The sequence below is a fragment of the Tessaracoccus oleiagri genome (assembly GCF_900103275.1).
Taxonomy (GTDB): Bacteria; Actinomycetota; Actinomycetes; order Propionibacteriales; family Propionibacteriaceae; genus Arachnia; species Arachnia oleiagri.
In genome coordinates this window covers 167,798-281,467 of record NZ_FNGP01000004.1, presented here as the reverse complement: position 1 = coordinate 281,467, position 113,670 = coordinate 167,798, and the positions used below count along the sequence as shown (strand labels likewise).

At 69.3% G+C, this 113,670-nt stretch carries 103 protein-coding genes, 3 tRNA genes and 1 pseudogene (2 of these 107 only partly in view); 45 read left to right on the top strand and 62 right to left on the bottom strand.

Annotated features, from left to right (window positions below):
* The 6 genes from BLR46_RS11900 to BLR46_RS11875 form a co-directional block, all read left to right on the top strand.
* Positions 1-783: the 3' portion of an ABC transporter ATP-binding protein gene (locus BLR46_RS11900; RefSeq protein ID WP_093252485.1), read on the top strand. 1,026 nt of this gene lie to the left of the window's left edge; the window shows 783 of its 1,809 coding nt (coding positions 1,027-1,809); its start codon lies off the left edge, out of view; its stop codon occupies positions 781-783.
* 365 nt (positions 784-1,148) lie between these two features.
* Positions 1,149-2,030 carry a transporter substrate-binding domain-containing protein gene (locus BLR46_RS11895; RefSeq protein WP_093252483.1) on the top strand — a complete coding sequence of 294 codons (882 nt, stop codon included), beginning with the start codon at positions 1,149-1,151 and terminating at the stop codon, positions 2,028-2,030.
* Positions 2,031-2,072: 42 nt separating this feature from the next.
* Positions 2,073-2,744, top strand: a complete 672-nt coding sequence (locus BLR46_RS11890; protein WP_093252481.1) for an amino acid ABC transporter permease — start codon at positions 2,073-2,075, stop codon at positions 2,742-2,744.
* 5 nt (positions 2,745-2,749) lie between these two features.
* Positions 2,750-3,568 (top strand): amino acid ABC transporter ATP-binding protein, encoded by an 819-nt coding sequence (locus tag BLR46_RS11885; protein WP_093252479.1) that lies wholly within the window; start codon positions 2,750-2,752, stop codon positions 3,566-3,568.
* A gap of 1 nt (position 3,569) precedes the next feature.
* Positions 3,570-4,760, top strand: a complete 1,191-nt coding sequence (locus BLR46_RS11880) for a CaiB/BaiF CoA transferase family protein (protein WP_093252477.1) — start codon at positions 3,570-3,572, stop codon at positions 4,758-4,760.
* Positions 4,761-4,785: 25 nt separating this feature from the next.
* Positions 4,786-5,511: an enoyl-CoA hydratase/isomerase family protein gene (locus tag BLR46_RS11875; protein ID WP_176761762.1), complete on the top strand. Its 726-nt coding sequence runs from the start codon at positions 4,786-4,788 to the stop codon at positions 5,509-5,511.
* Here the strand turns inward: BLR46_RS11875 and BLR46_RS11870 are convergent, their stop codons facing one another.
* Positions 5,512-6,522 (bottom strand): DUF2332 domain-containing protein, encoded by a 1,011-nt coding sequence (locus BLR46_RS11870; protein WP_093252471.1) that lies wholly within the window; start codon positions 6,520-6,522, stop codon positions 5,512-5,514.
* A 180-nt stretch (positions 6,523-6,702) separates the two neighbouring features.
* On the opposite strand from BLR46_RS11870, the gene gltB reads away from it, so the two are divergent.
* Together gltB and BLR46_RS11860 are read left to right on the top strand one after the other, a co-directional pair.
* On the top strand, positions 6,703-11,259 hold the full coding sequence (gene gltB, locus BLR46_RS11865; protein ID WP_093252711.1) for a glutamate synthase large subunit: 4,557 nt from the start codon (positions 6,703-6,705) through the stop codon (positions 11,257-11,259).
* Positions 11,252-12,721, top strand: a complete 1,470-nt coding sequence (locus tag BLR46_RS11860; RefSeq protein WP_093252469.1) for a glutamate synthase subunit beta — start codon at positions 11,252-11,254, stop codon at positions 12,719-12,721. Before gltB ends, BLR46_RS11860 begins: the two co-directional genes overlap by 8 nt.
* On the opposite strand, the gene BLR46_RS11855 is transcribed toward BLR46_RS11860, so the two are convergent.
* Entirely contained in the window at positions 12,711-13,991 is a 1,281-nt protein-coding gene (locus BLR46_RS11855) for a glycosyltransferase (protein ID WP_143008289.1), read from the bottom strand. The two genes, BLR46_RS11860 and BLR46_RS11855, sit on opposite strands and share 11 nt — an antisense overlap.
* 49 nt (positions 13,992-14,040) lie before the next feature.
* Positions 14,041-14,114: transfer RNA gene (locus BLR46_RS11850), tRNA-Val, on the bottom strand.
* Positions 14,115-14,232: 118 nt separating this feature from the next.
* Between BLR46_RS11850 and BLR46_RS11845 the strand changes: the two genes are divergently transcribed.
* Complete coding sequence (locus tag BLR46_RS11845) at positions 14,233-15,021, top strand: hypothetical protein (RefSeq protein WP_093252464.1); 789 nt, start codon at positions 14,233-14,235, stop codon at positions 15,019-15,021.
* A 1-nt stretch (position 15,022) separates the two neighbouring features.
* Here BLR46_RS11845 and BLR46_RS11840 read toward each other — a convergent pair whose 3' ends face one another.
* Both BLR46_RS11840 and BLR46_RS11835 read right to left on the bottom strand, forming a co-directional pair.
* Positions 15,023-17,245, bottom strand: a complete 2,223-nt coding sequence (locus tag BLR46_RS11840) for a 6-phosphofructokinase (RefSeq protein ID WP_425441397.1) — start codon at positions 17,243-17,245, stop codon at positions 15,023-15,025.
* Positions 17,242-17,646, bottom strand: a complete 405-nt coding sequence (locus BLR46_RS11835) for a DUF3052 domain-containing protein (protein ID WP_093252461.1) — start codon at positions 17,644-17,646, stop codon at positions 17,242-17,244. The genes BLR46_RS11840 and BLR46_RS11835 overlap by 4 nt, the downstream gene beginning before the upstream one ends.
* Before the next feature lie 228 nt (positions 17,647-17,874).
* Here BLR46_RS11835 and BLR46_RS11830 point away from each other — a divergent pair, with 228 nt between their 5' ends.
* Complete coding sequence (locus tag BLR46_RS11830; protein WP_093252459.1) at positions 17,875-20,172, top strand: putative Ig domain-containing protein; 2,298 nt, start codon at positions 17,875-17,877, stop codon at positions 20,170-20,172.
* A gap of 67 nt (positions 20,173-20,239) precedes the next feature.
* Here the strand turns inward: BLR46_RS11830 and aceE are convergent, their stop codons facing one another.
* The 9 genes from aceE to BLR46_RS11785 all read right to left on the bottom strand — a co-directional run bounded on the left by aceE (position 20,240) and on the right by BLR46_RS11785 (position 30,521).
* Positions 20,240-22,999 (bottom strand): pyruvate dehydrogenase (acetyl-transferring), homodimeric type, encoded by a 2,760-nt coding sequence (gene aceE / locus BLR46_RS11825; protein WP_342689736.1) that lies wholly within the window; start codon positions 22,997-22,999, stop codon positions 20,240-20,242.
* Between the two features lie 132 nt (positions 23,000-23,131).
* Positions 23,132-23,443 carry a membrane protein insertion efficiency factor YidD gene (gene yidD / locus BLR46_RS11820; RefSeq protein ID WP_218118449.1) on the bottom strand — a complete coding sequence of 104 codons (312 nt, stop codon included), beginning with the start codon at positions 23,441-23,443 and terminating at the stop codon, positions 23,132-23,134.
* A gap of 109 nt (positions 23,444-23,552) precedes the next feature.
* Positions 23,553-24,740, bottom strand: coding sequence for a thiolase family protein (locus BLR46_RS11815; RefSeq protein ID WP_093252703.1), 1,188 nt, complete (start codon positions 24,738-24,740; stop codon positions 23,553-23,555).
* A gap of 14 nt (positions 24,741-24,754) precedes the next feature.
* On the bottom strand, positions 24,755-25,516 hold the full coding sequence (locus tag BLR46_RS11810; RefSeq protein ID WP_093252454.1) for an SDR family NAD(P)-dependent oxidoreductase: 762 nt from the start codon (positions 25,514-25,516) through the stop codon (positions 24,755-24,757).
* Between the two features lie 14 nt (positions 25,517-25,530).
* The gene (locus tag BLR46_RS11805) at positions 25,531-26,943 is read right to left on the bottom strand and encodes a GntP family permease (RefSeq protein WP_093252451.1); all 1,413 of its coding nucleotides are present in this window, start codon (positions 26,941-26,943) and stop codon (positions 25,531-25,533) included.
* Positions 26,940-27,599, bottom strand: a complete 660-nt coding sequence (locus BLR46_RS11800) for a CoA transferase subunit B (protein WP_093252449.1) — start codon at positions 27,597-27,599, stop codon at positions 26,940-26,942. The genes BLR46_RS11805 and BLR46_RS11800 overlap by 4 nt, the downstream gene beginning before the upstream one ends.
* 2 nt (positions 27,600-27,601) lie before the next feature.
* Positions 27,602-28,318: a CoA transferase subunit A gene (locus BLR46_RS11795; protein ID WP_093252446.1), complete on the bottom strand. Its 717-nt coding sequence runs from the start codon at positions 28,316-28,318 to the stop codon at positions 27,602-27,604.
* A gap of 167 nt (positions 28,319-28,485) precedes the next feature.
* Positions 28,486-29,628 carry a PucR family transcriptional regulator gene (locus BLR46_RS11790; RefSeq protein WP_093252444.1) on the bottom strand — a complete coding sequence of 381 codons (1,143 nt, stop codon included), beginning with the start codon at positions 29,626-29,628 and terminating at the stop codon, positions 28,486-28,488.
* 86 nt (positions 29,629-29,714) lie between these two features.
* Entirely contained in the window at positions 29,715-30,521 is an 807-nt protein-coding gene (locus BLR46_RS11785) for a TrmH family RNA methyltransferase (RefSeq protein WP_093252441.1), read from the bottom strand.
* 111 nt (positions 30,522-30,632) lie between these two features.
* Between BLR46_RS11785 and BLR46_RS11780 the strand changes: the two genes are divergently transcribed.
* From BLR46_RS11780 to BLR46_RS11765, 4 genes are all read left to right on the top strand, one after another.
* The gene (locus BLR46_RS11780) at positions 30,633-32,627 is read left to right on the top strand and encodes a heavy metal translocating P-type ATPase (protein WP_093252438.1); all 1,995 of its coding nucleotides are present in this window, start codon (positions 30,633-30,635) and stop codon (positions 32,625-32,627) included.
* A 64-nt stretch (positions 32,628-32,691) separates the two neighbouring features.
* The gene (locus BLR46_RS11775; protein WP_093252436.1) at positions 32,692-34,704 is read left to right on the top strand and encodes an AAA family ATPase; all 2,013 of its coding nucleotides are present in this window, start codon (positions 32,692-32,694) and stop codon (positions 34,702-34,704) included.
* Positions 34,704-35,561, top strand: coding sequence for an HNH endonuclease family protein (locus BLR46_RS11770; RefSeq protein WP_093252434.1), 858 nt, complete (start codon positions 34,704-34,706; stop codon positions 35,559-35,561). Before BLR46_RS11775 ends, BLR46_RS11770 begins: the two co-directional genes overlap by 1 nt.
* Positions 35,562-35,586: 25 nt before the next feature.
* Positions 35,587-37,485 (top strand): patatin-like phospholipase family protein, encoded by a 1,899-nt coding sequence (locus BLR46_RS11765; protein ID WP_093252430.1) that lies wholly within the window; start codon positions 35,587-35,589, stop codon positions 37,483-37,485.
* Position 37,486: 1 nt separating this feature from the next.
* Here the strand turns inward: BLR46_RS11765 and BLR46_RS11760 are convergent, their stop codons facing one another.
* Complete coding sequence (locus BLR46_RS11760) at positions 37,487-38,854, bottom strand: TIGR01777 family oxidoreductase (protein WP_245701679.1); 1,368 nt, start codon at positions 38,852-38,854, stop codon at positions 37,487-37,489.
* Positions 38,855-38,958: 104 nt separating this feature from the next.
* Here BLR46_RS11760 and BLR46_RS11755 point away from each other — a divergent pair, with 104 nt between their 5' ends.
* From BLR46_RS11755 to fabF, 7 genes are all read left to right on the top strand, one after another.
* Entirely contained in the window at positions 38,959-40,443 is a 1,485-nt protein-coding gene (locus BLR46_RS11755; RefSeq protein ID WP_093252427.1) for a gluconokinase, read from the top strand.
* A gap of 63 nt (positions 40,444-40,506) precedes the next feature.
* Positions 40,507-42,252, top strand: coding sequence for a DEAD/DEAH box helicase (locus BLR46_RS11750; RefSeq protein ID WP_093252421.1), 1,746 nt, complete (start codon positions 40,507-40,509; stop codon positions 42,250-42,252).
* Positions 42,253-42,269: 17 nt separating this feature from the next.
* Positions 42,270-43,469 carry a PucR family transcriptional regulator gene (locus tag BLR46_RS11745; RefSeq protein ID WP_093252420.1) on the top strand — a complete coding sequence of 400 codons (1,200 nt, stop codon included), beginning with the start codon at positions 42,270-42,272 and terminating at the stop codon, positions 43,467-43,469.
* Between the two features lie 141 nt (positions 43,470-43,610).
* Positions 43,611-44,522 carry an ACP S-malonyltransferase gene (locus BLR46_RS11740; RefSeq protein ID WP_093252419.1) on the top strand — a complete coding sequence of 304 codons (912 nt, stop codon included), beginning with the start codon at positions 43,611-43,613 and terminating at the stop codon, positions 44,520-44,522.
* A gap of 14 nt (positions 44,523-44,536) precedes the next feature.
* Positions 44,537-45,520, top strand: coding sequence for a beta-ketoacyl-ACP synthase III (locus BLR46_RS11735; protein ID WP_093252418.1), 984 nt, complete (start codon positions 44,537-44,539; stop codon positions 45,518-45,520).
* Positions 45,521-45,547: 27 nt separating this feature from the next.
* Complete coding sequence (locus BLR46_RS11730) at positions 45,548-45,793, top strand: acyl carrier protein (protein WP_093252417.1); 246 nt, start codon at positions 45,548-45,550, stop codon at positions 45,791-45,793.
* A gap of 73 nt (positions 45,794-45,866) precedes the next feature.
* Positions 45,867-47,123 (top strand): beta-ketoacyl-ACP synthase II, encoded by a 1,257-nt coding sequence (fabF, locus tag BLR46_RS11725; protein ID WP_093252416.1) that lies wholly within the window; start codon positions 45,867-45,869, stop codon positions 47,121-47,123.
* Positions 47,124-47,193: 70 nt separating this feature from the next.
* Here fabF and BLR46_RS11720 read toward each other — a convergent pair whose 3' ends face one another.
* Positions 47,194-47,691, bottom strand: coding sequence for a DUF3145 domain-containing protein (locus tag BLR46_RS11720; RefSeq protein ID WP_245701678.1), 498 nt, complete (start codon positions 47,689-47,691; stop codon positions 47,194-47,196).
* Between the two features lie 108 nt (positions 47,692-47,799).
* Here BLR46_RS11720 and BLR46_RS11715 point away from each other — a divergent pair, with 108 nt between their 5' ends.
* A complete protein-coding gene (locus tag BLR46_RS11715; RefSeq protein WP_093252413.1) occupies positions 47,800-49,608 on the top strand; it encodes an alpha/beta hydrolase family protein in 1,809 nt (602 codons plus the stop codon).
* Positions 49,609-49,654: 46 nt separating this feature from the next.
* On the opposite strand, the gene BLR46_RS11710 is transcribed toward BLR46_RS11715, so the two are convergent.
* From BLR46_RS11710 to BLR46_RS11685, 6 genes and pseudogenes are all read right to left on the bottom strand, one after another.
* Positions 49,655-50,179 (bottom strand): hypothetical protein, encoded by a 525-nt coding sequence (locus tag BLR46_RS11710; protein WP_093252411.1) that lies wholly within the window; start codon positions 50,177-50,179, stop codon positions 49,655-49,657.
* A 308-nt stretch (positions 50,180-50,487) separates the two neighbouring features.
* Entirely contained in the window at positions 50,488-51,174 is a 687-nt protein-coding gene (locus BLR46_RS11705) for a YggS family pyridoxal phosphate-dependent enzyme (protein ID WP_093252409.1), read from the bottom strand.
* Positions 51,165-52,139 carry a VWA domain-containing protein gene (locus BLR46_RS11700; RefSeq protein WP_425441396.1) on the bottom strand — a complete coding sequence of 325 codons (975 nt, stop codon included), beginning with the start codon at positions 52,137-52,139 and terminating at the stop codon, positions 51,165-51,167. Before BLR46_RS11700 ends, BLR46_RS11705 begins: the two co-directional genes overlap by 10 nt.
* Positions 52,127-53,095, bottom strand: coding sequence for a VWA domain-containing protein (locus tag BLR46_RS11695; RefSeq protein WP_093252407.1), 969 nt, complete (start codon positions 53,093-53,095; stop codon positions 52,127-52,129). The genes BLR46_RS11700 and BLR46_RS11695 overlap by 13 nt, the downstream gene beginning before the upstream one ends.
* A complete protein-coding gene (locus BLR46_RS11690) occupies positions 53,096-54,139 on the bottom strand; it encodes a DUF58 domain-containing protein (RefSeq protein WP_093252405.1) in 1,044 nt (347 codons plus the stop codon).
* Positions 54,140-54,144: 5 nt separating this feature from the next.
* A pseudogene (locus BLR46_RS11685) lies at positions 54,145-55,158 on the bottom strand (AAA family ATPase); the annotation flags it as partial.
* Between the two features lie 146 nt (positions 55,159-55,304).
* Between BLR46_RS11685 and BLR46_RS11680 the strand changes: the two are divergent.
* Complete coding sequence (locus BLR46_RS11680; protein WP_143008288.1) at positions 55,305-56,129, top strand: hypothetical protein; 825 nt, start codon at positions 55,305-55,307, stop codon at positions 56,127-56,129.
* Between the two features lie 24 nt (positions 56,130-56,153).
* Positions 56,154-56,903 (top strand): Crp/Fnr family transcriptional regulator, encoded by a 750-nt coding sequence (locus tag BLR46_RS11675; RefSeq protein WP_176761761.1) that lies wholly within the window; start codon positions 56,154-56,156, stop codon positions 56,901-56,903.
* Positions 56,904-56,980: 77 nt separating this feature from the next.
* Here BLR46_RS11675 and BLR46_RS11670 read toward each other — a convergent pair.
* A tRNA-Ile gene (locus tag BLR46_RS11670) sits at positions 56,981-57,054 on the bottom strand.
* Positions 57,055-57,096: 42 nt separating this feature from the next.
* Here BLR46_RS11670 and BLR46_RS11665 point away from each other — a divergent pair.
* Positions 57,097-57,693 carry a sugar O-acetyltransferase gene (locus BLR46_RS11665; protein ID WP_093252398.1) on the top strand — a complete coding sequence of 199 codons (597 nt, stop codon included), beginning with the start codon at positions 57,097-57,099 and terminating at the stop codon, positions 57,691-57,693.
* On the opposite strand, the gene otsB is transcribed toward BLR46_RS11665, so the two are convergent.
* Complete coding sequence (otsB, locus tag BLR46_RS11660) at positions 57,680-58,480, bottom strand: trehalose-phosphatase (RefSeq protein ID WP_093252395.1); 801 nt, start codon at positions 58,478-58,480, stop codon at positions 57,680-57,682. The two genes, BLR46_RS11665 and otsB, sit on opposite strands and share 14 nt — an antisense overlap.
* A 59-nt stretch (positions 58,481-58,539) precedes the next feature.
* On the opposite strand from otsB, the gene BLR46_RS11655 reads away from it, so the two are divergent.
* Complete coding sequence (locus tag BLR46_RS11655) at positions 58,540-59,925, top strand: alpha,alpha-trehalose-phosphate synthase (UDP-forming) (RefSeq protein ID WP_093252392.1); 1,386 nt, start codon at positions 58,540-58,542, stop codon at positions 59,923-59,925.
* Positions 59,926-60,012: 87 nt separating this feature from the next.
* Here the strand turns inward: BLR46_RS11655 and BLR46_RS11650 are convergent, their stop codons facing one another.
* The 9 genes from BLR46_RS11650 to BLR46_RS11610 form a co-directional block, all read right to left on the bottom strand.
* Positions 60,013-60,738 (bottom strand): SDR family oxidoreductase, encoded by a 726-nt coding sequence (locus BLR46_RS11650; protein ID WP_093252389.1) that lies wholly within the window; start codon positions 60,736-60,738, stop codon positions 60,013-60,015.
* Between the two features lie 84 nt (positions 60,739-60,822).
* Positions 60,823-61,149, bottom strand: coding sequence for a hypothetical protein (locus BLR46_RS11645; protein WP_093252385.1), 327 nt, complete (start codon positions 61,147-61,149; stop codon positions 60,823-60,825).
* A gap of 10 nt (positions 61,150-61,159) precedes the next feature.
* Complete coding sequence (locus BLR46_RS11640) at positions 61,160-62,089, bottom strand: DUF6772 family protein (protein WP_093252383.1); 930 nt, start codon at positions 62,087-62,089, stop codon at positions 61,160-61,162.
* Between the two features lie 6 nt (positions 62,090-62,095).
* The gene (locus BLR46_RS11635; RefSeq protein ID WP_218118448.1) at positions 62,096-63,472 is read right to left on the bottom strand and encodes an FAD-dependent oxidoreductase; all 1,377 of its coding nucleotides are present in this window, start codon (positions 63,470-63,472) and stop codon (positions 62,096-62,098) included.
* 80 nt (positions 63,473-63,552) lie between these two features.
* Positions 63,553-65,118, bottom strand: a complete 1,566-nt coding sequence (locus tag BLR46_RS11630; protein WP_093252381.1) for an ABC transporter substrate-binding protein — start codon at positions 65,116-65,118, stop codon at positions 63,553-63,555.
* An 88-nt stretch (positions 65,119-65,206) separates the two neighbouring features.
* A complete protein-coding gene (locus BLR46_RS11625) occupies positions 65,207-66,025 on the bottom strand; it encodes an ABC transporter ATP-binding protein (RefSeq protein WP_093252379.1) in 819 nt (272 codons plus the stop codon).
* Positions 66,025-67,050 (bottom strand): ABC transporter ATP-binding protein, encoded by a 1,026-nt coding sequence (locus BLR46_RS11620; RefSeq protein WP_093252376.1) that lies wholly within the window; start codon positions 67,048-67,050, stop codon positions 66,025-66,027. The genes BLR46_RS11625 and BLR46_RS11620 overlap by 1 nt, the downstream gene beginning before the upstream one ends.
* Positions 67,050-67,973: an ABC transporter permease gene (locus tag BLR46_RS11615; RefSeq protein ID WP_218118447.1), complete on the bottom strand. Its 924-nt coding sequence runs from the start codon at positions 67,971-67,973 to the stop codon at positions 67,050-67,052. Before BLR46_RS11615 ends, BLR46_RS11620 begins: the two co-directional genes overlap by 1 nt.
* Positions 67,970-68,893: an ABC transporter permease gene (locus BLR46_RS11610; RefSeq protein WP_093252373.1), complete on the bottom strand. Its 924-nt coding sequence runs from the start codon at positions 68,891-68,893 to the stop codon at positions 67,970-67,972. Before BLR46_RS11610 ends, BLR46_RS11615 begins: the two co-directional genes overlap by 4 nt.
* A gap of 287 nt (positions 68,894-69,180) precedes the next feature.
* Between BLR46_RS11610 and BLR46_RS11605 the strand changes: the two genes are divergently transcribed.
* From BLR46_RS11605 to BLR46_RS11590, 4 genes are read left to right on the top strand one after another with little or no spacing between them, the layout of a single operon-like run.
* Entirely contained in the window at positions 69,181-70,149 is a 969-nt protein-coding gene (locus BLR46_RS11605; RefSeq protein ID WP_218118446.1) for a DUF6772 family protein, read from the top strand.
* Positions 70,150-70,151: 2 nt separating this feature from the next.
* A complete protein-coding gene (locus tag BLR46_RS11600) occupies positions 70,152-70,493 on the top strand; it encodes a DUF6385 domain-containing protein (protein ID WP_093252369.1) in 342 nt (113 codons plus the stop codon).
* Positions 70,494-70,502: 9 nt separating this feature from the next.
* The gene (locus BLR46_RS11595; RefSeq protein WP_093252367.1) at positions 70,503-71,561 is read left to right on the top strand and encodes a LacI family DNA-binding transcriptional regulator; all 1,059 of its coding nucleotides are present in this window, start codon (positions 70,503-70,505) and stop codon (positions 71,559-71,561) included.
* Positions 71,562-71,584: 23 nt separating this feature from the next.
* Positions 71,585-72,997 carry an FAD-dependent oxidoreductase gene (locus BLR46_RS11590; protein ID WP_093252353.1) on the top strand — a complete coding sequence of 471 codons (1,413 nt, stop codon included), beginning with the start codon at positions 71,585-71,587 and terminating at the stop codon, positions 72,995-72,997.
* Positions 72,998-73,006: 9 nt separating this feature from the next.
* Here the strand turns inward: BLR46_RS11590 and BLR46_RS11585 are convergent, their stop codons facing one another.
* From BLR46_RS11585 to BLR46_RS15105, 3 genes are all read right to left on the bottom strand, one after another.
* Entirely contained in the window at positions 73,007-73,861 is an 855-nt protein-coding gene (locus BLR46_RS11585; RefSeq protein WP_093252350.1) for an SDR family oxidoreductase, read from the bottom strand.
* A 116-nt stretch (positions 73,862-73,977) separates the two neighbouring features.
* Positions 73,978-74,053, bottom strand: a tRNA-Asn gene (locus BLR46_RS11580).
* A 51-nt stretch (positions 74,054-74,104) separates the two neighbouring features.
* On the bottom strand, positions 74,105-74,581 hold the full coding sequence (locus BLR46_RS15105) for a hypothetical protein (protein ID WP_176761760.1): 477 nt from the start codon (positions 74,579-74,581) through the stop codon (positions 74,105-74,107).
* Between the two features lie 106 nt (positions 74,582-74,687).
* On the opposite strand from BLR46_RS15105, the gene BLR46_RS11570 reads away from it, so the two are divergent.
* Entirely contained in the window at positions 74,688-75,425 is a 738-nt protein-coding gene (locus BLR46_RS11570) for a sigma-70 family RNA polymerase sigma factor (protein ID WP_176761759.1), read from the top strand.
* Here the strand turns inward: BLR46_RS11570 and dnaG are convergent.
* From dnaG to dusB, 4 genes are read right to left on the bottom strand one after another with little or no spacing between them, the layout of a single operon-like run.
* Positions 75,409-77,232, bottom strand: coding sequence for a DNA primase (gene dnaG, locus BLR46_RS11565; RefSeq protein ID WP_093252341.1), 1,824 nt, complete (start codon positions 77,230-77,232; stop codon positions 75,409-75,411). The two genes, BLR46_RS11570 and dnaG, sit on opposite strands and share 17 nt — an antisense overlap.
* A 46-nt stretch (positions 77,233-77,278) precedes the next feature.
* Positions 77,279-78,451, bottom strand: coding sequence for an AI-2E family transporter (locus BLR46_RS11560; protein ID WP_093252339.1), 1,173 nt, complete (start codon positions 78,449-78,451; stop codon positions 77,279-77,281).
* A gap of 50 nt (positions 78,452-78,501) precedes the next feature.
* Positions 78,502-79,599, bottom strand: a complete 1,098-nt coding sequence (locus BLR46_RS11555) for an HD domain-containing protein (RefSeq protein WP_425441399.1) — start codon at positions 79,597-79,599, stop codon at positions 78,502-78,504.
* A 13-nt stretch (positions 79,600-79,612) separates the two neighbouring features.
* Positions 79,613-80,755, bottom strand: coding sequence for a tRNA dihydrouridine synthase DusB (gene dusB / locus BLR46_RS11550; RefSeq protein WP_093252688.1), 1,143 nt, complete (start codon positions 80,753-80,755; stop codon positions 79,613-79,615).
* Positions 80,756-80,905: 150 nt separating this feature from the next.
* Between dusB and BLR46_RS15535 the strand changes: the two genes are divergently transcribed.
* Genes BLR46_RS15535 through BLR46_RS11540 form a run of 3 tightly spaced genes read left to right on the top strand, consistent with a single transcriptional unit; the run spans position 80,906 to position 82,873 of the window.
* A complete protein-coding gene (locus tag BLR46_RS15535) occupies positions 80,906-81,037 on the top strand; it encodes a hypothetical protein (RefSeq protein ID WP_281230836.1) in 132 nt (43 codons plus the stop codon).
* Positions 81,038-81,047: 10 nt separating this feature from the next.
* Positions 81,048-82,457 (top strand): MBL fold metallo-hydrolase, encoded by a 1,410-nt coding sequence (locus BLR46_RS11545; RefSeq protein WP_093252334.1) that lies wholly within the window; start codon positions 81,048-81,050, stop codon positions 82,455-82,457.
* Between the two features lie 38 nt (positions 82,458-82,495).
* The gene (locus tag BLR46_RS11540) at positions 82,496-82,873 is read left to right on the top strand and encodes a rhodanese-like domain-containing protein (RefSeq protein WP_093252332.1); all 378 of its coding nucleotides are present in this window, start codon (positions 82,496-82,498) and stop codon (positions 82,871-82,873) included.
* A 1-nt stretch (position 82,874) separates the two neighbouring features.
* Here the strand turns inward: BLR46_RS11540 and BLR46_RS11535 are convergent, their stop codons facing one another.
* Genes BLR46_RS11535 through BLR46_RS11525 form a run of 3 tightly spaced genes read right to left on the bottom strand, consistent with a single transcriptional unit; the run spans position 82,875 to position 85,919 of the window.
* The gene (locus BLR46_RS11535; protein WP_093252329.1) at positions 82,875-85,007 is read right to left on the bottom strand and encodes an alpha-galactosidase; all 2,133 of its coding nucleotides are present in this window, start codon (positions 85,005-85,007) and stop codon (positions 82,875-82,877) included.
* Positions 85,007-85,654, bottom strand: coding sequence for an HAD family hydrolase (locus BLR46_RS11530; protein ID WP_093252327.1), 648 nt, complete (start codon positions 85,652-85,654; stop codon positions 85,007-85,009). The genes BLR46_RS11535 and BLR46_RS11530 overlap by 1 nt, the downstream gene beginning before the upstream one ends.
* Positions 85,644-85,919, bottom strand: coding sequence for an antibiotic biosynthesis monooxygenase (locus BLR46_RS11525; RefSeq protein ID WP_093252324.1), 276 nt, complete (start codon positions 85,917-85,919; stop codon positions 85,644-85,646). Before BLR46_RS11525 ends, BLR46_RS11530 begins: the two co-directional genes overlap by 11 nt.
* A 61-nt stretch (positions 85,920-85,980) precedes the next feature.
* Here BLR46_RS11525 and BLR46_RS11520 point away from each other — a divergent pair, with 61 nt between their 5' ends.
* From BLR46_RS11520 to BLR46_RS11505, 4 genes are read left to right on the top strand one after another with little or no spacing between them, the layout of a single operon-like run.
* Positions 85,981-86,931: a metal ABC transporter substrate-binding protein gene (locus tag BLR46_RS11520; protein WP_245701674.1), complete on the top strand. Its 951-nt coding sequence runs from the start codon at positions 85,981-85,983 to the stop codon at positions 86,929-86,931.
* Complete coding sequence (locus BLR46_RS11515) at positions 86,918-87,658, top strand: metal ABC transporter ATP-binding protein (RefSeq protein ID WP_093252319.1); 741 nt, start codon at positions 86,918-86,920, stop codon at positions 87,656-87,658. The genes BLR46_RS11520 and BLR46_RS11515 overlap by 14 nt, the downstream gene beginning before the upstream one ends.
* A gap of 4 nt (positions 87,659-87,662) precedes the next feature.
* A complete protein-coding gene (locus BLR46_RS11510) occupies positions 87,663-88,649 on the top strand; it encodes a metal ABC transporter permease (protein ID WP_093252684.1) in 987 nt (328 codons plus the stop codon).
* Positions 88,636-89,037 (top strand): Fur family transcriptional regulator, encoded by a 402-nt coding sequence (locus tag BLR46_RS11505; protein WP_093252317.1) that lies wholly within the window; start codon positions 88,636-88,638, stop codon positions 89,035-89,037. The genes BLR46_RS11510 and BLR46_RS11505 overlap by 14 nt, the downstream gene beginning before the upstream one ends.
* On the opposite strand, the gene recO is transcribed toward BLR46_RS11505, so the two are convergent.
* Positions 89,017-89,739 (bottom strand): DNA repair protein RecO, encoded by a 723-nt coding sequence (gene recO, locus BLR46_RS11500; RefSeq protein WP_093252314.1) that lies wholly within the window; start codon positions 89,737-89,739, stop codon positions 89,017-89,019. The genes BLR46_RS11505 and recO overlap by 21 nt on opposite strands.
* Positions 89,740-89,769: 30 nt before the next feature.
* On the opposite strand from recO, the gene BLR46_RS11495 reads away from it, so the two are divergent.
* Positions 89,770-90,534 (top strand): isoprenyl transferase, encoded by a 765-nt coding sequence (locus BLR46_RS11495; protein WP_093252681.1) that lies wholly within the window; start codon positions 89,770-89,772, stop codon positions 90,532-90,534.
* Positions 90,535-90,565: 31 nt separating this feature from the next.
* Positions 90,566-91,342: an NAD-dependent epimerase/dehydratase family protein gene (locus tag BLR46_RS11490; RefSeq protein ID WP_093252311.1), complete on the top strand. Its 777-nt coding sequence runs from the start codon at positions 90,566-90,568 to the stop codon at positions 91,340-91,342.
* On the opposite strand, the gene BLR46_RS11485 is transcribed toward BLR46_RS11490, so the two are convergent.
* Positions 91,343-92,662 carry a citrate synthase gene (locus BLR46_RS11485; RefSeq protein WP_245701672.1) on the bottom strand — a complete coding sequence of 440 codons (1,320 nt, stop codon included), beginning with the start codon at positions 92,660-92,662 and terminating at the stop codon, positions 91,343-91,345.
* A gap of 237 nt (positions 92,663-92,899) precedes the next feature.
* Here BLR46_RS11485 and leuA point away from each other — a divergent pair, with 237 nt between their 5' ends.
* Entirely contained in the window at positions 92,900-94,651 is a 1,752-nt protein-coding gene (gene leuA / locus BLR46_RS11480) for a 2-isopropylmalate synthase (RefSeq protein ID WP_093252306.1), read from the top strand.
* Positions 94,652-94,676: 25 nt separating this feature from the next.
* The gene (locus tag BLR46_RS11475; protein ID WP_093252303.1) at positions 94,677-96,536 is read left to right on the top strand and encodes an ABC transporter ATP-binding protein; all 1,860 of its coding nucleotides are present in this window, start codon (positions 94,677-94,679) and stop codon (positions 96,534-96,536) included.
* A gap of 10 nt (positions 96,537-96,546) precedes the next feature.
* Here BLR46_RS11475 and BLR46_RS11470 read toward each other — a convergent pair whose 3' ends face one another.
* The 4 genes from BLR46_RS11470 to BLR46_RS11455 all read right to left on the bottom strand — a co-directional run bounded on the left by BLR46_RS11470 (position 96,547) and on the right by BLR46_RS11455 (position 99,865).
* Complete coding sequence (locus BLR46_RS11470; protein WP_093252300.1) at positions 96,547-97,971, bottom strand: HNH endonuclease signature motif containing protein; 1,425 nt, start codon at positions 97,969-97,971, stop codon at positions 96,547-96,549.
* A 148-nt stretch (positions 97,972-98,119) separates the two neighbouring features.
* On the bottom strand, positions 98,120-98,683 hold the full coding sequence (locus BLR46_RS11465; RefSeq protein ID WP_093252297.1) for a hypothetical protein: 564 nt from the start codon (positions 98,681-98,683) through the stop codon (positions 98,120-98,122).
* Positions 98,684-98,763: 80 nt separating this feature from the next.
* A complete protein-coding gene (locus BLR46_RS11460) occupies positions 98,764-99,327 on the bottom strand; it encodes a hypothetical protein (protein ID WP_143008287.1) in 564 nt (187 codons plus the stop codon).
* A gap of 115 nt (positions 99,328-99,442) precedes the next feature.
* Positions 99,443-99,865, bottom strand: coding sequence for a DUF6924 domain-containing protein (locus tag BLR46_RS11455; RefSeq protein ID WP_093252292.1), 423 nt, complete (start codon positions 99,863-99,865; stop codon positions 99,443-99,445).
* Between the two features lie 85 nt (positions 99,866-99,950).
* On the opposite strand from BLR46_RS11455, the gene BLR46_RS11450 reads away from it, so the two are divergent.
* Positions 99,951-100,232 carry a type II toxin-antitoxin system Phd/YefM family antitoxin gene (locus tag BLR46_RS11450; protein ID WP_218118444.1) on the top strand — a complete coding sequence of 94 codons (282 nt, stop codon included), beginning with the start codon at positions 99,951-99,953 and terminating at the stop codon, positions 100,230-100,232.
* Positions 100,229-100,489: a type II toxin-antitoxin system RelE family toxin gene (locus BLR46_RS11445; RefSeq protein ID WP_281230835.1), complete on the top strand. Its 261-nt coding sequence runs from the start codon at positions 100,229-100,231 to the stop codon at positions 100,487-100,489. Before BLR46_RS11450 ends, BLR46_RS11445 begins: the two co-directional genes overlap by 4 nt.
* Before the next feature lie 288 nt (positions 100,490-100,777).
* On the opposite strand, the gene BLR46_RS14900 is transcribed toward BLR46_RS11445, so the two are convergent.
* The 9 genes from BLR46_RS14900 to BLR46_RS11405 all read right to left on the bottom strand — a co-directional run bounded on the left by BLR46_RS14900 (position 100,778) and on the right by BLR46_RS11405 (position 109,605).
* Positions 100,778-102,163: a Shedu anti-phage system protein SduA domain-containing protein gene (locus BLR46_RS14900; RefSeq protein WP_176761758.1), complete on the bottom strand. Its 1,386-nt coding sequence runs from the start codon at positions 102,161-102,163 to the stop codon at positions 100,778-100,780.
* A 256-nt stretch (positions 102,164-102,419) separates the two neighbouring features.
* Positions 102,420-103,226, bottom strand: a complete 807-nt coding sequence (locus tag BLR46_RS11435) for a hypothetical protein (RefSeq protein WP_143008285.1) — start codon at positions 103,224-103,226, stop codon at positions 102,420-102,422.
* A gap of 87 nt (positions 103,227-103,313) precedes the next feature.
* Entirely contained in the window at positions 103,314-103,994 is a 681-nt protein-coding gene (locus tag BLR46_RS14895) for a hypothetical protein (RefSeq protein WP_143008284.1), read from the bottom strand.
* Between the two features lie 229 nt (positions 103,995-104,223).
* Positions 104,224-105,150, bottom strand: a complete 927-nt coding sequence (era, locus tag BLR46_RS11430; protein WP_093252284.1) for a GTPase Era — start codon at positions 105,148-105,150, stop codon at positions 104,224-104,226.
* Positions 105,143-106,453, bottom strand: a complete 1,311-nt coding sequence (locus tag BLR46_RS11425; protein WP_176761757.1) for a hemolysin family protein — start codon at positions 106,451-106,453, stop codon at positions 105,143-105,145. The genes era and BLR46_RS11425 overlap by 8 nt, the downstream gene beginning before the upstream one ends.
* Before the next feature lie 30 nt (positions 106,454-106,483).
* Complete coding sequence (locus tag BLR46_RS11420; RefSeq protein ID WP_218118443.1) at positions 106,484-107,704, bottom strand: APC family permease; 1,221 nt, start codon at positions 107,702-107,704, stop codon at positions 106,484-106,486.
* Positions 107,701-108,156, bottom strand: a complete 456-nt coding sequence (gene ybeY, locus BLR46_RS11415) for an rRNA maturation RNase YbeY (RefSeq protein ID WP_093252278.1) — start codon at positions 108,154-108,156, stop codon at positions 107,701-107,703. Before ybeY ends, BLR46_RS11420 begins: the two co-directional genes overlap by 4 nt.
* The gene (locus tag BLR46_RS11410; RefSeq protein ID WP_093252277.1) at positions 108,153-109,088 is read right to left on the bottom strand and encodes a PhoH family protein; all 936 of its coding nucleotides are present in this window, start codon (positions 109,086-109,088) and stop codon (positions 108,153-108,155) included. The genes ybeY and BLR46_RS11410 overlap by 4 nt, the downstream gene beginning before the upstream one ends.
* 112 nt (positions 109,089-109,200) lie before the next feature.
* Positions 109,201-109,605 carry a DUF5709 domain-containing protein gene (locus BLR46_RS11405; protein WP_093252275.1) on the bottom strand — a complete coding sequence of 135 codons (405 nt, stop codon included), beginning with the start codon at positions 109,603-109,605 and terminating at the stop codon, positions 109,201-109,203.
* A 56-nt stretch (positions 109,606-109,661) separates the two neighbouring features.
* Between BLR46_RS11405 and BLR46_RS11400 the strand changes: the two genes are divergently transcribed.
* Positions 109,662-110,378: a queuosine precursor transporter gene (locus BLR46_RS11400; RefSeq protein WP_093252274.1), complete on the top strand. Its 717-nt coding sequence runs from the start codon at positions 109,662-109,664 to the stop codon at positions 110,376-110,378.
* Here BLR46_RS11400 and tgt read toward each other — a convergent pair.
* The 4 genes in view from tgt to hrcA are tightly spaced (at most 10 nt apart) and all read right to left on the bottom strand, a layout consistent with a single transcriptional unit that may run on beyond the window.
* Positions 110,375-111,604, bottom strand: coding sequence for a tRNA guanosine(34) transglycosylase Tgt (gene tgt, locus BLR46_RS11395; RefSeq protein ID WP_093252273.1), 1,230 nt, complete (start codon positions 111,602-111,604; stop codon positions 110,375-110,377). The genes BLR46_RS11400 and tgt overlap by 4 nt on opposite strands.
* A complete protein-coding gene (locus tag BLR46_RS11390; RefSeq protein ID WP_093252271.1) occupies positions 111,601-112,314 on the bottom strand; it encodes a 16S rRNA (uracil(1498)-N(3))-methyltransferase in 714 nt (237 codons plus the stop codon). The genes tgt and BLR46_RS11390 overlap by 4 nt, the downstream gene beginning before the upstream one ends.
* Entirely contained in the window at positions 112,311-113,489 is a 1,179-nt protein-coding gene (gene dnaJ, locus BLR46_RS11385) for a molecular chaperone DnaJ (RefSeq protein WP_093252268.1), read from the bottom strand. The genes BLR46_RS11390 and dnaJ overlap by 4 nt, the downstream gene beginning before the upstream one ends.
* Before the next feature lie 10 nt (positions 113,490-113,499).
* Positions 113,500-113,670, bottom strand: partial view of a heat-inducible transcriptional repressor HrcA gene (hrcA, locus tag BLR46_RS11380; protein WP_093252265.1) — the 3' end only. The gene runs 837 nt beyond the window's last position; the window shows 171 of its 1,008 coding nt (coding positions 838-1,008); its start codon lies beyond the right edge, outside the window; it ends in the stop codon at positions 113,500-113,502.

The window sequence follows — 113,670 nt, the reverse complement described above, 5'->3', positions numbered from 1 at the left end:
CCCGAGGTGCCCGAACCCGCCCGGCCCCGCGACGACGAGATCCGCGGGGCCCGCGTCGAGTTCCGTGGCGTGACCTACCGCTACCCCGGCAACGACAGGGACGCGCTCAGTGGAATCGACCTCGTCGTACCGGAGGGCCACACGGTGGCGATCGTCGGCCACACCGGATCGGGCAAGTCCACGCTCGCCTCCCTGCTGGCCAGGCTCATGGACCCCGACGAGGGCGCCGTGCTCCTCGGCGGCGTGCCGCTCACGCAGATCTCCGCCCGCGAGCGCGCGAGGCGGGTCGGCATCGTCTCGCAGGAGACGTACCTGGCGCACACCACGGTCCGGGAGAACCTCCGCCTGGCGAAGCCCGGTGCGAACGACGAGGAGTTGTGGAGAGCCCTCGAGTGGGCCAACGTGGACCGATTGATCGCCGCCCTGCCGGAGGGGCTGGACACCGTCGTCGGAGCACGCGGGCACCGCTTCTCCGGCGGCGAGCAGCAGAGACTCACCCTGGCCCGCACCCTGTTGGCCGACCCCGACGTGCTCGTGCTCGACGAGGCCACCAGCGCCCTCGACAACGAGACCGAGCGGGCGGTGCAGCGAGCCGTGGGCGCCGCGGGACGGACGAGGCTGGTCATCGCGCACCGGCTCTCCACCATCCAGGACGCGGACCAGATCCTCGTACTGGACGAGGGCCGACTCGTGGAACGGGGCACGCACGCTTCCCTCCTCGCCGACGGTGGCACGTACGCGCGCCTCGTGACGGTCGGCGAGGGCGTACGATCCGCCGCCTGACCCGCGCCCCCGCTCGTCGGTCCACCATTTGTCCGAATGGTGGGCCGATTTTGTATTTGCTGGAATGCATGTATTAGCTTGTACACATGAACAGCTACCTGGTGCGCAATCGTCACCTCGACATGGGTTACATCTGTTCTTCCATGTGTTGTCGCTGACCCGATGACCTTCCGCGGCGCGGGATACGTCGATCCCGAACGCCGCCAGGCTCTCCCCATTCCGGGAACCTGCCACACTTCCGTCTGAATTCGCAGTTCCACCGCGTCGACGGCCCATTCCACCGAAACACCCGACGGGGTTTCGTGCGCCATTTTCCAACAAATCCACTTTCGCTTTCGCGTACCCGAAACAAGGATCAAACACCAATGAAGAAATCACTCGTCTCGCTCCTCGCCGCCACCGGTCTCGCCCTCACCGCGGGCTGCAGCGGAAACGCCCCGGCCGCCGAACGCAGCGCGGAGGAGAAGCCGGTCCTCAAGGTCGCGGGCACCGGGGTCAGCTACCCGCATTCGTTCAAGGAGGGCGACGAGCTCGTCGGCTTCGACACCGAGGTCATCGAGGAGGCCGCCACGCGAGCCGGGTACGAGGTCGAGTTCAGCACGATGGACTTCCCGGGCCTCCTCGGCGCCGTGAACTCCGGCAAGATCGACACCACGGCCACGAACCTGACGTGGACCGAGGAGCGGGCCGGCCTGTACGTGTTCAGCACCGCCTACGCCTTCGACGGGGTCGGCCTGTCGGTCCACGAGGACGACGACACGGTCACCACACTCGCCGACCTCGAGGGCAGGACGATCGCCGCCGGCACCGGCACGACGAACCTCGCGGCGGTGGAGGCCTGGATCGAGGAGAGCGGCGTCGACGCGACCATCCGCCCCTACGACACGGCCCAGAGTGCCTTGCAGGACACCCTCGTCCGGCGCGTCGACGCGCTCGCCCGTCCCTACGGTTCCGCGGTCGCACAGCGGGAGAAGCAGGGCCTGGAGCTGAAGCCGATCGGGGAACTGCTGACGTTCGAGCAGACCCGCTTCCCGTTCGCCGACAACGAGCGCGGCCGCGAGCTCGCCGAGGACATCTCGGCGTCGCTGGAGGAGATGCTCGCCGACGGCACCCTCGCGGAGCTGTCCGAGAAGTACTTCACCTACGACCGCACGGTCGCGGACGAGCGCTTCGCGGAGCCGACCCCGACGGAGCTCACCCTGCCGGAGCAGTACGGTGACGCGCCGTCCGCCAGCCCGTCCAACTGACCCGACCCGCGACGAACGACGAGAAGAGAGGGTGGCGGTCCGATGAGGTTCGACCCGGCCTACATGTGGGAGGCACTGCCGGAACTGGTGCGGCACCTGCCGATGACCCTGCTGCTGGCCGTCGTGTCGATGTGCTTCGCCGTGCTCATCGGACTGCTGCTCGCCCTCCTGAGGTTCGGCCGCGTCCCCGTGCTGAACCAGTTCGCCGTGGGCTACATCTCGTTCTTCCGCGGGATCCCCACCCTGGTCCAGCTGTTCCTCATCTACTTCGGACTCCCGACCGTGATCCCGGCGGCCTCGGCGATGGACGCGGTCACGGCGGCGATCCTCGGACTGAGCCTCAAGCAGGCGGCCTACCTGGCCGAGATCTTCCGGGCAGCCCTCGCCTCGGTGGACCGGGGCCAGTACGAGGCGGGGCTGTCCACCGGGCTCACGCCGTTCCAGATCTACCGGCGCTACATCCTCCCGCAGGCGAGCTACAACGCGCTGCCTGCCACCGGCAACATCTTCATCGGGCTTATCAAGGAGACCTCAGTGGTGTTCACGCTCGGAATCACCGAGCTCTTCGCCAGCGCGCAGATGTATGCCGCCAACAACTTCCGCTATTTCGAGACCTACCTCGTCGTCGGCCTCGTCTATTGGGCGGTGGTCGTGATCGTCGGATTCCTCCTGTCCCGGCTCGAAAAGCGGCTGGGCCTCCCCTACCAGAGGTGAATGACATGAAAATCGATGTCCATGGCATCCACAAGAATTTCGGCACCAAACCCGTGCTGCGGGGCATCGACCTCCGCGTCGCGCAGGGAGAGGTCGTGGCCGTCATCGGCCCCTCCGGGTCAGGGAAGTCCACCCTGCTCCGCTGCCTGAACCTGCTCGAGACTCCGGACTCCGGCACGATCAGGATCGGCGACGCGAGCGTCGACGCCGCGCGGATCGGTCGAAGGGAGGCGGCCCGGCTCCGCTCGAAGACGGCCATGGTGTTTCAGAGCTACAACCTCTTCCGCAACCGGACGGTGCTGCAGAACGTCAGCGACTCGATCACGCTCCGCCGTCGGGCGAGCAGGACCGAGGCAGAGCGCACGGGACGGGAACTGCTCGAGCGCGTCGGCATCGTCGACGAGGTGGTGCGGCAGTACCCCGCGACGCTGTCGGGTGGCCAGGCGCAGCGCGTCAGCATCGCCCGCGCACTCGCGGTGGAGCCGGAGGCCGTCCTGTTCGACGAGCCGACGTCCGCGCTCGACCCGGAGCTCGTCGGCGAGGTGCTGTCGGTGATCCGCGACCTCGCCGACCAGGACACGACCATGGTCATCGTCACCCACGAGATGGGCTTCGCGGCCGAGGTCGCCGACCGCGTCGTCTTCATGGACGAGGGCAGGGTCGTCGAGGAGGGCCCCGCGCGCGACCTGATCGGGAACCCACGGCACGCGCGCACGAGGCAGTTCCTCGGGCAGTTGGGCGACCGGACGGTCGCCGAGCCGCGCAAGCCCCGCGGCATCGGCGAGCTCGACGAGCTCTACCTCGAGTCGATGGTGGCCGGCTGACATGGGTGTGCACGAGATCCGCCCCCTGGAGGGGCTCCGCGTCGTGGAGTTCACGCACTTCATTGCGGGGCCGAGCGCGGGGCAGCGCCTCGCCGAGCTCGGCGCCGACGTGATCAAGGTCGAACCGCCCAAGGGCGACCCCACTCGCCCGGGACCGGGCAACGCCAACGCCAGCCACTTCCTGGCCTTCAACCGCGGGAAGCGCTCAGTGGTCCTCGACCTTCGGGACCCGGACGACGAGGAGGCCGCGCGCAAGCTCGCCGCCGGCGCCGACATCGTCCTGCACAACGTCTCCGCGGAGTCGATGGCGCGGCACGGCCTCGACGGGCCCTCCATCCGCGCGCTCAACCCATTGGTCATCTACGGCTCGGTGCGCGGCTTCCCGTCGAACACCACCCGGGCCGGCCAGAAGGGCTTCGACGGCATCGGCCAGGCGGAGTCCGGCATGGTGTGGGTCAACGGCACATCTGAGAGCGGCCCCCTGAAGCTGCCCTACGCGCCGGTGGACACGGCGACGGGTGACGCGCTCCTGCAGGGCATCCTCGCCGCCGTCATCAAGCGGCTGCGGACGGGGCAGGGGTCGGAGATCGAGGTGTCCCTGTTCGAGGGCGGCATCCACCTCCAGCAGGCCGCGTGGTCGAAGTTCCTCCAGAGCGGCCGGAGCCCCGAGCGCATCGGCAACCTCGAGGCCGACGTCGCACCGGCGGCCGAGATCCTCGCGGTCGTGGACGGCTTCGTCATCATGTCGGCGTACCTGCCGCCGCACTTCGCCGCCCTGTGCCAGCTGCTCGGCATCGAGGAACTGCTCGACGACCCCCGCTTCGCCACCAACGACACACGGCTGGCGCACCAGGTGGAGCTGCACGACCTCATCCAGGCGGCCGTCGATCGTCAGGGCTGGACCGTGCGGGAGGCCGGCGAGGCGTTCGAGAGCATACGCATCGCGCACGGGGTGGTCCGGAGCTACCGCGACATCCTCGACGACGACGCCATCCACGACAGCGGGCAGCTCGCGGAGGCGACGCGCCCCGACGGGACCACGTACCTGGCGCTCAATGCGCCGTACCGCGTGGCGGGCGAACAGCGCCCGAAGCAGTCTCCCCCGACCCCGCGGTTGGGGGAGCACACCGCGGAGGTGCTCGCCGAGATCGCCCGCGGCGAGTGGGACCACAACCAACGACACGTCGCCTGACCACGGGCGGAAGGAGCACGACCCAATGACCGACCATGCACACGAAACCGTCCTCGTCGAGGATCGGGGCGACGTCCTCGAGATCACCATCAACCGGCCCGCGAAGCTCAACGCGATCACGCAGGACGTCGTCGACGGCCTGGCGCTCGCCTATGAGCGGTTCGAGCTCGGAGCCTGGCGCGTCGCCGTGCTCACGGGCGCCGGCAACAGGGCGTTCAGCGCCGGGGCCGACTTCAACGATCCGCCCACCAACGACTCCCCCGCCTACCCGAACTTCGGCACTCCGCTGACGAAACCGATCGTGTCCGCGGTCGAGGGCTACGCCGTCGGCGCCGGTTTCGTGCTCAGCCAGTCCACGGACATCGTGGTGGCCGGCGAGAGCGCCCGCTTCGGCTACCCGGAGGCGAGGATCGGGGTCACCGGCGGCGGGGCGACGTTCCTCACCACGCGCGTCCCCACCAAGGTCGTTGCCGACCTGCTGCTCACGGGCCGCTTCTACGAGGCGCCCCGCGCGCTCGCGGCCGGCCTGGTCAGCGAACTGGTGCCCGATGGTACCGCCCTCGGCAAGGCCCGCGAGATCGCCTCGCTCATCGCCGCGAACCACGCCGATGCGGTGACCGCGCTGAAGGCGCTCATCGACCGCGACACCCAGCGCTCGACGATCGAGGGCGCCCAGCGCGCGAGCCTCTGGACCGCCAACACCCAGGACCGCAGCCGGCTGAGGGAGAGCAAGGGCATCAAGGGCCGCTGATCAGCGCCACCGGACCCGACGGCCGTGGGCCTGTGCCCAGCCGACGGGTTCCCCGTCGAGCGCGACGAGGAACGTCCCCCAGGCCGGCGGCTCGCCGAGGCCGGGCGACCGCTCGTCGACGCCCTCGACGACCCGCGCCCCCTCGAACGACAGCCAGCGCGCGCCACTCGCCACGATCGCGTCGATGACCGCGCGCCGTTGGCCGCGGTCGAGGTAGGCCATCATCGCCGAGTGGAACACGACGGGCGTGGCGCCCGGGGCCGCCCGGCGGAGTTCCGCGACCAGCTCGCCGACCAGCGCCCTCGGCGTGTCGGTGACGTCGGCCCGGCGGACCTGCGGCGGGTCGTGGGCGGCGATCCTCAACGCGCCGGCGAGCCGTTCCTCGCGGTCCTCCTCGTCGGGCCAGACGAGGCTGCGCAGCCAGCGGCGCGTGTCCTCGCCGCGCGGGTCCAGCGGGTGGGCGTCCACGCCCCTGCGGGCGGCCACCTCCAGCTCCGCCGGGTCCCCGGGCAGGGCCCCCTCCGTCCCGGCGTCCAGGACCGGCGCGGTCGGCGTCGCCGCACCTGGCCGGCGGACCGGGCCGGCGTCGTACCGGTACGCGTAGCGGTCCGGCAGCAGGCACAGGCCCGCCGACGTGCCCAGTTCGAGCAGCGCCACGGGCTGGGGAAGCGACGCGAGGACGGGGGCCAGCACGGCCAGCCTGCCCGGTTCGTTCGTCTGCGTGGTGCGGCTGGTCACGATGCCGCGCACGGCGTCCCAGTGCTCGTCCAGCCAGTCGCGGAACCCCGGTCCCGGCGAGGTGGGTCCCGAGAGGTAGCGCACGGCGGCGAGCAGGCGGTTCGGCTGCCGCGCCTGGCCGGGCAGGGCCGCGAGCCGTGCCGACACCTCGGGCGTCTCGGCGATCCACAGGCAGAGGCGCTGCCACGTGGGCGACGTGGCAGCCGTCTCCGCGGCGAACCATCGGTAGAGCTCGTCGATCGGCGTGCGCTCGAAGTAGTGGCCCTCTCTCATGCCGCACACGCTATCCCGCCCCGATCCCGCGAGGACGGACTGCGCCAATACCTGCTCGGGACGCGCGTCACAACCATCGTTTGTATCCTGAGACCAGTCAGGTGGCGCCCAGGGCGACCGCACGTACGATCGCAGCCCGTGCGGTGGTACTTCCCGCCGCCCTCGATCGGGAGGTCGCCCATGCTGCCCTTGACCAGCCGTTTCTCCGCCGTCCCCGAGGCGAAGGACCTGTATCGCCCGGACAACGAGAAGGACGCCTGCGGCGTCGCCTGCGTCGCGACGATGCGCGGCCACGCGGGGCACGACATCGTCGCGCTGGGGCTCGAGGCACTCATCAACCTCGACCACCGCGGCGCCGTCGGCGCCGAGGAGGACACGGGCGACGGGGCGGGCATCACCACCCAGCTCCCGGACCGGTTCCTGCGCGCCCGCTTCGGGGACGTCCTGCCCGCCGCCGGCAGCTACGCGGCGGGCTTGGCATTCCTGCCGCAGGACGCCGACGAGCGCGCCGCCACCGTCGAGACCATCCAGGCGCTCGCCGACGACGAGGGCCTGGTCGTCCTGGGCTGGCGCGACGTGCCGGTCGTGGACGGGCTCGTGGGCCCCTCGGCCGCCGCGACCCAACCGTGGTTCGCGCAACTCGCGGTCGCCCTGCGCGACGCGTCGGACGCCGTCGGGCTGGAGCGCCGCGCCTTCGCCCTGCGCCGCCGGGTCGAGCACGCGACCGGCGCCTACTTCCCGTCGCTCTCGTCGCGGACGATCACCTACAAGGGCATGCTGACGCCGCACCAGCTGCGCGACTTCTTCCCGGACCTCAACGACGAGCAATTCGAGAGCGAGATCGCGCTTGTGCACTCCCGGTTCTCGACGAACACCTTCCCCGCCTGGCCGCTGGCGCAGCCGTTCCGTGTGCTGGCGCACAACGGCGAGATCAACACCGTCCGCGGCAACCGCAACCGCATGCGCGGCAGCGAGGCGAGCCTCGTCACCGACGCCTTCGGGGACGACTTCGCACGGCTGCTGCCGGTCTGCACCCCCGGCGCCTCCGACTCCGCCACGCTGGACGAGGTGCTCGAGCTGCTGACCATGGCGGGCCGCTCGCTCCCCCACGCGCTGATGATGCTGATCCCCCAGCCGTGGGAGCGCGACGAGGACATGGACCCCCGCCTGCGGGACTTCTACCGCTACCACGCCATGCTGCAGGAGGCCTGGGACGGGCCGGCCGCGATCATCACCACCGACGGCTCCCAGGTCGTCGCCACGCTCGACCGCAACGGCCTGCGCCCCTCGCGCTACTGGGTGACCGACGACCAGCTGGTCGTGATCGGCTCCGAGGCGGGGGTGCTGCCGCTGGACCCGTCGACGATCATCGCCAAGGGGCGCGTCGAACCGGGATCGCTGTTCAGCGTGGACGTGCGCGCCGGGAGGATCGTGCCCGACGCGGAGGCCAAGGCGCGCGTCGTCTCCCTGCAACCGTGGGGCGACTGGGCCGACCGCCACCAGCTTCCCCTTCGCGACCTGCCCGCCCGGGAGCCGGTGCGGCACACGTCGGCCTCGGTGGTCCGGCGGCAGCAGACCTTCGGCTACACCGAGGAGGAGCTGCGCATCCTGCTGGCACCGATGGCGGCCAAGGGCGCCGAGCCGATCGGGGCCATGGGCTCGGACACGCCGATCGCGGCGCTCAGCGACCGTCCCCGTCTCCTGTTCGACTACTTCAAGCAGATGTTCGCCCAAGTCACCAACCCGCCGCTCGACGCCATCCGCGAGGAGATGGTGACGGCGCTGGGCGTGCGCATGGGCCGCGCCGAGAACGTCCTCCACGAGGGCGAGCCGAGGGTCCGCCAGATCCTCCTGGACTCGCCCATCATCGACAACGGCCAGATGGCGAAGGTGGCCGCCCTCGGCCGGACGGAGACGACGCGGGACCTGCGGTCGGTCGTGCTCCGCGGGCTCTACCCCGTGGCCGACGGCGCCGCGGGGCTGCGCGCACGGCTCGACGAGCTGTGCGACGAGGCGGTCCGGGCCGTCGACGACGGTGCCGCGGTACTGATCCTCTCGGACCGCGACTCCAACCAGTTCCTGGCCCCGATCCCCTCCCTGCTGCTGGTGAGCGCCGTCGCGCACCACCTCGTGAGGGAGGGACGCCGCACCCGCGCCGCACTGGTGGCCGAGACCGGCGACGTGCGGGAGGTGCACCACGCGGCCGTCCTCATCGGCTACGGTGCCAGCGCGGTGAACCCGTACCTCGCCATCGAGACCGTCGAGGACCTCGCCGCCCGCAGCGTCATCAACGGCGTGACGGCCGAGACCGCCGTCGCGCAGCTGGTCAAGGGGCTCGCCAAGGGCGTCCTCAAGATCATGAGCAAGATGGGCATCTCGACGGTCGCCTCCTACCGCGGCGCGCAGACGTTCGAGGCCGTGGGTCTCTCGAGGGAACTGGTGGAGCAGTACTTCACGGGCACCGTCACCCGCCTGGGCGGCATCGGCCTGGAGTCCATCGCCGACGGGGTCGCCGCCCGCCACGCGCTGGCCTACCCGCGCGACGGTTTCCGCCCCGCCCACCGCAGGCTCGAGATCGGCGGCGAGTACCAGTGGCGCCGGGAGGGTCCGAAGCACTCGCTGAACCCCGACTCGGTGTTCTGGCTGCAGCAGTCGACCAAGCGCGAGAACTACGAGGAGTTCCGCCGCTACAGCGACCTCGTCGACGACCAGTCGCGGGGGCTCCTGACGCTGCGTGGACTGCTCGACTTCGCGCCCGCCGAACCCATCGACATCGACGAGGTGGAGCCGGTCTCCGCGATCGTCAAGCGCTTCATGACGGGTGCGATGAGCTACGGCTCCATCTCGCTGGAGGCGCACGAGACGCTGGCCATCGCCATGAACCGCATCGGCGGCATGTCCAACTCGGGCGAGGGCGGCGAGGAGCCGGAGCGGCTCTACGACCCCGAGCGGTCCAGCGCGATCAAGCAGATCGCCTCCGGCCGCTTCGGCGTCACCTCGGAGTACCTCGTCCACGCCCGCGACCTGCAGATCAAGATCGCCCAGGGCGCGAAGCCGGGTGAGGGTGGCCAGTTGCCGCCGCAGAAGGTCTACCCCTGGATCGCGCGCACTCGGAAGTCGACGCCCGGGATCGGCCTCATCTCCCCTCCCCCGCACCACGACATCTACTCCATCGAGGACATCAAGCAGCTCATCCACGACCTCAAGTGCGCGAACCCGTCGGCGCGGATCAGCGTGAAGCTGGTCGCCGAGGACGGCGTGGGCACGGTCGCGGCCGGCGTGGTGAAGGCGAAGGCGGACGTCGTGCTCGTCTCCGGTCACGACGGCGGCACCGGCGCGAGCCCGCTGAACTCCCTGAAGCACGCCGGCACCCCGTGGGAGCTCGGCCTGGCGGAGGTGCAGCAGACCCTGATGGCCAACGGCTTGCGCGACCGCGTGACCGTGCAGGTGGACGGGCAGCTGAAGACCGGCCGCGACGTGGTCGTCGCCGCCCTGCTGGGCGCCGAGGAGTTCGGGTTCGCGACCGCCCCGCTGGTGGCGACCGGCTGCGTGATGATGCGGGTGTGCCACCTCGACACGTGCCCGGTCGGTGTCGCCACCCAGAACCCGGAGCTGCGCGCCCGGTTCACCGGCACCCCGGAGGTCGTGGTGACGTTCATGGAGTTCATCGCCCAGCAGGTGCGCGAGCACCTCGCTTCGCTCGGCCTTCGGTCCATCGACGAGGCCGTCGGCCGGGCCGATCTCCTCGTCCCCGTGGACCCGTCGCTGCACCCGGAGCAGGCGGGGCTCGACCTCGCGCCGCTGCTGGCCTTCGACGAGCGCTCCCCGGCCGAGACCCGCCGCTGCTCCACCAAGCAGGAGCACGGCCTCGAGGGGACGCTCGGCGACCGGCTCGCGCGGCTCGCGGCCGAGGCCATCGACCGCGGCAACCCCGTCCGGATCGACGAGCGCATCACCAACGTCGACCGGACGGTGGGCACGCTCCTCGGCCACCGGCTCACGCTGCGCCACGGCGGCGACGGGCTCCCCGACGGCACCATCGACGTGCACCTCACCGGCAGCGCCGGGCAGTCGCTCGGCGCCTTCCTGCCGCGCGGGGCATCGATCACCGTCCACGGCGACGCCAACGACTACGTCGCCAAGGGCCTGTCCGGTGGCCGCGTCGTGGTGACGCCCCCCGAGGGGTCGCGCTTCGTGGCGAGGGACCAGGTGATCGCCGGCAACACCGTCGCGTACGGCGCCACGTCGGGCACCCTCTACCTCGCCGGCCGTGCCGGCGAACGCTTCGGGGTCCGCAACTCCGGCGCGACCCTGGTGGTCGAGGGCATCGGTGACCACGGCTGCGAGTACATGACGGGTGGCGCGGTGTTCGTCCTCGGGCCCACGGGCCGCAACCTGTGCGCCGGCATGAGCGGCGGCAGCGCGTTCGTCCTGGACCTGGACCGCGAAAAGCTCAACGCGAGCGCCGCCTCCGACGGGTCCCTGCTCATCCGGGCGATCACCGAGGAGCACCGGCCGTTCGTGTTGGAGGTCCTCGCCGACTACGCGGAGGCGACGGGCAGCGCGCAGGCCCGGGAGCTGCTCGCCGACCCCGACATGCTGTTCCTGCGGCTCAGCGAGATCGTGCCGACCGAGTTCGAGCGGGTCATGACGATCCGCCAGTCGGCACTCGACCGAGACATCGACCCCGACTCCAACGAGGTTTGGAACGAGATCCTGGAGGGCTCCCATGGCTGATCCGCGTGGCTTCCTGAAGAACCGGGAGCGCGAGCTCCCGTCGCGCCGGCCGGTCCCCATCCGGCTCCTGGACTGGCGCGAGGTGTACGAGGACCGCGAGAAGGGCGACCTCGGCCGCGTGGAGCGCCAGGCCTCGCGGTGCATGGACTGCGGCATCCCCTTCTGCCACAAGGGGTGTCCGCTCGGCAACCTGATCCCGGAGTGGAACGAGTTGGTCTACCGAGGCGACTGGCGCGACGCGTCCGAGCGCCTGCACGCCACCAACAACTTCCCGGAGTTCACCGGGCGGGCGTGCCCGGCGCCCTGCGAGCCGGCCTGCGTGCTCGGGATCAACCAGCCGCCGGTGACGATCAAGGACATCGAGGTGTCCATCGTGGACCGCGCCTTCCAGGAGGGCTGGATCACACCCCAGGAGCCGGCGCGCCTGACGGGGCGCACGGTCGCCGTCGTCGGCTCGGGCCCCGCCGGGCTCGCAGCCGCGCAGCAGCTCACCCGAATCGGGCACACCGTGGTCGTCTTCGAGCGCTCCGACCGCATAGGCGGGTTGCTGCGCTACGGCATCCCGGAGTTCAAGCTCGAGAAGCGCCACGTCGAGCGGCGCCTGGAGCAGATGGAGGCCGAGGGCACCCAGTTCCGCACCGGCGTGGAGGTCGGCGAGGAGGGCGACGTGACGCTCGACGAACTCCGTGCCCGGTTCGACGCCGTCGTGCTCGCGGTGGGGGCCGGCGTGCCGCGCGACCTCCGTGTCACGGGACGGGAGCTCAAGGGCATTCATTTCGCCATGGAGTACCTGACGCAGGCGAACCACGCGGTGGAGGGCGACGAGGTGCGCGGCCAGATCACGGCCGAGGGCAAGGACGTCATCATCATCGGCGGCGGCGACACCGGCTCCGACTGCCTGGGCACCGCGCTGCGCCAGGGCGCGCGCTCGGTGCGGACGCTGGCGATCGGCAAGGAACCGCCGAGCGGCCGCGACGAGCACCATCCGTGGCCGACCGTGCCGGTCATCCTCGAGGAGAGCGCCTCCGCTGAGGAGGGCGGCGTGCGCCAGTTCCTCGCCTCGACGACGGAGTTCCTCTCCGACGGCACCGGGCGCGTGGCGGGCATCAGCGTCGCGAGAACGCGCTACACGGAGGACGGCCGCCGCCTGCCCGAGCCCGGCACGGAGGAGATCCTTCCGGCGAGCCTCGTGCTGATCGCGATGGGGTTCGCGCGGCCGGAGACCGACGGCCTGGTGAAGGGGCTCGACGTGGACGGTCGCGGCAACATCGTCCGGACGCAGGACTGGGAGACGTCGGTCCCCGGAGTCTTCGTCGCGGGGGACGCGGGGCGCGGGCAGTCGCTCATCGTATGGGCCATCGCGGAGGGCCGTTCCTGCGCCGCTGCCGTCGACCGCTGGCTCGCGGGCTCGACCCAGCTGCCGAGCCCGGTAACGCCGGGGACCGCGCCGCTCACGCTCTGATCGCGCGGCCCCTCACGGCGAGGGACACCAGGAGTTCCGCGCCGAGACGGGCCGCGTCATGGTCGGCGAACTCGGCCGCCAGCCGCCTGGAGGCCGCCCGTCGTCCGGGTGAGTCCATCACGCGCCGGACGACGGCCCTCAGCCACCACCCGGGGCGGCGGGCCGAGCGCAGCCGGGCGCCGACGCCCGCCCACGCGACCCTCGCGCCGATGTCGGCCTTCTCCTCGGAGCTGCCCGCCTGCACGACCGGGACGCCGGCGGCCACGGCCATGGTGACGCCGGTGTAGCCCCCGTTGGTGACGAACAGGTCCGCCTCGCCCAGTGCGGCACCGTAATCCACCCAGCGGAGGGCGCTGACGCGTCCCGGCCACCGGTTCCAGGGGCCGTCCGCCACCCCGCCGACGAGCACGTCGAAGTCCTCCTCGACGAGCGCCCGGCACATCGAGAGCACGAGCTCCCGCAGGTCGGCGCGCATGGTGCCCTGCGTGACGAAGGCGAGCCTGCGCGACCGCGCCGCACGTCGCAGGCGTTCCGGCACCGGATCGCCGACCGCCAGGGCCGGCCCCAAGGCGCCGACGAACCGGATGTGGTCCGGCAAGCCGCGGCGCGGGTACTCGAAGCCCGGCACGCAGCCCTGCAGGTGCAGCGCGTCGGACATCACCGCCTCCTGCCAGTTCCCGAGTGCGGGCAGGCCGGCGGCGGCCCGCAGCGGCTGGAGGTCCCGGAAGACGGGACCGAGGAGCACATGGTCGACGAGCCGCTGGACGTTGCGGTTGCGGTGCCGACCCAGCGGCCCAGGCAGCGGGGCGAGTCCTGAGCCGAACGGAGGGGTGTCCTCGTCGCGCCAGAGCAGTGGGCCGTCGCCGAACGTGGCCCAGGGCACGCCCCGACGTGCGGCCAGGACGGCGGCCGACGGCATCAGGGTGTCGGAGAGGACCGCGTCGATCGGGACGTCGGCGAGGAGCCGTCCCAGTTCTTCCAGCTGGGCCGCGGCCGGCCCTACGACGAGTTCACGGTAGATCGACCGGATCCGGCGCAGTTCCCCGGCCGGCCGTTCGGCGACCCCGGTCCCCGGCGGCAGGGCCGACTGGGCGAGGAACCGGGCCCCGCAGCGATCCGCCTCCGTCCGGTACGACTCGGCGGCGTACCACAGCACGCGATGACCGGCCGCGGCGAGGCCGGCGACGAACTTCGAGGCGTTGAGGGTGTGGGCGGTGATCGGGGTGCTCGCCACGAGGAAGGTCCTCGTCCGCGGCCCGGCGTCAGTCACGCCGCCCACGATAGTTCACCAGGCGTTCCGCGGTGCGGACCGCCGTCGGTGGGCACAGACGGACTCGAACCGCCGACACCCTGCTTGTAAGGCAGGTGCTCTAACCAACTGAGCTATGCGCCCGGCCCGCCCACAATATCGCCGCCGAATCGGACGCGCCAATCCCGGCGTCCGAAAGCCCCTCGTCGGGACGCAGTAGCCTTGAACGCGTCGCAAGGGCGAGGAATCGGAAGAGGTGTGGATGTCGGAGGAACCGTTGGGTCCGCGCCGGGCGCACCCCTCCAACGACGTCGCCGCATTCAACGAATCCGACCCGTTGGCCCCCCGGCGCGCCGCCGGCGCGCCACGCAGGGCCGCGCGACCCCGCCGCACCGTCACCGCCCGCCCACCGAACCCCTGGCTCGTGGTCGCCCTGTTCGCGGTCCTCATCCTGGCCGGCATCGCTGGGCTCTACCGGTACTTCGGGGTCCATCCGCCGGCCGGCGACGTGCCGACGTCCCTCCCCACCCCAACGGCGGCCGACGGCCCCGCCTCGCCCGCCCCGTCGCCGCCGGGCGTGCGGGAGGTCGTGGGCGACACCGCCGTCACCGTCCCCTCCCACTGGCGCCTCTACGCCGACGAGCTGACCGAGGGCGACCGTCGCCTGATCCGTGTCATCGACGACGCGACCGACGTCCGGCTGCAGGTGGCGACCCTGACCACGGTGGGCACCGACCTCACCGGCGCGTGCAGGGCGCTGATCGACGACCAGGGCGACGAGTACGCGGTGGACTTCGAGGTCGTGCCACGCTACGTGTCCATGGAGGAGGGCGCGGTCGCGGTGACCTGCGGGTTCGTGGGAGCGCGCGAGGGCCAACCGGAGACGAGCGTCATGTTCACGATGGTGCAGCGCGAGGCCGACGCGCACACCCTCGTCCTGCGGGTCATGGGTCCTCGCGGACTGCCTGCCGACGCCCCCGCGGTGCGCGAGGTCTCGGCGATGGGCTGCGAAGCCGCGGCCGCGTTCGGCCACCCGTTCCCGCTCTGCTGAGCTACTCCCCCTGGCCGGGGCGACGGCTGAGTTCGTCGGCCACCGCCCGCAGCTTCAGCCACCACTGGTTCCGTGGTCGCTGGTTGTCCCAGTCCATCTCCTCCATCACGTGCCGGGCGGGCGAGAACAGCCCGTCGACGCCGGACTCGGCCGCGGCGTACTCGCTGCGGCCCGCGGCAAGCTGTTCGTCGAGGTAGGCGATGCCGTGGTAGGCCAGGCGCGTGGCGTTGATGCGGTCGAACGGGCTGGGCACGTCGCCCTGCTGGATGTGGCCGATGATCGCCTGCCGGACCGTGAAACGCCCGTGGCCCTCCGCCTCGAACATCTTCGCGATCACGTCCGAGGTGTAGTGCTCGCTCGTCTCCTCGCCCATCACCGCCAGGTAGAAGGAGCGACCAGTGTCGAACGCGTCCACCAGGGCGGCGATGTCGTCGGCCAACTGGGGCAGCGAGACGCCCGTCTCCGGCAGGTACACCTTCTCCGCGCCGCCCGCGATGCCGCCCAGCAGGGGCAGGAACCCGCAGGTGCGGCCCATGGTCTCGACGACGAACGCGCGCTTGCTGGCCGAGGCCGACATGCGGACCATGTCGATCGAGTCGACGACGGTGTTCAGTGCCGTGTCCGAGCCGACGGCCATGCTCCAGCACGGGAGGTTGTTGTCGATGGACGCGGGGATGAGCGCGATGGGGATGTTGAACGCCGGATAGCGTCGGCGTTCCCGCTCCAGCATGTCGACCGTCGCGTACGCGTGGAATCCGCCGGAGATCAGGATGGCGTCGATGCGGTGCTCCTCGAGCTGCCGGGCCATCAGGTACAGGTCCGCCTCGGTGGGCACGTAGCGTCGGGTCCCGAAGGTGGCACCCCCGGTGTTGGCCATGCCCTCGACGTCGCTCCACTGCAGCTCGCGGAAGTTGCCCGACACGAGGCCCGGAACCCCGCCCTGGACGGCCAGCATCGTGTAGCCGCGGTCGAGGCCCACCCGCACGGCGACGCGGTCGATCTGGTTCATGCCCGGCGCAAGTGCGCCGGCGTGCATCACGGCGATGCGCCTGCCGTTGTCCTCGGCGACGGTGGGCCGCGCCTCGATGAGCGTGCGGTAGATGGAGATCATCTGCTCGAAGCCGGGGCCCCTGCTCGCGACCGCCGTCTGGTAGTCGCCGTCGGCGACGTGCCTGGCGATCTCCCGGGTGGCGATCACCGACGGCATGAGCGGCCTGCGGACCACCTCGTCGTGCGAGACGCCGACCAGCACGGGCTCCGTCTGCTCGTCGGCATCGATCACGGCGCGGACGGCCTCCACCCCACAGGCGGTGGCCATCCACCGGTCGTAGGCGGACGGCTTGCCGCCGCGCTGCACGTGGCCGAGGATCGTGATCCGGGGCTCCTCCCCCGTGCGCTCGAGGATCACGTCGTGGATGCGCTGGGCCGAGATGGGCCGGCCCTCGCGGTCCGCCGCGCCCTCTGCGACGACGATGATCGAGTCGCGGCGCCCGGCGGCGCGGCCGCGCTCGAGCGTGTCGACCATCCGGTCCTCCCACCCCTCGCGCGGCGGCGACTCGGGCAGGAAGGTGTAGTCCGCACCGCCGGCGACGGTGGTCATCAGTGCCAGGTAGCCGCAGTTGCGGCCCATTACCTCGACGATGAACGTGCGCCGGTGCGACTCTGCCGTCGACGAGATCGCGTCGATCGCCTCCGTGATGCGGTGCAACGCGGAGTCGGTGCCGATCGTCATGTCGGTGCCGATCATGTCGTTGTCGATGGAGCCCACGAGCCCGACCAGCGAGAGGTGGCGGTGCTCGTCGGCGAGTTCACGGCTGATCCCCCCGGAGGCCACGAGTTCCTCCAGGAGGTCGCCCCAGTGGAGCTTCAGTTCCCGCGCGCCCGTCAGGGAGCCGTCGCCGCCCAGCACGATGAGGCGGTCGATGCCGGCCGAGGCCAGGTTCCGCACCACCTGGCGCTGCCCGTCGCGGGTGTGCATGGCGGCGGACCGGGCGGTGCCGATCACGGTCCCGCCACGGTTGAGGATGCCGGAGACGTCGCTCCAGCCCAGCCTCGAGATGTGCTCCCCGCCCTCGAAGGCGCCCTGCCACCCCTCCCGGATGGCGAACACCTCCACGCCCTCGCGGAGGCCGGCCCGGGCGATCGCCCGGACCGCGGCGTTCATGCCCTGCGCGTCCCCGCCGGAGGTCATCACACCGATGCGGGTCGCGCAGGTGGCCGTCACTTTCGGTTGCCCTTCGGGCGGACCACCCTCGTGGCCTGCCAGTCGCGCGCGACGTTCGCCGTCGAGGTGAGCGTCAGACCTGCGATGGTCACTCCCTCGGCGACCGATGCCGCGTCGATGTATCCGGGGCGGCCGACCTTCGGGGTCAGCAGCCAGATGTACCCGTCGTCGGCGAGGTCCGGAAGCGCGTCGACGAGCCCGTCGACCACGTCACCGTCCTCGTCGCGCCACCACAGGATCACGACGTCGACCGCCTCGACGGCCTCCTCGACCATGTCGGCGTCGATGATGTCCATGATGTCGTCCCTCAGAGCCTGGTCGACGTCCTCGTCCCAACCAAGCTCCTGCACCACCATGTCGGCGTTGAGGCCGAGCAGCTCCGCGCCGCTCTGGCTCTCCATTGATCGCTCCTTGCTGTTCGTGTTAACCACGTGGCCAAGCCTGCCAGATGCGGAAGTTTCGTGCACCACCTCCCCCGGGTTCCGGTCACCCTCGGCAACGACTTGACGAACCCGCCTTTTCCGCCCAAGCCCTTGACCGCCATGTGAACCCGCTTTAGGGTTCAACATAGAGAAGCTTTTCTCCCCCCGCACAGCCGCGGACCACTCCCCCAGAAAGGTCCATCACCGATGCATTGGATTCGAAGTCTCGCCATCGGCGCCTTGGGCGCAGCGCTGGCGAGCACCGCCCTCGTGGCGCCGGTCTCGGCCGAAACGCCCACCTCGCCCGTCATCGAGGACCTCGGCGCGCCGATCACCACCACCCGCAACACCCAGTCCACCGCCGGCCACTGGGTCGACGGCCGCCCCGTCCTCTACATGGTCTCCAGCCAGGCCGAGCAGACCTTGCAGTTCTCGGTGATCGACATTGCCACCGGCCAGCAATTGCGGCAGATCGCCGTGGACGGCATCTCCCAGTCGCACAACATCCTCCTCGGGCCCGACGGCAAGGTATACATCGCCTCCTGGAGTCCCACCGGGAACCTCATCCGCTACTCGCCCGGCGCGGACGTCGTCGAGGACCTCGGGCAGCCGATCCCCGGCGACACCGTGATCACGTACCTCGAGACCGGGGAGGACGGGCTCATCTACGGTGGCGGGTACCCGTCGGGCGAGGTCTTCAGCTTCGACACCAACACCGGCACCTTCACGAGGATGGGCGTGGCCGTGGAGGGCGAGCAGTACGCCAGGAGCATGGCCTACGTCCCCGAACTCGACACGCTCTTCGTCGGCACCGAGGGCAGCCGCATGCACATGGTGGCGATCAACGTGGCGACGGGCGAGAAGACCACGATCCCGTCGCCGGAGTGGGCCACCACCGAGGCCCGCCACTACCACCTGCACTACGCGAACGGTCTCCTGTTCTCCTACACCAGCCCCTCGCTCGACTGGCACGTCTACGACGTCGCCGCCGGGGAATGGATCCAGAACATCGACCGCAACGCCCAGGGCGGCATGGCCGGCCCCGATGCCGACGGCAACACCTACTTCGTGCAGCTCTCCAAGGGCCTCACGCGCTACGACACCAACACGCGCGAGGTCTCGCACACCGGTTGGAAGCAGGGCCTGACCTCGGCCGACGGTGCCGCCGGCATCTCGTTGATCGATCTCAAGGATCCGGCCTGGCCCGGGGAGACCGTCGTCGGCATGGACTCCCGCGGCATCCTCTGGAAGTGGAACCCCGCGACTGGCCAAGGTACCAAGGAGCAGGCGGAGTCCCCCGCGTTCGGTGTCACGATCCGCTCGCTCAGCCACATCGACGGCAGGATCTGGATCGGCGGCAGCTCCGGCGCGGTGACCGTCGACGCCTACGACATCGCCACGGGGACGTTCGCGAACTTCCAGGGAGGGCCCACCAACCGGGTCGACGCCTGGGCCGAGGTCGACGACAAGGTCTACTTCAGCACGTACCCGCAGGGCTCGGTGTACGAGCTCGACCCCAGCCAGCCGTACGTCTGGGGACGCAACCCCGACGACATCTTCGGGGTCGCGAGCCAGCAACAGGAGCGGATCTACGCCCTCGAGGTGGTCGACGAGACGTCCATGGTCGCGGGCACCATCGGTGGTCGTGACATCAACACCGGGATCCTGGTCCACTACGACACCGCCACCGATGTGCGGACCGACCTCGGGGCGCCCATCCAGGGCCTCAGCAACGCCTCGCTGACGCACCGCGACAAGCTGCTCGTCGGAGGTACCAGCATCGAGGTGCTCGGCGGCGAGTCCCCGCACCCGGGGGCACGGCTGTTCATCATGGACCTGGACACCCGCGAGCTGGTCTGGGACGGGGCGCCCATCGAGGGGGCCCGCGACTACGTCGAGCTCACGATGGACGACGAGGGCTTCCTCTGGGGCCTGACGTCGCAGGGCATCGTCTTCAAGTTCGACCTCGAGACCAAGGAGGTCCTGGGCCAGGTCACCGTCGGCGCCGCCGGCGGCATCTGGGGCATGGGCACCCTCGAGTTCGGGCCCGACGGCCTCCTCTACGGCGCCACCGCGCTCGGCGAGGTGTTCGTCGCCGACCCCGAGAGCCTCGAGACCAAGAAGATCACCGACGGCGAGCACGCGGTCCTCGACGCCGACGGCCGCCTCTACTTCGGCCGCGACGGACACCTCTACCGGGCCACGCCCGAGGAGAACCCCTTCCCGGACACCACGGCACCCGTCGTCGAGCCGATCGACCTCACCCTGGTGAAGTCCGGCGAGCAGGTGCGGATCCAGGTGGAGGCGACCGACCTCCGCACCCTGACCTACACGGCCGCCGGACTGCCCGAGGGGCTCACCATCGACCCGGACACCGGGCTCATCTCGGGGGCCCACGACTGGGTCGGGACCTCCCGCGTCACCGTGACTGTGGAGGACTCGCGCGGCAACGCCACGGAACAGAGCTTCCGGCTCGTCGTGGAGGGCCCGCCCGCGCGACGTTGACCGTCGGTACGAGCAAACGACGCGGGGCCGAGGATCACTCCTCGGCCCCGCGTCGTGTTGCGGTGGGTCAGGCGTCGCCGCCGGCATTGCCGGAGGTCCCGGCAGTGACGTCCTGGATCTTGTACTGCTCGGCTGCCCGGGTGGCCCACTCCTCCGGGACCTCACCCGCCGCGGCGAGACGCTGCAGCACCCGGACCGCGATCGACGGGCCGTCGATCTTGAAGTAGCGACGGGCCGCCGCACGGGTGTCGGAGAAGCCGAACTCGTCGGCGCCGAGCACCGAGTAGTCGGCGGGCACCCACTGCCGGATCATGTCGGGCAGCGTCGTGGTGTAGTCGGAGCTGGCGACGACGGGCCCGGGAGCCCCCTCCAGCTTCTGCTCCACCCACGACTTGCCGTGGTCGGCGAAGGGCTCGTCGAACGACTTCCGCTCGAGCTCCAAGCCCTCCCTGCGGAGTTCGGTCCACGAGGTGACGGACCACACGTCGGCGACCACCCCGAAGTCCTTCTTCAGGAGCTCCTGGGCCTCGAGTCCCCACGGGACCGCCACGCCGGAGACGAGGATCTGTGCGCGGCGCGCGTCCTCACCGACGCCCTCGAAGTCGCCCTTCCGCAGCAGGTACATGCCGCGCAGGACGCCTTCCACATCGAGGTCCTCCGGCTCCTTCGGCTGCACGATGGGCTCGTTGTAGACCGTGAGGTAGTAGGAGACGTCCTCCGGCTGCTCGCCGTACATCCGCTCCAGGCCGCGGCGCACGATGTGCGCGATCTCGTAGCCGTAGGCGGGGTCGTAGGCGACGATCGCCGGGTTGGTCGACGCGATGACCGGCGAGTGGCCGTCCATGTGCTGGGTGCCCTCACCTGCGAGCGTGGTGCGTCCGGCGGTGGCGCCGATGTAGAAACCGCGGGCCAGCTGGTCCGCCGCCGCCCACATGCCGTCGCCCGTGCGCTGGAAGCCGAACATCGAGTAGAAGACGTAGATCGGGACCATCGGCTCGCCGTGCGTGGCGTACGACGTGCCGGCCGCCGTGAAGGCCGCGACGGACCCCGCCTCGTTGATGCCGGTGTGGATGATCTGCCCGTCCTTGGCCTCCCGGTAGCTGAGGAACAGCTCGTGGTCCACCGGGGTGTAGTTCTGGCCGTGCGGGTTGTAGATCTTGATGGTGGGGAAGAACGCGTCCATGCCGAAGGTGCGCGCCTCGTCGGGGATGATCGGGACGACGCGCGGGGCGAACTGCTTGTCGCGCATCAGGTCCTTCAGCAGGCGGACGAACGCCATCGTCGTGGCGACCTCCTGCTTGCCCGAGCCCTTGCGGGACGATTCGTAGGCCTTGTCGCCCGGCAACGAGATGAACTTGCGGTCGGCGCGGCGCTCGGGCAGGTAGCCGCCCAGCTCGCGGCGACGCTCGTGCAGGTACTTGATGCGGGGATCGTCCTTACCGGGGTGCACGTACGGCGGACGGTACGGGTCGGACTCGAGCTGCTCGTCGCTGATGGGCACCTGGACGCGGTCGCGCAGCGACTTGAGGTCGTCGAGGGCGAGCTTCTTCATCTGGTGCGTGGCGTTGCGGCCGGCGAAGTGCTTGCCGAGGAAGTAGCCCTTGATCGTGTGCGCCAGCACGACGGTGGGGGCGCCCGTGAACTCGGTCGCGGCCTTGTACGCCGAGTACACCTTGTGGTAGTCGTGGCCGCCGCGGCTGAGGCGCCAGATGTCCTCGTCGCTCCAGTCCTTCACCATCGCGGCCGTGCGGGGGTCGCGCTCGAAGAAGTGCTTGCGCACGTAGGCGCCGTCGTTGGCCTTGAAGGTCTGGTAGTCGCCGTCGCTGACGGAGTTCATCAGGTTGAGCAGCGCACCCTCGGTGTCGTTGGCCAGCAGCGGGTCCCAGCCCCGGCCCCAGACGACCTTGATGACGTTCCAGCCCGCGCCGCGGAAGAACGCCTCGAGCTCCTGCATGATCTTGCCGTTGCCGCGGACCGGGCCGTCGAGCCGCTGGAGGTTGCAGTTGATGACGAAGGTGAGGTTGTCGAGTTCCTCGTTCGCCGCGAGCTGCAGCGCGCCGCGCGACTCGACCTCGTCCATCTCGCCGTCACCGAGGAAGGCCCAGACGTGCTGCTGGGAGGTGTCCTTGATGCCCCGGTTGTGCAGGTAGCGGTTGAACTGGGCCTGGTAGATGGCGTTGATGGGCCCGAGGCCCATCGACACGGTCGGGAACTCCCAGAACTTCGGCATCTGGCGCGGGTGCGGATAGCTGGGCAGGGCGCGCAGCTTCCCGTCGACGTAGTGCGAGTGCTCCTGGCGGAAGCCGTCGAGGTCGTCCTCGGTGAGGCGTCCGGCGAGGTAGGCGCGCGCGTACATGCCGGGGCTGGCGTGGCCCTGGAAGTAGACCTGGTCGCCGCCGCCGGGGTGGTCCTTGCCGCGGAAGAAGTGGTTCATGCCCACTTCGTAGAGCGTGGCGGAGGACGCGTAGGAGGCGATGTGGCCGCCGACGCCGATGCCGGGGCGCTGCGCGCGGTGCACCATGATGGCCGCGTTCCAGCGCAGCAGGCGGCGGATGCCGCGCTCGAGGTCCTCGTCGCCGGGGAAGGAGGGCTCCTGGCCCACCGGGATGGTGTTGACGTAGTCCGTACCGGTCAGCGACGGGACGCCGATCTGGCGCTCGCGGGCGCGTTCCAGCAGCTTCAGCATCACGTAGCGGGCCCGGTGTCGGCCGCCCTCGTCGATGACGCCGTCGAGCGACTCAAGCCATTCCAGCGTTTCCTCAACGTCCGTGTCCGGGAGGTTCGTGGGTAGACCGTTGAGGATTGGTCCAGCCTCGTTCTGGGTCACGTCTTGTCCTCTCTCTGGCGCCGGTGCGCCAAACTGCGCGATGCAGGCAAACTTGGTCGCCCCCTAGACTATCCCCCTCCCGGCAGGGGTCCGCACACTCCGCTGATATGCGGTGCACGATCCGGGGAGGGCTCAGGCCCGGAGCCGGAACGGGATGGGAATACCCCCGCAGCAGCAGACTCCCCGTACGCGCGTCCCTCCCGGACCGAGCGACGCGGCGGCCCGGCCACAGGCAAGGAACCTGGCGAGTACGTCGGGGATGCCGCGCACGACCCCCCGCTCCGCGACGATCGCTCGCACGGCGGCGGAGCAGGAGCGTCCACCATGGGCGACGAGGTGCGCGCAGGTGAACCCCTTGTGCGGCGACAGATGGCGCTGGTAGGCGCGGATGCCGAGGTCGACGGCCAGTCTGGGAACCATGGCGAGGCTGTGGAGGATTTCCATGCCTCACCATAGATCCGGCCCGGTCCAGCGGATCGGACGGCAACATGCCGAAAGGGGCCGGCGGCCGCACCCGAAATGGTGTGGCCACCGGCCCTTTGGAGGGTGCAGGTCAGACCGCTCGCCAGAGGCTGGCCACCGCCTGGCCGCCGCCGATGCACATCGACGCCAACCCCCACTCGTGCCCGTGGCGACGTATGTTCTCGATCGTCCGGGCCGTGATGATCGCGCCGGTCGCCCCGATCGGATGCCCCCAGGCGATGGCGCCGCCGAGGGGGTTCACCTTCTCGGCATCGAGGCCGAGGTCGCGGACGATCGGCACCGCCTGGGCCGCGAACGCCTCGTTCAGCTCGATCCAGCCGATGTCGGACGCCGCCAGGCCGTTGCGGTCGAGGATCTTCTCGATCGCGGGCTTCGGGGCGTAGCCCATGATCTCCGGGGCAATCCCGACCTTGGTGAAGTCCACCAGCTCCGCCAGCGGCTTCAGACCACGCTCGGCGGCCACGGAGGCGCGGGTCAGGACGAGGACGCACGCGCCGTCGTTGATCCCCGAGGCGTTGCCCGCGGTGACGGTGCCGTCTGACTTGAACACCGGGCGCATCGCCGCGAGCTTCTCGATGGTGAGGCCCGCGCGCGGGTGCTCGTCGGTGTCCACGACGGTGTCGCCGCGGCGCGAGCTGATGGTGACGGGGGTGATCTCCCCCGCCACCGCCCCGGAGGCCAGGGCCTCCTGCGCCCGCCGCTGGGACTCGAGCGCGAACTCGTCCTGTTCCTCGCGGGTGGCACCGTAACGCTCGGCGACGTTCTCGGCAGTGATGCCCATCGGCTGGCGGCTGAACGGGTCGGTCACCATGGAGTAGGTGCCGTCGAGCAGTTCCCGGTTGCCGAGCGTGGCGCCGTTGCGGGCCGAGAAGTCCATGAAGGGCTGCGCCGACATGTTCTCCGTGCCGCCGGCGACGACGATGTCCGCCTCGCCGACCATGAGCTCCATCGCCGCCAGGCCGACGGCCTGCATGGCCGATCCGCACAACCGATTGACGGTCATGGCGGTGGACTCGACCGGGGCGCCCGCCTCGATCGACACCCGACGCGAGATGTAGGCGTCATGGCCGGTGGCGCCGACGCAGCCGATGATCCACTCCTGCGGGTCGTCGGCCGTCAGGCCGGACCGCTCCAGCGCGGCCTTGGCCGCCGTCGCGCCAAGCACGTGGGCGGGCACTCCGGCCAGCGACTTGCCGAACGCCCCCACCGGGGTGCGTGCGTAGCCGAGTACGACGACCGGGTCTTCGCTTCGCTTCATCGTGTGCCGCCCGCTCAGTACGAGGTCCAGGCGCCGTCGATCGGGTACGAGCACCCGCTCATCGACGCCGAGGCTGGACCGGTGAGGAACAGTGCGAGCTCGGCCACTTCTTCGGGCTCGATGAGCCGCTTGACGTGGGCGCGGGCCAGCATGATCTTGGCGACCACCTCGTCCTCGGGCATGTTGTGCACCTTGGCCTGGTCGGCGATCTGCTTCTCGACGAGCGGGGTGCGCACGTAGGCGGGGTTCACCGTGGTGCTGGTGACGCCGTACGGGGCGCCCTCGAGCGCGACGACCTTGGAGAGGCCCTCGAGCCCGTGCTTGGCGGTGACGTACGCCGACTTGAACTCCGAGGCGCGCAGGCCGTGGGCCGAGGAGAGGTTGACGATGCGTCCCCAGTTCTTCGAGTACATGTGCGGCACGGTCTGCCGGATCAGGTACCAGGGGGCGTGCAGCATGACGCGCATGATCAGCTCGAACCGCTCGACCGGGAAGTCCTGGATCGGGGCGACGGTCTGGATGCCGGCGACGTTGACGAGGATGTCGATGTCCTTGGGCAGTTCGCCGATGGCGTCGTAGTCGGAGAGGTCGCAGGTGATGGGCTCGATGCCCTGCACCTCCGCCTCGAGTGCGGCCAGGCCCTCGGCGTTCATGTCCACGGCGACGACGTGGGCGCCCGCCTCGGCGAGCTTGATGGCGGTGGCGCGGCCGATGCCCGAGGCCGCCCCGGTCACGAGCGCCCGGCGCCCGTCGTGGTAGTTCTCGTAGATGCTCATGGTGTTGGTCCCTTTCAGACGAGGCCGGTGGCGTAGTAGAGGCCGATGATGACGAAAACGGCGAGTGTCTTGATGATGGTCATGGCAAAGATGTCCTTGTAGGAGGACTTGTGGGTGAGGCCGGTGACGGCCAGCAGCGTGATCACCGCGCCGTTGTGCGGGAGGGTGTCCATGCCGCCGGAGGCCATGGATGCGACCCGGTGCAGGACGTCCATCGGGATGCCCACCGCGTTGGCCGCGTCGACGAAGGTGTCCGCCATCGCACCGAGGGCGATGCTCATGCCTCCCGAGGCGGAACCGGTGATGCCGGCGAGCGAGGTGACCGTGACGGCCTCCCGCACCAGTGGGTCCGGGATCGCGGTGAGCCCCTCGGCGACGATCTTGAAGCCGGCGAGCGAGGCGATCACGGCGCCGAAGCCGTACTCGGACGCGGTGTTGAGCGTGGCCAGGAGCGAACCGGCGATGGCCGGCTTGACGTCCTCCGTGAAGTGCCGGCGGATCGTCCCGAAGGCCGCGACGACCACGAACAGGATCGCCAGGAGCAAGGCACCGAGGACGGACCAGATCGCCACGTTCGCCGCGGTCGCGACGGTCACCGGCTTCGGCTCGCCGACCACGGTGGACTGGAACGTCGTCTCCTCGCCGAACAGGCGCGGGATCAGGTTCGTCAGCACCAGGTTGACCACGCCGACGATGAGGAGCGGGGTGAGCGCGAGCAGCGGGTGGGGAAGCTTGTCCCCCTCGCGAAGGTGCGCGACGGGCTCGTTGATGTGGCCCTCCCCGTAGCCCTCTCCCTTGGCCGCGGCCTTGCGTCGCTGCCGTTCGAGGTAGAGCATCCCGACGATGAACACCAGGATGCCGCCCACCGTGCCCAGGATGGGTGCGGCGTAGGCGGTGGTGCCGAAGAACGTGGTGGGGATGATGTTCTGGATCTGCGGCGTGCCAGGGATGGCGTCCATGGTGAACGTGAAGGCGCCGAGCGCGATGGTGCCGGGGATGAGGCGCTTGGGGATGTCGCCCTGGCGGAACATCTCGGCGGCGAACGGGTAGACGGCGAACACCACGACGAACAGCGAGACGCCGCCGTAGGTGAGCACCGCGCCGACCAGCACGATGGTCAGCATCGCGTTGCGCGCGCCGACGACCTTGATGACCGCGGTGACGATGGATCTCGCATACCCCGAGATCTCCATGAGCTTCCCGAACAGCGCCCCGAGTAGGAACACGGGGAAGTAGCTCTTGATGAACCCGACCATCCGGTCCATGAACAGCCCGGAGAAGATCGGCGCCACCAGGTCGGGTGCGGTCAGCAGGACCGCGCCCATCGCCGCGATCGGCGCGAAGAGGATGACGCTGTGGCCCTTGTAGGCCATGAACATGAGGAAGCCGAGCGCGGCGATGACGACGACCAGCGAATAGAGCGTCATACCGCGGCCGCCTCCGCGCCGACGAGCTCGATGTCGAAGGACGCCTCGGTCTTCTCGCGCACCTCGTCCTCGGAGACGCCGGGGGCGAGGCGGCGCAGGACCAGTCCGTCCCCGGTCACGTCGAAGACGGCGATGTCGGTGATGATGCGGTCGACGACGCCCACTCCGGTGAGCGGCAGCGAGCACTCGCGGACGATCTTCGGGGTGCCGTCCTTGGCCACGTGCTCGGTCATGACGATGACGCGACGCGTGCCGGCGACCAGGTCCATGGCGCCGCCCATGCCCTTGACGAGCTTGCCGGGGATCTGCCAGTTGGCGAGGTCGCCGGTGCCCGACACCTGCATGGCGCCGAGGATGGCGGCGGCCATCTTGCCGCCCCGGATCATGCCGAAGGAGGTGGCGGAGTCGAAGATCGCGGCGCCGGGGAGCAGCGTCACGGTCTGCTTGCCGGCGTTAATGAGGTCCGGGTCCTCGTCGCCCTCGTACGGGAACGGGCCGGTGCCGAGGATGCCGTTCTCGCTCTGCAGGATGACGCGGACGCCGTCGGGCAGGTGGTTGGCCACCAGCGTCGGCATGCCGATGCCGAGGTTCACGTAGTCGCCGTCGGTGAGTTCGGACGCCGCGATCGCGGCCATCTCTTCACGTGTCCAGCTCATGGTCAGACCTCCTGAAGCACGGCCGCGCGGGGACGGACGGTGCGCTGCTCGATGTCGGTGGGGCTGACGGCGCGCACGACGTGGTGCACGTAGACGCCCGGGGTGTGGATCGCGTCGGGATCGATGCCGCCGTGCCCGACCAGTTGCTCGGCCTCGGCGAAGGTGACCTTCCCTGCCATGGCAGCCAGCGGGTTGAAGTTGCGGGCCGTGCGACGGTAGACGAGGTTGCCGTCGAAGTCGGCGGTGTGGGCGTGCACGAGGGCGACGTCGGCGACGATGCCCCGCTCGAGGACGTACGTCTCGCCGTCGAATTCGGCTGTCGGCTTGCCGTCGGCGACGATCGTCCCAACGCCCGTCTTCGTGTAGAAGCCGGGGATGCCGGAGCCGCCGGCCCGGAGGCGCTCGGCGAGCGTGCCCTGCGGCACGAACTCGACGTCCAGTTGCCCGTCGATGTACTGCTGCATGAACAGCTTGTTCTCGCCGACGTAGCTCGCGAGCACCTTGCTGATCTGGTTGTTCTCCAGCAGCAGGCCCAGGCCCTTGCCGTCGATGCCCAGGTTGTTGGACACGATCGTGAGGTCCTTGACCCCCACCTCGCGCACGACCTTGATCAGGTCGGTGGGAATGCCGCACAATCCGAAACCGCCGACGGCGATGGTCATCCCATCGCGGAGGATCTCGGCGAGCACGGGCGCAATGTCATCTCTGACCTTCGCCATCTCTGGCCCTTCTGTTGTTGTTGGGGGGGAGATGGGCAACCATCCGGAGCCACCCGACGACGTCGTTCGGTCCTCCAACTGGTTGCCTCACGCAGAAGGCTATTGACCGGACAACCCGGGGTCTACGGACGAAACGACACCATTGGGCCCCGCCTCGTTGGACGTTCCTACAACGCGTAGGAGGACGGGTCGCCCAGCTCGAGGGCCCAGGTGATGGCCACCACGTCGTCGGCGTCGTCGAGCGCCGCGAGGGTGAGGTCCTCGTACCTCCGGAGGCGGTAGCGGACCGTGTTCACGTGGACGGTGAGCGCCTCCGCCGTGCGCTGGACGCTGTGCCCGTTGGCGAGCCACGCGCGGACGGTGGCGAGAATCTCCTCACCGAACGCGCCCTGCTCGAGCACGGGCGCGAGGAACTGTTCGTAGTACGCCTGCCAGACGTCGGGCCGGGACACCGCCGCCAGCCGCCACCCGAGGTCCTCCACCGACTGCACGCCGTCGCGCCCGAGCCGCTGGGCCAGCTTCAGCGCCTGCCGCGCGGTCCGGTCCGAGCGGGGCAACTCGTCGGGGCTCACGAACGGCCCGAGGCCCACGGGTACGCCCTCGATCTCCGGGCGGGTGACGACTATGCCGAGGCACTGACCGGCCTCCGCGACGACCAGCGCGCGATGCGTGCCGCGGGAGCCCCGGGCCTCCAGCCGCTGGCGGACCGACTCCGCGTGCGCCCCCGCGGGGAGCTCGGCGCGCAGCGCGGCGTACTGCCGCCCCGGATCGATGCCCAGCTTCACCGCCTCCGCAGGCACGTCGCCCGCCAGCAGCCGGTGCACGAGTTCGATCCTGCGTTGGGCGTTGCGGAGCGCGGCGTCCACCTCGAGGGCGTGGTACTCGGTGATGATGCGGGTGGTGAACGCGTCACCGACCCCCCACATGACGCGGGAGCCGCGGACCGTGAGCTGGGCCGGCAGCCCGAGGGAGACCGCCAGGTCGACGAACCGCTCGTTGATGAGGGAGATCGAGATCCGGAAGCCGCGCACGATGTCCTCGACCGGGACGCCCTCCTGGTAGCGCTCGTAGGCGGTCTGGGCGGCGTCGTCGAGCGTCTCCGGCCTCGGGACCAGTTCGTGCTGGAGGGCGTTGAGCGCGGTCCGGAGGTTGCGCGCCACCGCCGAACGGAGCGCCTCCCTAGTGATGCGCTCGTAGCTCTCGACGTCCCGGTAGATGTGGGCGCAGGTCTGCTCCGCGAGTTCCTCCAACGAATCGCGCAGGCCGTCCAGAAGCCGGCCGAAGGCGGGCGTTGCCGGGATTGCCTCCACGTCTCCTCCTCGTCGAGTGGTCCGCTCCGCGTCGGACGCGGCCTGGTCGCCGGCGATCCTACCGGCGCCGGGGTCGCCTGCGCCGCTCACGGCGCGGTGGGCCGCAGCTCGTAGGCGCAGATCGCGGCGGCGGCCGCCACGTTCAGCGAGTCGACACCGCGAGCCATGGGGATGGTGACGCGCACGTCGGCCTCCCTCTGCCAGGCATCCGGCAGGCCGTGTCCCTCGTTGCCGAGGAGCAGCGCGAGCCTCCCGCCCGGCGGCACGGTCTCAAGCGGCACGGCGTCGTCGCCGAGCGTCGTGGCCACGAGCGTGAAACCGGCCTCCCTGATGCGGCGCAGGTCGGTCGTGTCGTCGTCCATGCGGCGCCATGGCAGTTGGAGGGCCGAGCCCATGGAGGCCTTGATGCTGCGTCGGTACAGGGGGTCCGCGCAGGTCTCGCTCACGACGAGGCCGCCCCACCCGAGCGCCGCGGCGATGCGGACGATCGAGCCGAGGTTGGCGTGGTCCACCAGGCCCTGGGTCACGACGAGGCGGTCCGTCGCCAGGAGCTCCGCCCACGACGGCGGGGCCGGCCGGTGGAACGTGCCGAGGGCGCCCCGATGGACGTGGAATCCGCTGACCGCCTCGATCATGGCCTCGGTCCCGACGTAGCAGGGGACGTCCGGGAAGCCGTCCAGCACGTCGACGAGGGTGGTGCGCCAGCGGGGAGTGAGGAGGAAGGCGCTGGGACGGCAGCCCGCCTCCACCGCGCGTCGGATGATCTTCTCCCCCTCGGCCACGAAGAGCCCCCGCTCGGTCTCGAGCCTCGTGCGGAGCTGCGAGTCGCGGAGCCGGGCGAACTCCTCGAGCCGCCGGTCCGCCACGTCCTCCATCGGGATCAGTAGGGCCACGGTCAGCCACCCTACCGCCGGCGCCCCGCTCGATTGATCCAGGTCATGGAGCGCACCGGCGATCGCTCGTAGCTTCGAGGCATCAGCAAGCGTGAATGAAAGGGAAGAACCATGAACAGGATCCACCAGTGGGTGCGCGGGAGGTGGGGGGTGCCGGCCGTCTCGGGCCTCCTCATCGTCGCGTCCTGGGTCGTCGACCGTGCGGGCACGGACGCCGTCCTCACGGGGCAGTGGTGGCTGGACGCCGCCGAGCACGCCACGGGCTCGCCCGTCTTCACCGTCGCGGATGCCCTGATGCTCGCCGCCGCGATCGTCGCCGGCTACGGCATCGCGGTGAAGGCGGTGCGGGGCCTCCTGCTCCGGCAGCTCAGCATCGACCTCCTCGTCTCCGTGGCGGCGATCGGCGCCATCGTCATCGGCAACTTCTGGGAGTCGGCGGCGGTCACGTTCCTGTTCGCCATCGGCCACGCGCTGGAGGCCGCCACCCTGAACAAGACCCGCTCGGCACTCGCCGAGCTCATCGCGGTGGCGCCGGACAGCGCGATCGTCATGCGCGACGGCGAACAGGTCGAGGTCCCCGCGTCCGAGGTGGGCGTGGGCGAGGTGGTGCTCGTGAAGAACGGGGCGAAGGTGCCCGTCGACGGGACGGTGGTCGCCGGGACCGGCGCGATCGACGAGGCGTCGATCACCGGCGAGTCGATCCCGGTGGAGAAGGCGGAGAACGACCGCGTCTTCGCCGGCACCGTCTCCCGCGGCGGCTTCCTGCAGGTCGTCGCCACGGGCGTCGGCGCCGACACCACCCTCGCGCGGATCATCCACCGGGTCGAGGAGGCCCAGGACGCCAAGGCGAGGACCCAGGCGTTCATCGACCGGTTCTCCACCTGGTACACGCCTGCCGTGTTCCTGCTCGCGCTGGTGACCGGGCTGGTCACCCAGGACGTCGTCCTCGCCCTGACGCTGCTGGTCATCGGTTGCCCCGGTGCCCTGGTGATCTCCATCCCGGTGGCGATCGTCGCCGGCATCGGGCGTGCCGCGAGGAACGGCATCCTCATCAAGGGCGGCGAGTACCTGGAGGCATCCGCGAGGATCGACGTCGTCGCGCTCGACAAGACCGGCACCCTCACCGAGGGCCGGCCCGAACTGACCGACGTGGTGGTGTTGCAGGCCGGTCATGACCGCGCCGACGTGCTCCGGTGGGCGGCCGCCGCCGAGGCAGGCTCCGAGCACCCACTCGCCCGCCCCGTGCTCGAGGCTGCGGCGGCGGAGGGCCTCGCACCGCGCGGACTCCCCACCGACGTCGAGCCCGTCCCCGGCAAGGGCATCGTGTCGCACGTCGACGGGCATCGGGTGCTGATCGGCAACGTCCCGCTGCTGGACCAGTTCGGCATCGCCCCCCACGCCGAGGCCGCCGAGGCCGCTCGCACACTGGCCGCCGAGGGCCGTACCCCGATGATCGTCGCCGTGGGCAGCAGCGTCGTTGGCGTCATCGGCGTCGCCGACCGCATCCGGGAGGACGCCGCCGAGATGGTGCGGCGCCTCCACGGGGCCGGCGTCGGCAGGGTGGTCATGCTCACCGGTGACACCCGGCTGGTGGCGGAGGCCGTCGGCAGGGCCGCGGGAGTGGACGAGGTCCACGCCGGGCTGCTGCCCGAGGACAAGCTCGAGCGCGTCGCGGAGCTCCAGAGCCAGGGACACACCGTCGCGATGGTGGGCGACGGTGTGAACGACGCCCCGGCGCTGGCCACGGCGGACATCGGCGCCGCGATGGGTGCGGCCGGCTCCGCGGTGGCCGTCGAGACGGCGGACATCGCGTTGATGGGCGACGACCTCCTCAAGCTCCCGGAGGCGATCGGGCTCGCGAAGCGCACGGTCCGCGTCATGCGACAGAACATCGCGGTCGCCCTGGTGACAGTCGTCGCGCTGCTCGCGGGGGTCTTCGCAGGGGGTGTCACGATGTCGGTCGGCATGCTCGTGCACGAGGCGTCGGTCCTCTTGGTCATCCTCAACGCCATGCGCCTGCTGCGCCACGTCGACGGCCGTCCCGACGCGACCGCGTCGCGACGAGCCACGGTCTCCGCCCCTGCGCAGGAATCCGTCGCCGGCTGAAGGATCAGGAAACCCTTCCCTCGCCGCCGCCCCCGGAGGATAATCAGCCCAAGGGGGTGGCGGCATGCGTCTGGTGCGGCCCGAGGAACCGGCTGTCCTCCGCGCGGTGGGCGCGAGGCTGACGTGGGAGCTCGCGCGCGCCTGGTCCCACAAGCGCACGCGCGGGCCCGAACCGGACGCCGTGCTCCGTGAGCCCGAACTGGTCGAGGCGCTGCTCGCCATGACCGACGGGACCTGCGCCTACTGCGAGCGCCGTCTCGAGCCCCAGGGCTCCGACTCGGCGCTCGTCGCGCACCATCGCCCGGCCTGGGGCGCAGTGGGACTCGCCGGTGACGTCGACCTCGAGTCGTACTGGTGGCTGACCTACGAGTGGTCCAACCTGTATCCCGCCTGCGCCGACTGCGTCCGCGCCCGCGGCACCCGGTTCCCGGTGCAGGGACGCCGCGCCAGGCAGGGACAACCGCTGACCGTCGAGTCTCCCCTGCTCCTCGATCCCGCGCTCGACGACCCGAACGAGCACCTGCGGTTCGAGACCAACGGCACGGTGACCCCGCTCACCGAACGCGGCCGCGTGACCTGCGACATCTTCGCGCTCAACCGCGACTTCCTCGTCAAGGCGCGGCTCTCGGTCCTCGAGGGCGTCGACGACGGGATCTCGTTCCCCTCGCTGCGCGTCCGCCCGGGCCCGGAGACCTCCGGTGCCCCGGCCCCGCCGCCGCACTCCGCGCCGCTGCCGGGAGCCATGCCGCCTCCCCCGGCCCCGCCGCCGTCGAGCGCGCCCGTCTACGACCTCACCGCCCACATGGGTGGAGACGAGCGCGCCCAGTACTTCGGCGCCACCCGCTGGATCGAGCGGGTCGAGATCCGCAACTTCCGCCCCATCCGGGACCTGGAGCTGGACCTCTCGCGCTCCACCAGCGACCGGGGCCCGTGGACCGTGCTGCTCGGCGAGAACGGCAGCGGCAAGAGCTCGGTGCTGCACGCCATCGCCCTCACGCTGATGGGCGGCGACCAGCGGCGCCGGCTCGGCATCGACGCGCGGAAGTTCCTGCGCCACGGCGCCCGCAAGGGGCTCGTCGAGGTGTACCTCTCCGGGACGCCGGAGCCGCTCAGGCTGGAGTGGTCGCGCGGCGACACCGTGTTCACCGGTCCCGAGCCGGTGCCCGCCCTGCTGCTGGGCTACGGGGCGACCCGGCTCCTTCCGCGGACCCCCTCCCCCACCCCCGACGAGCGGGTGGTGCGCGTGGACAACCTGTTCGACCCGCTCGCGCCGCTGACCGACCCCAGCTCCTGGCTCCTGTCGTTGGACGCGGACACGTTCGCCGACGTCGCGCTCGGCATCCACGAGATGCTGGCGCTCGACCCCGACTCCTCGCTCGTCCGGGACGCGGACCAGGTGTTCCTCGTCCAGGGCCGGGCGCGATCGGACCTCGCGACGCTGAGCGACGGCTACCAGTCCATGGTGGTGATGGCCTGCGACATCCTTCGCAGCGTGTTGCGGATGTGGGACCAGACGGCGCTCGCGGAGGGCATCGTGCTGATCGACGAGATCGGCGCCCACCTGCACCCTCGATGGCGGCTCCGCATCGTGTCCGCGTTGCGCAACCTCATGCCGCGCGTGCAGTTCGTCGTCACGACCCACGACCCGCTGTGCCTGCGCGGCGTCGTGGACGGTGAGGTCGTGGTGATGCGGCGCAACAGCGACGGCGAGATCGTGACGCTGACCGACCTGCCGCCTGTCACCGGGATGCGGGTCGAGCAGTTGCTCACCTCCGAGCACTTCGGGCTGGGCAGCACCGACGACCCCGAGGTCTCGGAGCTGTGGGAGAACTACTACCGCCTCATGGCCGCCACCCACCCGAGCGAGGAACAGCGTCGCCGCCTGGACCGCGTGCGGACTCGGCTCGACGAGCTGGAGCAGTTCGGCACCACGGAGCGGGAGCGCCTGCTGCTCAACTCGGCCTCCGAGTACATCGCCCAGCGCCGCGAGACCGGCGACCAGGTGGCGCCGACGAGCGCCGAGGTCACGGCCACGCTGTCGCGACTCTGGGACGAGCGCCTCCCCGGCGGTGGATGATGCGACGGGTCCGCAGGCCTCCCCCGCCGCCCAGCCTCGCGTCGGAGGGCGCGCTCAAGGAGCGCGAGGCCGCCCTGCAGTTCTACGCGAACTGGGACGGCGTCGCGAAGTACGACAAGTACAAGGCGTACAAGGCCCCCGACGTGCGGGCCTCGCTCGAACAGGCCTTCGGCGGCAAGTGCGCGTACTGCGAGACGTACTACGCGTCCACGCAGCCCGTCGCGATCGAGCACTACCGGCCGAAGGGGGAGGTCACCATAGGTGGGAAGCGCGTGCCGCCCGGCTACTACTGGCTGGCGAGCGACTGGGCGAACCTCCTCCCCTCCTGCACCGACTGCAACAGCCCCCGCAAGCAGGACCTCCCCGGCGAGGAGGGGCCGCTCACCGCCGGCAAAGCGAACGCCTTCCCCCTCGCCTCCGAGTCCACCCGCGCCACGGCGCCCGGGGCCGAGAAGTCGGAGCGTCGCCTGCTGCTGCACCCGTACCTCGACCACCCCGAGAAGCACCTCGAGTTCGTCTGGGGCACCGGAACCGTGGACGACGGCTGGGTGCGCCCCAGGAACGGCAGCGCCAAGGGCGCGGCGACGATCGCCGTGTGCGCCCTGCAGCGCCGGGGGCTGCGCGCGGCCCGTCGTGACCGGCTGCTGCTCCTCCTGGCGCATCTCGAGTCCGTGGTCGACGCCCGCAACAACGTCGCGCGCCACCCCACCGACACGGCCCTGCTCCACCAGTACACGCGTCGCCTCGCCGAGGTGAGCCGCTTCGTCGACGGCCACGCCCCCTACAGCCTCATGTGCCGACAGGTCGTCGCGGTCTACCGGCAGAAGCTCTTCGGACCTCCGGAAGGACCACCATGACCACCGAGGAACCCATCGCCCCGCCATGGCGTGCGACATCGTCATGAAGGGCGGGATCACCAGCGGGGTGATCTACCCGCGGGCAGTGGCCGAACTGGCCCGCACCTACCGGCTGAGCCGCGTCGGCGGTGCATCCGCCGGCGCCATCGCGGCCGCAGCGGCAGCCGCCGCGGAGCTCGGCCGGGCCACGGGCGGCTTCGAGGAGCTGGACCGGATGCCCGCCGACCTCGCCGAGCCCGGTCCCGACGGCCGTTCGACGCTGGCGTCCTTCTTCCAGCCCACGCGTAACGGGGCCCCGCTGTTCCGGCTGATGTCGTCGGCGACCGAGCGGGCGGGCGGCTCCCCCATCCCGGCGCTCGTCGGCGGACTCCTGCGCAATTTCTGGGTGGAGGCGCTGCTCGGCGCGCTCCCCGGGGTGCTGGTCGTCGTGCTCAGCGCGCTCGGCGACGGGCTGGCCCGCGGGGTGGGCGTCGTGGCCGGCCTGCTGCTGGCCGTGCTGGGGGTCGGCTTCGCGACCGTGTTCGGCGCGCTCAGGGCCGCCGGCCGGGTGGCCGGTGACGGCTTCGGCCTCTGCACCGGGATGGAGGGCGTGGACGCCGGTGACGCGAAGCCGCTGACGCCCTGGTTGCACGACAAGATCCAGGCGCTGGCCGGGCGCGAACCCGGCACGGGGCCCGTGACCTTCGGCGACCTGCGACGCGCCGGCATCACCCTGCGCGTGATGACGACGAACCTCACCCGCCACCAGCCCATGGCGATGCCTTGGCGGACGCAGGAGTACTTCTTCGATCCCGACGAGTTCCGCGGGCTGTTCCCGGGTGAGTTGGTGGACTGGATGGTGGCGAACCCCCCACCGCTCTCCGACGAGCCGGGCCGCAGCTTCGAGACGCGGCTGCGACGGGCCCAGGCCGGGCGGCTGCGTCCGTGGCCGGCGGCCGACGACGTGCCAGTGATCGTCGCCACAAGGATGTCGTTGAGCTTCCCCGCCCTCATCACCGCGGTCCGCCTCTATGCCGTCGACTTCACGCAGCCGTCGAACTGGGAGGCGTCCGACGCGGCGGCGAGGTGGCGCAGCGCCAATCCCGGCGGCGCCGTCGACGAGGCGCTCTCGTCCCTGCCCGCGCCGGCGTTCTCCAGCGTGTGGTTCACCGACGGTGGCCTGTGCGCGAACCTGCCGGTGCACTTCTTCGACAGCCCATTGCCGAGGCACCCAACATTCGCGTTCAACCTCGGGCCCTTCCCGCCGGGGACGGAGAAGTCCACGAACCAGGCGGAGAACAGTTACCTCCCGACCAGCAACCTCGGCGGGCTGCAGCGGCCTTGGTACCCCCTCGGCACGCGGGGCGTGGGTGCCTGGGCCGGCTTCCTGTTGCTCATGGTGCACACCGCACGGGAGTGGGTCGACGGGGCGCAGGTGGTCATGCCCGGGTACCGGGACCGGATCGTCACCGTCTTCCATGACGATAAGGAGGGCGGCATGAACCTCTCCATGCCGGCGCCGGTGGTCACGGACCTCGCCGAACGCGGGCGCGAGGGCGCGGCCAAGCTCGTCAGTGCGTTCGCAGGTACCCCGGGATCCGGCACCGCGAAAGGCTGGGACAACCACCGCTGGGTGCGGTTCCGCACCGCGACGTCGGGGCTGGCCCAGTGGCTGCGGCAGTTCGCCGAGGCCTACGAACACGATGAGCCCGGCACGACGCCCTACCGCGACTTCGCCGGACCCGACGCGTCGGCGCCGCTCCCCTCCTACAAGGTCACGCAGGCCCAACGCGCCGAGTTGAACCGGCGGACGGGGCAGGTGATGGACCTGGCCGGTCAGTGGAGCGACGACGTGCTGGAGGGTTCGGCACCGAAGCCCGCGCCCCTGCTCCGGCTGGTCCCCGACGATGGCACCGCCGCCGGCCTGGAGGAGCGCGCGGACTGATTCAGGCCCGGCGCTCGCGACCGAGCTCGTGGGCCAGCGCCGGGGCTAGGTGCGGGAACCGGAAGGTGTGCCCCAACCCCTCGAGCGCGGTCGGCAGCACCCGCTGGTCGGCGGTCGCCAACTGTTGCGTCCCCTCCCGGCCGAGCAACACCGTCGGCGCGAACTCCGGCACCGGCAGCGGCGTCGGCCGGTGCAGCACCTCACCCATGACCCGCGTGAAGTCGGAGTTCCGCACGGTCCGTGGCGCGACGCCGTTGACCGGTCCGGCGACCCGCTCGTCGAGGATGGCCCGCACGTAGATGTCGACGAGGTCGTCCAGCGCCACCCAGGAGAACCACTGGTGGCCGTCGCCGATGCGTCCGCCGAGCCCCAGGCGGAAGAGCGGCTGCAGCACGCCGAGCACCCCGCCGGAGGCGCTCAGCACGATGCCGGTGCGGACGTTGACCACCCTCGCCACGTCCCGCGCCGGCTGGCAGGCGTCCTCCCACTGCACCACCACCTCGGCGACGTAGCCCTCGCCCGGCTCGGAGTCCTCGGTGAGCACCTCCTCGCCGCGGTCGGCGCCGTAGTAGCCGATGGCCGATGACGAGACCATCGCCGTCTGCCCTGCCCTGTCGCGCACGAGTTCGGCGAGGCGACGCGTCGGCTCCACCCGGCTCTCGCGAAGCTTGCGCTTGTGGGCGTCGGTGAAGCGACCCGCGATCGAGCTGCCGGCGAGATGCACCAGCACGTCCACGTCGTCGAGCAGTTCGGGGGCAGGGTCGTCGGGGTCCCAGCGGCGCTCGTCGGGGCCGTGCGGCAGGCTCCGGACCAGCCGGATGACCCGATGCCCCGCGGTGGTGAGCCAGGCCCGCAACTGGGTGCCGATCAGGCCCGAGGAGCCGGTCATCGCCACGGTGACCCGGCGGTCGTCGCCGAAGAGCCGCGAACGGCCGAGCGCCGCGAGGTCGGCGCGCAGGCGGTTGGTGCGGAACGTGAACATGGGCTCGAGGACCGCGTCCGGGACCCGCGCGCTCACCCGGTCGATGACCCGGGTGTGCCCCTCGGCCTCCTCGAAGCGGTGGTCGTGGACCCAGCCGGTGAGCTGCCGGTAGGGCGCGGAGGTGGCGCGGTCGAGGAACCGCCGGTGCTCGACGTAGGCGCCCGGGTCGTGCTTCGCCACCCACTTCGGCAGGACGGCGAGGTCGGGCGCCGGCGACGGGAGCGCCGGCCGCAGGACGGCCACGCCGTCGCGCACGTTGTCGGCCTCCCTGACCACGCGCATCCCCATGAAGGGCGGCGTCAGGCGCGTCATCGCGCCCGGCGAGGTGAACCACCGCCAGACCTCGGCGAGCGGGTACTCCACCACCTCTGAACTAGTGAACGTCACGGGGCACCCCTCACGTCGGCAGCTTTGCCCCAACTCTACGTCCGCCCACGGCAACTCGGTGCACGATCAGGTGCCTGACGAGGCATTCCACCTAGGCTGACGGCATGAGCACCGCCAGTGACGTCATCCTGGGCCTGGACGTGGGAACGACCGCCGCCAAGGCCTCGCTGTTCTCCCTCGACGGGGTCCTCCGGCTGACGGTCGGCGTCGAGTACCCGATGCTCAACCCGGCGCCCGGCTGGCACGTGCAGGACCCCGACACCATCGCGGCCGGGGTGCTCGACGCGCTGCGGGAGGCGGTCTCCCGCGTCGACGCCGGGCGCATCATCGGCATCTCGGTGAGCACCGCGATGCACGGCCTCATCGGCCTCGACGCCGACCGCCGCCCCGTCACGGAACTGCTGACCTGGGCCGACTCGCGCGCCTGGCTGCAGGCGGAGGCGCTGAACGAGCACGCCACCGGCCCCCGACTCCACTACACCAGCGGCACCCCGACGCACCCGATGTCGCCCATGGTCAAGCTGCGCTGGTTCGGGGAGCACCACCCGGACATCCTGCGCCGCACCGCCCACTGGACGGGGCTCAAGGACTGGTTGCTCGCGGTGCTCACGGGACGCGTCGTCACCGAACTCTCCACCGCCTCGGGCAGCGGACTGCTGGACATGGAGGCCCGCGCCTGGAACGACGAGGCGATCGAGCTCACGGGGATCCGGCCCGACCAGCTGCCGCCCATCCTCGACACCACGGACGTGCTCCCCCTCTCCGCCGAGGCCGCGGCGCGGATCGGCCTCCCTGCGGGGCTGCCGGTGGTGGTCGGTGCCGGCGACGGACCGCTCGGCAACCTGGGCACCGGCGCCATGGAACCCGGCAAAGCGGGCCTCTCCATCGGCACCAGCGGCGCGGTCCGCATGGTGGTGCGCAACCCGGCCGTCGTCTCCGGCCTCTTCTGCTACGCCCTTACCCGAGACGTCTGGGTCGCCGGCGGCGCGGTCAGCAACGGCGGCATGGTGCAGCGCTGGCTCACCGAGACCTACGCCCCCGGGGCCGACGACGCCGAGGCCGCCCGTCGCGCCGCGCACGTCCCCCCGGGGGCCGACGGCCTGGTCATGATCCCCTACCTCGTGGCCGAGCGCGCGTCGCTCTGGGACGCGGAGATCCGGGGCGCCTTCCTGCACGTCCGCCAGGCGCACACCCCGGACCACTTCATCCGCGCGGGCATCGAGGGGGTCGCCTTTCAGCTGTGGACGATCCTGCGGCGGCTCCGGATGATCAACCGCGTCGAGGAGATCCGCGCCACCGGCGGCGTCTTCCGCTCGCAGGTCTGGCGCGACGTCGTCGCCGGCGTCCTGAACCGGCCGTTGACCGTGACCGCGGCGGAGGCGGGCACCGGCCTGGGTGCGGCGATCCTGGGCGCGACGGCCCTCGGCGTCGTGCCCGACCTCGAGGCCGGCTACCGGCTGCTGCGCGGCGATGCGGTGGAGACCCACGTCGAGGTCTCCGACGCCACGCGCGCGGTCTACGAGGAGATGCACTACCGCGTGCCGCAACTGTTGCAGCGCTTCGGGCGGCTCGGCTCCGACCTCCGCTGATCCCGCGACACGCCCCCTCCGGCCGGGTTGCCCGGATCGGGACCGCGGGTAAAGTTCGGCAGCGTGTCTTCCGCCGCCTTCGAGCATCTCTCGCCCGCGTACCCGCAGCGCGCCGCCTGGGGGACCGCGTCGAGCCTGCGCGCCTGGCAGACCGAGGCGCTCGAGCAGTACCACGCCGGCGAGCCGCAGGACTTCCTCTGCGTCGCCACCCCCGGCGCGGGCAAGACGACCTTCGCGCTGAAGGTCGCCAAGGACCTGCTGGACGCCCGCAAGATCAAGCGCATCATCGTCGTCACCCCGACCGAACACCTCAAGGTGCAGTGGGCCGACGCCGCCGCCCGCGTGGGCATCCACCTCGACCCCGGCAACAACGCCAAGCGCGGGAGGTCGAAGGAGTTCGTCGGCTCCACCATGACCTACGCCGGCGTCGCCGTGCGGCCATGGGTGTACGAGGGCATCTGCCTCAGCCAGGACACGCTCGTCATCCTCGACGAGGTGCACCACGCCGGCGACAGCCGCAGCTGGGGCGACGCGCTGCACGAGGCCTTCCACTACGCCGCCCGGCGCCTCCTGCTCACCGGTACCCCCTTCCGCTCCGACGAGCACCCCATCCCGTTCGTCACCTACGACCTGGCCCACGACGGCGCCCGGATCAGCCGCGCCGACTACACCTACGGCTACGCCGACGCGCTTAAGGACCACGTCGTCCGGCCGGTGGTGTTCATGACCTACGGCGGCCCGATGCGCTGGCGCACCAAGGCCGGCGACGAGGTGGCCGCCAACCTGGGCGAGCCGCTCACCAAGGACATCACCGCCCAGGCGTGGCGCACCGCGCTGGACCCGAAGGGCGAGTGGATCAGCGCCGTGCTGTCGGCGGCCGACAAGCGCCTGACCGAGACCCGCCGCCACATCGCCGACGCCGGCGGGCTCGTGATCGCCTCCAACCAGACCCAGGCGCGCGCCTACGCCCGGGTCCTCCAGTCGATCACCGGCGAGAAGCCCACCGTCGTCCTGTCCGACGAGGCCGGCGCCTCCCAGCGCATCGAGAAGTTCAGCCAGTCCGACGAGCGCTGGATGGTGGCGGTCCGGATGGTCTCGGAGGGCGTCGACGTGCCGCGCCTCACCGTCGGGGTCTACGCCACCGCCACCCAGACGCCGCTGTTCTTCGCGCAGGCCGTCGGGCGCTTCGTGCGGCTCCGCCGGCGCGGCGAACTCGCGACGGTGTTTCTGCCCACCGTGCCGGTCCTGCTCGGGCACGCGGGGTCCATGGAGCGCCAGCGCGACCACGTCCTCGGTCGCCGCTCGCAGGATCCCGACGAGGGCCTCTGGGCCGAGTCCGAGGCGGAGATGGAGGCAGCCAACCGCAAGGAGTCGGCCTCCGACGCCCTGCTCGGCGAGTTCGAGGCCATGGAGTCGTCGGCGACGTTCGACCACGTCCTCTTCGACGCGCAGCAGTACGGCATGTTCGCCGAGCCCGCGTCCCAGGACGAGCAGGACTACCTCGGACTGCCCGGCCTCCTCGACGCCGACCAAGTGAAGACGCTGCTCGCCGAGCGGCAGCGTCGCCAGGTCAAGCGCCGGGAGCACCAGACCAAGCGCGAACCGCAGGTGGCGCTGCACCGCGCCATGGCCGATCGCCGCAAGCAGCTCAACTCGCTGGTGGCCCAGTACGCGCGCATCCGGGCCGTCCCGCACAGCCACGTCCACGCGGACCTGCGCCGACAGTGCGGCGGGCCGACGCTGGCGCAGGCGTCGAGCGAGCAGGTGGAGGAACGCATCGCCATGATCACCGAATGGCTCCGGTCGTAGAGCTATAAGCTGACGCAATGATTTCCAATCCCCAGCGGTCGGCGAGCGCGCCCACGCCCGTGCAGCCGGTGCGCGGCAAGGCGGGCCTCGTCAAGCGGTTCCGCGCAGTCAGCAGCGAAATCAACACCGCGACGATCGCCGCCCTCGACGCCCGGCACCCCTGGTTCACGCGACTCGACGCCGACTCGCGCTCCTGGATCTCGATGGTGGCTCGCACCGGCATCGACGGGTTCGTCACCTGGCTCGCCGGCGAGCACTTCGACCCCGAGTCGATCTTCGAGGTCGCGCCCCGGCTGATGGCGCGCCGCATCTCGCTGCGCCAGACCGTCGACCTCGTCCGCACCACCACCGAGGTGGTCGAGGAACAGATCGGGCAGCTGCTCCCCCGCAACGACCGTCCCGCGCTGCAGCTCGGGATCCTGCAGTACTCCCGTGAGGTCGCCTTCGCCGCCGCCGCCATCTACGCGCGCGCCGCCGAGGCCCGAGGCGCGTGGGACTCGCGCATCGAGGCCTCCGTCATCGACGCCGTCGTGCGGGCCGAGACCGACGAGTCCGTGCTGTCCCGGGCCTCGACCCTGGGCTGGGACACGGAAAGCAAGGTCACCGTCGCCATCGGTGGCGTGCGCCCCGACACCAACATCGACGTGCTCCGCCGCGCGGCGGGCAAGGTGGGGCTCGACATGCTCGCCAGCCCGCAGGGCGAGCGGCTGGTCTGCATCTTCGGGGGCCGGTCGGTGACCTCCCCCGTCGAGACCAGCCACGCCATCGACAAGCTCCACCACTTCTTCGCCGAGGGGCCCGTGGTGATCGGCCCCGTCGTCGACTCGCTGGCCGAGGCCTCCCAATCCGCGCGCGAGGCGGCCTCCGGCTACCGCGCCGCGAGGGCGTGGCCGGAGGGGCCGACGACGCTCCTGTCCGGCGACCTCCTGCCCGAGCGCGCGTTGTCCGGCGACGGGCACGCCCGCCGGATGCTCGCCTCCGAGGTGTACGGGGCGCTCGCGTCCAACAAGGAACTGCTCGAGACGGCGGTCAGCTTCCTCGACCACGGTTCGTCGATGGAGGCCACGGCCCGGGCCATGTTCGTCCACCCGAACACCGTCCGCTACCGCCTCAAGCGGATCACCGAGATCACCGGCTACAACCCGGCGAACTCCCGCGAGGCCTACATCCTCCGGATGGCGATCACGCTCGGCCGGCTGCAGAACACACGGGCGTGATTTCACGGTGTCGCACAACGGGCGCGCCCCGCTGACCTCGTCCTCGGCCGGAGTCCTTGTCCGGTTCCCACAAGCCGCCCTGCGGCTTTTTCGTGGCAACCGATCCGACCTCGGCCCACCCCGCTCGGGCAGAGTGTAGGGGTGCTCGCAATCGTCGCGCCCGGTCAGGGCGCCCAGACCCCCGGCTTCCTCTCTCCCTGGCTCGAGTCGGAGGAGTTCGCCGCCACCCTCGCCGGGCTCTCGGAGGCCGCCGACCTCGACCTCGCCCGCTACGGCACGGAGGCCGACGCCGACACGATCCGTGACACCGCGATCGCCCAGCCGCTCCTAGTGGCCGCCGGCATCGCCACCGCCCGTGCGCTGGACGCCGGCTGCGACGTGGTCGCCGGGCACTCCGTCGGCGAGCTGGCCGCCACCGCCCTGGCCGGCGTGCTGAGCGAGACGGAGGCCATGCGCCTCGTCGCCGTGCGCGGCCGCGCGATGGCCGAGGCCTCCGCCGCCCGTCCCACCTCCATGACCGCGATCGTCGGCGGCCAGGTCGACGAGGTGCTCGCCGCCATCGAGGCCGCCGGCCTCACCCCCGCCAACAACAACGGGCCCGGCCAGATCGTCGCCGCCGGCACGGTCGAGCAGCTGCAGCAGCTGGCGGAGAACGCCCCCCGCCGCGCGCGCCTCGTTCCGCTGAGCGTCGCCGGCGCCTTCCACACCGTCCACATGGCGCCCGCCGTCGACGCGCTCCGAGAGGTGGCCGCCGCGATGACCCCCGCCGATCCGCAGGTGCGCATCCTGTCGAACCGGGACGGCGCCGTCGTCGAGCGCGGCCAGGAGGTCCTGGAGCGGCTGGTCAACCAGGTCGCGAACCCCGTCCGCTGGGACCTGTGCATGGACACGCTCCGCGAGCTCGGCGTCACGGGTCTCCTCGAGCTCACCCCCGCGGGTACGCTGACCGGCATCGCCAAGCGCAACCTGAAGGACGTCGAGCTCTTCAACCTCAACACCCCCGACCAGCTCGACGACGCCCGCGCGTTCGCCGCCCAACACCACCACGGCTGAGGAGTCACGAATACATGCCGATCACCATCTCCCAAGGCGCCCAGTACAGCCGCATCCTGAGTGTCGGGGGCGCCCGCGGCAGCCGCGTGGTGGACAACGAGGAAATGTGCACGATGATCGACTCCACGCCGGAGTGGATCGAGCAGCGCACCGGGATCCAGTCCCGCCGGTGGGTCGCTGAGGGTGAATCCGCGCTGACGCTCGCGGAGGAGGCCTCCCGCAAGGCCATCGAGCGCGCCGGGCTGACCCCGTCTGACATCGACACCGTCATCGTCTCCACGGTCTCGCACTACCTCAACACGCCCGCCATGGCCACCATCCTCGCCAACGACCTCGGCATGGGCGATCCCGCCGCGTTCGACATCTCCGCGGCCTGCGCGGGGTTCTCCTACGGCGTCGGCATGGCCGACTCGCTCGTGCGCGGCGGCACCTCGAAGCACGTGCTCGTCGTGGGCAGCGAGGTGCTCAGCGAGTACCTCGACATCTCGGACCGCTCCACCGCCTTCCTGTTCGGCGACGGGGCCGGCGCGGTCGTCGTCGGCCCGAGCGACGAGCCCGCGATCGGCCCGACCGTGTGGGGCTCGGACCCCGCCGGCCACGAGGTCATCGTGATCGACGACTGGCGACAGATCGAGGGCGACCACGCCTACATCCACATGGACGGCCGGACCGTGTTCAAGTGGGCGACCACCGAGATCGCGAAGAAGGCCCACGAGGCGCTCGAGCGTTCCGGGCTCACCCCCGACGAGCTCGACGTCTTCATCCCCCACCAGGCGAACAACCGGATCACCGATTCGATGTTGCGCCACCTGAAGCTCCCCGAGGACGTGGTCGTGGCTCGCGACATCCACCACATGGGGAACACGTCGGCGGCATCGATCCCGCTGGCGATGGAAGCCCTGCTCGATTCCGGGCAGGCGAAGAGCGGCCAGACCGCGTTGATCATCGGCTTCGGCGCGGGCTTGGTCTTTGGTGGCCAGGTCATCACCCTGCCCTGATCGAATACCGAAAGAAAGGAGCCAGCAATGGCCAGCACCGAAGAGATCCGCACGCAGCTCGCCGAGATCGTCAACGACCTCGCCGGCGTCGCAGTGGAGGACGTCCAGCTGGACAAGTCCTTCGTCGATGACCTGGGCGTCGACTCGCTGTCGATGGTCGAGATCATCTACGAATGCGAGGACAAGTTCGGCGTCGAGATCCCCGACGAGGACGCCAAGAACCTCAAGACCGTCGGCGACGCCGTCGCCTACATCGAGCGCGCAAGCAACTGACCGCGCCAGGTGGGGCGGCGTCCGTCGCCCCACCCCACCTCCCCAGTCTTCCCGTCCCCCTCAGGAGCACACCATGTCGACAACCGTTGTGATCACCGGCCTCGGCGCCACCTCACCGCTCGGCGGCGATATCGCGTCCACCTGGGAGGGCATGCTCGCCGGCCGCTCCGGCGTGCGCAAGCTGCAGCAGCCGTGGGCTGAGGAACTGCCCACCCGGATCGCCGGTGAGGCCGCGGTGGACCCCACCGAGGTGCTGGACCGGGTCGAGGCCCGCAAGCTCGACCGCTCCGCGCAGCTCGCGATGGTCGCTGCACTCGAGGCCTGGGCCGACGCCGGCTACGGCCTCGGGGAGGACAACCCCGTCGACCGTGACCGCCTCGGCGTCACCGCCGCCACCGGCATCGGCGGCCTGCAGACGCTCGTCGGGCAGTGGGACGTCATGAAGGAGAAGGGCCTCCGACGCGTCTCCCCCTTCACGATCCCGATGCTCATGGCCAACGCTCCCGCGGCCAACATCGGCCTGAAGGTCGGCGCCCGCGCCGGCATCCACACCCCGGTCTCCGCGTGCGCCTCGTCGAACGAGGCCATCGCGCTGGCCGTCGACATGATCCGCCTCGGCCGCGCCGACGTGGTGCTCGCGGGCGGCGCCGAGGGCGTCATCCACCCCTTCCCGATCGTCTCCTTCGCCCAGATGCAGGCCCTGTCGCGCCGCAACGACGAGCCGGAGCGCGCCTCGCGCCCCTGGGACGTCGACCGTGACGGCTTCGTCCTCGCGGAGGGCGCCGCCATGCTCGTCCTCGAGACCCTCGAGCACGCGAAGGCGCGCGGCGCCAAGATCTACGGCACCGTCGCCGGCGCCGGCATCACCGCCGACTCCCACGACCTCGTGCAGCCCGACCCCGACGGCTACGGCCAGTCGCAGGCCATGATCAAGGGCCTCCGCGAAGCGGGCCTCAGCCCCCGCGACATCGTCCACGTGAACGCGCACGGCACCTCCACGCCGCAGGGCGACGTCACCGAGGCCGGCTCCATCCGCACCGCGCTGGGCGACGCCACCGACGACGTCATCGTCACCTCCACCAAGTCGATGACCGGGCACCTCCTCGGCGGCGCCGGCGCGCTGGAGACGGTGGCGAGCGTGCTCGCGCTGCGCGACCGCCTCGTGCCGCCGACGATCAACCTCGAGAACGAGGAGCCGGGCCTCGGGATCGACATCGCCAAGGAGCCCAGGAAGCTCCGTGACGGCGACCTCGCCGCGGTCAACAACTCGTTCGGCTTCGGCGGCCACAACGTCGCCGTGGTGGTCACCAACGAGAACGTCACCGACTGACACCCGGGCAGACGAAGTCCCGCCCCCGCCAGGTTCGGGGGCGGGACTTCGTGCGTCCCGGGGAGGTCGCTCAGACGACCTGGTGCAGCCAGCGCACCGGTGCGTCCTCGGAGGCGTGCCGGAAGTACTCCAGCTCGTCGTCCCAGGGCCGGCCGAGGAGCGCGTCGAGCGCGTGGTAGAGGTCGCCGCTGGCCGCGGCGTGGCGCAGGCGGTCCTCCGGGACGAGGATGTCCCCGTGGACGCCGGTGATGGCGGAGAACGAGCCGAGGCTGGGCGTGTACATGAACCGCTGCCCGTCCGCACCGGGGGTCGGCTCCTCCGTCACCTCGAAGCGGACGCGCCCGAGCCGGGAGAGCGCGCTGGCCAGCTTGGCACCCGTGCCGACGCGACCGACCCAGGAGAACTCGGCGCGTTGCGCACCGGCCTCGGCGTGCTGGTCGGTCCAGTCGAGTTGCGCCTGCGCGTCCAGCGCGGCGGCGATGGCCCATTCGACGTGCGGGCGCAGCGCGGCCGACGTCGAGTGGATGAAGATCATGCCTCTCGCCGCGTGGCTGTTCGTTCGGTTCATTTTTCCTCCTGGTCGGCTCTGATTGCCTTCCCCTGCGATCAGTGACCAGGTAGTAGCCCTTATCTTGCCGGAGCGGACGCGGGTAGACAACCCGTATAGGGTGAATCCATGCTCCCTCTGGACTTCGTCATCAAGCGCCGCGACACGATCTCGCAGGTGCGCGCCACCAGTTCCGGTGTCTACTGGTTGGCGGGTATCGCGGCCGAGGACGGCCGCATCACGGTGCGTCGTCGGGTGGACGGCGAAACGGTGGACGTCACCCCCGACGCGTCGGTGCGCACCCGCGTCATGGAGTACGGCGGGGGCGCGTTCGACGCCGAGCTGGGGACCGTCGTCTTCAACGACGACCGCACCAACCAGATCTTCATCCTCGACGAGCAGGGCGCCCGTGCGCTGACCCCGCCCCAGAGCCGCTACTTCTACGGCGGCCTGCACCTCCACCTCGAGGACGGCGTCGTCGTGGCGGTCCGCGAGGACCACGACGCCACCCCGGAGCCGAAGAGCGAGGTCGTGGCGATCCCGCTCGACGGCGGGGACGACGTCGTGGTGGCGACGGGCGCCGACTTCTACGCGGGCCCCCGGATCCGCGACGGCGTGGTCGCCTGGCAGCAGTGGGACCACCCCTACATGAGCTGGGACACCTCGTCGATCTGGACGGCGCCGCTGGACAACCCGGAGAGCCCGCACTGCGTCTTCGCCGCCGACGGGGTGAGCGCGCAGCACCCGATGTGGCTCGCGCCGGGCGTACTGGCGTACACCTCCGACGAGTCGGGCTACTGGAACTGGCACGTCGTCGAGGGCGACCAGCGCCGCTCGTGGATGGTCGACCACGACTGCGACACCCCGGTCTGGGTGCTGGACCGGCCGTCGGCCGTGGCGGTCGACCGCGACGTCGTGGCCGCGATGGAGATCGTCGGCGGCTACGGCCGGCTGGCGCTCTGGCAGCCGTCGAACGGCGGCGTCACCTATCCGCTGCCGGGCACCGTGTGGATCAACTCGATCGCCACGTACGACAGCCGGATCTACGTCATCGCCGACTTCGCCGACCGCCCCTCCGAGCTGATCGAGCTCAGCCCCACCGGCACGACGACGGTGCTGGCCGGCGGCGAGGAGACGACCTGCATCGCCAAGCCCGTCTCCCACCGGACCGGGCTCGTCCAGACGTGGTTCTACGCCCCGCCCGGCGTCGAGCGCCCACCGCTGATCGTGAAGACGCACGGCGGCCCCACGACGCAGGCCACCGCGTCGTTCGACGAGGAGGTGCAGTTCTGGCTCTCGCGCGGGTTCGCCGTCGCCGACGTCAACTATCGCGGCTCCACCGGGTTCGGCCGCGAGTACCGGGACGCGCTCAAGCTGAACTGGGGCATCGCCGACGTGGAGGACGTCGTCGCGGTCGTGGAGGACCTCGCCGAGAAGGGCCGGATCGACCGCGACCGGGTGGCGATCAAGGGCGGCAGCGCCGGCGGCTACACCACGCTGCAGGCGCTCGTCACCACCGACGTGTTCGCCGCGGGCCTGAGCCGGTACGGGATCGGCGACCTGGAGACGCTGCTCCAGCACACGCACAAGGCCGAGTCGCGGTACCCGTTCTCGCTGGTCGGCCCGTGGCCCGAGGCGGAGGCCACCTACAGGGAGCGCTCCCCCATCCACCACCTCGACCGCCTGCGCACGCCGATGCTCATCCTCCAAGGGCTGGAGGACAAGGTCGTGCCACCGCAGCAGGCCTACGAGATGGCGGACGCGGTGCGCCGGGCGGGCAAGCCGCTGGCGGTGGTCACGTTCGAGGACGAGGGACACGGTTTCCGAGCGCTCGCCGCACGGCGGGAGGCGCTGGAGGCCGAGGTCAGCTTCCTCGAGCAGGTCTTCGGCCTGCCACTCAGCGAGGACGTGCCGAAGCTGCAGATCGAGAACCTGTAGCCCGCGCCGATCGGGAACGGGTCAGCCAAGTCAGCCAACGAGCCGGTCAGACGCGGGGCGGGGTGCCCCGCTCATTGGAGCTCTCACGCCCGTGCACGTCGCGGTCTCCCGTGCGGTCGGCGTCCAGGTCGTGGTCCGAGTCCGCCGCTGGATCGCCGTGCTGCGGGCGATCCTCGGCCCTGGGGTCGCGGCTCACCGCGTCGTGATGCCGCTCGGCCCGCTCATCTGACTGGCGATCGGCATCGGGGTCGAGCGCTGCGGCACGAGCCTTCTCCTCGTCGACCTGTGAGCGCAATCTCTCTGCCTGCTCCGCGCGGCGACGCGCCTCCTGCTCCTTGCGGTCGGCCTCGGCCTTGGCGCGCACCGCCTCTGCCTGTGCGGCGAGGGCATCCGCTTCCCGCCGGCGGGCCTCGATGTCCTGCTCCTCCGCGTGGTGTCGCAGCTGTTCTGCCTGTCGGCGGTTCTCCACCTCCCTACGGGCCTGCTCCTCGCGCTGCTGTCGCTGGCGAACAACCAGCAGAATCACGGCGATGATGACGATGAGCACCACCACGGCAATGACGATCCACATCCAGGTTTCCATCGAAACTCCCGTTCATAGAGGTGAGCCTGACTCTAACCGTCGAAGACCGCCAAACGGGCGGTTCCGCGGACACAGGTCGGGTGCTTCGAGGACGTAGACGCCACTGGGCCATTGCGGCTCCTCAAGTGGATGGCAGCGGGATCAGCTTATGGGCGCAGAGTGACACTTCCGCGTCGCTCAAGCCACCTGCCTCCGGTGCGATTCACCCGCCGACGTTGGCGGGTGGATCAGACCCAACGCAGGTGAACGCGACTATGTCGGCTTCTGCGAGCTCTTCGCGCGAGGCGATCAGGAAGTCACGCGGCGGGGCGGGCGCCGAAGATCGCGGTGCCGACCCGGACCATGGTGGAGCCGTGGGCGATGGCGAGTTCGAAGTCGCCGGACATCCCCATGCTCAACTCGTCCCACCGCAACTCGGGCACCTTCGCACTGAGGTCCGCCTGGACGTCGCGCAGGCGGCGGAAACACGCGGCGACGCGTTCCTCGTCGGGCGAGTTGATGGCCATCGTCATCAGGCCCCGCACGTCGAGCGCCCGGAACTCGCGGAGCGCCGTGGCGAACTCCACAGCCTCACCGGGCGCGATGCCGGACTTCTGCGGCTCGTCGGAGGTGTTCACCTGGACCAGGACGGGTAGCCGGCGCCCCGCCTCGGTGAGGCGGCGGTCGAGCGTCGCGGCGAGGGAGAGCGAGTCGAGCGAGTGCAGTTCGTCGGCGTACTCGACGACCAGCTTGGCCTTGTTGCGCTGGACGTTGCCGATCATGGCGAAGCGCGCGTCGGGCAGTTGCTGCTTCTTCTCAGCAAGCTCCTGCAGCCGGTTCTCCCCGAACAGCGTGAGCCCCGCGCCCATCACCTCGGCGATCGCGGACACGGGGTGGAACTTGGACACCGGCAGGAGCCTGATCTCCGACGGGTCCCGCTCGGCCCGCCTTGCCGCGTCGGCGATGCGAGCCTGCACAGCGTGCAGCGCCTCGATCACGGCCATCGCGCCCCCAGCGAGATGACGCCGAGCGCCGCCAGCACCGCGAAGACGAGGGCCAGTCCGGCGTAGCGGTCGGTGACCTCGGCCGGCACCCGTTCGTAGCCCACCGACTCCCCGATGGCCTCGTAGGTCTGGCGCAGCTCGCCCGCGGACTCCGCGGCGTACTTCGTGCCGCCCGAGATGCGCGCGATCTCGTTGAGCTCGTAGTGGTCCACCGGCACGCGCTGGCGCTGCCCCATGTCGTCCACGACGTAGCCCGAGTCGGTGCCGTAGGCGATGGTGTGCACCGGCACGCCGCGGTCGGCGGCCGCCTGCGCGGCACCGGCCGACGAGCGGCCCATGTTGGTGGCCCCGTCAGAGAGGAGGACGATGACCGCCGGCGCGCCCCGCTCCGGGTCGTCGGGGTCCGGCGGCACGAGCGCCAAGGAATCGAGGGACGCGTAGATCCCCTCGCCGATGGCCGTCGAGGGCGCGAGGCGCAGTGCGTCGATGGCCCGCTCGGCGGCGCCGCGGTCCACGGTCGGCGGCACGGCGAGCTGGGCGGTGCCCGCGAAGGTGACGACGGCGACGTTGAAGCCCGGCGGCAGGGTGGCGATGAACTGTTTCGCCGAGTCCTTCGCCGCCTCGAGACGGTTGGGCTCGATGTCCTCCGCCTCCATCGACCAGGACACGTCGATCGCGACGACGACCGTCGCCCGGTCGCGTGGCTGGTTCGCGTAGTCCATCGGCACGGCCCACGCCACGATCAGCGAGGCGACACTGAGCAGCGCCAGCAGCACGGCACCGTGGCGCTTCCACGCCGGGTCCTTCGGGACGACGAGCCGCAGGCGGTCGTGCGGCCGGCGACGGCGGCTCTGCGCCCGCGACGCCAGCAGCAGGTAGATCGCCGCGATACCGGGGATGACCAGCAGCGCCCAGAGCCGGCTGGGGTACATGAAGTCGAGCGCGAAATCGGTCACTTGGGCCACCTCGCCGCCATCATCACGGCGCCGAGCGCGGCGATGATCGCGAACCCCAGCGCCGCGAACGCGTACTGCGCGGTGATGGGCTTCTTCACTTCCTCGTAGCCGAAGGTGCTCTCGAGGTCCTGGTAGGCGTCCCGCAGCGACTCTGCGCTGTCGGCCGTCTCGGCCCGGCCGCCCGTCGCCTCGGAGATCTGTTGCAGCGCGGCGAAGTCGGGCGCGACGCTCTCCCGCTTCCCGTCGATGTCGACATAGCCGTTCTCGGTGCCGAAGGCGATCGTGTGGATCGGGACCTCCTCCTCGGCGGCGCGCGCCACGGCCTGGGCCGGGTCCGCGCCGTCGGTGTTGCTCCCGTCCGAGAGGAGCACGATCATCGCCGGGGCCGGCTCCTCGCCGTCGGCCGGTGGCGGCGCGAGCGCGATCGCGCCGAGCGCCTCGTCGATGGCGCCTCCGATGGCGGTTCCGTCGGCGAGTTGCAGGGCGCCGAGCGCGCGGCTGAGCGCGCCGCGGTCCGTGGAGGGAGGCATCCGCACGGAGGGGGCACCGTTCAGCGCGACGAGCGCGACGTTGTAGCTCTCCGGCAGCTCGTTGATGAACAACTGCGCCTCCGACTTCGCCGCCTCCAGCCGGCTCGGCTCCACGTCGGTGGCCTGCATCGACTGCGACGTGTCGACCACCATGATGACCGTCGCGCGTTCCCGGCGCTCCATCTCCGTGCCGAGCGGCTGCGCCCAGGCGAGCGCCAGCGCGACCAACGAGGCGAGCGCCATCGCGACGGCGACGTGCCGGGTCCAGCGGCGCTGGCCGCCGACCACGCGGTTCAGGACGCCGGTGTTGGTGAACCTCAGCGAGACCCGCTTCTTCAGCCGCAGCAGCACCAGGTAGACGACGATGAGCAGCGGCAGGGCCAGCAGGGACCACAACCGCTGCGGGGACAGGAACTCGGGCAACCAGTCGAACACCTACTTGCTCACCCCCTGCGGCGGCTTGTGCAGGAACGAGGCCGTGCGCCGGTAGTTCAGCACGAACCGGGCGATGTCGGTCACCCAGTCGCGGTCGGTGCGCAGCTGGATGTGCCCGGCGCCCGCGCGCCGGATCGCGATCTTCACGCGCTCGCGCTGCGCCTGGGTCGCCGCGTTCATCCGGTCGCGGGCGGCGTCGTCGGAGGTGTTGACGTAGCGGGCGAAGTTCGTCTCGGGGTCGCGGATCAACATCTCGCCGACGTCGGGGAAGTCCATCTCCGCCGCGTCGAGCACCTCTATGCACAGCACCTGGTTGCGGACGGCGAGTCGTCGGATGGACCGCTCCCACGGAGGCGGCACGCTGGGGTCGAGCTCCGCCTCGCCGGGAGTGAGGAAGTCGGACACCACGACGCGCATCCCGCGCCGGCGCTGCAGACGGGCCAGCTGCTCGATCCCCTCGGCGAGCTCGTATTTCGTCTCCACGTTGTCGGGGACGATCGGCTCCTCGAGCATCTTCCGCAGCATCCCGTACAGCGCCGTGCGGCCGCTGCGCGCGGGGGTCCGCTTCACCTCGTCGGGCTTCATCAGGAGGCCCCCGAAGCGGTCACCCATCCGTTGGCTCAGGAAACCGATCGTGGCGATGGCGGCGATGCCGAGATCCCGCTTGGTGATGCCGGCGGTGCCCCAGTTCATCGAGGGCGTCACGTCCAGCAGGGCCCAGATCTCGAGCTCGCGGTCGGCCATGGTGTCGCGGACGTGCGGGACGGTGGTGCGGGCGGTGACCGCCCAGTCCATCTTGCGCACGTCGTCCTGGCCCGGCTGGTAGACACGGGCGTCGTTGGTGTCGGTGCCCGGCCCGGGCAGCAGCCCCATGTGGTCGCCCTGCAGGAAGCCCTCGAGCCGGCGCACGATCGTGAGCTCGAGCCGACGCAGCGCCGCCTCGGGCGCCAGCCTGTTGAGCGGGATCGACGGACCCGTCGGCACCCTGAGCACCGACGTGGCCGCACCCACGTCCTGCGGGGCCTGGAACTGCGGGAAGGCCACGGCCGTCAGCGGCGTCCGGGCTCGTGGGCGTGCTGGTCGCGGGCGGCCGCTCGCTGCTGGTCGTTCCACACGGGGGTGGGCGCCGGGACCATGGCGACGATCCGCTCCACCACGTCGAGCGGGTTGACGTTGTCGGCGACCGCGTCGAAGCCGAGCACGAGTCGGTGAGCCATTACGTCGCGGGCCACGGCCTGCACGTCGGTGGGCAGCACGTAGTCGCGTCCGTTGATGAGCGCGAGCGCCCTTGCGGCGGCGACGAGGCCGAGCGTCGCGCGCGGCGAGCAGCCGATCTGGATCACCGACTCGAGGTCGGGCATGCCGAAGTCCGACGGCTCACGGGTGGCGAGCACGAGCCGCACGATGTACTCGGCGACGAGGTTGTGGACGAACACGTTCGACGCCATGTCCTGGAGGTGCCGCACGACCTCGGGACCCAGCACGCGCTGCGCCGTGGGCGGGGTGACGGACATCCGACGGAGGATGTCGAGCTCCTCGTTGCCGCGCGGATAGGGGACGTCGACCTTGAGCAGGAAGCGGTCGCGCTGCGCCTCGGGCAGGGGGTAGACACCCTCGGACTCGACGGGGTTCTGCGTCGCGATCACGATGAAGGGCTTCGGGGCCGGGTAGGTCTTGCCGCCGATGGAGACCTGCTTCTCGGCCATGAGCTCGAGCATCGCGGACTGCACCTTGGCGGGCGCGCGGTTGATCTCGTCGGCGAGGACGAAGTTGACGAACACCGGCCCGAGCTCGATGTCGAAGGTCTCCGACTGCGCCGAGTAGATCCGGGTGCCGACGATGTCGGAGGGCACCAGGTCCGGGGTGAACTGGATGCGGGCGAAGTCGCCGCCCACCACATCGGCGAAGCTCCGCACGGCCAGCGTCTTCGCGACGCCCGGGACGCCCTCGAGGAGGCAGTGGCCCTTGGCGAGGAGCGAGACCATCAGCTGCTGCACCATGTGCTCCTGGCCGACGATGACCCGCTGGACCTGGCTGATCGCCATGCCGAGCAGCTTCGCTGCGTCACCGACGGTCTGGGGCAGAGCGCTCGGCTCAGCTGGCGTATTGCTCACGCGCTGTACTCCTTGTTCAGGGTCCGACTGGAGCCACGATACCGCGAGCCCCAACCGGACGCCCCGTGCTTGTGAAGTGTGGTGAGATGGGGGTGATGAACGAGGAAGACGAGCTGTTCCGGGGCCATCAGCCGCTCACGGACGAGGACCCCACGCGCGTGGGCACCTTCTGGCTCGACTCCCGACTGGTCGAGTCGCCCGCCGGCGTCGCCTACGCCGCGCACGAGGACGGCGGCGACGCGGTCATGCTGCTGCTGCTGAACGAGGGCGCGGCGCAGGACCCGGCCGCGCGATCCCGCTTCTCGGGCGAGATCAACGCCATGCACGTCGACACCGTCGTCGCGCGCGGCGGCGAGGGACAGGACGAGGGCAGGATGAAGATCCGGTTCCGCCCCGCAAACGACGACCCCCAGCTCGCGCACCTCGCCCCCCCGGCGCCCTGGGCGGCGCTGGCCTTCGACGGCACCCGGCAGGCGGTCGCCGAGGCGGCCCGCGTGTTGCACGCGGTCGATCTCCTCACCACTCCCCCGCTCGGCCGGCCCGCCGGCCCCGACTACCGGCTGCACTGGATCCACCGCGGCGAGCGCGGCGCCACGCGCGTCTGGCCCCTGTCCTGGCCCGGCCGCCGGGACCGCGCGGGCTGGATCAGCATCCTGGTCTCCTGGCTGCTGATGCTGCTCCTCACCGCGCTGGGCCTGCTGCTCGCGATCCTCATCTTCCAGAACGCGCCGCTGGTGTCCCCACCTCCCCCGATCCCGAGCGAGGCCACGGAGTCGGGCGGCGGCAGCGGATCGCCGACCTCGGGCTCACCCTCCGACGGCGGGGGCGCCACGCCCGACGAGTCCTTCACGCCCACCATGGAGCAGACCGGCGACGAGGAGGGCGAGGGCGGTTCGCCCAGCCCCAACCGTCGCCTCTGAGCCGCCGATGCGAGGATGGGGGCCATGACCGAACGTCGCGTCGTGCCGCTCGACCTGCCGCTGGTGACCCCGCACGAGTGCTCGCTCCAGGTGCGCCGCGAGGCCATCGCCTCGGTGGAGATGTTCCGCGAACTCTCACCCGAGCAGGTGGCCGATGTCGAGTCCAGGTGCGGCGCCCGCGCGATCAGCGAGGGTGAGGCAGTCTACCTCCGCGGGGAGCCCGCGGACCGCGTGTACTTCGTCGCCCACGGGATCGTCAAGACCACCCGCGACGCGCCCGACGGTCGGGAGACCATGCTGGGCGTCCGGACCAAGGGCGACTTCCTCGGCGCCATCCCCGAACTCGGCTACGACCGGCACGTCGAATCCGCGTGGGCCATGACCGGGGGCTGCCTGCTGTCGCTGGGTTCCGACGACTACGCCCGCGTCATGCGGGACCATCCCGCCGTCGCGCTCGGCACGGTCCGGGTCCTCGCGGACCGGCTCGCGCAGTCGCAGACCTCCGTGCACATGCTGTCGGGGGCGGCCCTGCAGCAGCGCCTGGCCGCCATCCTGCTATCGCTGGGCGCGAAGGTCGGCCGGAAGTGGGAGGGCGGCGTGCTGCTCCAGATCCCGATCGGGCGCGAAGACCTGGCCGCGATGGCCGGCGCCGCGACGGAGTCTGTCAGCCGTCAGCTCAGCGCGTGGAAGAAAGCGGGCATCATCGACTCCGGCCGCCGCTGGGTGGCGATCATGAACCTGCCCGAGCTGCGACGGCTGCGCGCCGGCTCCTAGGCATGGCGCACTCGACGTGCCCCTGCAGCCGCACGACGAGCGCTCTCGAGGTCCGATTACTACCGGGGGTATCAACGTGGGGCGTGCGGGGCTCGAACCCGCGACCCAGGGATTATGAGTCCCCTGCTCTGACCGGCTGAGCTAACGCCCCGCTGACCCAGCGAATTCTAGCCATAGTCCTACGCTGGCGGGCATGGCACGCGATCCGCATCCCTCCTTCCCACTCGCCGACGACGGACGCTCGCAGCTCCAGCGCATGCGGGAATCCGACTGGTACGTCGCCGACGACCCCGAACTTGCCCGACTGACCATGCGGGCCCAGCAGCTGTCCGCCCAGTACGAGCGCCTGTGGCCCGACGATCCCGCCGCCGCCCACGACGTACTCGCGCAACTGCTCGGCTCCCTCGGCCAGGGCTCCGAGGTGCGGCCCCCGCTCCGGGTGGACTACGGGGTGCACCTCCACCTCGGCGAGCGCGTCTTCGTGAACTTCGGTCTGGTGGCCCTCGACGTGGTCGACATCACGATCGGCGACGACACCCTGCTCGGCCCGGGCGTGCAGCTGCTCACCCCGGTCCACCCGCTCGACCCCGAACCGCGACGCGCGAAGCTCGAGGCGGCAGACCCCATCAGCATCGGGTCCAACGTCTGGATCGGCGGCAACGTGACGGTGATGCCCGGCGTCACCATCGGCGACAACTCGGTGGTGGGTGGGGGTGCGGTCGTCACGAAGGACGTCCCGGCGAACGTGGTGGTGGTGGGCAACCCGGCCCGCGTCGTCAAGGAGTTGTGACGCCGACGGAGTCCAGCCAGCGGGCGACGCCGGCCGGCCCCTCGCAGAGCACGTCGGCCCTCGCCACGAGCTCGGGTCGCTCGTCCGAGCCGGACACGACGACGAGGCCGGGCCGGCCCCGTCGCTGCAGTTCCGCCACGACGTCGAAGGCCGGCACGTCGCCGAGGTCGTCGCCCACCATCGCGACCGCTGTGGCGCCCGTCTCCTCGACGAGCGCGGTCAGCGCGTCGCCCTTGGTGCCGCGGTGGGTGCGCAGCTCGAGCACCTCCTTGCCGGGCTCGACCTCCAGCCCGAAGCGTTCGGCCACCTCGAGCACCCGGTCCCGCACCCGCTCCAAGGTCCCCGCCGCGGCCCGGCGCGTGTGCACGCCCACCGCGTGGGACTTGTCCTCGATGAAGAGGCCGGGGAACTCGTCGGCGAGAGGCCCCAGCGCCGCGATGGCGTCGCGGACGGCCTGCGGGGGCTCGGGGACGTGCCGGCCGGTCGCGTCGAGCCGTTCGGCGCCGTACTGGCCGAGGATCACCAGCCGACCGAGCACCTCGTCGTCGAAGCGCCCGAGCCGGCGCACCTGGTCGACCGGGCGCCCCGTGATGATCGCGACGTGGCCGATGCGGCCGACGAGGTCGGCCACCGCGCGCCGCGCCTCCGGATGGACGTACGCGGTGTCGGGATCGTCGACGACGTCCGAGAGCGTGCCGTCGAAGTCCAGCGCCACCAGGACCCGCTCCGGGGTCTCGAGGGCGGCCGTCAGGAAGAGGTTCTCGTGGTCGGTTCCGATCGCGTCCATGTTCCCACCCTGCCACGAATGCCCCGTTTAGTAGGGTGGGAGAAACTCCAGGAGGATCAATGACCGCTTCTTTCGTCGTCGTCGCCAACCGTCTGCCCGTCGATCGGGTGACGGACGAGTCCGGTGAGGTGAGTTGGAGAACCTCCCCGGGCGGCCTCGTGACGGCGCTCGAACCGGTCATGCGCTCCCACGGCGGAGCCTGGGTCGGGTGGCACGGCGCGCCCGACGAGGAGATCGACGGCTTCCACCACGACGGGTACGACATCGTACCGGTCGCGCTCAGCTCACAGGAGCACGAGGAGTACTACGAGGGCTTCTCGAACGCCACCCTCTGGCCGCTCTACCACGACACCGTCGCGTTCCCCGAGTTCCACCGCGAGTGGTGGCTGGCGTACCAGCACGTCAACCGGCGGTTCGCGGAGGCGGCCGCCGCGGTCGCCGACGAGGGCGCCACCGTCTGGGTCCAGGACTACCAGCTGCAGCTGGTGCCTCGGTTGCTCCGAGAACTGCGGCCCGACCTCCGGATCGGGTTCTTCCTCCACATTCCCTTCCCGCCCACCGAACTGTTCTCCCAGCTTCCGTGGCGCACCGACATCATCGAGGGCCTGCTGGGCGCGGACCTCGTCGGCTTCCAGGTGGCCGGGGGCGCGCAGAACTTCCTCCGCCTGGTGCGCAACCGCACCCCGCACCCGGTCGAGCAGGGGCGGGTTCGCGTCAGCGACTCGCACTCGTGCGTGGCCCGCGCCTACCCCATCTCCATCGACACGGCCGGCTTCGCGGCGCTGGCCGAGGAGCCCGAGACCATCGCCGAGTCCGAGCAACTGCTCGCGGACCTGGGCAACCCGAAGCGCATCTTCCTGGGCGTCGACCGGCTCGACTACACCAAGGGCCTGCGCCAGCGGATCCGGGCCATGGGCGAGCTGTTCCACGAGGGCAAGCTGGACCCGACCGAGACCGTCTACCTGCAGGTGGCGACTCCTTCGCGGGAGCGGGTCGGCGAGTACATGCGGCTGCGCGACGACATCGACCTGCTCGTCGGCCGCATCAACTCGGAGATGGGCTCCGTCGGCCACCCGCCGATCGTGTACCTGCACAAGGGGTTCCCGCGCCGCACCATGGCCGCGATGTACCGCATCGCCGACGTGATGCTCGTCACCCCCTTGCGCGACGGGATGAACCTCGTCGCCAAGGAGTACGTCGCCTGCCACCCGGGCAACGGCGGGGCCCTGGTGCTCAGCGAGTTCGCCGGCGCCGCCCGCGAGCTTCGCCAGGCGTACAGCGTCAACCCCTACGACCTCGACGGGATGAAGGGCGTGTTCATGCGCGCCCTGAACGACCCCTACCGCGAGCGGTCGAAGCGGATGCGCGCCCTGAAGAAGCAGGTGAGCACCCACACGATCGACCGTTGGGCCGACAACTTCCTCGGCGACCTGGCCTCGGTCTGAGTCCTGGGGAAGGCGAGAACCGCGCCAAGACACGGTGCATCCGCCCCACGTCCATCCGTGCTGTGGGATTCGTCCACCGGTCCGGCGTCAAAGATCCACGGAGTTGGGCAACAGCACCAGATCGCGCACGACGACGTTCCGGGGGCGCGTCAGCATGAACAACACCGCATCGGCCACCTCCTGCGGGTCCATCAAGCTGCCGTTGGCCAGTGCGTCCGCGAGCTTGGCTGGCGGCCAGTCGTCGACCAGCGCGGTGCGGACGGGTCCGGGCAGCACCGCCCCCATGCGGATGCCGTGCTTGGACATTTGACGACGCGAGGTGTGCAGGAATGCCTGCACTGCGAACTTCGACGCCGTGTACACAGGTTCCCAAACCACCGGCACGACGCCCGCCACCGAGCTGGTGAACACCACATCGCCCGTTCGCCGCTGGATCATGTGCGGCAGCGAAGCTCTGACCAGGCGAAACACGGATTTCACGTTGAGGTCCATGAGCCGATCCCAGGCGTCCGGATCTCCCTCCGAGACGTCGCCACCGATGTAGATTCCCGCGTTGGCGTGCACAATGTCCAAGGCCCCGAACTCCTGCACCACGCGCACGGGTAGTGCGTCCACGTCGGCAGGGTTGAGAAGTTCCGTGACGAACGGCACAGCACGCTCCCCCAGCTCGGTGCAACGAGCGCCGAGTGCGTCCTCGTCGCGGTCCACCAGCGCGACGGTGGCACCTGCGTCGATCAGTGTGCGCGCGCAGGCGAGGCCGATCCCCGATGCTGCGCCGGTGATGACGGCGAATTTGTCTGTGAGGTGTCCCATTGTTGACCCTTCCACTGGGAATCGGTTGAGTGCCAGCGCCGAGAGCCCAGAAGTGGCTCTGCGACGGATGCGGTCGGCTGGTGATCAGCCCTTGAGGTTCAGATGGACGAGCACTCGGGCGCCGGCGGCGGCGGTTGCCCCGATGATGGTCAGCCGCAGCCAATTGCCGAAGTTCATCATCGGGACCTCGGCCATCGCGACGGACTCTGCCATGACGACGGAAGCACCACGCGGCAGCCAGTTGATGCCGTCCGGCGAGACCTCTGCAGTGAGACGGAGATCGGGATGGGCGCCCTCGACCTGCACGAAAAACACGGCCTCGCTGGCCCATCCAGCTTCGTAGGGCAGCGTGACGTAGTCATCGTCGATCCGGACCCGCCTGGTGAGGACAGAGGTGTTTGTGGTCAGCATGTCGGTCCTTTCACTCGGTCGAGTAAACGACGGAATCGAGAAACAGGTGAACGGATCTGTCGGTGTCGGTCTCGACGAAGAACACCGGGTTGATCAGGTTGTCGATCGACTTGTAGCGATCCTGCAATGTCGGGGCGAGCCCCCTCATGTTGAAGATTCGGTCCATCGACTGCAGTTCGATGTACTCGCGCTTGTCGACGTCAACCGTGAGGCGCAGGTAGAGCCAGTTGAGTTTGTCCGGGCTCTCGTTGTAGAGCAGGTCCTGCTCACCACCCGGCAACCACTGGTATCCGTCGCCCGAGCCGTCTTCGTACCGACGCCCGTACCACTGGTTGTCGATCCCGACCTTGCACCAGCCGTCCTCGATTCCGAAGTTCCAGTCCTTCTGCGTCACGCCTTCGGAGACGCGGTAATACTGCCAGCGCTTCACCGGCTTCCCACCCAGCGCGTTCACGTAACGCACGCCGGGCATGTAGCGGTGTTCACTGTCCTGTACGTCGAAGAAGAACCCGAACGCACGGATGTCCTCCTCGCCGAGCCCCACTCGGTCCTGCGCCGGACTGTACGAGTACCAGGCCTCGATCTGGATCTTTGACGGATCACCGAATCGCGAAAGCCGCTTGATGACGAGGCCCATGCTCCCGGGGGCCGGCGGCTCGGTGTGCGGTGCAGCGTTGGGAGCGGTCGTCAGCTTGAGGGAGTAGGTGCCTTCCATGGAACCGTGTGAGGCGCCGAATCGCATCGCCGCGGAGCTGAGCATCGCGGGCGCCCAACTGGTGAGGTCGACCACCGACTCGAAGGACTCGTAGTTGTCGTAGACGAAATTCGGCGTGAGGTCCAACCAGCCATTGAATCCGCGGTCGAAGTCGTCATAGGTAATCACTCGTGCGAGGGGGTTGAATCGTTCAAGGTCCCGTTCATAGCTGATGTGTTTGTCCATGGGTCCTCACCTGTCGTTTGCGGTACTTGGCCTTTTGTTCACGTCGTCGAAGTCCACGATGGCCCCCTGCGAGATGAGTCGCTCTCGCAGAAGTGCCAGATCGACGTCGACAACTCGTTTGTCCTGCGTCGCAGAAGCAAGAGCCGCTGCGGTGCCCGCGCCCTGTCCCATCGCCATGCAGGTGGCCATGACCCGCGCAGAGCCGAATCCGGGTCCGTCCGCGCTCAGGCACCGACCCGCGGTGATGACGTTGACGCTCCCCCTCGGCACCAGGCAGCCCAGCGGCACGTTGTACGCCCGCCGGGGAACGACGAACTCAAGCTGCGTCTGGTCGATGGAATCCGCCTCGTGAATGTCGATCACGTGCGCCCCCTTGGCGACGGTGTCCGGGAAGGCTTTCGGGTTGAGGATGTCGTCGCGTGTGAGCGTGGTCTCTCCCACGATGTGATGCGTCTCACGCACTCCGGTCTGAATGCCCGACTTCGCAAGCCATGCATCCTTGAACTCGGGAAACTCTCGCCGCAGCACCTCGATGATCTGGTGGAGCTTCTCGCGCAGGCTGCATTCGGTGCGCGTGAACCACTCCGCGTCGCTCGCGTCCGTGCCTTCGCGCAGCAGGTTGATGCTGACCATGCCGTCGTGGAAGAACCAGTTGATCCACGGGCCCCCGAAGACCGGGATCTCCCCTTCCCTGTGGAGTTCGGCGAGGCGATTGCGGATGGTTTCGGAAACGGGAAGCACCCCGCCTTCCGCGTCGCCGAACAGGTGCTGCAGTGCATCCGTATCGACTCCCCCGAGTTGGAACCAGAGCGAGGCGGGTTGGAGGACATCGGTCTTCACGGTGGGCAGGCCAGCGGCGCGCACCAAGTCGGCGTCCCCTGTGCAGTCGACGAACACGCAGGCGCCGTAGGCAACCCTTCCTGTCTTGTTCTGGACGACGGCATGCGTGACCCGCCCGTCCTCCACCACGGCGTCGGAGAGCCAGGAGTGGTAGAGCAGTGTGACGCCACTCTCGAGCAGCAGTCGCTGCGCTGCGAGCTTCATCAGCTCGTCGTTGACGGGCCAGTTGCCGCTGTCACGCCCCAGATCTGCGCCACCGAGGCGTGACGCACGCGTCATGAGTTCCAAGGGAATGCCCCCGACGTGTTGGCGACCGTTGTGACGGAACTCCGAGATCGGCGTCACGAGTGCGCTCGTCGCCATGCCGCCCACAAAACCGTAGCGCTCGATCAGTAACGTCCGGGCACCGTTGCGTGCCGCCGCCGTCGCCGCGATGATCCCCGCTGGCCCTCCGCCGCAGACGATCACGTCGTAGTCACCGAGTACAGGCGTGGCCCGCGCGGGTTCGGTTACGAACAAGGTCTGCCTCTCTGATTGGAACACCTCTTGACTCGATCACGTGAGCACGCTCGGTCTGGTGTGGGCGGGCCGGGAACCGACCCGCCACACGAGACACGGTTGACCTACTCGGTGAGGTAAACCGTGCTGAAGTTGATGAACTCGGTCGGCGGAACGGTCAGCCCCTGCACGTTGTCGCGGTAGGCTACGTTGACCTTGGTCGAGAAGAGCGGAATCGCCGGAGTGTCCTCGGCCATGATGTTGACCACTTGCTGGTACAGATCAAGGCGAACCTCGGGATCACTCTCTTGCTGGGCTTGGGTCATCAACGCATCGAGTTCAGGATTGCAGTAACCCAAGCGTGCTGCGGCGCAGCTGTACAGGCGGTTGAGCGTGTAGTCCGCGTCGCCGGTAGGAGTCTGGTTCGGCTGGAAGTCCATGTACCAGTCCATTCCTGTGAAGGCAGCCAACCAGGACGCGGCATCCAGGCCGCGCGGCTCGACCGTCACGCCGATGTCCTTCCAACCCGAGATGAGCGCCTGCGCTAGAGCGTTGTCGGTCGCGTTCGCGAGGCTGAAGATGATGTCGACCGTGAACCCATCGGGGTACCCGGCGTCTGCCAGAAGCTTCTTGGCGCCCTCCGGATCGTAGGTCGGCATGTTCTCGGCCGGCACACAGCCGAAGGCGGCCGCTGGGCAGAACGAGTCCATGACCTCCCGGCTCTCGCCATAAAGACTCTCCACGATCGTCGGGAGGTCAAGCGCCATCCACATCGCCCTGCGCACGTCAGGGTTGTCCAACGGGGCCCTGTCGTTCATGAACCACACGAAGTAGTAACTGAGGGACTCGAACTGCTCGAGCGTCACGTCAGGAATCGCTTCGACCGTTTCGAACTGGTCGTAGGACACATTCTGTACAGCTTGGGCCTGATTGTTCGAGAGCGCGGTCAGCTTGCCGTTGGCATCGGTGATCTGCTTCATCGTCAGCGTCTTGAGCTTGGCCTTCTCACCCCAGTACGAGTCGTTGCGCTCGAACTTGAAGAGATCGTTGGGGACGTAGTCAGTGATCACGAAGGGCCCCGTGCCGATGGGACGTGCCCAGTATTCGTCATCTTCGGCGGTGGCCTCGGCGTGCGAGAACTCCCCCTTGCCGATGAGCACGAGTGAGAGCACCCCGACCAAAGTGCCGGTGGGCGCGCTGGTCGTCAGGATCACGGTGGAGTCGTCCGGCGCTTCGATGCCGGTGATGATCGAGAGCACTGCGTGCAGTGCCTGTTTTTGGGCCAGGTAGCGTTCAAGCGTCCCCTTGACGTCCCCCGAAACCAAGGGTGTTCCGTCGCTGAAGGTGACGCCTTCGCGGATCTTGATTTCCAGGGTGGTGGGAGTCGTCCACTCCCATGATTCCGCAAGGTGGGGTTGGGGCTGGGCCTCATTGTCGAGGGTCACCAGCGGCTCGAGTGTCTGCTTGAGAGCGATGTTCATCCCGATCTCCAGGGGAGCCTTCGAGATGTCGGAGCCGGCCCAGCCATAGTTGGGGACGAAGGTGAGGTTCTGCTGGTCGTCGGGCAGGGCAGCGCCGGCTTCCCCTTCCGGAGGATCAGTCTCGCTGCTCCCGGAACAGGCCGTGAGTGCTAGACCGACCATGAGGGCTGCTGCAGCGGCCTTCATCAGCCTTGTGCGGATGGATCTCATTGCGTTCTCCTTCGATCGCTTCGTACTGAGATGGGTGTGTCACGCTGAAGTCCTCCGGGCGCCAGTGAACACTTTGGGGCTGATGGGCTCATGTGGGCTCCAGCCAGGGTCGTACCACCGGCACCGCGGCCAGCAGACGCTTGGTGTAATCGTCCTGGGGGTTGTCGAAGAGCTGATCGACTGTGCCTTGTTCGACGACGACGCCTCGGTTGAGGACGAGGACACGATCACAGAGGTGCTCTATGACTGAGAGGTCATGCGAGATGAAGAGGTACGACAGATCCAGGTCGGCTTGCAGATCCTCCAGCAGGTTGAGGACCTGTGCCTGCACCGAGACGTCCAGCGCGCTGACGGCCTCGTCGCAGACGATGAGTTTGGGCCTGAGCGCGAGTGCGCGCGCGATGCCGATGCGTTGACGTTGGCCCCCCGAGAATTGATGCGGGTAACGATCTGAGTAGTCGGGGTTGAGCCCTACGCGATCCATGAGCGCCTTCGCTTCGGAGGTCCACGCCCCGCGGGGCACGACGCCAGGGTGCACACGCCACGCCTCGGCGATGATGTCCCGAACGGTCAGGCGTGGATTGAGGGAGGCGTACGGATCTTGGAAGACCATCTGCATCTCGCGTCGGATGCTCTTGAGCTGGCGCCATGAGGCGCGGGCGATGTCCTTGCCTTCGAACTCGATTGAGCCGTCGCTGGCCTTTACGAGACCGATGATTGTGCGAGCGATTGTCGACTTCCCGGATCCGGACTCCCCGACCAACCCGACCGTCTCACCTTGGTGGAGGTCGAAGCTCACATCGCTCACCGCGACGTTGTCTCCGATGTGCCGCATGAGGACCGACGAACGGATCGGGTAGGCGACACGAAGATTGCGCACCTTCAGCAGAGGTGTGGAGTCGGCCATCAAAGCACCTCCTCGGAGCGGTGACATGCCGCTTCGTGCCCGGCTTCCCAACCTTCGGGCCGACGCAGCATCGGGACGTCCGTTCGACACACGTCGATCGCGAACTCGCAGCGAGGGTGGAAGGGACAGCCACTTGGCACTGCCAAGAGGTTCGGCGGCGACCCGCTGATCGGCGTCAGCCGCTGGCCGCGTGCCCCCTCGCTGGGGATCGACTCCAGCAGACCCTTCGGATACGGGTGGGCGGGATGATCGTAGATCTCCCGGATGGATCCGGTCTCCACCACCCGGCCGGCGTACATGATCGCCGCGCGTTGCGCCACGTCCGCCACAACCCCGAGGTCATGGCTGATCAGGATCAATCCCATCCCTGTCTCCGCTTGGAGGTCCGCGAGCAGGTCCATGATTTGTGCCTGCACCGTCACATCCAGGGCGGTGGTCGGCTCATCCGCGATCAGCAACCTCGGCTTCAGTGCTATCGCCATCGCGATCATGATGCGCTGTCGTTGCCCACCGGAGAACTGGTGCGGGTAGTCGCGGATCCGGGTTTCTGCGTTGGGGATGCCCACACGCTTCAACAGTTCTAGTGCCTTCCCCAACGCTTGCCTCTTGTCCATGCCCCGGCGTCGCCGGAACGGCTCGGCGACCTGGTCACCGACGCGGAACACTGGGTTCAGGGAGCTGAGCGGATCCTGGAAGATCATCGCGATCTCCGTCGCGCAGAGCTTACGGACCTGCTTGACCGGTTCGGCGGCGATGTCCCGTCCGCCGTACCAGATGCGCCCTCCAACGATCGACCCGGCGGGCTGCGGGAGTAGCGCCATGACAGCTTGGGCCGTGACCGATTTGCCGGACCCCGACTCCCCCAGGATGGCCAAGGTCTCACCGGCTCGCACTTCGAAGCTCACCCCGTCGAGCGCACGCAAGACTCCCGCCGAGGTCGAGAACTCCACCTCGAGCCCTTCCACCCTCAGCAGCGGCGGATCGCCCTCGAGCGAATCCACGCGCGCGGTCGCGGGCTCGGTCATCAGGCACCCCGCAGCGTCGGGTCATAGAAGTCGCGCAGGGCATCGCCCAGAACGCCCGTGGCGAGGACCAGACCGGCCAGCGCAATGCCGGGCAAGGTGGATATCCACCACGCCGACGTGAGGTAGGCGGTGCCTGCTTGAATCGTGCTGCCGAGGCTGGGCACACCGATCGGCACACCGACGCCGAGGAAGGACAGCGCCGCCTCAGCGAGGATCACGTGCCCGAACTCGACCGTCGCCACGACCAGGATGGGGGCCACACAGCCGGGAAGCAGCGTCCGCACGATCAGGTGGAAGTGCCCGGCGCCGAGCGCACGGCCCGCTTCCACGAACTCGCGGTTCTTCAGCGCGAGCACCTGGCTGCGGGTGACTCGGGCGAAGACGACCCAATTCGCTATGGAGAGGACGATGATGATGTTCGTCAGACCTTGTCCGAGCACGGAGGCCAGCAGGATCGCCAACAGGATCGCGGGGAAGGCGAGTTGAACATCCGCGATCCTCATCAGAACGGTGTCCATCCAGCCGCCGAAGTGTCCCGCCAGGAGACCCACGGTGACTCCAGCCAGCCCTGCGAAGATCAATGTGCTCGCACCCACCGCAAGCGAGACGCGCGCGCCCATCATCATCTGTGCGAAGAGGTCCTGGCCGATCTGGTCGGTGCCGAGGAAAGCAATGGAGCCGTTGCTGAGGGTCGTGCCCGGCGGTTTGAGCCGATCGACGAGCTCTGTGCGGAGCGGGTCGAACCCGTAGATGACCGGAACGGTGATCGCACCGATGACGTAGAGCCCGATGATGATGATCGGCACGGTGATGCGTATCTTGACCCCGCGCCGAGCGCGTCGCGCACGCTGCATGGTCTGGGTGGCGGTTGTCGGCGTGGCGATCGGCGTCGTCGTGATCATGGGCGGCAGGGCTGCGGTCATCGCGAGTTCCTCACCCTCGGGTCAAGGAAGCCGTAGAGCAGATCGACGAAGAGGTTGACCAGCACGAAGGCCACGGCGATCACGACGACGCAGGCCTGAACCGTCGCGTAGTCCCGGACGCCGATGGAGAAGACGAGAAGCCGCCCGATGCCGGGGAAGCTGAACACCGTCTCGGTGATCACTGCGCCGCCGAGGAGCGTGCCGAACTCGAGACCGACGAGCGTGACCACTGGTATGAGCGCATTACGGATCGCGTGCGGGAAGATGACCGTACGCTCGCTGAGCCCCTTCGAACGAGCAGTGGTGATATACCCTTCGCCCATCACCTCGATCAGTCCGCTACGGACCATGCGGGTGAGGATCGCGATGAAGGGAAGCGCGAGGGTGATGGTGGGCAGGATGAGGCTCTGGGGGGAATCGAGTCCGGCGCTGGGCAGCCAGCCCAGTTGTCGAGAAAAGACCAGCATCAATACGATCCCGATCCAGAATCCCGGAAGGGACTGTGTCGTCAGCGACAGGGTGGTCACTGCTCGATCGCTGAAGCGGTTGACGCGCAAGGCCGCGAGCAGGCCGAGCGGGAAACTCACGCCGACGGCGAGCAGACAGGCCAGGAGCGCCAGGAGCGCAGTATTCGGGAGCACCTGCGCGATGAGGTCCATCGCCGGGACGAACTGCGTGTAGGAACGGCCGAAGTCGCCAGTCAGGGTGTTACCCACGTACTGGAGGTATTGCGCGATCAGCGGCTGATCGAGCCCCATCTCCGCACGCAACGCGGCGAGCTGCTCCGGCGTCGCGGTCTCACCCGCCATCAGCAGCGCGGGGTCGGCCGGGACCAAGCGCACCACGACGAACACGACCGTGACCGCCCCCCAGAGCACGAACACAGCCAGCAACAGGCGCCGGGCGACGAAACCGAGCATTCTTACCTCCGGACAGGATCCACGTTGATCTGAAACGGTCTCGGATTCCTCAGTTCCGCTTGACATTACCGTTAATGTACAGTCGCTCATCCGGACCTTCATGTCAACAGTTGCGGCCGAAAAATACTGAAGCCGCTTGTTGATCCGGACATGAGCTCCGTCAAGGCCAGCAGCGCCGGCATCCTCCTAAAGCATGAGGATCGCCTCTTGACGAAGATGATCGGTAACGTTAATGTTGCCGGCATCCGGAGGTCATGGCGGATCCCGGCGAGAACACGAGGAGCTCCGTGCCCGGCACCGACACCACCCACTTGGCCGACGGCCTCCGTGACGCAATTCGGAGCAGCGACGTCGTCCTGTCGAAGTACAACGCGCTCCCAAGGTTGTTGAGCGTGGACAACTTCAACAACGGGCTCCACGGGTGGGTAGAACTGGGAGGGAACTACAACGGCCGCGGTGACCTCGAATCGATGGACCGGCACTTCCGCGACTTCCGGCCACCGCAACTCTCGAACGCGAGCTTCTTCGACGTCGGGACGCACGGCGGCATGAGCGGCACCTACTCCATGAAGCTCGCGACGCGGGCACATCGAGGCCATACTGCGACGGCCATCCGCAGGCTGACGATGAGCGGGCGCGGGCTATTGCAGATCGAGGCTCATCTCGCCTGGAAGACGGAAGCGAATCTCTCGGGCACCGAGGAAGAGGCCAACACCTACGGGGACATCACGTGGGATGCCAATTCCCACCCCTCCGAAGCCCAGTTCGGTGCCTTCACCGTCGCGACCGACCTCTGCACCGACGGCGTCAGGTATCACAACGTGATGCGGTTCGTGAACACCGATTGGGATGGACATCTCGTCCAGCGCTGGGCATACCCAGTCGTACCGGAGCCCACGCCACACGAGCGCCACGTCGGAAGACACGATTACGAGTACGCCGCGGACTTCACGGCACCCAATCCGGACGACTGGCGGTTCGTCGACACCGAGCGTGTGGAAACCTGCTACAACGAGGTGCCCACGAAGATCAACTGGCACTACCTGCGGTTCCTGATCGACACAGAGACTCGCACGAACGTGGAACTCCAGTTCAACAACCAGACCATCGACCTACGAGACGTCCCTGTGCCGCCCTACGCGGAAAAGTACGAGTCTCTGGAGAACCTCCTGAACTTCTACTTCTCCGTCCGCACACTGAGCGGTGTGCGCAACTTCCTCTTCCTCGACTCCGTCGTGATTTCGGCAGATTGGTGAACGTGAGCATGCGACAGTCCCAGAGCGCGGTCATCGAGCGCGGCTTTGAACTCGACGGCGCCCATGCGACAGAGCCGTTCGAAGTCGCGTGGGCCGCTGAGGCCCGGTGGTTCATCCATTTCCTGACCGAGGCACCCGGAAGTCGGGTCGCCTTCCAGTCGCAGGTTTCGCCGGACGGAATCAACTGGATCGACCACGAGAGCTCGGAGCCTCTGGAGTCTGAGGCAGTCGGGCTCCTCTCCATCCCGGTGGCCAACTTCGGTCACTGGCTACGTCTGCGCGCGACCCAAATCAGTGGCGACGATCGCCCGCTGGTTCGGATCTATCTCCAACTCAAGGAGTAGCTGGACAGCATGGAGCAAGCTGGTGATTCTGGACGCCCCCGACGGACGCTGCAGAGTGTCGCCGATGCCGTCGGACTGTCTGTCAACACCGTCTCCCGTGCACTCAACGACAAGTCTGGAGTGAGCGAGAAGACCCGGCGTTTGATCAAGGCCGAGGCGGAGCGGATCGGCTACGTGCCGAATGTGCACGCACGTTCGCTGGTACTCGGCCTTCGGAAGACCATCGGAGTCATCCTTACCGACCTCGCCAATCCATTCTTCAACGACCTCGTCAGCGAGATCGAGAACCAGGCAATCGCAGCCGGGTACACCCTGCTTCTACTGTTGTCCGACGAGGATCCCGAGCGCGAGCGGACGGCCGTCAATACTGCCCTGAGCGCGGGCGTCGACGGGATAATAGGTGTGCCGGTGCAGGGACCGACAAATCCGTGGAGCGCCGTCGTCAATGCCCACATTCCCCTGGTTCTGGTGGCCCGGGAACTCCCTGGCTTCCAAGTCGACCTGTACTCGACGGACAACGTGGCTGGCCGACGGATGACGACGGAGACCGTGCTCCGGTCGGGCGCCAAGGACATCGTACTGATCGAGGAAGATCTCAAGATCTCCACCGTTGCGCACCGCATCGAGGGCTTTCGCTCTGCAGTCGAGGCCGAAGGCCTTCGGTTCCATCCCGATCAGGTCTCCATGGTGCCCTCCCGCCGCACTCGTCGGGGCGCGTCACTGTGGCGCGGCGAAGATGCCTACCGGGTCGCGCGTGACCTTCTCGAAACCGGCCGGACTCCCGATGCCTTCTTGGCCGGCAATGACTACTTCGCCCTAGGGCTCTACGCTGCGCTTCGTGAACGTCGTATCCGCGTGCCCGAGGATGTGCTCGTCATTGGCTGGGGGGACTATCCATTCTCGCGTTTCCTCGATCCGCCGCTCACGACGCTTCGTCTGCCCGCCGTGGAAACGGCCCGGCGGGCGACCTCCCGACTGCTCGCACTGATCGATGGCAGCGCCACAGCCGAAGTCGTCGAGCAATACTTGGCGCCCGAGCTCGTCCACCGAGCATCCACCAATCACTGAGCCGAGCAACGAGGGGCTTCCGGATGTCTGGAACGTACTACGCAGAAGCGGCACGACAGGTCCCCATAATCGCTCACGTCGATGTCCTGGTGGTTGGCGGCGGGCCATCCGGTATCGCGGCCGCCGTGGCCGCGGCGCGGAGTGGGGCGAAGACGTTCCTCGTGGAGGAGAGCGGCGGGTTCGGCGGCATGTGGACTCAAGGTCTCGTCACCACGCTCGCGGGCTACAACTCGTGGCTCCAACCCGACCGAGTACGGGTAGTCGACGGCATTGGAGGTGAGTGGCTTCGCCGGGCTACAGCCGCTGGCGGCGCCACCGACCACGATGGTTGGGTGATCAGCTCCGACCCTGAGGTGATGAAGCTTGTCGCCGACGAGCTTCTCGAGGAAGCCGGAGTTGACTTCCTGCTCCACGTGCTCGCCACTTACCCCATTGTCGAAGGGGATGTGGTGAAGGGCTGCCTCATCGAGACTCGTGAGGGTCGCGAGGCCATCCTCGCGGCAGCCACGGTCGACGCCACCGGCAACGGAGACATCATCGCACGGTCCGGTCAGGACTGGGTCAAGGGCCAGACGCTGCAGCCGATGACGATGCCCATGTACGTCGGCCCTGTTCGCACGCTGCCCGGCATCGACCCCAATGCCCCGGCGCATGTCCGTGTGGGTCCGGAACCGAGCGACCTGGACGACCAGGGACTCATTGATTCGCAGCTTTCGCGATACGACGTGCCCATCGACCGACAAGCGATGCGCGCAGCCCGAGAGCGAGGAGAACTGCCCGTCTTCGGGGGACCTTGGTGGGGAGGTATGGACAAGGAGACAGTGTGGGTCAACGCTGTCCGCATTGTTGGCGACGCCACTGACAACCGCGATCTCACCCGTGCTGAAGTGCAAGGGCGGAGAGACGCGCGATCGCTCTTCGAGTACTTCCGCGACAACGTTCCCGGTTTTGCAGCCGCGCGGCTCCAGCAGACCAGCCCGACGATCGGCATCAGGGAGACCCGCCGGCTACTCGGCGTCACCACTCTCACCGGCGCGGACGTTCGCGGCGGTGCACGGCAGGAAGATTCGATAGCGATCGGCGCATGGCCCATCGACGTCCACCCGACTGGCGAGGCGGCAGGTGCGCATGTCATGTTCGTCCCAGCGCCCTTCGGGATCCCCTATCGTGCTCTCGTACCGGCCAACACGGACGGACTGCTCGCCACTGGCCGCTGCATCTCCGCAGATCGCGAGGCGTTGGGCAGCATCCGGGTGGGGGCCACATGCACCGCCACAGGGCAGGCTGCGGGGGTTGCGGCTGCCCTCAGCGCGCGCCACAGCCTCGCACCACGGGCGATCGACCCACATGAACTGCGTCGTTCACTGCGGGAGCAGGGCGCACTGGTGGACGTTGAAGACCTCCAAGAGCCCCGGGCCCAGTCACGGGCTCAATGAGTCCGGCCCTCAGAAGATCGGCTTGCCCCCGGTGACGCCCAGCACCGTCCCTGAGACATAGCTGGCTTCATCGGACGCGAGGAACACGAAGGCAGCGGCCACCTCGATCGGGTGGCCGGCGCGGCCGAGCGGGGTGTCCGCGCCGAATCCCTCCACCTTCTCGGGCGGCATGGTCGCAGGGATCAGCGGCGTCCAGATCGGGCCCGGCGCCACCGCGTTGACCCGCGTGCCCTGGGCCCCGAGCTCGGCGGCCAGGTTGACCGCGAGGTTGTTCAGCGCGGCCTTCGTCGCGGCGTAGTCGAGGAGTTGTTCCGACGGGCTGAACGCCTGCACCGACGTGGTGATCGTGACCGACCCGCCCTTCAGGTGATCTTCGAGCGCCTTGATCAGCCAGAACGGGCCGAACACGTTCGTCTCGAAGGTCCGGACGACCTGCTGGTCGGGGAACTCGTCGATCTCGTCATGGGCCATCTGGTAGGCCGCGTTGCACACCAACGTGTCGACGCCGCCGAGGAACTCCACCGCCTTGGAAGCCAGTTCCTGGTTGGCCCGCGCGTCACGCAGGTCGGAGGCCACGGCTTCCGCCCGCCGCCCCTGCGCACGCACGAGCTCCAGGGTCTCGCGGGCGTCGTCCTCCTCCTCCGGCAGGTGCGCAATGACGACGTCGGCGCCCTCCTTGGCGAAGGCGACGGCAACGGCGCGGCCGATTCCGGAGTCACCGCCGGTGATGAGGGCGCGCTTGCCGGTGAGCCGCCCGCGGCCGACCCAAGAGGTTTCCCCATGGTCGGGCTGGGGATCGAGTTCCGCGGTCCGGCCGGGCCACTCCTGCTGCTGGGACGGGATCTTGCTGAGGTCTGCTGCCATCGCACCATCTTGGCCCGCCACGGGGTCAGGACGTGGGCCGGCAACTTTCTCGGTGACCCTCGGTCGACTCCCCGGAGAAACGAAAACCGCCCTGGCGACAGGGCGGTTTTTCTTCGTGGCTCCCCGGACTGGACTCGAACCAGTAACCCTTCGATTAACAGTCGAATGCTCTGCCAATTGAGCTACCAGGGATTGGTGGCTGACCACGCAAGGTGAAACCTTAGCAGACCGTTTTTCGCGACGCTAATCCATGCCGTACTCGCGCTTGATGCGGTCGGTCTCCTGCACGACGAACTGCCTCGTGGCCTCGTCCTCGAGCGAGGCGCCGCCGCTGGTGACCGCGTAGAAACGCACGGAGTTGGACCCGTCCAGGGGCCGCCGCGCGACGAGGCGCAGCTCCCCGGGCTCGAGGTCGTAGTGGAACGTCGCGACGGTGGACGCCTGGACGCGCTCCTGCACCAGTTCGGGGAGGCTGCCCTCCGAGTCGAGGACCGCGGTGTGCTTGCCGCCGCCCATGTCCCACCACCGGAAGGTCTGCGTCTCCCCCCGCCAACTGCCGCGCTCGACCTCGTGCCAGCCGAGCACGTGCCATTCGCCGTCGCGGAACTCCGCCAAGTGCTCGGCGGTGCCGACGAGCCGCACGTCGCGGCCGCTGGCCTCCGCCAGGATGCGGGGTTTGCCACCGAGCGCGTCGGCCAGATCGGGGTCGTACGTAGCCATGGGGCCATCTTGCAGCATGTGGACAAATAGTGTTGTCCGTTCCCGACTGCCCACAGCCGAGGCCAGACCGGTGCGCGTCGGTCCCGCCGGCTGGTGTGGTGGCGGCATGATCGACTTTCCCGAGCTGAGGCTCACCCTGATGCAACAACAAGCCCTTGGGCTCCTCGTCGCCGCCGGCCGCGATGCGCAGCGCCTCCGGCTCCTCTCCCCCGCCCACCCGCTCCTCCGCCTGGTCGTCGCCCGCGGCCGCGTCGCGGAGCAGGTCCTCTGGCAGGCGAACCTGCGGCTCGTGATGCGCCTGGCACTCGACGCCGCGCGTCACCGGGGCGACGACGTCGACGACCTGTTCCAGGAGGGGTGTCTGGGCCTGCTCGACGCGATCCGCCGCTTCGACCCCGCCCTCGGCTACCGCTTGACCAGCTTCGCCCACGAACACATCAACCGGCGCATCTGGGCCACCGAGGCGCCGAGCGTGTGGCTGAGCTCCTCCCGCTACCACCGTCGCCTACGACGGCAACTGGAGGACGGCGACACGTCGATCAGCAGCCGCCGGGCCCGTGTCGCGCTCGCGCAGCAGGTCGATTCCGACGTGCTCCTCAACCTCCCGGATCCCGACGACCCCTTCGCGCGCGTCGACGACTCCTGCGTGGAACTGCTGGAGCTCGCCGAGGAGCGCTACCGCCCGCTGCTGCGCATGCGCTTCGGCTTCGGGGGCCCCGTCCGCCAGCAGGAGGAGATCGCCGCCCACTTCGGCGTCTCGAGGTCGACGGTGTCGCGGTGGGAGGGCCGGGCGCTGGAACAGATCCGCGAGGCGCTCGTGCCGCCGGTCAGCCCAGGCTCATGAGCGTGAGACGCTTGCGCTCCATCTCAAGTTGGGTGAGCTCCGCGAACTGCGCGCGGTAGGCGGTCTCGTCCTTGGTGGGGTCGGTGCGCTGCAGCCGGGACTTCAGGTCGCCGATGATCCGCGCGACGCGCGCCAGCTGCAGCCGGGACGAGTGGACGAGCGAATAGTTCTCGTCGGGCTCACGCAGGAGCGGCTCCACGAGCAGTGAGATCAGGAGCTGGCGGGTCAGTTCGGTCGGCGCGGCCGCGCGGAGCCCGTCGTCCCAGTTCGCCGCCAGCGGCACCGACCGGATCAGCCGCATCACCGCGGCGTAACCCGGGTGGGTGAAGTCCGTCGCCTGCACGCCGTTCCAGTCCGCGTCGAACGTCTCGGGGTGCTGCAGCATCAGCTTGAGCGTGTCCCGCTCGAGCCGCAGCGCGCGGTCGTCGGGGCTGGGCCAGTCGGCCGTGGTCTGCACCACCGGCTCCGGCTCCGGGGCGGGCGCCTCACGCGGCCCGCGACGGTGCTGCACCTCCTGGCGGACCTCGTCGACGTCCATGCCCAGGATCTGTGCGAGGTCGCGCAAATACTGGTTGACCAGCGACTGGTCGCGGATGGAGGCGACGAGCTCACCCGCCTCCCGCGCCGCACCGACCCGGCCCTCCGCCCGGTCGAGGTCGTAGTTCTTGGCGATGTTCTCCATCACGAACCGGTACAGCGGGACGCGCCGCGCGACGAGCTCCCGCACCGCCGCGTCGCCCGACTGGATGCGCAGGTCGCAGGGGTCAAGACCCGACGGCTCGACGGCCACGTACGTCTGGGCGACGAAGTTGTGGTCGCCCTTGAACACCTTGAGCGCGGCGGCCTGACCGGCGGCGTCCCCGTCGAAGGTGAAGATGACCTCACCGTGGAGGCCGCCCTGTGCCCCCAGCAGCCGCTGCAGGACGCGCGCATGGTCGTCGCCGAAGGCGGTGCCGCAGGACGCCACTGCGGTCTCGACGCCGGCGATGTGGGCGGCCATGACGTCGGTGTAGCCCTCGACGATGACCGCCTGCGAGCGCTTGCCGATCTCCTTGCGCGCCAGGTCGAGCCCGTAGAGCACGTGCGACTTCTTGTAGACGAGCGTCTCGGGGGTGTTGATGTACTTCGCGGGCAGCCGGTCGTCGTCGTAGATCCGGCGGCCGCCGAAGCCGAGCACCGACTGGGCGGAGTCGCGGATGGGCCAGAGCAACCGGCCGGTGAAGAAGTCGCGGCCGAACTCGCGGATCAGCCCTGCGGCCTTGAGCACCTCGTCGTCGAAGCCCTTGGCCCGCAGCGTCTGCCGCAGCGCCTGTCCGTGCTTCGGCGCGTAGCCGACACGGAAGTGGAGTGCGTGCTCACGCGTGAAGCCGCGGGCGTCCAGGAACACGCGCGCGGTGAGCGCCTCCGGAGTCTCCAACTGGGCGGCGTAGAAGTCCTCGGCGGCCTGGTTGGCCTCGAGCACCCGCTTGCGGAGCCCCGGCTTGGACGCGGGCTGGCCGTCGTCCTCCAACACCAGCTCGACGCCGACGCGGTCGGCCAGCGTCTGCACCGCCTCGACGAACGTGAGGTTCTGCTGCCGCTGGAGGAACGTGATGACGTCGCCACCCTCCCCGCAGCCGAAGCAGTAGTAGAAGCCGCGCGACGGGGTCACCTGGAAGCTGGGCGTCTTCTCGTCGTGGAACGGGCACAGGCCCTTGAGGGAGCCGCCGCCCGCGTTGCGGAGCATGACGTACTCGCCGACGATCTCGTCGATCCGGGACCGCTCGCGCACCCTCGCGATGTCCTCGTCCCTGATCCGTCCTGCCACGAACGCAATAGTAGCCGGATGCCAGCGGTCGGGCCGGGCGGTGGGGTCAGGTCTCCCGCGGTCGTTCCCGGAACCACTTGTGCGCCAGGTCCGGGCCGTCCCAGACCTTGATCACGCCCCACGCGACGGCGGCGATCGGCACGGCCAGCACGGCGCCGAGGATGCCCGCGACCACGGTGCCCACGGTCAGCGCGAGCAGGATGACGAGCGCGTGCAGCTGCAGCGCCCGACCCATGACCACGGGCTGCAGCAGGTTGCCCTCCAGCTGGTTCACGCCCACCACGATCGCGACGACGATGAGCGCGTTCACCGGCCCGTTGGCCACGAGCGCGACCAGGGCGGCGATGGCTCCGGCGAGCGTGGCGCCCACCAGTGGGATGAAGGAGAACAGGAAGACCACGACCGCGAGCGGCAGCGCCAGCGGCACGCCCAGGATTGCCAGTCCCACGCCGATGGCCACGGCGTCCACCAGCGCCACCGTGGCGGTGCCCCGCACGTAGGCGCCCAGCGTCTGCACCGTCTTCTCCCCCATGCGCTCAGCGCGGGCGTACGACTCGCCGCTGAAGGGCCGCAGGAGGAACTGCCAGATGGCGGGTCCGTCCTTGAGGAAGAAGAACAGGACGACGATCATCAGCAGCAGGCCGGTGATGAACGTCGCCACCACGCCGACCCCAGCCAGCGCCCCGGCGCCGAACTGGGCCGAGGAGACGAAGTCGATGACCTGGTCGATCACCTCGTCGAGATCCGGGAGGTCGAAGGCGAAGGGCAGGGAGTCGACCCATGCGAGCAGCTGCGTGAAGCCCTCCCGCGCGCTGCCCGCGATCTCGTCCCACTGACCGCTGACCGCCCATGTGACGAGGGAGCCGACGCCACCCAGGAGCAGCAGGATCCCGAGCAGTTCCAGCGTGGCGATGAGCGCGTCGGGGAGGCCGCGCGCACGCAGCCATCGGGTGAGAGGCCAGAACGTGCTCGCGAAGATGAGCGCGAGGAGGATCGGGATCGCGACGGTGCTTAGGATCGTCATGCCCCAGATGGCGGCGGCCACCAGCGCGAGCACGATGATCAACTGCAGCGACCTCGTCGCGAAGCGTCCGAAGTCGTCCGTCCACGCGCCGGTCTCCCGTCGCGGCGGCTCCACGACCACCACCGGGTCGGGCCTGCGCTCCAGCGCGGCCAGCCGCTCCTCGGTGTACTGGTCTCGCCGCCATCGTCCGAACATCACGCCATCCTGCCGTTGCTGGAGCTCACGCGGCCCATTCTGGCACCGCGTCAGGCGCCCCGGCCGATGCCGCGCGGCAGCTTCCGCGGGTCCCAACCCAACAGGCGTCGCGCCTGCTCGAAGGCGAAGCGGTCGGTCATGCCCCCTACGTAGGTCACCGCGCCGCGCACCAGGTCCTCGGTGCGGTACTCGTCGGGCATCTCCGACGGCTGCTCGAGGTAGAAGCTCACCAGGGAGCGCAGGATCTCCACCACCGTGTGCGACTGCCGCACCGATTCGGGGCGCGTGTAGATCCGTTCGTAGTTGAACCTGCGGAGCTCGGCCAGCGCGGCGGCGCGGTCGGGGTCCAACCCGACGCGGCCGGTGGCGGTCGTGGTGTCGATCACGCCGTTGATGAACGTGGCCAGCTGCTGGCGTCGGGTCACCCCGGCGACCTCGCGGACCTGCGCCGGCACGTCGTCCGGCGTGACGATGCCCGCGTGGATCGCGTCCTCGAGGTCGTGGGCACAGTAGGCGATCCGGTCCGCCCAGCTGACCAGTTCGCCCTCGATCGTCGACGGTGCGGGGCGCGACCAGGAGTGGTTCCGGATGCCGTCCAGCGTCTCCGCGCACAGGTTGAGGCCGGCGAGCACGACATCGGCGCCCCACGGGCCGTGGTCGTAGCCCTCGGGGATGAACTCGTCGAAGGCGTCCTCGGAGGCGTGGCCGCCGGGTCCGTGCCCGCAGTCGTGGCCCAGCGCCATCGCGTCGGCCAACGTGACGTTCGCCCCGATGCCCCGCGCCATCGCGACGGCGCACTGCGCCACCTCCAGGGCGTGCGTGAGCCGGGTGCGCTGGTGGTCGGTCGGGTAGACCACCACCTGGGTCTTCCCTGCCAGTCGGCGGAAGGCGGTGGAGTGGACGATGCGGTCGCGGTCGCGCTCGAAGCACGTGCGGAAGCGGTCGGGCTCCTCCTGCCGTGCCCGGTTCCCGGCACCGACGGCGAAGGTGGCGGCGGGGTCGAGCGTGGCCCGCTCGATCTCCTCCCGCTGCTCGCGGAGCCGCGGCCCGACGAGACGGATGCCCGCGTCGGAACCGGCGTGGGCGGTGACGATGTCCTCGTCGGCGTGGCCGTGCATGGTCCGTGCCCACAACCGGGCGCGCGGCATGGGCTCCACGTGCTCAGCCACCGCTGGTGTCCAGTTCTGCCTCGCCGAGGTCGAGGTCCATGCCGCTGGTGTCGTCGTACCACCCATGTGGCACGACCACCTTGCCGCGCGGACTCCCCTGGCGCCCCCGGGGCGTGCCGAGCTCGCTCTCGGGGAACTCTGCGTCGGCGTCCAGCAGCCCGACCAGCTCGGTGAGCTCCTCCATCGAGGAGACCATGGCGAACCGTCGGCGTAGCTCGCCCACGGGATAGCCCTTGAAGTACCAGGCCATGTGCTTGCGGAGGTCGACGATGCCCCGCTCCCCCATGATCCCGGTCAGCAGCTCGGCGTGGCGCAGGATCATCCGGCCGACCTCACCCAGACGGGGACGGCGACGCTCGGTGTCGCCGGCGAAGGCGGCGGCGAGGTCGCGGAACAGCCACGGGCGCCCCAGGCAGCCGCGACCGATCACCACGCCGTCGCACCCGGTCTCGCGCATCATGCGCAGCGCATCCTCCGCCTCCCAGATGTCGCCGTTGCCGAGCACCGGGATGTCGACGGCCTCTTTGAGCTCGGCGATCCGTTTCCAGTCCGCCTCGCCCGAGTAGGCCTGCTGGACGGTGCGCCCGTGGAGGGCGATCGCGGCCGCGCCCTCGTCCTGGGCGATGCGCCCCGCGTCGAGGAAGGTCTCGTGGGCCCGGTCGATCCCCACCCGGGTCTTGATCGTGACGGGCACCCCGTACTCGTCGGCCGCGCGCACCGTCGCGCGCACGATGTCCCGAAGACGGTCGCGCTTGTACGGGAGGACCCCGCCGCCGCCCTTGCGGGTGACCTTGGGGACGGGGCAACCGAAGTTGAGGTCGATGTGGTCGACGGCGTACTGCTCGATCAGGATGCGGGCCGCGTCGGCCATCGGCTGGGCGTCCACGCCGTAGAGCTGGACCGACCGGGTGGCCTCCCCGGGGTCGAACTGCAGCATGTCCTTCGTCTTGCGGTCGCCGACCACGAGCCCTCGGGAGGTGATCATCTCGCACACGTAGAGTCCCGCTCCTTGTTCGCGACAGAGCTGCCGGTACGCGGCGTTGGTCACCCCGGCCATGGGCGCGAGCACCACGGGAAGGTCCACCACAACGGCGTCGCGGCGGCTCGGTGCGTGCAGGCGCAGGGGGGCGACCATGTTCTCCTTCTCCGGGTTCGGGACCAACGGGATTCTACGCGAACCTCCCCACGTGCCCCGCCGGCCGGAGGCGGAGTTGACAAGACGTATACCCCCCGGGGTATCTTGTATTGACCCCCTGGGGGTATCCACGTATATAGGAGGAACCACATGTGTGCACGAGTCACCTGCAACGTCTGCAACAAGCCCACGTGGGCCGGCTGCGGTCAGCACGTCGAGTCCGCCCTGGCGGGCGTCCCCCAGTCGGAGCGCTGCCAGTGCGCCGCCGGGAACCAGCGCTGAAGGAGCGAACATGCTGCTCGAACGCATCTATGACGAGGACCTGGCGCAGGCCAGCTACGTGATCGGCTGCCAGGCGCACGGCATTGCGCTCGTGGTGGACCCGCGACGCGACGTCGACGTGTACCTGGAGATCGCCCGCAAGAACGGGATGCGGATCACTGGTGTCACCGAGACCCACATCCACGCCGACTACCTGTCGGGCACCCGCGAACTCGCCGAGCGGACCGGGGCGCGCATGTACGTCTCGGACGAGGGCGGCCCGGACTGGACCTACGGTGCGGGATTCGACGACGCGGTGCGCATGAAGGACGGCCACGAGATCGTCCTCGGCAACATCCGGGTCCGCGCGGTCCACACTCCGGGCCACACGCCGGAGCATCTCTCCTTCCTCATCACCGACGGCGCCCAGGCGGACGGCCCCGGGTACATGCTCACCGGGGACTTCGTCTTCGTCGGCGACGTCGGCCGCCCCGACCTCCTCGACCAGGCCGCGGGCCGCGTCGACACCCGCTTCGGCGGTGCGCGCGCCCTGTTCGCCAGCCTGCGGGACCGCTTCCTGACGCTCCCCGACTACGTCCAGGTGCTGCCCGCCCACAGCGCGGGGAGCGCCTGCGGCAAGGCGCTCGGCGCGATCCCCACCTCCACCGTGGGCTACGAGCGCGCGTTCTCCTGGTGGAACCGATACCTGGCCGAGGACGACGAGCAGGGATTCGTCGACGAGCTCCTCGGCGGGCAGCCCGACGCCCACGCCTACTTCGCCCGTATGAAGGCCGCGAACCGGCAAGGCCCTGCCCTGTTGGGGGAGCTTCCGGCACTCGAGGAGCAGCCGGCGGATCAGCTGCGCGCCGCTCTCGCGGACGACGAGGTGATCCTGGTCGACACCCGTGACCAGCACGCGGTGCACGACGGCACCGTGGCGCGGTCGCTCAACATCCCCGGGGTGGCCAAGGCCGCGAGCTACGGCGCCTGGGTCTACGACCCGAGGAGGGAGACCCGGCCGCTGGTGGTACTCGCCCACGACGCCGACGAGGCGTCCGACTTCCGTGACCACCTCGTGCGGGTCGGGATCGACCGGGTCACCGGCTACACCCGTTCCGTCGAGGGACTGGACCTCGTCCGTCCGCCACTGGTCCAGCCCTCCGAACTGGACGGCATCGAGGATGCGCTGCTCATCGACGTCCGGAACAAGACGGAGTACGCCGATGGCCACATCCCCGGCGCGCACCAGCTCGGCGGCGGACGGATCCTCTGGCACCTCGACGAGCTGCCCCGCGACCGGCGCATCGTGACGTACTGCGAGACCGGCGTACGGAACAGCGTCGTCGCCAGCGCGCTGCGCCGTGAGGGCTTCGACGTGGTGGAGCTCGAGGGCTCCTACGCCGCCTGGTCCCGGAGCGTCGTCGAGGGTCGAGCGGCCTGACGGTCCGCGGGCGCATCATTGAAACGCAAGGAGAACCCATGAATGTGACGAGATCCCTCATTATCGGTGCCGCCATCGCGCTCATCACCGCCACGGCCTGCAACAGCACGCCCGGTGCTGGCCGGGCGGCGACCGCGGAACTCGATGAGCAGTCGATCGTGCTCGACGTCCGCACCCCGGCGGAGTACGCCGAGGGTCACCTCGACGGCGCGCGGCTGCTGGACCTGACCGGCGGCCAGTTCGAGGCCTCGCTCCCCGAGCTCGACCCGGACGCCGAGTACTTCGTCTACTGCCGATCCGGCAACCGGTCCAGCCAGGCGGTGGCGATGATGGAGCGGGCCGGGTTCACCGACGTGACCAACCTCGGGTCCGTCCAGCAGGCGGCGGACGCCACCGGCCTCCCGATCGTCGGCTGATTCAGCCCAGGCGCTCCAGCTCGAACAGGACCGCGGACGACGGCTGCAGGATCGGCGCCCGGAGTCCCGCACCTGCGAGCTGGGCGCCGGTGAGCACCACCTCCGGCAGCCGCAGCCACGGCACCTGGAGCGCCTCCGGCACCGGCTGGCGGTTCACGGTGCGCACGGCGTAGCGGGCTTCCGGGTCCAGTCCCGGGAACCGCAGCAGCCCCGTCGACCCCGTGGGCGTCACCTCCTTCGCGGCCAGCGAGTAGATGGCACGTTCGGGCGTCACGATGCCCTTGAACCAGTGACCCTCGACGTCGGCCCGCACGAGCGTCCCCCGGAGGAGGGTCACGCGGTTGCGCTTGTACCAGTCGATCCACCAGCGGAGTTCGCGCAGTTCGTCGTCGGTCGCCTCGGCGAGGTCCCACTCGATGCCGAGGTGGCCGAAGACGGCGGTCGCCGCCCGGTACGCCAGGTCGTGGACGCGCCCGGTGACCCGTGAGCGGCCCGAGGCGATGTGGCTGCCCTGCAGCGCCGGCGGCACCATCTGGGAGGTCCACCAGAGCATCCGCTGCCGCTCGTCGGGGTCGATGTTGTCGGACACCCACACCCGCTGCGCCCGCTCCAGCACCTCGAGGTCGATCCGGGCACCACCCGAGGAACAGGACTCGAACTCGATGTGAGGATGGCGGGCGCGCAGCTCGTCGAAGAGCCGGTAGTAGGCCCGGGTCTGCGCAGCGACGGCCGCCCGCCCCGCGGGGGCGGTCCCGGCGTCCACCAGGTCGCGGTTGTGGTCCCACTTCACCGCGTCGATCGCGTACCCGGCGAAGATCGCGTCCAGTTGACCGAGCACGTGGTCGAAGGCGCCGGGGACGGCTAGGTTCAGCACCTGCTGGTGCCTCGCAGGTATCGGCAACCGGTCGTCGAGCTGCATCACCCAGTCGGGGTGGGCGCGGGCCACGTCGGAGTCGAGGTTGACCATCTCCGGCTCGGTCCAGAGCCCGAACTCCATCCCGAGTTCCTTCACGCGGTCGACGAGCGGGTGCAGCCCGTCGGGCCACACCTCCTCGCTGACGACCCAGTCTCCGAGCCCCGCCCGGTCGTTCCGGCGGTCGCCGAACCAGCCGTCGTCCAGGACGAACCGCTCCACGCCCAGCGCCGCGGCGCGCTCGGCGAGGTCCAGCAGGCGGTCGAGGTCGTGGTCGAAGTAGACGGCCTCCCAGACGTTCAGGGTGACGGGCCGCTCGGGTGCGGGGTGCACGTCGAGCGAACGGAGGTGCCGGTGGAACCTGGCTGCCTGGGCGTCGAGGCCGGCGGCGTGGTTGAAGTACACCCACGGCGACGAGTAGCTCTCGCCGCGACCGAGCCGCCCTTCCCCGGGGAGCAACAACTCCCCGCCGCCCAGCGTCTGGGCGCCGATGAAGTCCCGCTCGACGGTGTGGATGTGGTTGCCGCTCCAGGCCGTGTGGACGGCCCAGACCTCACCGTCGGAGTAGCCGAATCCGGGCGTGCCGACGCTGAGCACGAACGCCGAGTCCGCTCCCGTGCGGCCATGCCGCCCCTCTCGACGGTGGGCCCCGACCCCCAGCGCCCTCCGCTGGGGCATCCGTTCCGCGCCCCATCGGCCGGCGAAGTCCAGCGCCTCGGATGCCCGCGAAGGAACCGGCATCCGGGGCGTCAGTTCCTCGACCGTGTAGGCCTCGGCAGCGATGTTCGTGAGCTGGGCCCGCATGCGGACGAGCCCGCTGGCGAGCAGTTCGACCGTGATCCCCAGCAGCAGGTCGGCAGCCCGCGCCTCGTACTCGACGAGCGCGGGGCCGCCGGCGACGAAGCCCTCCACCGCGGCACCGTCGACCCGCACCGCCTCGACGCGCCACGCCGGGCTCCAGTCGCGGCCGTCCCGGGAACCCACGAGCCCGGGGGTGCCGGTCCAACCGAAGCGGGCCTCCGGGAGGACGCCCAGCCGGAGGGGCTCGTCGAGCGAGTTGCCGGCGAACATCCACGCCGCACCGGCCGTCAGGGCGTCGAACCCCGCCTCGTCCACCGGCCCGAGTGGGGCGCCCCAGTGGACGACTTCCGGCAGCCCGTCGTCGCCGCTGCGCAGCAACAGCGCCACCCCGGCCGTCTCGAGTGCGATCTTCGTGTCCATCAGGCCTCCAGGATCCCGAGCCGCTGCAGCTCGCGCCGCAGCCGTGGTGCCGACGTGAAGAGTACGGTCACGAAGCCGAGCGCGGCGGCCGCATCGGTGTTCGGGCTGCTGTCGTCGACGAAGACGGTCCGCTCGGGGACGAGGTCGTATCGCTCGGCCAGGCGGCGGAAGATCGCCGCGTCGGGCTTGATCAACCGCTCGCGACCCGAGACCACGACGGCGTCGAGGCGGGCGATCGCGGGGGCCGCCCCCTCGGCGTGGTGGAACGTCTCGGCCGACCAGTTGGTGAGCCCCACCAGCCGCAGCCCGGCGGCGCGCAGCTCGTCGACGATCTCCGCGACCCCCGGCACGGGCCCGGTGAGCGACCGCTCGAAGTTGTCGTAGTAGCCGCGGAGCGCGTCGCCCAGCGCGGGCCCCTTGCGCGCCGCGAGCGCGACCACCTCGGCGATCGGCACCCCGCGGTCGGTCATCGCGTTGAGCAGCGGGAAGTCGATCTCGGTGGCGAAGCGCTGCCATTCCTCCCGCGACATCGAACCGGCGAAGGGCAGGTAGGGGTCCCAGCCCACCAGGACGTTCCCGAGGTCGAGGACGACCGCGTCGATGGCCGGGCGGTTCGGCGTCGCCACCGGACGCACCTCAGAACTCATCGGGTCGGAGGTAGGCGCTGGGTTCGTCGACGGCCTTGAGGAAGACGGGGGTGAGCAGCATCTTGGCGTCGTACCCGGAGAACGCGTAGCGGTAGGCGCGGACGTTCTCCCACCTGCTGAGCAGCGCGCACAGCCCCTGGTCGTCGATGTTGCGGAGCACCTCGACGAAGACGTTGCCCTCCTTCGCGCGCCAGAACTCGGCGACGGACTCGATTTGCTGGAGGAAGGCGTCGTCGACCTCGACGAATCGGCTGATGGCGAACATGGGTCCATTCAACACCACGCCCGACTTGCCCCGTCGCTGGCGCTAGTTGATAATGATTCTCATGCCTTCGAAACTTCTGCCGCTGCTCCTCCCCGCCGCGCTCACGCTCGCGGCCTGTGGAGCCGAGCCGGCCTCGGACAGCGACCGCCCGCAGGTAGTGGTGAGCTTCTACGCGCTCGAGTACGCCGCCGAGCAGGTCCTCGGGGACGCCGCCGACGTGCAGACGCTCACCCAGCCGGGTGTCGAGGCGCACGACCTCGAGTTGAAGCCCAGCCAGATCGCCGACCTGGGCAGCGCCGACCTCGTCGTGTACCTCGACCAGTTCCAGCCCGCGGTGGACGAGGCCGTCGCCCAGTCCGGCAACGAGAACGTGCTCGACGTGACCGAGGCGGCCGACCTGATCGAGGCGGACGAGCACGCCGACGAGGACGAGCACGCCGACGAGAGCGAGGACGCACACGCGGACGAGGAGGGGCACGAGGACCACGGCGTGCACGATCCCCACTTCTGGCAGGACCCCCTGCGCGTCGCGGCCGTGGGTGACGCCATCGCGGCGAAGCTGGCCGAGTCGCACCCCGACCTCGCAGACCAGTTCGAGGCGAACGCGGCCGGCCTCCACGAGGAGATGGAGGCGCTCGACGAGGAGTTCCGTTCTGGGCTCGAGGAGTGCTTGCGCCGGGAGTTCGTCACCACCCACCAAGCGTTCGGCTACCTTGCGGACTCCTACGACCTGACGGAGATCGGGATCGCCGGCGTGAACCCCGAGGGCGAGCCGTCGCCGGCGCGCATCGCCGAGGTGCACGAACTGGCCCGCGAACACGGCGTGACCACCATCTTCTTCGAGACCCTCACCTCCCCCGCCGTGGCAGAGGCCATCGCCGGCGACCTCGGGCTCCGCACCGCGATCCTCGACCCGCTCGAGGGCGTCAGCGAGAACTCCCCCGGCGAGGACTACCCTTCGATCATGCGCGCGAACCTCGAAGCCCTGAAGCAGGCCAATGACTGCCGGTGACCTCCTCGTCGAGGCGAGGAACCTCTACGTCTCCTACGGGGGCATCCCGGTGCTGCGCGACGTCAGCCTCGAGGTGGCGCCCGGCGAGGCCGTCGGCCTCCACGGCGGCAACGGGTCGGGCAAGTCGACGCTGATCCGCACCGTCGTGGGCCTCATCCCGCACGTCTCCGGCGAGTTGCGGCTGTTCGGGCAGCCCGTCGGCCAGTTCCACGACTGGAAACGGATCGGCTACGTGCCCCAACACTCGGCGATCAACGTGCCCAACGCCACCGTGCGCGAGGTCGCGTCGTCGGGCCGGCTGCCGCACCACGCGCCGTTCGGCTGGCCGAACCGCGCAGACCGGCGGGCGATCGACGAGTCGCTGGAGTCGGTCGGGCTCTCGGACCGGGCCGATTGGCCGTTCGCGGCGCTCTCCGGCGGCCAGAAGCAGCGCACGCTCATCGCCCGCGCGCTGGCCACCGAGCCGGACCTGTTCGTGATGGACGAGCCCATGGCGGGCGTCGACCTCCACTCGCAGGAGGGCCTCGGACACCTCCTCGGCGACCTCGTCCACGGCGGTGCGGGCCTGCTCGTCGTGCTGCACGAGATCGGCGCGGTGGAGCTCGACCGCAACGTCACCCTGTGCGACGGGCGGGTCACCGACGTGCACCACGACGCCAACCCCGCCCACGCCACGCCCGAGCCCGAGCAATCGGTCTTCGGCCTCCAAGACACCCTGGGAACCTGACATGATCGAGATCCTCGCGCTCCCCTTCTTCCAGCGTGCCCTGATCGCCGCCATCCTGAGCGGGCTGCTCGCCCCTTCCGTCGGCACCTACATCGTGCAGAAGCGGCTGAGCCTGCTCGGCGACGGCCTCGGCCACGTCGCCATCATGGGTGTGGGTCTCGCGCTGATGACCGGGCAGTCGCCGCTGCCGGTGGCCGTGGTCACCGCGGTGGTCGGTGCCGTCGTCGTCGAGCTGCTGCGGCAGTCCGGCAAGACGTCCGGCGACCTCGGCCTCGCGATCCTGTTCTACGGCGGGCTCGCCGCCGGCGTCCTGATGGCCGGCGTGGCCGGTCAGGGCGCGGCCGGGCTGAGCAGCTTCCTGTTCGGGTCGTTGACCACCGTCACCGCCACGGACATCGCGATCATCGTCGCCCTCGCCGTCGTGATGCTGGCCCTCACCATCGGGCTCGCGCCGCGGCTGTTCGCCGTCAGCGTCGACGAGGAGTACTCCCGCGTCCTCGGGCTGAGGGTGCGGCTGCTCAACCTGCTCATCGTCGTGCTCGCGGCCGTGGCCGTCACGATCTCGATGCGGACCGTCGGGCTGCTGCTGATCTCCGCCCTCATGGTGATCCCCGTCGCCACCGCCCAACAGCTGTTCGTGAGCTTCCGCGGCGCCTTCTTCGGGGCCATGGGGATCGGCGGGCTCGCCGCCGTGATCGGCACGTTCGCGTCGTTCTTCCTCGACACCGCCACTGGCGCCACGATCGTCGTGACGGCGATCCTGCTGCTGGGCGTGGCCTGGGCGTTCGGCCGCTACGTGAAGCGCACCGACCGGTTCATCCCCTACATCGAGGACCACGGCCAGCACCCGCACATCCCGGCCGAGAACCACGACGACGAGTTCGCCGCCCACCTCCGCGCCGGCAACCTCATCCAGCACGGCGACCACTACGACTACATCCACGACGGGCACCGTCACGCCCGCCACGGGGACCACTATGACGAGCACTAGACGCAACACCTGGCAGCGCGCCGCCGTACGGGACTTCCTCGTCGGCTGCGACGACTTCAAGACGGCCCAGCAGGTCCACGCCGAATTGCAGGGTTCCGGCGACCGGGTCGGACTCGCGACGGTGTACCGCGCGCTCCAGTCGATGGCGGACGCCCACGAGGTCGACATCGTCCGCACCCCCGAGGGGGAGGTCGCCTACCGCGCCTGCACCCCAGGTCACCACCACCACCTGGTGTGCAGGGAGTGCGCGTTCACGGTGGAGATCGAGGCCGAGGCCGTCGAGGAGTGGGCGGGCTCGGTGGCCCGTCAGCACGGCTTCACCGACGCGGGGCACGAGCTCGAGATCTTCGGGCTCTGCGCCGACTGCTCAGCGCTCGAAGAACGGTAGGGAGCGCAGCGCGCGGTCCAGGTGCCACGTCGCGAACGCCACGATGATCGCGTCGACGCGCTTGGCCACCTCCCGGTCGCTGCCCTCCGCCGTCGCCCAGTCGCCCGAGAGCAGCGCGCCCATGTGCCGCTGCGCCTGCGGGTCGAACCGGACCGAGCTCGGCTCCTTGCAGTTCGTGCAGCTCGCGCCCCCGCCGTGCGGGGCGAACCAGCCCACCTCGGCCTGGCCGCAGCCGCTGCACTCGCCGATCGAGACTCCGTAGCCGGCGGTGGCCAGCGCCCGCAGCAGGTAGGAGTCCACGACGAGCGCGGCCGGGTGCCTGTCGGTCTCGAGCGCGCGCAACGCGCCGAGCAACAGCTTGTACTGCTGCTGCGACGGGCTCCCCTCCTCGGCGACGAGCCGATCGGCGGTCTCGACGAGCACTTCGGCGGCGGTGAACCGGACGTAGTCGGCGCCGAGCTTGCTCGGGTGGATCGCCTCGCACTGGGCGATCACCTCCAGCGACCCTCGGCCCTGGGCGAACTGCACGTCGATGTGGTTGAAGGGCTCCAGCCGACTGCCGAACTTCGACGAGCTGCGGCGCACCCCGCGCGCCACCGCGCGCACCTTCCCGTGGCGCCGCGAGAGCAGCGTGATGATGCGGTCGGCCTCGCCCAACTGGTGGGTACGCAGCACGACGGCTTCATCACGATAGGTGGGCACCCGTCCAGCTTAGGTCGCTACCCTTTGACCATGCCCGAGCCTCGCCGACGCCCGACCCCGCACCCCAGCGGCGCGCAGCCCCCGAAGATCCCGGCGAAGGCGCTGCCCCGGCACGTGGCGATCGTGATGGACGGCAACGGGCGGTGGGCCAAGCAGCGGGGGCTCAATCGCACTGACGGGCACGCGCGCGGCGAGGCGTCGCTGCTGGACGTCATCCACGGCGCCATCGAGGTCGGCATCAAGTACGTCTCCGCCTACGCCTTCTCGACGGAGAACTGGAAGCGCTCCCCAGACGAGGTGAGCTGGCTGATGGGCTTCAACCGCGACGTGATCCACCGGCGGCGCGACGAGCTGAACGACCTCGGCGTGCGGATCCGGTGGGCGGGGCGGAGGCCCCGGCTGTGGGGCTCGGTGATCCGGGAGCTCGAGACCGCCGAGGAGATGAGCCGGCACAACGACACCATCACGCTCCAGTTCTGCGTCAACTACGGGGGCCGGGCGGAGATCGTCGACGCGGCCAGGGAGATCGCCCGCCAGGCGGTGGCCGGGAAGCTGGACCCGGAGCGGCTCACCGAGCAGCGGTTCGCGCGCTTCCTGGACGAGCCCGACATCCCCGACGTGGACCTGTTCCTGCGCAGCTCCGGGGAGCAGCGCACGTCGAATTTTCTCCTGTGGCAGTCCGCCTACGCGGAGATGATCTTCATGGACCGGCTCTGGCCCGACTTCGACCGCCGCGACCTGTGGGCGGCGGTCGAGCAGTACGCCACGCGCGAGCGGCGGTTCGGCTCGGCCTAGTCCTGCCCCCGTCGCGCGCAAGACTGGGGCCATGACACGACGAATCCTGATCACGGGCGCGACCGGCGGGGTGGGCATGCTGCTCGCCGAGCGGCTGCGCGACGAGTACGACATCGTCGAGCACGGCCGGACCCCGAAGAACGAGCGCCAGGAGAAGACGCTGCGTCGCGCCGACCTCACGGACTACGACGAGGTCCGCGCCCTCATGGACGGCATCGACACCGTCGTCCACATGGCGGGCTCCGCCTCCCCCGAGTCCAGCTGGGTCGACGTGCTGCAGGCCAACATCATCGGCTTCCGCAACGTCCTCGAGGCCGCACGGGAGGCGGGGGTGCGACGCTTCGTCTTCGCCTCCTCCAACCACGCCATGGGGATGTACGACCGGCACGAGGAGTGGCCGGTCTACCCGCACCAGCTCCCCCGCGGCGACTCCCTCTATGGGGTGTCCAAGATCTTCGGCGAGGCGCTCGGCCGCTTCTACCACGACGAGCACGGGATCGACTTCATCGCGCTGCGGATCGGCTGGGTGAGCGCCGATCCCCTGACCGTCGACGAGGACATCCTGCGCGCCATGTGGCTCAGCGAGGACGACACCGTCGAGGTGGTCCGACGGGCCATCGAGGCCGAGGTGCGGTTCGGCCTCTACTACGCGGTCTCCGACAACCCCAACCGCCGCTGGGACATGACCAACACGATGCTCGAGCTGGGCTACCGCCCCAAGGACTCGTGGACCGACCGCGACCACGCCCGCGAGCGGGTCGTTGAGGGCGGGGCCCCGACGCCGGACAACTGGCCCGAGGGCTCCTGATCAGCGGCCCCGGCCGAGCCAACCCCGTCGCGGCTTGCGGACGGCGCGCGGCTCCCACTGGGTGAGCGGCCGGCCCGTGTACACCTGCCGGGGCCGGTATATGCGCTGGTTCGGGTTGGCGTTCACCTCGCGCCAGTGGGAGATCCAGCCCGGCGCGCGGCCCATCGCGAACATGACCGTGAACATGTTCTCCGGGATGCCGAGCGCGCGCAGGATGATGCCCGAGTAGAAGTCGACGTTCGGGTACAGCCTCCGCTCCGCGAAGTAGTCGTCGGCCAGGGCGGCCGCCTCCACCTCGCGGGCGATGTCGAGGAGCGGGTCGGTGATGTGCATGCGGTCGAGCAGGTCGTCGGCCGCCGCCTTCAGCACCTTCGCGCGCGGATCGAAGTTTCGGTAGACGCGGTGCCCGAAGCCCATCAGCTTCACGCCCGACGTCTTGTCCTTCGCCATCCGCACGAAGTCGTCGACGGAGAAGTCGCCGTCGTGGATGTCCTGCAGCATCTCGATGACGGCCATGTTCGCGCCGCCGTGCTTGTGCCCCCACAGCGCCGCGACGCCCGCGGAGACCGACGCGTAGAGGTTGGCGCCGCCCGAGGCCACCATCCGCACGGTCGACGTGGAGCAGTTCTGCTCGTGGTCGGCGTGCAGGACGAGGAACATGTTGAGCGCGTGCGCGGCCTCCTTCGTCGGCTCGTACTCCCGGTATGGCTGGGTGAACATCATGTGGAGGAAGTTGTCCGCGTAGGGCAGGTCGAATCGCGGGTGCACGACAACCTGGCCGAGGGACGCCTTGTAGGAGGCGGCCGCGATGGTGCGGATCTTCGACAGCAGCACGGCCGTGGCGCGGCGGAAGCTCGCCTCGTCGGCGATGTCGATCTGCGGCAGGTCGTACATCTGCAGCGCGTTGATCATCGCGGACAGGATCGCCATGGGGTGCGCGTCGGAGGGGAACCCGTCGAAGAGCTTGCGCATGTCGCGGTGCAGCGACGAGTTCTCGGTGAGGAGGCTTCGGAAGTGCTCGCGCTCGGTCTCGTCGGGCAGCTCCCCGAAGATCAGCAGCTCGGCCACCTCGATGAACGACGAGCGCTCGGCGAGGTCCTCGATGGGGATGCCCCGGTAGCGCAGGATGCCCTGCTCCCCGTCGATGAACGTGATCTCCGACTCGCAGGAACCGGTGTTGCCGAAGCCGTCGTCGAGGGTGATGAGCCCCGTGTCCTTGCGCAGTCTGGAGATGTCGATCGCGCGCTCGCCCTCCGTCCCGGTGACGATCGGGAAGGTGTGCGACGTGCCGTCGACGATGAGTTCTACTGTTTCAGCCACGGTGACCTCCTTTTGCCAGAAACCTAACCTGCCGCCAGCGTCCCACCGCCCGCGCCTCGGGTTAAGGCGGTGGAATGGGGGCTTGCCGGACGGCGGGGCGGTGCTATTGTGGCCGCGTGGCACGTCAGCTTCTCCTTGTCTGCCGCAGCGAGGCCCAGTCCTAGAGATACAAGCCGGCCTCCTCGCTGCGGTGACCTTCGTGCGCTGGCGCATGATCCCCAGAAGGAGAACCCCCGAATGACTCGCCCCCAGCCCAAGCCTGTTCAGCAGCCCACGCCCATGCCGGTGCACCGGTACACGCCGTTCGTGCCCGTCGACGTCCCCGACCGCACCTGGCCCACCAAGCGCATCGAGAAGGCGCCCCGCTGGCTCAGCACCGACCTGCGCGACGGCAACCAGGCCCTGATCGACCCGATGACCCCGAGCCGCAAGCGGACCATGTTCGAACTGCTGGTCTCGCTCGGCTACAAGGAGATCGAGGTCGGTTTCCCGTCGGCGTCCCAGACCGACTTCGACTTCGTGCGCCAGCTGATCGAGCAGGACCTGATCCCCGACGACGTGACGATCTCGGTGCTGACCCAGGCCCGCGAGGACCTGATCGAGCGCACCGCGCAGTCCCTGGTCGGCGCGAAGCGCGGCACGATCCACATGTACAACGCGACGGCGGAGCTGTTCCGCCGGGTCGTGTTCCGGATGAGCGAGGCCGAGACGGTCCAGCTCGCGGTCAAGGGCACCGAGACGGTGATGAAGTACGCCGACAAGTACCTCACCGACGTGGAGTTCGGCTACCAGTACTCCCCCGAGATCTTCACCCAGACCCCCACCGACTTCGCCGTCGAAGTCTGCAACGCCGTCGGCGACGTGTGGCAGCCGTCGGCCGAGCGGGAGATCATCTTCAACCTGCCGGCCACCGTCGAGCGCTCCACGCCGAACACCTACGCGGACCAGATCGAGTACTTCATCCGCCACGTGAAGAACCGTGAGCACGTTGCCGTGTCCCTGCACCCGCACAACGACCGCGGCACTGCGGTCGCGGCCGCGGAGCTGGGGCAGATGGCCGGCGCCGACCGCGTCGAGGGCTGCCTCTTCGGCCACGGCGAGCGCACCGGCAACGTCGACCTGGTCACCCTGGCGCTGAACCTGTACACCCAGGGCGTCGACCCGATGGTGGACTTCTCGGACATCGACGAGGTGCGCCGCACCGTCGAGTACTGCACCGGGCTGCCCGTCCCCGCCCGGCAGCCGTACGCGGGCGACCTCGTCTACACCGCCTTCTCCGGGTCCCACCAGGACGCCATCAAGAAGGGGCTCGAGGACCTCGAACGCCAGGCGGCGGAGCAGGGCAAGTCGGTCCACGAGATCGGTTGGGAGGCCCCCTACCTGCCCATCGACCCGTACGACGTGGGCCGCACCTACGAGGCCGTGATCCGCGTGAACTCGCAGTCCGGCAAGGGTGGCATGGCGTACCTGATGAAGTCCGAGTTCAAGATGGACCTCCCCCGGCGCCTGCAGATGGAGTTCTCGCGGGTCGTGCAGTCGCACACCGACACCGTCGGCGGCGAGATCACCCCGCGCGAGATCTACGACATCTTCACCGACGAGTACCTCACCGAGGGTGACTGGTCGCTCGAGAAGGTGGCCTCGACGGACCAGAACGGCGTGTTCAAGCTGACGGCGGTCGTCAACGACGACCACGGCAAGGACGTCGTCTACGAGGGCGAGGGCAACGGCCCGGTCTCCGCGTTCGTCGACGCCATGACGCGCGCCGGCCTCCACATCCGGGTGCTCGACTACCACGAGCACGCCCTGACCGCCGGCGAGGAGGCGCAGGCCGCGTCCTACGTCGAGTGCGAGGTCGGTCCGGAGAACGAGGCTCAGGTCTTCTGGGGCGTCGGTGTCGACCCGAGCATCACCAACGCCTCGCTGAAGGCCATCCTCAGCGCCGTCAACCGCTACATCCGGTCGCGGGCGCAGGCGAAGGTGGCCTGAGCGGCCCCGGCCGCCGGGCTTGACGATGTACGGCCAGGGTGGGCGCGCGAGCGTCAGCAGCTTCGCCAAGGACGCGTCCGTCCGTTCGCACAAGGTGGCCCGCGGCACGGCCCGGCGCGTCGCCTCCTACGGGGCCCCCTTCGTGCGGGACATCATCGCCTACCTGGTGCTCGCCGTCCTGGGGAGCGTCGTCGTCGTGGCGGTGCCGGTGCTGTTGCAGCGGATCATCGACGACGGCGTGACCCCCGGCCGACGCGACGTCGTCGTGACGCTCGGACTGGTGGTGGCCGCCCTGGCAATCGCCGACTCGGCACTGACGATCGTCACCCGGTGGGTCAGCGCACGGATCGGCGAAGGGCTCATCCTCAACCTGCGGTCGGAGGTCTTCGCGCACGTGCTGCGCCAGCCGATCGCCTTCTTCACTCGGTCGCAGACCGGCGCCCTCGTCAGCCGGCTCAACAACGACGTGATCGGGGCGCAGGCGGCCTTCACCTCGGTGCTGTCCGGGTTCGTCGGCAACCTGGTGCTGCTGGTGCTGGTCCTGGCGGCGCTGCTCTCGATGAGTTGGCAGATCACCATCCTGGCGCTGCTGCTCGTCCCGCTGTTCCTGGTCCCCGCGCGGCTGATGGGGCCGAGGTTGTCCGCGCTCACGCGTCGCCAGATGAACCTCAACGCCAGCATGCAGACCCGCACGACCGAGCGCTTCAACGTCGGCGGCGCGCTGCTCGTCCGGCTGTTCGGCCGACCGGCGGTGGAGAACGCGGAGTACGTCGCCAGCGCTCGAGGAGTGCGCGACGCGGGGGTCGCAATCGCGGTCAACCGCGTGATCTTCATGGCCGGGCTCGGGCTCGTCGCCTCCCTCGCGACGGCGCTCGTCTACGGTTTGGGCGGGCTCATGGCGGTGGCCGGGCAGCTGTCGGTGGGCACGCTCGTGGCGATGGCCGCGCTGCTGGGCCGGCTCTACGCTCCGCTCACCGCGTTGTCGAACGTGCGCGTCGACATCATGACCGCGCTCGTGTCGTTCGAGCGGATCTTCGAGGTGCTGGACCTGGAGCCGTTGGTCGCCGAGGCCGAACGGCCGACGGACATCCCGCGCGGTCCGGTGGGGGTGCGCGTCGAGGACGTGACGTTCAGCTACCCCGCCGCCGACCAGGTCTCGCTGGCCTCGCTGGAGACGCGTCCCGAAACCACGGTCCCCGAGGGGCAGACGGTCCTGTCGGGCGTGAGCTTCGAGATCCCCGTGGGCTCCGTGACGGCGCTGGTCGGTCCCTCCGGCGCGGGCAAGACGACTCTGACGTCCCTGGTGGCCCGGTTGCACGATCCGACGAGCGGCACGGTGAGGATCGGCGGGGTCGATCTGCGGGAGGCTTCCTCGGAGTCGCTCCGTGCGGCGGTGGGCGTGGTGACGCAGGAGGCGCACATGTTCAACGACACCATCCGCGCCAACCTGCGCTACGCCCTCCCGGGAGCCACCGACGAGCAGCTCTGGGCCGCGCTGCGGGACGCCCAGATCGCCTCGCTGGTGGAGTCGTTGCCCGACGGCCTGGACACCGTCGTCGGCGACCGCGGTCACCGGCTCTCGGGCGGCGAGAAGCAACGGCTGGCACTGGCCCGGCTGCTCCTGAAGTCTCCTGCGGTCGTTGTGCTCGACGAGGCCACTGCGCACCTGGACAGTGAGTCCGAGGTGGCGGTCCAGCGGGCCCTCGACGAGGCGCTCACCGGCCGCACCTCGTTGGTCATCGCGCACCGACTCTCCACCGTTCGGGGCGCGGACCAGATCGTCGTGCTGGACCGCGGTCGCGTGGTTCACCACGGCACGCATGAGGAACTGCTGGCGGCCGGCGGGCTCTACCGCTCGCTCTACGAGACGCAGTTCCGCGAGTAATGCATCGGGCTCACCGGAGCGCCGGTGCCGCCGAGGTCGCGGGCTCCGCAGGTTCGGGGTGCCATGGGTCGTCGTCGCACGGGTGCCACGGGTCCGGCTCTGGTTCTGGGCAGACTCGTCCCTCCGCCGGTGGTGGTGGCGTCATCTCTTGGAGCGTGAATCGGCGGTGTTGTCGTGGCCGCCGGGCCGGGTCGACGTGCTTGGGCAGGACGAAGATCGGTCTGCCGGTGGCCTCGTCGATCGTGATCTGCCACTGCCACTCCGGCGCTCGCTCGGGGTCCGGCTCCACGAGTCGGTGATGGTGCGCGCACAACAAGACCAAGTTTTGCAGCGACGTGTCGCCGCCCGCCCACCACGGCTGGATGTGGTGCGCCTCGCACGCGGCGGGCCGGGCGGTGCAGTGCGGGAACACGCACCCCTGATCACGGTGGGTCAACGCGGTGCGCAGCGCTTTGGGGACGAGCCGGTACTCCCGGCCCACGTCCAGCGGCTGCGACGCCGAGCCCAGGACAAGCGGGATCAGGCCCGCATCGCAAGCCATCCGACGAGCCTCCCCCGCCGAGACCGTCTCACCGCCGAACCCGAACACCCCCGCGGCGCCGAGCCCGTCGGTGAGCATGGACAGCGGCATGGTGATCTGCACATGCGGGCGGTCCCCGCCCTGGGCCGGGACGTCGCCCGAGGCGGCGGCGATCGCCGCCAGGCGCAGCAGCGCGTCCGCGCGCCTGGCCTCCGGGCTGGGCACCTCCCTCTCGTCCATGTACGACGAGGCGGGCGGCATGAGGGCATCGAGCTGCGCCTGCAGGAGCGCGGCGTCGGCCGTCGGGAGTTGGCCGGTGAGCCGCATGGAGCCGTGGTGGTCCGGGGTCATCCGCAACCCGCGGCCGGCTTTTGCGAGCCGCTCCTCACGGGCGAGCCGTTGCGCTTCCACGTCTTCCGCGCCGTCGGGGTCGTAGAGTTCCCACATCCGCAGCGCCGCGAGGCGCAGCTCGGCCGGGCCAAGCTCGTCGCAGTAGCCGAGCAACTGCCGCTGACACCCCTCCAACTGGGTACGCCCCAACGCGACGGGCAGCCGCTTCAATCCAGTGACGATCGCCTCGGCCTGCGCCACCGAGATCGAACCCTCGGCCAGCGCCTCGGCTAGGATCCAGAACCGGTCCGCCAAATCTGCGCCCAGCTTCAACACCCCAGCGGCCTGACTGCTCGTGCTGCGCGGCGAGTTCCGCACCTGGTCCACCGCCGCCGCAGCCCCGGCCAGCTGTGCCTCCCCCACCAACGCCAGCCGCAGGCCCGCGAGCCGCGCCTCCTCGACCTCCAGTTCCGCCAACACCCCCTTCACTTCGGCGGCGTCCTCGTCGGTGGTGATTCTGAGCGCGCGCAGATCCAGCAGCGCGGCATCAATCGCGCCTCTCAGATTCCGCAGCGTTTCGCTCATGTGAACTATTAGATCAGGCGCCTCTGACAATCTTCTCGCCGGAGAGCGCCCCTCCCTGAAAAATCTCCGAGAGCAACGTCTCCGCTCCCGCTACGGAGCCGAACATGATCGCTCTGATTCCTAGTCGGCTCACGATCTCCCCAGACGGTCAAGAGAGTTCGGCGACGTCTTCGACCGCGAGCGAGTTCCCGGCCATGGACGTCCATTTGCCGTGGACGTTCTGGTACGCGGCCTGGACGGGATTCAAGAGGCTCGCAGGCGTCGACTCGTAGGTCTCCAGGAACATGACGTACGACTCTCCCTCGCGTAGGAGAACGCCCCCTTCAGTGAGGTACGCCGTCTTCCCGAGCGTCCCACCGAGTTCCTTAACCTGGACTCTCTCACTTTCAATGCTGGACCCCTTGAGCACTCGCTGAACCTGCACCTCATGAACGGTGAACACCATCACAGAGCGCGTGTCCCGCTCGGAGCCGTTGGGGCTCAACTCGGGGTCGTCAGCGGCCGCGCCGGTCGGTTCGCTCGCGATGTCCAGTTCCCTGACGGCCGAGGAAATGATTTCGCCTTCGATGACCAGGTCAGCCGCCTCCTTCAGTTCCGAGACCGACTCGAACGCGGGGTAGGAAGCGTTGTAGAAGACTTCGGCAGCGGGCGTCGCGCATCCTGACAGTGTGAAGAGCGCGGTCGCCAACACAGCGATGAATCCCGACCGCATCGTCCTTCGTTCTCCTGCGTTTGCCGACTCTGGCCCTTCACCAAGTACTGGCGGCCTGTCCGTGCATTCTGCGCTCCCCATCACTGATCCCTCACCTCTCGGCTGTCGCGGTGGGTGATCTGTTGGAGTTCGCTCGGGAAAATGAGAGTTCCGCACGAGGGACATGTCTCCTGAACGAGATCGATGTCCACAAGCGCTCCTGCGAGGTCTCGGCGCCCGCGGAAGGCCGCGACTGCCCCCAATAGATAGCGAAGCGTGTGGTCGATGGAGCACTCGTCGAGTCGTCGAAGGGCAAGCTCCGTAGCGTCCCGAAGAGCGTCACGGTAGGCGGATTCAAGGTCCTCAGGTACGACCTGTGCGTAAGTCTCGATGAGGCCGAGCACGATCAGGTACTCCACTGCATTCTGCATCGGCGCCAGCTCGGCCATAGAGACCAAGTAGGGAGCCGCTGCGTACGCGGCGTCAAATGTCGTGTCGTCTGAACAGATCTCGGGCCACATCTCGTTGAACACTGCCATCTCGGACGGCGCATCGAGCAAGGTTAGGAGTGCGTCGCGGACCCGCTGGGCCCCGGGGCCATTACGAGTCCCGAGCGTCGCCCAACGAGGGTTATCCAGCGGTACCGCCGAGCGGTGATCAGCCATGCCCTCAGTCTGCCCGGCTTTCGCCGATGTCGTGCGATGCCTAGCCCCTTCCTGCCCGACCCCCGCCGGGGGGAAGGAACCTCGATCAGCGTAGAACCGGATGTCGCAGGGTGCGCTAAAAGCCACGGAAGATGCCGTCAGCGTCCGCGTTGTCGGCGAAGTCGCTGAAGTCCATATTCGCCAGGGATAGGTTCGCAGTGATCGGCTCGATCTCTCGCGGGATGGCGCGGAAGGTGCGCCCGACTTCCCCGCCGAACTCGTTCAGGTCCAAAAACAGGATAGTGCCATCTCTCATGGACTGCTCATCGGCCACTGCGACGGCGCTCAAGTAACCCTCGCGCGCGAGGCGGACAATTTCGTTGGGCGTGAGAGCGCTGAGTTCGGGTGCCTCCACGGGCGTCAGCAGGGCACCATTGCGCCAATCGTCCCCGGGGTAGATCGCGGTTGCTGCGTCCAGGGCGCGGTGCCAAGCATCCTGGCTGGAATAGTCGGTGCGGATCAGCAGCAGGCCGAGGTCCGGGCCGTCTGGGAGTCTCATGCGCCGACCATATGGCCAACCGCCATGGTCCCGCAGCCAGCATGCGAATGTTGAGCCACGCCCCGATGTAGCTACACTTGTAGTCATGAACATCGATGACTCCATGGCCCTACGGGATGTGAAGAACCACCTCTCCGAGGTGGTCGATCAAGTTGAGCGGCAGCACAACCGGATCGTCATCACTCGCCACGGCAAGCCTGCGGCGGTAGTCATGAGCACGGAGGACCTGGCTTCGCTGGAAGAGACTCTCGAAGTTGTGAGCCGGCCAAAGCTCATCGGCCAGGTCCGCGACAGTCTGGCCGAACTCGTCAGCGGTGAGGCCGAAGTCCTCAGCAAAGAAGACATCCTCGGATCCCTGCGCGCATGATGGCCAAGCAGTACGAGATCGCTTGGACGCCCACGGCCAAGCGGGCGCTGCAGCGGCTACCGGAGAAGGCGGCCACCGCAGCCATCGAATTCATTTATGGGCCGGTGGCGGATGATCCCCAACCCGTCGGCAAGCCACTGCGTTTCGAACTTGAAGGCCTCCACAGCGCACGCCGAGGAGATTATCGGGTCATTTACCGGATCGATCATCGGGTCACGATCGTCGCGATCGAGCACCGTGCGGACGTCTACCGCTGACGCACCACAGCGGCATGAGCGTGCATCCGTGTGGCGGTCTCGGTCACGTGGATGAGCGACCCAGTCAGGACCCCGCGATCCCTCCCACCCTTCCAGACCTGGCCCCAGGCCGGCTTCCTGCACGTACGCCCACCCGCCTGGCGCGACGGACACTCCAGTTCCGAAGGAAACCCACCCGCGACCCAGAATTCTCCGCGGATGTTGGACTCCCCCTCAGCCTCACAGGGCGAACATCGCCCAGTGATTTAGGACATGCCAGTCGGCAGACACGTCTCCGTCACTCTCAGCTCACCAGGGAAACCGGTTGTACTCCGCGTCCTCGTCCCCAGCGAGCAGCTCATCGAACGTGGAGGCGCGTGACACTGGGAGCGCAACTACCTGCTGTCCAGCCTGCTCATTCAGGTTGTCAATGGCGAACTTAGTCTTGTACAGAGCGTGGTCACTCAAGTTCCGCGCCCCGCGGAGTAGCCAATCCCAGGAGTGCACTGCAATTCTGGCCTGCTCCTCAGTGCGCGCCCTCGAGGCCTGTCGCTCGGCTGAGGGGTCATCACGGCCAATGATGACCAGGCCTGGAGCGCGCGTAGTGAGGCCGTGGTACCCCTTCTCAATCTGCGTGTAGCTCACATTGCGGGTGAGCCATTCCCGCCAGTCCTCGACCTGCTCTATCGCGTGTCGCGTCTGTTGTGCGAGTTTGCCTTTCTTGGTCAGAATTTGGTGCCGCGCACCCTCAATTTCAACCGTCAGCCACTGAGGACCAACGCTGTTGATACCTAGGATGAGAAAGTCGGGGACATGCTCCGCACCAAGGCGCGGCTTCGGAATGACGAAAGTCTTCCATCCTCCGACAACGGTCGAAGCTAGCAACTCGGGATACTGGGTCAGCACCACTTGCAGCGGCTCCTCCCGCCGCTCCCCCGATTCGAGCAACTCTTCGAGCGCGCGAATCGCCTCCGGCGTCGGTATGTGGCTATTCAGTTCGTACTGCGACAGGAGACCGAAGTTGTCTAGGTTCGTTGAGGTTGACACGGTCGAGTTGAGTACGGAATCACCGGCGCTCTTGACGGCCGCCTCATATTGGGGAGACCCGACGCGCGCCACCATTTCGAGGTGGTTCGGCCATGCGCTCCGAACTGGCTTCAGCTTCATAAAGATCCGGCCACTGTCCTGGATGGTCGATATGACCCTCCGTTCGCCCTCCCGCCAACCGGCACAAGAAACAACATCGCCGACCTCGGGCTTCAGATTCCGCAGGCCGCGAACTGTCTTGAGGATGTACCTCGACTCAAACCAGGCGCTTACCTCTTCACTTGTATCTGTGAGAAGTGATTCGGTGCGTGAAACACCCAGCTCGTCCTCAATGTCCCGGAGCACCGCGGGGATTCCGTCAGCGGATCGAAACGCGAGTCTCAACTCGGTGCATAGTCGGTAGCGCAGCACCACTGCCGCCACGGGGGCTGGCAGCGAGACAGGGAGGTCCACTCCGAGGCTCTTCGCGGCGCTCAACTGTTGGGCCGAAGGCCCTGATGCTTGACGTTCGAGGCTGTCAGCAACCAACTGCCAGCGGGGTACCGTCGTCATAGAACCGCTTCGTTCATCATTCGCACACCCTATCGGGCTGTCGACGGCGCTCGAAGAGTAGACATGGAGGCGGGCCAACCGCTTCGTCAGAGCCATGCCTTCAGTGCACAGGCCAGCTAGAGCGTCCCAACCACCAGGCGGCACCTGCCAACTGCTGCCGACACCAACCAACTCGGCCTTCATGCACGGATTGCTCGCATCGCGAGCGTGTGCACCACGAACGGCAATCGAGGGCGGTCGTGTTGGGAACCTGCAGCCCTACGGCCAACCCCCGCACATCGCGGCTGGACAGTGAGCCAGAACCTCCGCCCCGACCAACTCGGACCGCGAGCTATTCCTTCTTCCTGAGCGGCTAGAGCCCCTCACACCTGCGGTCGAACAAAGACCAGCCGGTCTTCAGGATTCTGTAACTTAAGGTGAATGCCTGACCAACGCGCTGCAAGTCACCGCCCGCGGCGAACACCGCCATACCTCCGGCTTGGCGCTCAACCAGCGAGCTGCGGGTCATGACGGCCCAACCCAACGCGTGCGCATCTCCGCTGAGCTGCTGCCACAACGGCCTCACAAGAGCCGCACGTACGGGGTCATTCAGAACCTCGGATGCCGACCACGCGATGACATCTGTCAACTCCAAGGTCTGCCTCTCTGTAAGAGTTGACGTCTTCCGCCAGAGCTGGCGTGCGTCGTCTCGACGTCTTTGCATGTGGGCCATGCTCCGCTGCATCTGCTGCCGGTCACTTACATCATTAATGAGCGGCATGTACTCGGCGGCATGCTGCAACGCGCGGCGATACCACTCATCGATCACCCGCAGCGCACGTTGCTGTCGCTCAGCGCGGTCGTCCGGCCCTAGGATCCACAGCGCTTGGCTAGCGCCGACCAGACCGCCGCGGAGAACGGTGAAGTGAGAACTCGGGTAGATGTCCTTCGCCTCGATCGCTGTTCTCGCCAAGTTCAGGTGCTGGGTAGCGGCGACAAGCGACTGTCGGGCGATCTCGGATGGTGGCATCCATCGCCAGATGGCATCATCTAGAGCTGCTTCACTTCCCCGCTCAGGTTCCTCCACGCATCGTGACCGCACACGCCAAGCTTCGAGGGTTGAGAATGTCGCCGTCATCCGTTCGAGCGCGCGGCGATCGCTGTCAGAGAGCGCAATCATTCCCCCAGTGTCGTACATGCGACTGGTGGGACCCACCCATCACGGCGGCCCGCTCGCGATCTCCGCTACCAGCCACACGAGGATCGATCAGATCGAACGGTCCCTAGGCGCTCTGAGCTGTGGGTCGAGGCGGTCGTCGGCGAGGGAAGCATTGGGAGAAGGCAGGTGCCGTTCGTCGATGTCAGCGACGTATCGGTTCCAGCCGACGCCAGCCTGAAACCTTGCTACCCAAACCCTTGTGCCCCAGGGTTCCTCGCGCCTCGCCCTGCCCCTGCACCAGAGATCAGTAATGCCGTCGGGGAGAACAAGGTCTAGGACAGACTCGAAGGACCCATCTTCATAGGTGTCCGAGAGTCGGCAGAAATACGATTGAACCCGATGGCTGCGGCCAAATAGGAAGAGGTGCCTCTCGTCCGCGGGCTCGGCTCGCAACTTCGCGATGTTGTCCAAAGCCCAGGCGGCTGCGAGTAGTTCAGCGCAGACCTGATGCAGTTCGCCTATCCGTGGTGGGATCGAACCACTTTCTGACTGCGACAGGCCGTCCCTCTTGGCTTGAGCCCATCTACTCATGAGCTTCTTGTCCGGTGGTGAAGTCACTTCGACAATGCCCCGGCGCCGTTCTCCACCAGGATAAGTCCACGCCCCGTCAGGCTTGTTGTTGCCCGCTCCGGCGTCGGCGAGGAAGATGCTGACGCCAAGGACCTGCTCCAGGATGCGGAACGCAATCTCCTCCTCACGACTGGTCGTCGACCCGGCTGCATTATTCACCTTGCGACCATAACTCACAGGCCCCAACCCCGTCTCCGGGGGTCAGTACTGGGCATCCCCAAGCACCCGCACATCGGCATGACCGAGCGCTCGGCCATTCGATACGACGACGAACGCAGCAGCTCCGTGGCACGCCTCACCAGGACGCATCATTGCTCCGCAGGGCTCCACAAAGCGCCGATGCAGTGACCGCCACCAAAGAGCCCGACTCCGAGATCACGCCGAGGCGTCAGAATCCCAGACGGCCCAAGTGCTTGGGATCGCGCTGCCACTCCTTGAGCACCTTCACGTGGATCTGCAGGTGCACCGGCGTGCCGAGCAGCTTGTTGATCTGCTGCCGGGCGGCGGTGCCGATCTCCTTCAGCCGCTCCCCGCGGTGCCCGATGATGATGCCCTTCTGGGAGTCGCGCTCCACGATGATGGAGGCGAACACGTCGATGAGTGGCTTGTTCTCCGGACGGTCGGCGCGCGGGATCATCTCGTCGATCTGCACGGCGATGGAGTGCGGCAACTCGTCGCGCACGCCCTCGAGTGCTGCCTCGCGGATGAGCTCGGCGATCAGCGTCTCCTCCGGCTCGTCGGTGATCTCGCCGTCGGGGTAGTACACCGGGCCCTCGGGCAGGAGGGAGAGCAGCACGTCGGCGACGACGTCCACCTGCTCGCCGGAGGTGGCCGACACCGGCACGATCCCACCCCACTCGATGCCCATCTCGCGTCCGACCTCGTCGATCGCGGCCATGTGGGCCAGCAGCCGGTCCTTCTTGACGAGGTCAATCTTCGTGGCCAGGGCGACGAGCTTCGGACGGTTCTGCAGCGCGGCGATCTCGCCGAGGATGTGCTTGTCGCCCGGGCCGATCTTCTCGTTGGCCGGCAGGCAGACGCCGATCACGTCGACCTCCGCCCAGGTGTCGTAGACCAGCGCGTTCAGGCGCTCACCGAGGAGGGTCCGCGGCTTGTGAAGCCCCGGGGTGTCGATGAGTACCAGCTGCCCGTCGGGGCGCGTGACGATGCCGCGCACCGCGTGGCGGGTGGTCTGCGGCTTGGACGACGCGATCGCGATCTTCTGCCCGACGAGCGCGTTGGTCAGCGTCGACTTGCCGGCGTTCGGGCGCCCGACGAAGCAGGCGAAGCCCGAGCGGTGGGTCTGGTCAGTCATCTTCCACGTCCTCCTGGTCGTGTTCGTGCAGTTCGTCCTCCGGCAGGAGCCGGACGAGGACGGTGCCGATCTGGTGCCGCCGGCCGACGGCGCGGTCGGCGATCATCTCGATGCCTTGGTACACCGTGCGCGACCCGGGGATCGGCACGAGGTTGAGTTGCTTCGCCATCAGGCCCCAGACGGTCTCGACGTCCTCGTCGTCCAGCTTGAGCCCGAACAGCTCGCCCACCTCGTCGAGCGGCAATCGGGAGGACACGCGGTAGTGGTCGTTCCCGATCTTCTCGACGCGGTCCACCTCGGTGTCGTACTCGTCGACGATCTCGCCCACGATCTCCTCGAGGATGTCCTCGATCGTGGCCAGCCCCGACGTGCCGCCGAACTCGTCCACCACGACCACGAGGTGCGAGCGGGTGCGCTGCATCTCCTTGAGGAGCTCCGCTGCTGACTTCGAGTCGGGGCAGAACGTCGCCGGACGCATGATGTCCTCGACCGTCTCACCCCGCTCCGCGTCCGGGTAGTCGTAGATCCGCTTCGTGACGTCCTTGAGGTAGACGATGCCGAGGATGTCGTCGAGCCCCTCGCCGACGACGGGGATCCGGGAGAAGCCCGAGCGGAGCGCGAGGCTCAGCAGTTGCCTCAGGGTCCGGTCGCGCTTGATGAACACCATGTCGGTGCGCGGGACCATGACCTCCTTGACCAGCGTGTCGCCGAGCTCGAACACGGAGTGGATCATGCGCGACTCCCCCGCCTCGATCAGCGCACTGGCCTCCGCCGCGGAGACCATGTCGAGGAGCTCCGCCTCGGTGGTGAACGGCCCGTCGGCGAACCCCTTGCCGGGTGTCAGCGCGTTGCCGATCAGGATCATGAGCTGCGCCACGGGGCTGAGGACGCTGGTCAGCACGCTCGTGAGCGGCCCGAACAACTGCAGGACCCGCACCGGGTGCTGCCGGCCGAGCGTGCGCGGCGCGACACCCCAGAGGATGAACGAGATGAACAGCATCACCCCGACGGTGATCAGCACCCGCACCCAGTCGGTGTCGAAGTAAGTGAACGCCACCATCGCCACGATCGTGATCGAGGTGATCTCGAGCGCCATGCGGGCGAACATGATCGAGTTGATCGTCGGCGCCGGGTCCTGAGCGATGAGCAGCATGCGCTCGCTGCCGGGCACTTCCTCCTCGACGAGGCGCTCGGCGCGGCCCTTCGTCGTGACCGCCGCCGCCATCTCGATCGCGGCGAGGATGCTCGCGAACACGGCGCACAGCAGCGCCAGGCCCAGTTCAATCCATTCGGACTGTGACACCATTACCCATTTCAGTCAGGAACTCGCAGTTTATCCCGCTGGCTTGGCCAGTCGCCACACGATGCCGATCGCCAGCACGACGAGCCCGCCGGCCACGGACACGACCGGGAGGGTCACCACCAACACCAGGCACAGCACCGCGCCCACCACCTGCCACGCCTTCGGGTACCGGCGCGCGTCGGGCTCCTGGGTGTAGGCGGCGACGTTGGCGATGAAGTAGTAGAGCAGCACGCCGAACGACGAGAACCCGATCGCGCCGCGCAGGTCGGCCACGAGGACCACGACCGTCAGGAGCACGCCGAGCGTGATCTCGATGCGGTGCGGGGTCTTGAACCGCTCGCTGGTGCGGTTGAAGAAGCCCGGCAGGTCGCCGGTCCGAGCCATGGCGAGCCACGTGCGTCCGATGCCCGACAGGAGGCCGAGCAGGGCTCCGGCGCTGGCGGCGGTGGCACCGGCGACGAGCACACCGCGGGCCACGGCGTTGTCGTCGACGAGCAGGGCGAGCGGCGCGGTGGACTCGGCGATCTGTTCCGGCCCGACGAGCACAAGCAACGAGACGGCGACGAGGACGTACAGCCCCAGCGTGAACAGCAGTGCGGTGATGATGGCGCGGCGGATGTTGCGCTCCGGGTCGACGACCTCCTCCCCCATCGTCGCGATCCGGGCGTAGCCCGCGAAGGCGAAGAACAGCAGACCGCCGGACTGGAGGATGCCGTAGAGCGACGCGTCGCCCCACCCCTCCGGCGCGGACCCTGGCGCCGACACCCAGCCGGTGCCCAGCGCCGTGATGATGCCCACGAGGGCGATCGCGACGAGCACCTTCGCCACCTGCGCGGTGCGGGTGGCGCCAAGCACGTTCACCAGGACGAGCACCCAGATGATGCCGACGGCGACGGGCTTGGTCCAGCCCTCCGGCGCCCAGTACGCGGAGAACACCATCGCCATCGCGGCCGCGGACGCGGTCTTGCCGACGACGAAGCTCCACCCCGCGAGGTACCCCGGCCAGGGGCCCAACCGCTCCCGCCCGTACACGTAGGTGCCGCCCGCCGACGGGTACTGCGCCGCGAGCTGCGCGGAGCTCGTCGCGTTGCACCAAGCCACCAGGGCCGCGAGCGCCAGGCCGACGAGCAGCCATCCGCCGGCCGCCTCCGCGGCAGGGCCCCAGACCGCGAACACGCCGGCGCCCACCATGGAGGCGACACCGATGGCGATCGCGTCGCCGAGGCGCAGCCGGCGCGCCAGTTGGCTCACTTGGCCCGCTCGATTTCCCAGGCGGCGATGATCTTGTCGTTGAGGCCGAACATCACGGCCTTCTCCTCGGGCTCCGCGTGGTCGTGGCCGAGCAGGTGCAGCAGCCCGTGGATCAGCAGGTACTCCGCCTCGGCCCTCGGCTCGCGCCCGTTCTCGGCGGCCTGCCGCTCGGTCACCGCCGGGCAGAGGACGATGTCACCGAGCAGCCCGAGGGGCGGCTCCTCCCCTTCCTCGGGGGCGCGCAGCTCGTCCATCGGGAAGCTCATCACGTCGGTGGGCCCGGGGAGGTCCATGAACCGCTCGTGGTAGTCGGCCATGGTCTCCTCGTCGACGAGGACGATGGAGAGCTCCGCCTGCGGGTGGATGCGGAGCTGGTCGAGCGCGAACCGGGCGAGCGCCACGAGGCCCTGCTCGTCGGCCTCCATCCCGGACTCGTTGTTGAGGTCGATCACCGTGCGCGTCCCTTCCTGGCTTCCTGGGCGGAGTCGTACTGGTCGTAGGCGGCGACGATGCGCCCCACCAGGCGGTGGCGGACCACGTCGCGGGCGGTCAGGTGACAGAAGGCGATGTCCTCCACCCCGTCGAGGATGTCCTGAACCATCTTGAGCCCGGAACGGTGGCCGCCCGGGAGGTCGATCTGCGTCACGTCGCCGGTCACGACCACCTTGGAGCCGAAGCCGAGGCGGGTGAGGAACATCTTCATCTGCTCCATCGACGTGTTCTGCGCCTCGTCGAGGATGATGAACGCGTCGTTCAGCGTGCGGCCGCGCATGTACGCCAGCGGGGCCACCTCCACCACGCCCGAGGTGAGCAGCTTCGGCACCGAGTCGGAGTCCACCATGTCGTGCAGCGCGTCGTACAGCGGCCGCAGGTAGGGGTCGATCTTGTCCGTCAGCGTGCCGGGCAGGAAGCCGAGCTTCTCCCCCGCCTCGATCGCCGGGCGGGTGAGGATGATGCGCGTGACTTCCTTGTTCTGCAGCGCCTGGACCGCCTTGGCCATCGCCAGATAGGTCTTGCCGGTGCCGGCGGGTCCGATGCCGAACACGATGGTGTGCCGGTCGATCGCGTCGACGTAGCGCTTCTGGTTCAGGGTCTTGGGGCGGACCGTCCGGCCACGGGAGCTGACGATGTTCTGGGTCAGCACCTCCGAGGCGGCGACGTCGGGCTCCTCGGACATCTGCACCACCCGCTCCACGGTCTCGGGGGTGAGGCCCTGCCCGGTCCGGATGATGGCGACGAGCTCAGAGATGATTTCCGCCGCCTGCGTGACGGCCTCGGTCGGGCCCGTGAGCGTGATCTGCTGTCCCCGCACGTGCAGGTCGGCGGTGAGTTTGGCCTCGAGCATGCGCAGGTTCTCGTCGCCCGGCCCGAGCAGGCTGATCATGTCGATGGACGGGGGAACGTTCACTACCCGGCTGCCGGGCAGCTCATGGAGTTGACTCAGGGGTCGGCCTTTCGACTCGGCGCGCGGCGGATCTCACCGGGCCGCTCCCAGCTTAGTCGTCCAGCAGGGACTCCTCGGTGATGATGTGCATCGCGGCCTCCTCGGCCGAGGCGGCGCCGCCGCTGAAACCGACGTCGCGGCCGACGGTCCCGTCGCCGTGGACCAGCCGGCCGGCGCGGCTCGCGCCCACCTGCCGGTCCTCGTAGAGGGGGTTCCACTTGCCGTCCAGCTTGTGCGGGTCGTGCTCCGGCAGCTCCTGCTTGATGCGCATCTCCAGCGTTTCGCCCTGGCGCATCTCGGCCGGCGTGTTGCCGAATCCCTGCGCGGGGCTCCAGGCGTCCGGCGCAACATAGCCCTCGTCCAGGACGTCGTCGACCCCTCGGTCGATGAGCGTTTCACTGGCTTGCAGCTGCTCGACGTGGAACTCGTCGCGGTCCGTTGCTTCGTTGCCTTCCATGACCCAAGTTTGCCACCAACTCCGTGCGATCGGAGCGCAGGGCTAAGATCCTCCGGGTGAGCACCCCGACCTTCGCCCAGCGCACCGCAGGACCATACGACCTGATCGTGGCGGCTTTCGTCGGCCTGCTGCTGATCTCCAACGTGGCCGCCGTGAAGCTGATCCAGTTCGGTCCCGACGTGGAGGTCCTCGGTTTCCCGGTGCTGCCGATCATCACCGACGGCGGCTTCATCCTGTTCCCACTCACCTACGTCATCGGGGATGTGCTCGCCGAGGTCTACGGGCTACGGGGGGCGCGCCGGGCCATCGTCATGGGGTTCGTCATGGCGTCGATCGCCTCGCTGACGTTCCTGCTCGTCGGCATCGCGCCGGCGGCGGCCGACTGGCCCAACCAGACCGCCTACGACGCCATCCTCGGATTCGTGCCGCGCATCGTCGTCGCGAGCCTGGCCGCCTACTTCGTCGGCCAGTTCCTCAACGCCTGGGTGCTGGTGTGGATGAAGACCCGCCGTCGCGACGGTGGGCTGTGGGCCCGGCTGCTGGGCTCCACCCTCGTCGGGCAGGCCGCCGACACCACGATCTTCTGCCTCGTCGCCTTCTACGGCGTGCTCACGGGCGGCAGCATGCTCAACTACATCCTCGTGGGCTTCGTCTACAAGGTGCTCGTGGAGCTCCTCGTGATGCCGATCACCTACCGGGCCGTGAAGTTCGTCAAGCGGCGCGAGCCCACCTACGCCGACTCCGCGCCGGTCACCGACGACGTAGACGTCTAGGCGGTCGCCGCGCCCGCGTAGAAGCGCCCGAGGAACTCGTCGCGGTAGGCGTGGAAGTCGCCGGTCCGGATCGCGGCGCGGATGTTGTCCACGAGCCGCACGGTGAAGCGCTCGTTGTGGATGGTGGCCAGCGTCGAGGCCAGCATCTCCTTGCCCTTGAACAGGTGGTGCACGTAGGCGCGCGTGTAGTGGCGGCACGTGTAGCAGTCGCAGCCCTCCTCCAGGGGAACGAACGAGCGCTTGTGCCGGGCGGTGTTGACGTTGTAGCGGCCGTCCGCGGTGTAGATGGCGCCGTTGCGGGCCACGCGCGACGGGTTCACGCAGTCGAACGTGTCCCCGCCCATCTCGATCGCGGCGAAGAAGTCGTCCGGCTCCGACAGCCCCAACATGTGGCGCGGCCGGTCGTCGGGAAGCTCCTCCACCATCCACCGGGTGATCTCGCCGAGCCGTTGCTTCTCGAGCGCGCCCCCGAGGCCGAACCCGTCGAACCGCTGCCCGTCGACCTCCAACTCCGCGAGCCCGCGGGCCGCGCGCCGGCGCAAATCCTCGTACTGCGCGCCCTGGACCACCCCGAACAGCGCCTGGTACGGCTTGCCGACCCGCTCCTCGGTCAGCCTCCGGTGCTCGGCGAGACACCGGACCGCCCAGCGGTGCGTGCGCTCCACCGAGGCCTCCTGGTACTCGCGGGTGTTCATCAGCGTCGTCAGCTCGTCGAAGGCGAACATGATGTCTGCGCCCAGTTCGTGCTGGATCCGCATCGACACCTCGGGCGTGAACCTGTGGGGATCCCCGTTCAGGTGCGACTTGAACGTCACGCCGTCCTCGTCGACGAGCGCCCGCCGCGTCTTGCCGTCCGCGATCACGTCGTCGTCCTGCAGCCCCTCGGTGTCCATGGCCAGCACCTTCTTGAAGCCGGCGCCCAGGCTCATCACCTGGAAGCCGCCGGAGTCGGTGAAGGTGGGTCCGGGCCAGTTCATGAACCGGCCGAGGCCGCCGGCCTCGTCGACGACGTCCGACCCCGGCTGGAGGTAGAGGTGGTAGGCGTTGGCGAGGACGGCCTGCGCCCCGAGATCCGCCACGGCCTCCGGCAGGACCGCCTTCACCGTGGCCTTCGTGCCCACGACGATGAACGCCGGGGTCTCGATGTCCCCGTGCGGCGTGTGGATCACGCCGGTGCGGCCGGGGGCGCCGTCGATCCTGGCTCCCACCTCGAAGGAGAAGCTCACAGCACCTCCAGTTGGCCGAGCGCGACGGCGCCGGCGGTGGAGGTGCGCAGCACGTGGTCGCTGATCCGCACCGGCACTGCACCCGCCGCGACGAGCATCTCCAGCTCGGCCGGCGAGATGCCGCCCTCGGGACCGACCACCACCGCGACGGAGGCGGCGTCGGGTGCGGCGTCGCGGAGGTGGACCTCCGCCTCCTCGTGCAGGACGAGGACCGACTCGACGTCGGCGAGCTCGCGCAGCAGCGTCTTGTTGGTGACGAAGGCGCACTCCGGGATCGTGAGCCGACGGGACTGCTTGGCCGCCTCACGGGCGGTGGCCTCCCACTTGGCCAACGACTTGTCGGCACGGTCGGCGCCCCAGCGCACGATGGAGCGGTCGGACTGCCAGGCGACGATCCGGGCGGCGCCCAGTTCGGTGAGCATCTGCACGGCGAGCAGCGACCGGTCCCCCTTGGCCAAGGCCTGGACCGCGACGGTGCGTCGCCTGGGCGTCGGCCCCTCGACGATGCGCTCCACCCGAACGACAAGTTCGGACTTGCCGCTGGCGACGACGGGCCCCTCGGCCCCCAGCCCGCGGCCGTTGGCGACCAGCACGCACTCCCCGACCTCGATGCGCTTGACCGAGGCGTGGCGCGCCTCCTCGCCCACGACGCGCAGCTCCCGGCCCACCTCGAGCGCGTCGAAGTCGGCCAGGAACAGCGCGCTCGTCACGACAGCCGGTCCTGCAACCAGCCGAGCAGGCCGCCCTTGCCCTTGTGGGCGATGGCCTCGGGGTTGATCTCGTCCCGGGACTCGGCCAGCTGGCGCAGCAGGTCGCGCTGGTGGTCGTCGAGCCGCGTCGGGGTCTGCACGAGGAAGGTGACGCCGAGGTCGCCGCGGCCGCCGCCGCGCAGCTTCGGCACGCCGCGCTCCTTGATGGAGATGCGGGTGCCGGACTGGGTGCCCGCCGGCACCTCGACGGCCACGGTGCGGTCCTCGACCGCCGAGTTCTCCCACTCCGCCTCGAGCGTCGCGAGGTCCACCGTGGTGCCGAGCGCAGCCGCGGTCATCGGCAGCTTGACGACCACCTCGAGGTTGTCGCCCTCCCTGCGGAACGTCTCGTGCGGGAGGACGTTGATCTCGACATAGAGGTCGCCGGCGGGGCCGCCACCGGGGCCCACCTCGCCCTGCGCCTCGAGATGGATCCGGTTGCCCGTCGCCACACCGGCCGGGATGCGGACCGAGATGTTGCGACGGGAGCGCACGCGCCCCTCACCGGAGCACTCGCTGCAGGGGCGCGGCAGGATCGTGCCGTAGCCGCGACAGTTCGGGCACATCTGCGAAGTGCGGATGTCGCCGAGGAAGCTGCGCTGGATCTGCAGGATCTCGCCCTGCCCGTCGCAGGTGGGACAGGTGACCGGCTCGGAGCCCGGCTCGCCGCCGCTGCCCGTGCACTTGGGGCAGACCACGGCGGTGTCGACCTTGATGGGCTTGGTGACGCCGAAGACCGCCTCGTGCAGCTCCAGGTCGGCGCGCACGAGCGCGTCCTGGCCCCGGCGGACCCGCGACCGGGGGCCGCCCCTGCCGCTCTGCGTGCCGAACATCGCGTCGACGAGGTTGGTGAAGTCGAAGCCGCCCGCGAAGCCGCCGCCGAAGCCGGAGAAGCCGGCGCCGGCCCCGTTGGCGTGCCTGGGGTCGCCGCCGCGGTCGAAGATGGCGCGCTTGTTCGGGTCGCTCAGCACCTCGTAGGCCTCGCTGAGTTCCTTGAACTTGTCCGCCGCGCCGGCATCGTCCTGGGCGACGTCGGGGTGCACCTTCATGGCTCGGCGGCGGTAGGCCTTCTTGATGGCCTCCGCGGACGCGTCCCGGTCGACGCCGAGGATGGCGTAGTAGTCCTTCGTGCTCACAGTGTGTGAATCAACCTTCCATGAGGAAACGGCTCACGTAGCGCGCCACGGCACGTACGGAAGCGATGGTGGCGGGATAGTCCATCCGGGTGGGGCCCACGACGCCGAGGCTCGCGGCCCGCTCACCCGCAGCACCGTACCCGCTGGCGACGAGGCTCGTCGACTGGAACCCGTCGGCGGT

Bases quoted from the DNA above. Each gene is read 5' to 3' on its own strand.
- BLR46_RS11405 (WP_093252275.1), bottom strand. From the start codon at position 109,605: ATGGAAGGCAACGAAGCAACGGACCGCGACGAGTTCCACGTCGAGCAG.
- BLR46_RS11895 (WP_093252483.1), top strand. From the start codon at position 1,149: ATGAAGAAATCACTCGTCTCGCTCCTCGCCGCCACCGGTCTCGCCCTC.
- BLR46_RS11555 (WP_425441399.1), bottom strand. From the start codon at position 79,599: ATGCCGCGCGCCCGGTTGTGGGCACGGACCATGCACGGCCACGCCGAC.
- BLR46_RS11775 (WP_093252436.1), top strand. From the start codon at position 32,692: ATGCGTCTGGTGCGGCCCGAGGAACCGGCTGTCCTCCGCGCGGTGGGC.
- BLR46_RS11755 (WP_093252427.1), top strand. From the start codon at position 38,959: ATGAGCACCGCCAGTGACGTCATCCTGGGCCTGGACGTGGGAACGACC.
- BLR46_RS11470 (WP_093252300.1), bottom strand. From the start codon at position 97,971: ATGAGCGAAACGCTGCGGAATCTGAGAGGCGCGATTGATGCCGCGCTG.
- BLR46_RS11835 (WP_093252461.1), bottom strand. From the start codon at position 17,646: ATGGAGAGCCAGAGCGGCGCGGAGCTGCTCGGCCTCAACGCCGACATG.
- BLR46_RS11860 (WP_093252469.1), top strand. From the start codon at position 11,252: ATGGCTGATCCGCGTGGCTTCCTGAAGAACCGGGAGCGCGAGCTCCCG.
- BLR46_RS11595 (WP_093252367.1), top strand. From the start codon at position 70,503: ATGGAGCAAGCTGGTGATTCTGGACGCCCCCGACGGACGCTGCAGAGT.
- BLR46_RS11625 (WP_093252379.1), bottom strand. From the start codon at position 66,025: ATGGCCGACTCCACACCTCTGCTGAAGGTGCGCAATCTTCGTGTCGCC.
- BLR46_RS11655 (WP_093252392.1), top strand. From the start codon at position 58,540: ATGACCGCTTCTTTCGTCGTCGTCGCCAACCGTCTGCCCGTCGATCGG.
- BLR46_RS11680 (WP_143008288.1), top strand. From the start codon at position 55,305: ATGAACGAGGAAGACGAGCTGTTCCGGGGCCATCAGCCGCTCACGGAC.
- fabF (WP_093252416.1), top strand. From the start codon at position 45,867: ATGTCGACAACCGTTGTGATCACCGGCCTCGGCGCCACCTCACCGCTC.
- BLR46_RS11745 (WP_093252420.1), top strand. From the start codon at position 42,270: ATGATTTCCAATCCCCAGCGGTCGGCGAGCGCGCCCACGCCCGTGCAG.
- BLR46_RS11540 (WP_093252332.1), top strand. From the start codon at position 82,496: ATGAATGTGACGAGATCCCTCATTATCGGTGCCGCCATCGCGCTCATC.
- BLR46_RS11435 (WP_143008285.1), bottom strand. From the start codon at position 103,226: ATGATTGCGCTCTCTGACAGCGATCGCCGCGCGCTCGAACGGATGACG.
- BLR46_RS11880 (WP_093252477.1), top strand. From the start codon at position 3,570: ATGGGTGTGCACGAGATCCGCCCCCTGGAGGGGCTCCGCGTCGTGGAG.
- BLR46_RS11665 (WP_093252398.1), top strand. From the start codon at position 57,097: ATGGCACGCGATCCGCATCCCTCCTTCCCACTCGCCGACGACGGACGC.
- BLR46_RS11630 (WP_093252381.1), bottom strand. From the start codon at position 65,118: ATGAGATCCATCCGCACAAGGCTGATGAAGGCCGCTGCAGCAGCCCTC.
- BLR46_RS11870 (WP_093252471.1), bottom strand. From the start codon at position 6,522: ATGAGAGAGGGCCACTACTTCGAGCGCACGCCGATCGACGAGCTCTAC.
- BLR46_RS11885 (WP_093252479.1), top strand. From the start codon at position 2,750: ATGAAAATCGATGTCCATGGCATCCACAAGAATTTCGGCACCAAACCC.
- BLR46_RS11650 (WP_093252389.1), bottom strand. From the start codon at position 60,738: ATGGGACACCTCACAGACAAATTCGCCGTCATCACCGGCGCAGCATCG.
- BLR46_RS11495 (WP_093252681.1), top strand. From the start codon at position 89,770: ATGCCCGAGCCTCGCCGACGCCCGACCCCGCACCCCAGCGGCGCGCAG.
- BLR46_RS11735 (WP_093252418.1), top strand. From the start codon at position 44,537: ATGCCGATCACCATCTCCCAAGGCGCCCAGTACAGCCGCATCCTGAGT.
- BLR46_RS14900 (WP_176761758.1), bottom strand. From the start codon at position 102,163: ATGGCTCTGACGAAGCGGTTGGCCCGCCTCCATGTCTACTCTTCGAGC.
- BLR46_RS11830 (WP_093252459.1), top strand. From the start codon at position 17,875: ATGCATTGGATTCGAAGTCTCGCCATCGGCGCCTTGGGCGCAGCGCTG.
- BLR46_RS11875 (WP_176761762.1), top strand. From the start codon at position 4,786: ATGACCGACCATGCACACGAAACCGTCCTCGTCGAGGATCGGGGCGAC.
- BLR46_RS11640 (WP_093252383.1), bottom strand. From the start codon at position 62,089: ATGGACAAACACATCAGCTATGAACGGGACCTTGAACGATTCAACCCC.
- BLR46_RS11560 (WP_093252339.1), bottom strand. From the start codon at position 78,451: ATGTTCGGACGATGGCGGCGAGACCAGTACACCGAGGAGCGGCTGGCC.
- leuA (WP_093252306.1), top strand. From the start codon at position 92,900: ATGACTCGCCCCCAGCCCAAGCCTGTTCAGCAGCCCACGCCCATGCCG.
- BLR46_RS11590 (WP_093252353.1), top strand. From the start codon at position 71,585: ATGTCTGGAACGTACTACGCAGAAGCGGCACGACAGGTCCCCATAATC.
- BLR46_RS11845 (WP_093252464.1), top strand. From the start codon at position 14,233: ATGTCGGAGGAACCGTTGGGTCCGCGCCGGGCGCACCCCTCCAACGAC.
- gltB (WP_093252711.1), top strand. From the start codon at position 6,703: ATGCTGCCCTTGACCAGCCGTTTCTCCGCCGTCCCCGAGGCGAAGGAC.
- BLR46_RS11610 (WP_093252373.1), bottom strand. From the start codon at position 68,893: ATGCTCGGTTTCGTCGCCCGGCGCCTGTTGCTGGCTGTGTTCGTGCTC.
- BLR46_RS11475 (WP_093252303.1), top strand. From the start codon at position 94,677: ATGTACGGCCAGGGTGGGCGCGCGAGCGTCAGCAGCTTCGCCAAGGAC.
- BLR46_RS11445 (WP_281230835.1), top strand. From the start codon at position 100,229: ATGATGGCCAAGCAGTACGAGATCGCTTGGACGCCCACGGCCAAGCGG.
- BLR46_RS11535 (WP_093252329.1), bottom strand. From the start codon at position 85,007: ATGGACACGAAGATCGCACTCGAGACGGCCGGGGTGGCGCTGTTGCTG.
- BLR46_RS11815 (WP_093252703.1), bottom strand. From the start codon at position 24,740: ATGAAGCGAAGCGAAGACCCGGTCGTCGTACTCGGCTACGCACGCACC.
- BLR46_RS11505 (WP_093252317.1), top strand. From the start codon at position 88,636: ATGACGAGCACTAGACGCAACACCTGGCAGCGCGCCGCCGTACGGGAC.
- BLR46_RS11780 (WP_093252438.1), top strand. From the start codon at position 30,633: ATGAACAGGATCCACCAGTGGGTGCGCGGGAGGTGGGGGGTGCCGGCC.
- BLR46_RS11730 (WP_093252417.1), top strand. From the start codon at position 45,548: ATGGCCAGCACCGAAGAGATCCGCACGCAGCTCGCCGAGATCGTCAAC.
- BLR46_RS11490 (WP_093252311.1), top strand. From the start codon at position 90,566: ATGACACGACGAATCCTGATCACGGGCGCGACCGGCGGGGTGGGCATG.
- BLR46_RS11715 (WP_093252413.1), top strand. From the start codon at position 47,800: ATGCTCCCTCTGGACTTCGTCATCAAGCGCCGCGACACGATCTCGCAG.
- BLR46_RS11705 (WP_093252409.1), bottom strand. From the start codon at position 51,174: ATGGCCGTGATCGAGGCGCTGCACGCTGTGCAGGCTCGCATCGCCGAC.
- BLR46_RS11520 (WP_245701674.1), top strand. From the start codon at position 85,981: ATGCCTTCGAAACTTCTGCCGCTGCTCCTCCCCGCCGCGCTCACGCTC.
- era (WP_093252284.1), bottom strand. From the start codon at position 105,150: ATGACTGACCAGACCCACCGCTCGGGCTTCGCCTGCTTCGTCGGGCGC.
- BLR46_RS11615 (WP_218118447.1), bottom strand. From the start codon at position 67,973: ATGACCGCAGCCCTGCCGCCCATGATCACGACGACGCCGATCGCCACG.
- yidD (WP_218118449.1), bottom strand. From the start codon at position 23,443: ATGGAAATCCTCCACAGCCTCGCCATGGTTCCCAGACTGGCCGTCGAC.
- dusB (WP_093252688.1), bottom strand. From the start codon at position 80,755: ATGGTCGCCCCCCTGCGCCTGCACGCACCGAGCCGCCGCGACGCCGTT.
- BLR46_RS11515 (WP_093252319.1), top strand. From the start codon at position 86,918: ATGACTGCCGGTGACCTCCTCGTCGAGGCGAGGAACCTCTACGTCTCC.
- BLR46_RS11410 (WP_093252277.1), bottom strand. From the start codon at position 109,088: ATGATCAGCCTGCTCGGGCCGGGCGACGAGAACCTGCGCATGCTCGAG.
- BLR46_RS11800 (WP_093252449.1), bottom strand. From the start codon at position 27,599: ATGAGCTGGACACGTGAAGAGATGGCCGCGATCGCGGCGTCCGAACTC.
- BLR46_RS11455 (WP_093252292.1), bottom strand. From the start codon at position 99,865: ATGAGACTCCCAGACGGCCCGGACCTCGGCCTGCTGCTGATCCGCACC.
- otsB (WP_093252395.1), bottom strand. From the start codon at position 58,480: ATGGACGCGATCGGAACCGACCACGAGAACCTCTTCCTGACGGCCGCC.
- BLR46_RS11795 (WP_093252446.1), bottom strand. From the start codon at position 28,318: ATGGCGAAGGTCAGAGATGACATTGCGCCCGTGCTCGCCGAGATCCTC.
- BLR46_RS11645 (WP_093252385.1), bottom strand. From the start codon at position 61,149: ATGCTGACCACAAACACCTCTGTCCTCACCAGGCGGGTCCGGATCGAC.
- BLR46_RS11450 (WP_218118444.1), top strand. From the start codon at position 99,951: ATGAACATCGATGACTCCATGGCCCTACGGGATGTGAAGAACCACCTC.
- BLR46_RS11810 (WP_093252454.1), bottom strand. From the start codon at position 25,516: ATGAGCATCTACGAGAACTACCACGACGGGCGCCGGGCGCTCGTGACC.
- BLR46_RS11890 (WP_093252481.1), top strand. From the start codon at position 2,073: ATGAGGTTCGACCCGGCCTACATGTGGGAGGCACTGCCGGAACTGGTG.
- BLR46_RS11765 (WP_093252430.1), top strand. From the start codon at position 35,587: ATGGCGTGCGACATCGTCATGAAGGGCGGGATCACCAGCGGGGTGATC.
- BLR46_RS11460 (WP_143008287.1), bottom strand. From the start codon at position 99,327: ATGGCTGATCACCGCTCGGCGGTACCGCTGGATAACCCTCGTTGGGCG.
- BLR46_RS11620 (WP_093252376.1), bottom strand. From the start codon at position 67,050: ATGACCGAGCCCGCGACCGCGCGCGTGGATTCGCTCGAGGGCGATCCG.
- BLR46_RS11710 (WP_093252411.1), bottom strand. From the start codon at position 50,179: ATGTGGATCGTCATTGCCGTGGTGGTGCTCATCGTCATCATCGCCGTG.
- BLR46_RS11545 (WP_093252334.1), top strand. From the start codon at position 81,048: ATGCTGCTCGAACGCATCTATGACGAGGACCTGGCGCAGGCCAGCTAC.
- BLR46_RS11530 (WP_093252327.1), bottom strand. From the start codon at position 85,654: ATGAGTTCTGAGGTGCGTCCGGTGGCGACGCCGAACCGCCCGGCCATC.
- BLR46_RS11525 (WP_093252324.1), bottom strand. From the start codon at position 85,919: ATGTTCGCCATCAGCCGATTCGTCGAGGTCGACGACGCCTTCCTCCAG.
- BLR46_RS11465 (WP_093252297.1), bottom strand. From the start codon at position 98,683: ATGCGGTCGGGATTCATCGCTGTGTTGGCGACCGCGCTCTTCACACTG.
- BLR46_RS15105 (WP_176761760.1), bottom strand. From the start codon at position 74,581: ATGGCTACGTACGACCCCGATCTGGCCGACGCGCTCGGTGGCAAACCC.
- BLR46_RS11585 (WP_093252350.1), bottom strand. From the start codon at position 73,861: ATGGCAGCAGACCTCAGCAAGATCCCGTCCCAGCAGCAGGAGTGGCCC.
- BLR46_RS11570 (WP_176761759.1), top strand. From the start codon at position 74,688: ATGATCGACTTTCCCGAGCTGAGGCTCACCCTGATGCAACAACAAGCC.
- BLR46_RS11805 (WP_093252451.1), bottom strand. From the start codon at position 26,943: ATGACGCTCTATTCGCTGGTCGTCGTCATCGCCGCGCTCGGCTTCCTC.
- BLR46_RS11770 (WP_093252434.1), top strand. From the start codon at position 34,704: ATGCGACGGGTCCGCAGGCCTCCCCCGCCGCCCAGCCTCGCGTCGGAG.
- BLR46_RS11675 (WP_176761761.1), top strand. From the start codon at position 56,154: ATGACCGAACGTCGCGTCGTGCCGCTCGACCTGCCGCTGGTGACCCCG.
- BLR46_RS11720 (WP_245701678.1), bottom strand. From the start codon at position 47,691: ATGAACCGAACGAACAGCCACGCGGCGAGAGGCATGATCTTCATCCAC.
- BLR46_RS15535 (WP_281230836.1), top strand. From the start codon at position 80,906: ATGTGTGCACGAGTCACCTGCAACGTCTGCAACAAGCCCACGTGGGCC.